Genomic DNA, 115,343 nt, shown 5'->3' on the forward strand with positions numbered 1-115,343 from the left:
TCAAAATAACGAGCTAAATCGAGCTTCTCTTGAGATGTCAAATAATCGGTCATTTCTTTTGCAAAGGCCATATTCTTCTCATCCGTTTCAGCTTTTAACGTTCGTTGATAATACATATTTGAAAGAGCAAACGCAAGCATTGCACTCCCTAACATAATGACAATCGTCGTTATCGTAAATTTACTATAAAGAGATTTCATTATCGCTTCGCCTCGATAGAATATCCGATGCCACGTATCGTTTTAATTCGAAAATCATTGGTTATGGAAGAAAACCGGTCTCTTAATCGCTTTATATGCACATCGACGGTTCGTTCGTCTCCTTCGTAATCCATCCCCCACACCGTTTCAATTAAATGATTTCTTGAAAAGACTTGATTTGGGTGAGAAGCAAGCAAGTAAAGAAGTTCAAACTCTTTTAAAGGCAGCAAAAGAACACGATTCTCTACTTTTATTTCATAGCTTTTTTTATTAATCGTCGTTGCACCTAATGTTAAAACAGGATGACTTTCCTTTTCGTATCTTCTCAATAACGCCTTTATGCGAAACAATAGCTCCTTCGGCTCAAACGGCTTCACAAGATAATCATCTGTTCCTGCTTCATATCCTTTTTCTTTGTCATTAATTTCACCTTTTGCTGTTAATAAGATGACCGGTATGTCAAAGTGTTTCCGAATTTCTTCTGTAAGCGTATATCCATCCATCACCGGCATCATCACATCAACAATTGCAAGATCAACCGTTTCATGTTCTAGCTTATGTAAAGCGGTCTCCCCATTTTCTGCTTGTATCACAACATAGCTTGCTTCTTGTAAATGAATGCTCACTAACTTGCGAATAGATGCATCATCGTCTGCTATTAAAATTGTTCTCATACATATCTCTCCTTGCTTCATATCTTACTAGGATCATCATAAGTGCTCTTTATTAAAACGTACTCTCTATTCGTCACTGTCGTCAATCGAACATCTCGTGAACGTTTTCGTTTTTCAACTAAAACATACTACGGTACATTAAATAATGGAAATATTTTCTGAAAAGCTAAGAAGAAAGGACAGGTCACACAATGAAAGCAGCAGTTATTTTCGATATGGACGGCACGCTTTTTCAAACAAATACGATTTTAGAAGTCGCACTTGAACAAACGTTTCACACGTTGAGAGAAAAAGGAGAATGGTCGGGTCCCGCTCCACTACAAACGTATCAGAGCATTATGGGTGTACGGCCATTGGTTGCACATTTGGATTTGGGACGAAAGAAGAATTAGCCGATGCAGACGCCCTCATCGACAACATGAAAGAGCTAGAACGCCACATCGAACAAATGACACAAAAAAGCTAGAGGTTTTATTATCCTCTAGCTTTTTAACAGTTAACAATTACTTGATTAAAATCGTTTGTTTCCTTGTTTACTTTTTATATAAAAGCATATCGAGCTTGCCATCTTTTAAAAACTTCACTGCTTTTTGTACAGTCGATGCATCGGACGGAGTTTTCCATGCGACAAGTAGAACGGCAATAATAAAGCTAACAGCAAGCCATAACTTCTTTCGCTTTTTTCTCATTTGTATCTCCTCCATTTATGTAACATGTCATTTTTTATATAAGATCATTTTTGATAAAATAAAATATGTGAGCCCTTAGTACGAACATTTGAAAAAAGGTGTTATGTGAAAGCGTAATTTGATAGTATAAAATTTATCATTCTTCCTCAATAGAATGAACATGATATTTACATAATAAGATTCTGACAAATCAAAAAATGGAGAAGGTACAACATGAACTCTTTCTATTTAATCGTCGAACAAGCCCCTCCTTTTGAGGCAGGGTCTTCGATTTCATTGCAACAAACAAATATGATTATTGGCAGACAACGAGATGACTGGACACCACAAATTGCCCTAACCAATGCGTTTGTATCTCGAAAACATGCTTGTATTTATATGGAAGAAAATCAACTATTCATCATGGACTTAGCTAGTAAACATGGAACAGAAGTAAATGGTGTAAGATTAGACCCTCACGTTCCTGTAGTGCTGAAAGCTTCTGATAAAATTACACTTGCAAATGCGATGGTTTCTTTTTATTTGTCAACGAACTTAGATGAAACAATGGACCTTACACCGCTTTTAAGCGTAGCACATCGTGTATCCTTAACACTCGAACCGATTAAACAAATGGTCTATGTAGATGACCAAACCTATCCGTTTTCAGCAAAAGAATTTCAGTTTTTAGAAATGCTGTTGCACCAACAAGAACAATTTGTTTCCCAAGACGACATTAAAAAGCGCGTCTGGCCCGAGCGTCTTTTAGAAGATGAAGAAGTACCAAGTGTTGGTTCAGAAGAAATGGCCTCTCTGCTTTACCGTATTCGCAAACAGCTAAAAGACTACATCACCATCGAATCCATCCGTGGAAAAGGATACATTTTACATGTAAATGAAAAAGTGGAGTATACACAACGATAGAACGAGGTTGGGACATAATGAAATAATTTCTTCTCATTGTGAATGTTAGAGTGCTCATACATGTTATCCTTTCTTAGCCAAGGGGTAATCAAAATAAAAACTCTCATTTTGTAGGGTCACCACCAAATACTTTCTTTCAAACCTTTTATGATTCAAAATAAATCGTTTACTATTGATTTACTGTATATGTTGGCAATAGGGGTTGTGGGATTAATCAACTAGGAGGTCTTTGCCCCTAGTCAATTAATCACCGTTTTTTTAGCAATATTTACAGCTATCTATCTATTAAAAATTTTACTAGAATAAAAAGTATGAAAACATTTAAAAAACTTCTTATTACATTATCGCTGTCTGTCCCTCTTGTTTTTGGTTTTAGTGTCATCCATTCAGAAGCTTCGACTACTCATACAGTTCAAGCTGGTGATACGATGTGGAAAATTGCTGTAAAATATCAAGTTGGCGTTGCTGAGCTTATTAGTGCAAACCCTTCCGTAAAAAATGTGAACCTGATTTATCCAGGTCAGCAATTAACGATTCCACAAAAAAATGTAACTCGATCTGCTGAATTAAAAGTAGTCGATTTAGTGAATGTAGAAAGAGCTAAATACAACCTTGCTCCGTTAAAAGAAAACTGGGAATTATCAAGGGTAGCTCGCTTTAAGTCACAAGATATGATTGATAAAAATTATTTCAATCACAATTCTCCTACATACGGAACGCCGTTTGATATGATTAAAAACTTCGGTATCTCATATCGTGCAGCTGGAGAAAACATTGCAGCTGGTCAACAAACACCAGAAGACGTCGTAAAAGCTTGGATGAACAGTGAAGGTCACCGTAAAAACATCCTTTCTACACAATTCACAGAAATTGGCGTAGGCTATGTAAAAGGTGGTTCATACGGTCACTACTGGACACAAATGTTCATTTCTCGTTAATAGAATGAATGGTAAAAGCCACGTTGCCCTACTCGGCAACGTGGCTTTTATATTATTGTTGATTTGTTTGATGAATATAGATGACTAACTTTGCAACGCCAATCATGTTACATATGACACTTCCAACTAATACAATGACCCACAGTGCAAACGGGACATCTATTAGCAGAAGAATCAATAACAAACAAATTCCTATTAATACAAAACCCATTCCTTGACGCATAAATAAACTCCTTAACTCTTTATCATCACTTCATCATTTGCTTCTTGCAGCTGTAACGATTCTACACCCTTTATCTGTAAGCTGTTTCGGCCTATCATTAACGATACCGCCCCCACAGCAAGCAAAACGCCTGCGAAAGTAAATGAAAAGCGCGCTCCATACAAGTCTGTCACATATCCCATCATAACCGTCGCTGTTCCAAATGCCCCCAGCAACAACGCTTCTTGTGCAGCGTAAACTTTTGATAATTTCGTATCATCTACACTTGTTTGAATGATTGTGTTCTCCGCGATACCTTTGACTACACTTGCGACACCAAACAAGAAAGATAAAATAAGCGCAAGCCACGGCTTAGAAAGAACTCCAAACGAAAGTGTCGTGATGCTCGCTACGAAAGCTCCTAATAGAATAACAGCTTTCAGATAGCGATTAACTACACGGTCATAACGCAAACTAATGATACCGGCAACCATACATCCTAAGGCGAAGCTTGCGTTAATATACCCCCACCATTGCTCGCCCACTTTTAGCACTTGCTCCACATACACATACACAATGGCCGCAATCCAGACAACATTTGCAATAGCTTCGAGCAACTGCACACTGCTAATTAAGCGAAGAGAGGGTGTTTGCCAGATAGTGACCCATCCTTCTTTCATAACCGCTCTCTTGGACAAATATTGCACCTTCTCTTTTTGTTCATGTCGGGCATCAATCCAAAACATCATCACGGTCGAGACAATAAAGAGCACCACAGTTAACCATAGAACAGCCTCGCTTCCTATCAGTGCCACAACCAACCCAGACGCAGCCCACCCTCCTAGTCGAATGACCTCATCAACCATGGATAAGAATCCGTTTGCTTTGATGAGCTGATCATGGTCAACCAACTGTGGAATTAATGCATTCCTTGCAGGACTCGCCCATCCGTCTAAAAATGCAATTCCAATTACAATAAGGAATAGACAAATAAGTGGATACGTTCCTAGAAACATAGAAGCATACAACACAAGAACCAAGGATAAACACGTTTTCCCCAATTGAGAATAAGCAAGAAGCTTTTTTAATGAATAAGTGTCTAATAGAAGCGGCGCAATCATGCTACTTACAAAGCGAGCCATTGTAATACAAAGGGGTACAAGTGCCATGTAAGTAGCTGCTCCTGTTTGTGCATAAATCGTCGCCATCAATCCTACGATATAAAGAATATCTCCTGCATTTGCAAATGATTGGCCAATCCAAAGAAATCGAAATGATTGTTTGTTCATCATCTTTTAGTCCTTTCTGTATTCAATTGTCAGTTGTAAAAAGATGATGAACATCACATTGGACGAAAAGCCTCCTCGTTTACTTGTTGCTTTTATTATACAGCAATATATAGGTGAAAAGAGATTTATTTCACTATTTTTCTAGCTTTTTAATAACACGACAAGGGTTGCCTGCTGCTACTGTATTGGCTGGGATATCCTTTGTGACAACACTGCCTGCACCAATGACGGCATTATCACCAATTGTCACACCTGGATTAATAATCGCACCCCCACCAACCCAAACATTATCGCCAATCGTGACAGGAATACCTGACTCTAAGCCACGATTTCGTTCAATTGCATCAATAGGATGTGTCGCGGTGTAAATATGAACACCTGGCGCAAACATACAATTCGCCCCGATTCTCACTTCACATACGTCTAAAATAATGCAATCAAAGTTAGCAAAGAAGTTTTCACCAACGTGAATGTTTGATCCGTAATCACAGCGGAATGTTGGCTCAAGATACACATTTTCACCAGTTGATCCAAATAGTTTCTTTAATAAATCTTTACGTTCATCGTATTGCGTTTCCGTTGTTTCGTTAAATAGACGTGTTAACCGACGAGCATTTTCACGTTCTTTCACCAATTGCTCATCCCACGGTTTATACAATTCACCCGCTAGCATTTTTTCTTTTTCAGTTCTCATCCTCTTTCCTCCTACTGTTATAATACATCTATCATGATCATAACAGGTTAAACGGTTAACCTAAAGTGAAAAACGTTTCCTCTTTCTTACACAAATGTTCCCTTGGTATGTTTGTTAAAAAGAAGAACACATGTTACATACAACACCCCTTACCACCTATTTATTCAAATAAATGCGTAGATGACAAGGGGTGAGTTAGATCAGACAATTTGTTACCTCTTCTCATTCGTCCTTTTTTCTCTCTGTCACTTACTTCTTGCCTGTTGACCCTAAATCAATTGTTGAAACATTTGATTTCAACAGCATTTGTGTCACGCCATTGACTTCAAGGTACACATTGTATTGATCAAAATGCTTCAGAATACCTGTTAACCTTACACCATTCACAGTAAAAGCCGTTACTTGTTTATTAATCACGGATTGTAGTGTTCGATTTTGAATATCAAATTTTTGTTGTCCGTTACCCATGTTTACACTCCTTATTATGTATGTCTATTTCTTCATTCACTTGCAGTGTTGCATCTTATGAATGGTAACACCTTTTTTCTTTTTCATACAAGAGAGGTTTGTCACAATTCTATACTCTTTTTGTTTCGATGAAGACAGATTAATTCCCTGCTTTTTACACATAAAAAGAAAACATGATGACCCCTTCATCAATCGAAGTGTGTACATCATGTTTTCACTACTACTTACATATTGACTGACTGATCTTTACGCTGTTCCTCTATTGCTTTTCGCTCATCGTCTGTCATGTATGTGACTTTAAAGCCGACTAATGCCATAATGATCGCAATGATTGGGCCTGCGTAGTTTAACACCGCATAAGGTGCATATTCGAATGGATGAACGCTTAGTGTCGCAAAAATGAACACCGCGCATGTATTCCAAGGTACGAACACACTTGTCACAGTTCCGCCATCTTCTACCGCACGTGATAAATTTTTGGGATGAAGGTTTTTATCGCGATATGCCTCCGCATACATACGTCCTGGCAGTACTACCGATATGTATTGTTCTGCAGCTGCTATGTTTGTGAAAAAAGCAGATGCGATTGTCGTCACAATTAAGCTACGTGCTGTTTTCGCAAGCGTTAAAATCTTATTAACAATTGCTTTTAACATCCCTGTATGTTCAAGTACACCACCAAATGTCATCGCCACAATTGTTAATGATACCGTATACATCATCGCGTCAATTCCACCGCGATTAAACAACGAATCTACCAGTTCATTTCCTGACTCAATGCTAAATCCATCATTTAATGTATTTACTGCATTTCCTATCGAACCACCTTGTACAAGAACGTGACAAAGCCAACCTAAAACCACTCCTACTGTTAATGCAGGAAGTGCTGGTACTTTCCTCGCTACTAGTACAATAACAATGATAGGCACGATAAGTAACCAAGGAGAAATGACAAAGTTATCTTGCAGTGACTTCATCACCGTATCAATGTTTTCACTGTTTAACGCATTACTTCCGTATTTTCTTCCCATCACACCATATACAATTAACGCCACAACTAACGCTGGAATCGTTGTGTAAAACATATGTTTAATATGATCAAACAAATCAGCACCAGCAATCCCTGACGCTAAGTTCGTCGTATCCGAAAGCGGTGACATTTTATCTCCAAAGTAAGCACCCGAAATAATCGCTCCAGCAACAACAGGAGCTGGAATTCCCATACTAATTCCGATTCCCATACCGGCTACACCTATCGTTCCCATCGTCGACCATGAGCTTCCGATTGCTAATGCAACAACGGCACAAATAATCGTCATTGACACTAAAAAGAAGGATGGTGAAATGATTTTTAAACCGTAATAAATCATGGTCGCCACAACTCCGCCGCCAATCCATGCGCCAATCGTTAATCCAACCATAATAATAATAACAATTGCTGGTAAAGCAAGACGAATTCCTTCATAAATCCCCTTTTCGATTTCTTTCCACTGAAAGCCCACTCGCCATGCAATAACGGCTGCCACAACTGTTCCTAAAATAAGTGGAACATGCGGACTTCCTTCGAACTTCACAATCGTTGTCGCCATTGCAACGACCATTACGAGTAACGGTACAATAGCTAGTAAAAAAGGAATCTCTCTTTTTTCTGTCTTCATCTCTCTTCCCCCTGATCTTTGATGTCTGTATCGCTTCTCTTTTTATAACCCCTTTGCGACACTAGTAAATTATACCGAAATATCTAAATAAAAACAATATACAGATAATTCAGCTTGTACATAAAAAGTTGCGTTGAGCTTGTAAACCACTTATTATTATTTGTGACACAATTCACATGCGATGTGATTTTTCATAAAGGAGGAACAACATTGAGTACGAATGAAACACCGAAAACAAATCGTAACTTTACTGGCCTTGTTGTGACCGTTTCGATTTTGGTAAATGCGCTTATTTTAACCCTTTTCTTTTCACCGATCGGCTATCAAGGTGAAGTCACATTTGACATTCATATCTTCCCTCGTATTAATGCTGTATTGAATAGCTTTACATTTATTTTTTTAGTAGCCGCACTGTATTTCATTAAAAAGAAAAATGTGAAGTTACACAGACGCTTTATTTTCGCAGCATTCACGTCAACGCTATTATTTTGCGTGTCTTACTTAACGTATCACTACATGTCAGTTGAACGTACGTATTACGGCGGTGAAGGGTTTATGAAAACTCTTTACTTATTTATCTTAACAACACACAGTGTATTAGCAGCCATTATCGTTCCACTTGCACTATTTTCATTAATCTATGGAATAACAAATCAATTAACAAAGCACCGTAAAATTGTCCGCTGGAGCATGCCAATTTGGTTATATGTAAGTTTTACAGGTGTTATTGTTTATTTAATGATTTCTCCATACTATTAAAAAACCGCCTTTAGGGGCGGTTTCTTCTTATCTATACTAACTACCTTATTACCACCTATACGCACCTTCACACGTGTTCGGTTTTGGTTCATAATAACAATGTTGCTTATAGGGCCCTGAAAACGGTTGATCATACCAAGTTGGTGGACATTCTCCGTACGGATTAAAGTACCAAAGCGCATACTTAGCAGGATGTTCCCGCCAATAGTCTAACGTTTTTTTCGCTAATCGTTTTTCCACACTTCTCGCTCGATTGTAAAATACATTCCCCTTTTGAACCGCTTCAAACGAATAGTTGCCTCCTTGTACTTGATAAATCACTTGTGGTACCGTCTTTAGACCTTTAAAATCTAAGCAATTCGCTTTTAACCGATTGACGATGACATTGCCAACCATCAGCATGCCTTGTTTCCCTTCGCCTTCTGCTTCTGCTCTCATCATCCGTGCGATTAACGCAACATCGCTATCTGTGTATTTAACCCTTGCCATTTTTATCACCTCTAACAGCATTGTATTAACAGACACTTTTAAAGATGATAACCAAAGCTCGGTTTTATTTAACTACTTCCTCTCAATACAAGCTCAGTGGGCACAACAACCTTCTTAGGAATTTTACGATCACTTAACCTCTCCATGAGTAAATCAACTGCTGTTTCTCCCATAAATTCAGTATGAACTTTCACCGTACTTAAAGCAGGAAATACATACTTAGAGACACTCACATCATTCACACCGATAATGCTTACACGATCTGGCACAGAAATCTTTTCTTCATGAAGCGCTCGTAAACAGCCAATCGCAATCGAATCGTTACCAGCGAAAAATGCCGTTGGTAGCTTTTCACCGTGCTCAGCGATGGCTTTCTTCATTAATTCATATCCTTCATCCACTGTAAACGCACCAACATAGAAATAAGATTCCTCTAATAAATCATGCTTTCCTAAAAAAGCTTTCACTGTTTCTTCTCTCACATCTTCAATATAAGCCGTACGATCTTTAAATTGCTCACGTCCACCGATATATCCGATTGTCGTATGACTACGGTCAATAAAATACTGTAATACTTTTTCTGTTGCACGCTGAAAATCAACAACGACTGAATCACATTCATCATCGTTTGGACTATAGTCTACAAACACAATGTTGTTTGTCACTTGCTTTAGTTGTTGTACTTCTGTTTCACTGTATTTTCCGATTGCAATGATTCCTTGGATATGTTCAGGCTGTATGTCACCTAAATCTTGCTGTGAATATTTGACGACTTGAAGGTCATGAGTTTGACAACGTTGTTCAGCACCCAAACGGATGGACATGTAGTAAATATCATCTAACTCTTCTTTCTCTGTATACCAATTAATAATCGCAATTTTAGAGACAGATATCTTTTTTGTTTGTAACTTTTTATAAGATAGATCCTCTGCAATTTCGAATATTTTTTTCTTTGTGTCATCACTCACCGATAACGTCGTATCATAATTGAGCACACGTGATACAGTCGCGATTGATACGCCTGCTTTTTCAGCAATGTCTCGAATCGTTGCCATCTCATTCCCCTTCCTTTCTTATCTTACGCCGAATCGAAATGTTGTTTTTGCTTCATACGGAACGCCTGCTTCTACTTCAATTGAAGGAAAATGGCTGTGGTGAATCGCATCTGGTAATCCTTGCGTTTCAAAGCATACCCCTAAATAAGGACGGCACTCTACACCTCTCATTGTCGTTGATGGTAAAAAGTTGCCTGTGTACATGACTAGACCAACTTGATCAGTTTGAACGACCAACGTACGACCACTCTCACGATCAACAAGTTCAACCGTGTTATCTGCACCTTGTTGTAAGACGAACGGATGATCAAACCCGTTTCCAACTAGCTCGATTTGTGGATGATTGGAGTGAATACCTGCTCCAATTGCTTGGAATTGTCTAAAATCAAACGGTGTTCCTTCCACATCTAAATACGCCCCTGTTGGGATGAGTTCCTCATTCAGCTCTAAAAATTTCTCACTACTTAGTTTTAACTCATGCTCTTTTATATCTCGTTTCAAATCCCCGCTCAAATTGAAGTATGTATGGTTGGTCATATTCAGTAACGTTTTTTGATCTGATAATCCGTGGTACGTCACGTGCAATTCATTGTGATTGGTTATCATATATGTCACTGTCAGCACAACCGTTCCTGGGTAATTCTCTTCTCCATCAGGACTTATGTATGTAAAACGCACACCCACTTGATTGTCTTCTTCTATTATATCAGTTTTCCAAACGCGATGACTAACTCCTTTTGTTCCTCCATGAAGATGGTTGTTTCCATTGTTTTTCACAAGTTCATAATGCGCACCATCTAATTCAAATGAACCACCAGCGATACGTCCTGCTACTCGCCCAACGACCGCACCTAAATACGCAGGGTTTGGGAAGTACTCTTCGAGATGGTCATAGCCTAGTACCACATTCTCCACGTTTCCAAAGCGATCTGGTGTTAAAATTCGGGTAATGATGCATCCATAGTCTAAACACGTAACAGTCATTCCTTTATCATTTGTTAATGTATACTCATGAACATTCGTTTGTTCAATTGATCCTATTACTTTTTTTGTTACGTTCATCTTTGACACTCCTTTTCGCTAATTTCTTACAGTACCTATTTAGAAGAAAGAGAGTGGGACATAACGAAATGGTTCCTTCTCAAAAACAAACAATAACGTTTCTGTCATCGTTATGTTACAGCAACAAGTTCGTTTCATTTCGCTCCAGCCACTCGCTTTCCGCGGGGAGGAACCTGAGCCTCTTCGTTCCTGTTGGGTCTCAGCCTTTCCTCTATTTCCCGCAGGAGTCGAGTGTCCTACGCTCCATTCCACTATTTTTTTAAACTTGTTTTTTAATCAAAAATATCCGAACTATAAATAGGATATAACTATAAATAGTTCGGATTTTTATCAACTGAAACACTTATGTCCCAGCCTCTTTGCTCTTACTCTTCATATCCAGTTGGATGATGTTGATGCCAATTCCATGCGTCTTGAATAATTTTATGAACCGACGTACGTTTTGGCTCCCAACCTAGTACTTCTTTCGCTTTTGCAGAAGAAGCAATAAGTTTACTCGGATCACCTGCGCGTCTTTCACCGATTTGTGCTGGAATCGAATGACCTGTTACTTCACGAACGGCATCCACAATTTCTTTTACAGAGAAGCCTTGGCTGCTTCCTAAATTAAAGACATTACTTTCGCCACCGTCACGTAAGTAATTTAATGCTAAAAGATGAGCAGCAATTAAATCTTCAACATGAATGTAGTCTCGAATGCATGTACCATCTGGTGTGTCGTAGTCTTCACCAAAAATCGTAATATGCTCACGTTGTTCAAGTGCCACTTGTAAGATAACCGGAATAAGATGCGTTTCTGGTGAGTGATCTTCTCCAATTTTCCCGTCTTCACGCGCACCCGCTACATTAAAGTAACGAAGTGATACATACTTCATCTCGTAAGCAGCGTCACACCACTTCATTAATTTTTCCATTGTTAACTTTGTTTCACCATACGTATTTGTAGGAACAGTCGGCATGTTCTCAGTAATTGGCACAACTTCAGGCTCACCATACGTTGCAGCCGTTGATGAAAAGACAATTTTCTTCACACCAAACTCATTCATCACGTCTAAAAGCACTTGTGTTCCGTATACGTTGTTGTCAAAGTATTTGATTGGGTTTGTCATCGACTCTCCAACAAGTGAGTTTGCAGCAAAGTGTAAAACACCGTCGATTTGCTCTTTTGAAAACACATCGCGTAAAAATGCTTTATCACGAATATCCCCTTCATAAAACGTTGCGTCTGGGTGAATCGCTCCTTTATGACCTGTTTGAAGATTGTCGACTACTACTACTTTTTCATTTTGATCGATTAGTTGATAAACGGCATGTGAGCCAATGTAGCCTGCTCCACCTAATACTAAAATACTCATCCAACCATCGCCTCTCTTTTTAATTCTTTTGCTCCGTCTCCGATGCTTGCTTCATAAAATGTCGCTTCATACCCGATTTTCTCTCGGTATTCGTTCCCCACTTTTTCAATGAACTCTTCTACATGTAGCTTGTCCACAATAGCAATGGCACAGCCACCGAAGCCTGCTCCTGTCATACGTGCACCAACCACACCTGTTTGTTTCCATGCGACTTCAACTAATGTATCGAGTTCAACTCCCGTTACTTCATAATCGTCACGAAGGGAACGATGAGAAGCATTCATTAATTCTCCAAAGTGGTAAAGGTCATGGCGTTTTAGCGCCTCAATCGCTTCTAACGTACGTCTACTTTCATAGACTGCATGCTTCGCACGTTTTACCAAAGTTTCATTCGTAATGACATGCTGATGTGCGTCAAACTGTTCTTCTGTTAACTCGCCTAACGCTTCAATATCAAGAATTGTTTGAAGCTCTTTTAAAGCCGACTCACATTCACCGCGACGCTCATTGTATTTCGAATCAGCTAGTTCACGGCGCTTATTTGTATTCATGATTACAATGGAATGATCCTCTAGATTCATTGGTGCATATTCGTATTGTAACGTTTGGCAGTCTAATAGAATGGCGTGATTTTCTTTGCCCATTCCAATCGCAAACTGATCCATAATGCCGCTGTTGACACCAATGAACTCATTTTCTACTTGCTTCCCAATCTTCACTAAATCGAGACGGTCAAGGTGAAGTTGAAACAATTCTTCTAGTAAAATACCTGTCACAAGTTCAATCGAAGCGGATGAAGACAATCCTGCACCGTTCGGAATTGTACCATGATAAATGACATCAAGTCCATTTGTAATGGAATGGCCGTGCTTTTTTAAATAGGCAATCATTCCTTTCGGATAGTTCGCCCAGTCATGTCCTTTTTGATACTCAAGGTCATTGAGGGAAAACTCAATGACCCCTTTCTCTTGGAAATTAACCGAATATAAGCGGATAAGATTGTCATCTCGCTTACGCGCAAGCGCAGTTGTACCAAATGTAATCGCACAAGGAAACACATGTCCACCGTTATAATCCGTATGCTCACCAATTAAATTGATACGACCTGGTGCGAAGAACACGCGGTAGTCATCATATTGAAATATGTCCACAAACGTGTCGGCTAGCTCACGATCATTCATGAAGCTCGCCTCCTTCTTCTACTTTAAAGATAACAGACTCATAAGGCTGTAATGTACGACCGTTAAAGCTCTCTTCATATCCGTTATGATTAATTACAACCACATATGTTTCATCGCCAACAACACGGCGAACGGCTTCGACACCTTCACTCGTTTCCATCGTTTGAAGCGCTACGTCTTTGGCGATTTCTTCAGCAATGGTACAAAGTGTATCAACTTCAACACCGCCACCTACATAGTACGCTTTTCCTTTACCGAATTCATTGACTGTGATGCATGAATATTCGCTATAGAAATAGTCATTGTACTGATACAGCGTTTGTGCTGTCGTTGGACGTACAATGTCTCTCCATACTGTACAAGAACTTTCATCACCTGTAGGCGATACAATCGAAACAGATTGTCCTTCGTGTAGAGATTCTGCTTCTTCAACTTCAATTCCTAACATGTCTGATAGCGTTCCTGGCGACATCACACCAAATGGAATGTTGTTGTATTCATCTTTTACACCTGCACGATACGAAACAATAACTGTTCCACCGTTTTTCGTAAATTCTTCTAGACGTTGTGCAAGCTCTGGTTTCACCCTTTTCATCACCGGTACAACCACCACTTTGTACTGTGAGAAATCATGGTCGTAGCGAATGACATCAATCGATGCATTTTGACGGTGAAATGGTTCGTATAAACGGACAAGCTCTTTTGTAAAGTTGAACATTGAACTTTGACGTTGAGCTCTCCATGACCATACGTTATCAAAATCATATAAAACCGCTACTTCTGCTTGCATTGGAGCATCAAACACATGCTCATACTCACGAATATGATGGAAGAATTCTTGCACTTCATTATACTTTCTTGTTTTCTTATTATTTGCATCGACAATTCCTAAGCAATATTGCTCTGCTCCGCGGTTCATCCCTCTCCAGCGGAAGTAAAGCATATTTGTACAACCGTGTGCGAACGCGTGATATGACCATGCTTTCGCTTGATTTGGTCTTGGTAAATAACCGATGACATCATGACCTTGTGCTCCCATTAATTGTTCAACAATCCAGAAGTTTTCTTTCTTCAAGCCACGAACAAAATCAAGTGATGCTGATAACTCTGCTGGTGTGACAGGCTCTTTTAAGCCCCCCCATACTGGATAGTTATCATACGATACATAATCTAAATCACGTGTAAATTCATTATGGTCAAACCACTTATCAAAGAATCCACCTGGTAAGTTTGTTGTAACCGTTTGATGGTCACCTTTGATTCCTTTTACAAGGTTAATATGTTGTAAAGCAAATTGACTTAATGAATATGAACGGAATCGTGCCCAGTCAGATAATAATGATGGATTATGAACAGTGATTGTTTTCTTTGGTACTGGAATCTCTGAAAAGTCATTGTACGTTTGACCCCAGAAAATCGTCCCCCACTTTTCATTTAACTCATCGATTGTTTGATACTTTTTCTCTAAAAATGTTTGGAAGTCGGCGTGACACTGTCCGCAATAACACATATCACTGCCTTCGTGACCAAACTCGTTATCAATTTGCCATGCGATGATCGCTTCTTCATCTTTATAGTGATTCACTACTTTTTCTGCAATTCTTAACGAGTATTCTTGATACACGCGAGAGTTATAGCAATATTGACGACGTCCACCAAAGGCCATCTTTTGTCCATTTTCATCTTCAATAAAGATACTTGGGTGCTTTTTCGCTAACCATGCTGGGAATGTAGCAGTTGGTGTTCCGAACATCACCTTAAAGTCATATTGCTTGATCTTTTCAATGGCTGCATCAAAGAATGAAAAGTCAAATTGTCCTTCTTCTTTCTCCATTAAATGCCATGCAAATTCACCAATACGAACGATGTTAACGCCCATTTCTTTCATTCTTGTTAAATCGTCTTCCATTAAATTTAAATCCCAATGTTCTGGATAGTAGTCTACGCCTAAATACATGTTATTCACCTCGTTGTGTAATGTAGAAAATCTGTGATTGATAGTCTCCGCCTCGTTTTGCTTGCGAGCCGTTTACCCCATTAAATTCAGTTGGAAGCTGAATCCCTACTTGTACTAATTCATCTCCATAGAATGTTCCGTCAAATCCTTCAATTTCATATTCCACTTCTTCATTCAATCCAACAAGCGGAAGAGTTTGTTGTGTTTTATTTGTTGGAGTTGCTAATACTTTATACCAACCTACTAATGCTTCTGATTGATCTTGACTCACAACCATCCATGCTGTTTCATTATGGTCGAATGGACTTTGCAAGCGATAGAAGTTGCCTTCACGAATGAGAGCACGATGCTTTTTATAAAAATTGATTTGCTTTTTAACCACTTCTTTTTCTTCGTCAGGCATTTCAATTGGGTTTAACTCATAGCCAAATGTCCCAAAGTATGCCGTGTTTGCTCTTGTTTCAAGCGGTGTGACACGTAATGTTTGATGATTTGGTACAGCGGATACGTGTGAACCGATGCTATAAAGTGGATACGCAAACGATGTTCCGTATTGAATCTTTAAGCGTTCTACCGCGTCTGTATCATCACTTGCCCATGCTTGAGGAGCATAATGTAACAGCGCTGCATCAAAGCGACCGCCACCTCCTGCGCATGACTCGAATAAAACATTTGGATAAGCAGTCGTTAAACGCTCATATAGGTTATATACCCCTAAAATATAGCGATGGAAAAACTCACCCTGTTGATCCGCTTCTAATCCAATTGAATAAGCTTCCGTAATGTTTCGGTTCATGTCCCATTTTATATAAGAAAGGCCTGTTTTTTCAATGATACCTGCCATTTTGTCATACAAGTAGTCAACCACTTCATTGTTTGAAAAATTGAGCACAAGCTGGTTGCGTCCAAGTGTTTGTGGTGCACCAGGTGTATGGATCGCCCAATCTGGATTCTCGTTATAAAGCTCACTAACAGGATTAATCATTTCAGGTTCAAACCATAAACCAAACTGTAAGCCAAGCTCATTAATTCGCTTTGAAACACTTTCTAATCCATTTGGTAACTTGGCACGATCTTCCCACCAATCACCTAATGATGTTGTATCATTATCACGTTTCCCAAACCAGCCGTCATCTAACACAAATAATTCAACGCCTAGCTTCTTCGCTTCTGCTGCAATATCAACTAGCTTTTCTTCATCAAAGTTAAAATACGTCGCTTCCCAGTTATTAATTAAAATTGGACGGTCTGCTTGCTTCCATTGTTCACGAATAAGCTGTTGACGATACACATGATGAAAAGCTTGGCTCATGCCATTTAACCCTTCATTTGAATAAGTCATGACCACTTCTGGAGCTTGAAACGCTTCACCTGCTTTTAACTTCCATTCAAAGCGAAACGGATGAATACCCATTGTCAAACGTGACACATCGTAATGATCCACTTCAACTTGCGCTAAGAAATTACTGCTATACACGAAATTAAATCCGTATGCTTCTCCTGTATGCTCCGTTGTATGTGGGCGACGAAGAGCTAAAAATGGGTTTTGATGATGCGAACTTGCCCCTCTTACACTTGAAACGGATTGAATGCCTGTTTGAAGAGGTCGCTCGACAACATGACGCTCTCTTGACCATGCTCCTGACAATTGGATCATCGTAAAGTCTTTGTCCGCAAAATCAACCGACGCACTCATCATGCGCTCAATGTGTAGTGCTTCTGTTCCATAGTTCATCATTTTTGCACTTCGTGTCACAACTGGATGATTAGCAAATATTGTGTAATACAACTGCAACTCTGCTTTTAATCGATCATCTTTTAAGCTAATGATTAACGTTTCTGCTTCATCATCCGATGCGTACGTCGCTGGTAGCCCGTTTAATGTTGGTTTTCCTGCAATTACACGATACGAATCGTACTGAAAGTTGGTAATATGACTACCATCTTGTGCACGTAAGCTAATCGCTGGTTCGCGGAAATCTGATGTTCCATAACTTGGGTATTCTTGACGAGCAGTTTCTAAGCTAAATGCAGGGTCATCGGCATATAAGTGACAGCTCGCAGCCGTTGACACATCATATCGTTGTAGATGAGAAAAATCAGCACGATGACGAAGCCCTTTTCCGTAATACAGGTGACCTAGCTGATTATTCTTCATTACATGAAACACGTAACTCACTTGGCCATTCGTTAAATGAAACTGTTTCGTTTCTTCATTAATATGAATCAGCATACTCTCTCTCCTCTAGCCTAGTTTCGGTGTATCAATAAATGTAATTTCGTTCGTTTCATTTCCTTCTAATTCAAACACGATGACTTCGTTTGTACCTTGCTTTAATAAAGGTCCAGGTACGTATAGGGTTTCTTGCGGACCAACCGACCAGTAGCGACCAAGATTGATACCATTTATAAACACATTCCCTTTTGTCCATCCTTTTAACTGAACGAATGTATCAGCTTGTTCATTCACTTCAAGTGTGCCTCGATAAAATTTCGGATAACGCTCATCTGTTCCTTCATTAAACAGTGTTGGCAACGTCGTTAGTTCAATCGGATACATCTCCCAATGAAAGACGTATTGGTTATTCATCCATAAAGGACCAATGATTCCTTTGGCGTCTTTTAAGTGCTTTCCGTAATTCACACGACCCATGTTTTCAACTAGAAGCTCAATGACATTGTCTTCTTTCGTTAACGAAAGAGAAACCATTTTCTCTTCATCATTTCGGTAGATTGTTTGTTGATAGATACCGTTTACGTAGACGAAAGCACGATCTCGGATTGGCGTAATATCAAGCTTCACTTCTCCTTTAAATGAGACCGATGTTTTATACAACGTAAAACCGAAATTCTGATGCAGTTGCTCCATCGAAAGCGGATAAGCACTCACTACTTTTTCACTTATGGAAGAAAGTGTGTCAAACAAACTCACTTGTTCGCTTAGTTCAACGGTTCCATATGCGTTCTTTTTGATTTCTGGAATCTCTACTTCTGGAAGTTCAACATACCGGCGCATCACATCTTTTACTTTCTCATACTTATCTGTGAAATCTCCTGACTCCGTTAGCAACGCATCATAGTCATAGCTTGTAATGGTTGGAGAATACGTTTCATAATGATTCGCTCCGTTATAAAACCCAAAGTTTGTTCCGCCATGGAACATGTAAAAGTTAACAGAGGCACCCACTTTCAACATATCATCAAGCACTTTGGCGACATCTTCTCCATCCCGTGTATGGTGCTCTCCACCCCAGTGATCAAACCATCCAATCCAAAACTCTGCACACAACTTTGGTGAACCCGGTTTATAATCTTCTAACTTTTGAAACGCTTCGTTCGAACGCGAGCCAAAGTTTAACGTCGTTAATACATCGGGTAACGAACCACTTTGTATCATCTCTGGTCCATCTGATGTGAATAAAAGAACATCAATTCCTCGACTGACAAGTGCTTCTTTCATAAAAGTAAGGTAGTTCTCATCGTTTCCATATCCACCGTATTCATTTTCAATTTGTACCGCAATTACAGGGCCACCGTTTGTAGACAGATGCGGAACAATCTTTGGAAGTAATACATCATAATAATCATCCAAGTGTTTTAGATAAGATGGATGAGAACAGCGTAGCTCCACGTCTTTTTCTTTTAATAACCATCCTGGTAAACCACCAAACTCCCACTCTGCACAAATATAAGGAGAAGGACGCACAATGACATACAGCCCTATCTCTTCTGCTTTTTTAATAAAAGCTTCTAAGTCTGCTAAGCCCTCAAACTGAAATTCGCCTTTTTGCGGTTCATGCATGTTCCATGGAACATAGGTTTCAACCGTATTTAAGCCACATGCTTTCATTTTTAATAACCGATCTTCCCAATAGTCAGGAACAATTCGAAAATAATGAAGTGCACCTGATAACAGTTGAAAAGGTTCATTGTTTAGTAAAAATTTACCCTCATTTACTTGAAGCATAAGCCCCCTCCTATTTCAGTGCACTTCCTAACATGCCTGAGATAAAGTGCTTTTGAAGCGCTAAGAACACTACAATGATTGGAATTGTCGCAAGTGTCACACCTGTCATGACTTGACCGTAGTCAATCATCGATAAGCCCATTAAACTTGATAGTGCCACCGGGAACGTGTACATGTCACTTGATGTTGTTGCAATAAGTGGCCACATAAAATTGTTCCACTGTGTCATAAATAAGAAAATGGATGTTGCAGCAATTGCTGGTTTCATAGATGGTAAGACGATGGTAAAGAAAATACGAAACTCACCTGCTCCATCTAAACGCGCAGACTCTAGTAATTCCGTTGGGAACGCTAGGAAGTTTTGACGCATTAAGAAAATGGCAAATGGATAGCAAAGTTGCGGCGCAATAAGCGCAAAATACGTGTTAAGTAAATCTAAATTAGACATTAACTGAAACAACGGAATCATGGTCGCTTGATATGGAATCATCATTGATAATAAAAAGATGATAAAAATGGCGTTTCTTCCTTTGAACTCAAACTTCGCGAGCGCATAAGCTGCTGTTGTACAAACCGCTAATGCTGCAAATACATATAAACCTGATACTAACAATGAATTAAATAATACACGCGCAATGCCAATCGAATCATTTAAATTGGTCAAGTTTGTCATAAATTCGCCACCTGGAACGAGCGTTGGTGGACTTGTAAACATTTTACTAGAATGATTGGTCGCCCCCACTAACATCCAATAGAATGGGAAGATTGAAATAATCGTAAAAATCCCAAGCAATACATACATCCCAATTTTTCCGAGTAAACCTTTACGGTTGCGTTTCGTTTGAACGACTACTTGTTTTGTAGTTACATTTTTAACTGCATTCATCTTATTTATCCCCCGTCACTTTAAACTGAATGAAGGTTAAGATTGCCACTAATACCACAACAGCATAAGCAATAGCTGATGCATAACCAAAATCAAAATACTCGAATCCACTTTGGTAAATATATAAACCAAGTGACATCGTTGAATCTGCTGGTCCACCTTTTGTTAAATTGTACGGTTCATCAAACAATTGCAGTGTTCCAATTGTCGAAAGAATTGCTGCGAATAAAATAACAGGCTTTAATTGCGGAACCGTAATCGAGAAGAACTGTCTGATCTTACCCGCTCCATCTAACGAAGCTGCTTCATACATATCTTCTGAAATGTTTTGTAACGCCGCTAAAAAGATCACCATGTTATACCCCGTCCAACGCCATGTCATCGCAATAATAATGGATGCTTTCGCCCAAAACGGTGTCGATAACCATTGAATGGCATCAATTCCGAAGAAGCCTAGGAAACTATTAATAACCCCTTCTTCTTGAAGCATAATTGAAAACAAAATGGAATACGCAACAAGTGACGTAACAGCTGGTAAGAAGAACGATACACGGAAAAATCCTTTTAACTTCAGTAATTGACTGTTTAACGCACTTGCTAAAACTAATGCTAGTAAAATCATTAATGGTACTTGAATAATGAAGATGATAAACGTATTACCTAGTGCTTTAATAAAAATTTGATCATTAAATAATCGTATGTAGTTGTCAAACCCCGTAAATACATACTCCCCTTGCTCCATTGTTTGGAAGCTTAAAAGAAGCGATGCGATGATTGGGTACACAGTAAATAAGGCAAATAAAACGACTGCTGGTCCAACAAACAAATAAGGAAAATATTTTGTTTTATTCATACTAACCTCCGCCTTAAAACATAGGGGGCTGACTCGTCAAGCGCTCTATGCGATTGTAAGCCATCCCCCTTTATTGTTTTTTACTTAATTCTGTTCTCTAAGCGACCTTCCGCTTCTTTTAATGCTTTATCGATTGCTTTTCCATTCGCAATTTCTGACTGTGCTTTTACCGCTTCATCTTTTGCTAATGAATAGTTTTCTGTATAGTTCACCGCTGGAACGTCTGCCATTTGATCGGCAAGTACTTTCCATATAGGTTGATTGCTGAAGAATTCATCGTTTGTTGTAAATAGCTCGTTATCATAGATTGTGTTTAGTGATGGGAATAATCCACCCTTCATCGCTTCTAACTGTGCTTCATCAGACGTTGAGAAGAATTCCATGAAATCATAAGCTAAATCCGCTTTTTCACTTGATGATAGAATCATATAGTTGCTACCACCTAAGTTTGATGCGCGATTTTCACCTTCTTCAAAAGCTGGAAGTGGGAACAGTCCCCATTTTCCTTTTGTATCAACCGCTTGCTGTGTTAAAGAGCCAGATAACCATGCGCCAGATGGAGCAACCGCTACTTTTCCTTCAGCCATTGAACTAATCCAAGCATCCCATCCAACTGTGTTACGAACGATACCAGCTTCTTTTAACTTCTTGTGTACGTCCATTGCTTGTTTCGATTCTTTTGATGTTAACGCCATTTTTCCATCTTTATCAAAGTAGAAAGAACCTTGTTGATTTAACATCATACGATATAGACCGTCATCCCCATTCATGTCTAAACCGATAAAATCAACGCCCACTTTTTCTTTAATTACTTTACCTGCTTCAACAAAATCATCCCACGTTTGGATATCTTCTGCTTTAATGCCTGCTTGTTCAAAGTAATCAGTGCGATAGAATACACCTGTTGGACCACCATCAAACGGGAAACCATACATGTTACCATCTTTTGATAACAGTTCCTTTTTATATGTAGGGAACTTATCTGCATGTTCATCGAATCCTTTTTCAGATACGTTCATAAATGCTTTTGGAAAGGCATTCATATAACCTTGCACGCGATCATCTTCAACAAGTACGATGTCAGGTAAACCTTTACCACCTGCTTGTAGTCCCGTTGTTAACTTCGAGTACACATCTCCTGTACCTGTTTCAACGACGTTTAATTTAAACCCTGGATTTTCTTTTTCAAAATCTTCTGCGGCTTGCTCTAGAACAGGAACGTTAATGTTCCACGCCCATGCTGTAAGTTCTTTTGGATCTCCTGATGCTTTTTCAGAGGAACCTCCTCCACAAGCTGTTAAACCTAATGTTAGAGCAGCTGTTATACTAAGCGTACTAAATAGCTTTTTCATATTTATCCCCCTTATATCGTAACCGCTTTCAGTAACATCATAAAACATAAACGTAAAAAGTTCAATAAAAATTTAACTAAAATTTTAGTAAAACTCTTTTTCGTTCTTTTTACCTGTTTATATAGGTGTTCAAAATGATTGATTTAGTAGGGTTCTACACAATAAAAAGACTAAATGAAGCAAGATGAAAAACACCTCACTTCATTTAGCCTTTTATGTTTTGTACCGTATTCATAGCGTTAAATCACATAGCTCGACTTATGTTGCCACTTGTTCTTTTGATTCACGCACACGTTTTTTATGTTCGTTTAGTTGTTGTGGAGACAACGTTGTCACCACAATGCCAAAGGATGCAATCACAATGGAAATGATCGGCACCATATAGTTTAAAATGGCATAAGGTCCATATTCAAACGGATGAACATTTAACGTTGTAAAGATAAATACCGCACATGTATTCCACGGAACGAATACACTGGTCACTGTTCCACCATCTTCAAGCGCACGCGACAAGTTTTTCGGATGCAGCTTCTTCTCTTCATACGCACTTGCATACATACGTCCCGGTAGAACGACAGCCATGTATTGTTCCGCTGCGGGAATGTTTGTGAAAATAGCTGATAAGACCGTTGTTCGGACAAGTTTTCGTGACGTCGTTGCTAATTTTAAAATTTGACGCACAATTGCATTCAACATGCCTGTATGCTCCATCACGCCACCGAATGTCATTGCGACAATGACAAGTGAGACAGTAAACATCATGTCATCAATTCCACCACAGTTAAACAGTTCATCTACCATCTCGTTCCCCGTTGACACACACTTTTTTACCTCTTATCTACCAACTTCCCATACACCACCGCGTCTCGGATCACCCGCTCCTTCAATTCGATTAGAATTTAAATCTTTTGATAGTACTTGAACACCGCCATAAAAAACATCACTGCGTCTAACCGAAATGTTATAATCAGCGTTTGAAATAACCTCTCCAATCGCACTCTCTAATTCAGGCTCAACAAACATATCACCTTTATCAAAAATAAACCGACTTTGTTCCACCGCATCTTGTATTGATTGATTTCCTTCAAAATGATGGCTCATTACTTGAGATAAAATTTGCGGAATACGCGTACCACCCGGTGATCCAATTCCCATCACCCACTCTCCTTTATCACGAATAATCGTCGGAGCTGTAAACGTTCGCGCACGCTTTCCACCTTCCATCGTATTGACACCGCTACTTCCGAACGTATCTGCATTGTTATTTAAGAAAAAGCCATTTACTTGCCTTCCTGTTCCAAAAAAATTACTTAATGTATTCGTTGTCGATACGGTCGTTCCTTCTTTATCAATTACGACAAAATGCGTCGTGCTTTCGTGTTCTTCATCATCTTTTTGGCCACTATTTAAATTTTCATCATGCAGGTTGTTTGTTAACTCTTCAATGTATTCATCACTTACCCATTCACTTGGTGTTTGCTCTTCAAAATTCGGATCGCTAATCGTTGAAATGCGGTCTTGATAGGCAATTTTTTTTATTTGACCCATGAAATAATAGTACTCTTCTTCGTTATCTTTTTGTAGTTGCTCTATTTGTTCTCGTTCTATCATCTTCAACATTTGAATTAATGTCGTTCCAGAAAACGGCGGTGGTGCTGAAATGATTTCGTATCCTGCATAAGTAGAGATAACCGGCTCACGTTCTTCTACTTCGTAGTTCGCTAAGTCATCAAGCGAAAGATCTGTTTCATTCGTCAACTTCTCTGCTAGTTCATCTTTATAGAAGGCTTCTGGTCCTTCTTGTTGAATCGCTCGAAGTACATCCGCTAGCTCTGGTTGTTTTAACGTTTCACCCACAGCGACAGCTTGTTCATTCGGATAAAAGTTTTCTAAGCCACTCGGTAACATCCGCCCTCGCGAAGCTTGCAAGCGCGAATAAAGAACACTTCCTACTTCAAAACCATTTTCTGCATAATCAATTGCTGGTTGAATCAATTCGTTCAGCGGCTTTTCTCCGTATTGTTCATGAATGTATGCCATTCCAGCAACAAAGCCCGGAACACCTACAATTCCTCGCTCAGAAGAAGGGGCCACTTCACGATAATCAATAAATGTTGGGGCTTTGTCTTTCTTTGCGACTAACATGCCACCACCACCACCAATCCCAGATCCGTATGGCTCCACAACACCTAATGTGTAAGAGATGGCAATAGCTGCATCGACGGCACTGCCTCCATTTTCTAACACATCCATCCCCACTTTTGCGGCTATCGGATCCGATACACTCACTCCATACCCCACTTTTTCTCTAAATGGAAGTGGTACATCATTTATGACATCTGGTTGATTTTGATAAATAATAGCTGTTACAGATACAACCAAAAAAAGCGCCGAAACCGTAACGAGCAAAACTTTCTTCACACACATCTCTCCTTATGTTCCTCTCGTTTGTCTCTAACGGAATACCATGTGTTTCTAGTATTATGTATTGTTGCATTTCTTATCAGAAATTAACAATTAATCCTCTCAAATTCGAGAAGTTTTTTCTTATTATACACATCAAAGCGCTGTCATTCTTGAGAAGAAAGTTATAGCCATTCTAATAAAACGAACGATTTAAGTCTTTCGTACTAGATGTTATGACTTACAAAAAAAGACACAAATGCTTTCTCTGCCGCATTCGTGTCTTTTTCTACGTGTTATTGCTTTTTCTCCCAGACACCTTTACGTCTTGGATCACCTGCGCCCCCTACAATTTCGTTGTTTCGATTTTTCACGAGCGCTTGCACACCACCGTAATAAATGTCATCTTCTTTCACCGTTACTTCTTGGTCATCTTCTTTTAATTCTTCTTGCGTGTCTTCATCAAGCTCTTCTTCTACATACATCGAGCCCTTATCAAATACAAAGCGGGATTCTGCTACTGCTTCGCCCACAGATACTTCACCTTCAAAGTGCTCAGCCATTACTTGTGCTAAAATTTGCGTCACACGTGTTCCACCAGCTGAGCCAATCCCCGTTACCCATTCACCTTCATCTCGAATAATCGTTGGCGCTGTAAAGGTACGTGACTTCTTTCCTTCTTCTTTCTTGTTCTTTCCATCGTGAAATGTATCAAGATTGTTATTTAAAAAGAAGCCATTCACTTGTTCACCTGTACCAAAGAAGTTACTCAACGTATTTGTAGACGAAACTGTCATTCCGTCACGATCAATGACAACAAAGTGCGTTGTACTCTCATGTTCTTCTTCATCTACTTTGTCGTCATTTTGCTCAACATCATCCATCTTTTCAATTAAATCGTCTACATATTCATCACTTACCCATTTTTCTGAATCTTGATCATGGAACTTCGGGTCTCCCATGTTCACAAAACGATCTTCATACACGACGTTTTTGACTTGCTCCATTTTTTCATAAAACGTCGCAGGGTCTTCTTTCTTTAACGCCCAGATGTTTTCTTTTTCAATCATTTTTAACATTTGAATCAGCGCGACCCCTGAAAAAGGGGATGGAGCTGATAACATTTCTTTTCCTTGATATTTACCGACAACTGGGTCTTTTGTTGAAACTTCATAGTTTTGTAAATCTTCTTTTGAAATGTTCGTTTCATTCTCCATTTCATCAGCAATGCTTCCTTCATAAAAAGCATCGGCACCGTCTTCTTTAATTTTTGTTAACGTTTCAGCAAGTTTTGGCTGTTTTAACGTTTCACCCGCTTCAATGGCCTCACCATCAGGGTAAAAGTTAGATAACTCATCAATCGGCATTCGGTTTTTTGATACTTTCAGTCGCCAATGTAAAATCTCATTCACTTCAAATCCTTCTTCTGCATACTCAATTGAAGGTTCGATTAGTTCTTCCATCGGCTTTGTGCCATATTTGTCATGTGCTACTTCCATTCCTTTTACAAATCCAGGAACACTTACACTTCCTTTTTCTGAACTCGGTGCTACCTCTCGATAATCAATATAAGAAGCATCTGTTCCTTCTTCAGCTGGGGCGATAAGCATTCCGCCTCCACCGCCAATACCTGAGCCATACGGTTCCACAACGCCTAATGCATATGAGACGGCAATGGCTGCATCAACGGCATTTCCTCCGTTATCAAGCACTTCCATCCCTACTTTTGCCGCCAATGGATCAGATGCACTTACCCCATAATTTTTTTCTGTTGTTTCCGCATGTACTGGTTGTGCAGTAGCCACTCCTCCTGCAAGTAACGCAAATGATAAAAGAGGGGCGACCACTTTGTTTACTTTTTTCATTGTGATGTGTTCCTCCTTGCTGTGTCGTACATTTAGTAGAAATCATCTTTACATACGTTTTTTTCCAGTAAAAACCCCTGCATGTGATCCACAAAATGAACGGGATGTTTTATGCAGGGGTTTTTAGTTCAAGTATAAATGGGCTATTTTTAAGCCATTTACATGAAATTACTTACTGTCTGGTTGAGTTTGTACAGGTTGTTGATTTTGAACAGTTTGTTTTGCTTCTTGCACTTTTTGTTGAGCCGCTTGTTCAGCAACTTGTAAGTTTCGCTCAATCTTCTGTTCTTCAATCGGTGATAATGTGTCTGAATGTTTTAATGCTCCTAATGTTACAACTAATCCTGCTACAATGACTACTGGTACAATTGCTCCTACTGCACGTTTTAACGCAACCACTTTTCATTCCTCCAATTTGTATTGTTCCTATTTTTCTTTATTCCAAACGCCTTCACGGCGGGAATCAGCAGCACCTTTAATGTCGCCTTCTTCTAAATCTTTCACTAACGCTTGGACACCACCATAAAACATCGGATTGTCATTTTCAGGTAATTCGTATCCGTATGTTTTTAAGGCATCCGTTGTTTGTTCATTCGGCTCTTTTTCCATATAGAGCTTACTAGAATCATAAATAACTCGATCGGACTCAACGGCTTGTTTAATTGATTGGCCATCTTCAAAATAGTTGCCAATTACTTGCGTTAGCACTTGTGGAATTCGGTTCCCACCTGGAGTTCCAATTCCTAATACCCATTCATTCTCTGCATCACGAATAATCGTTGGTGCAGTGAATGTGCGCGGACGTTTCCCTTCTTCTTTCTTATTAATACCATCACCAAATGTATCCATCGTATTATTTAAGAAAAATCCATCCACATTTTTTCCACTTCCAAAGAAGTTACTTAACGTATTGGTCGTTGATACGACTGTTCCATCACGGTCAATAACAACAAAATGAGTCGTACTTTCGTGCTCTTCTACATCACTTACTTTTGTTTTATCTGCTTGTGTTGAGTTAATTTGCTTACGTAGAAGATCCACATACTTATCATTTGTCCAATCATCTGTCGCTTGTTTAATAAACGCAGGATCTGCTATTTTACCTAGACGGTCTTTGTACGCCTTCTTTGAAATCTCACCCATATAGTGATAATATAGGCTCGGGTTTTTTTCTTTTAATTTCCACACTTCTTCTTTATCTACCATTTTCAACATTTGAATGAGTGTTGTACCTGAAAACGGTGGTGGTGCGGTCACAATTTCATTACCTTTATATGATTCAACGAGCGGTTCACGCTCGACAACCTCGTAATCTTCTAAATCACCGGAAGAAATCTTTGTTTCATCTTTTATGCTGTCAGCAATTCGTCCTTCGTAAAACGCTTTTGTACCATCTTCTTGAATACGCTCAAGCGTTTTTGCTAGATCTGGTTGTTTAAGTGTTTTACCTGTTTCAATTGCTTCTTCATCAGGATAAAAGTTATCCAATTCTTCTTCATCAATGTTATCTTTATACGAATTTAAACGGTCATGTAACGATTGATCAACTTCAAATCCTTCTTTTGCTACTTCAATGGAAGGATCAATTAAATCACTCATCGGAAGTGTTCCATAGTTATCATGAATGTATTCCATCCCTGCAACAAAGCCCGGAACACCTTCCTTTCCTTTGTTATCACTTGGTGCTGTTTCACGATAATCAATGAACGTTGGGTCAGCGTCTGCTGGATCAATCAACATTCCGCCTCCTCCACCAATTCCTGATCCGTATGGTTCTACAACACCAAGCGCATACGAAATCGCGATAGCAGCGTCTACCGCTGTTCCGCCGTTTTCTAGTACATCTAACCCAATTTGTGTTGCCACAGGGTCAGATGTACTAACAGCATAAGGCTCTTTTTTAAAAACCGTTTGATACGAAACAATTCCAATGATCAGTGAAATGATGAGAACCGAAATGATGATAAGCTTCCACTTTCTCATCAACCTTCACCTCCTTGGGTTATGCCTTACTGAGCATTCTCAGGATAGGCTTCTTCTGTGTTGTTCACTGGTGCTTCATTTGTATTCGTTTGTTCTTGTTGCGCATTATCATTTGATTGTTCTTCTTTTTGTTTACGCTCTTTAGCACGTTCTGTGACATGTTGGTGATCAAGTTTCAATTGGAACTTGTTCCCTTCTTTTTCAAGTCGTGCTTCATTTGAAGAATACTTGGTTAAATCACGATAAATGCGATTTTGTCTCCACTTGCTTTCTGTTGGTTGTGGACTTCCTTCTTTAATTTGCATTGGGATAACATCGACTGTCGCTTCCCCTTGTTTATTTAAATGGTATTGAACCATTGCACTGTTCTTCGTATTTGACCAACCTTGATCGAATACAAAGTTACCTAAACTATAGAAAATAACCGCTCCATTATAGACATCAAATGATTGCACAACGTGTGGATGGTGACCGACAATAATATCTGCACCGGCATCAACCATCGCTTTTGCTAAACCTTCTTGACGAGGACTTGGTTCTACATCATATTCTTGTCCCCAGTGAGCATTAACAACAACTAAATCTGCGTTATCTTTCGCGTTTTGAATCACTTCAAAAATAACATCTGGATCTGCATCTAACACACCCGGACGGTTTTGATCGGCTTTCATACCTGCTACAAGCACATCATTAAAACCAACCGTTGCAATGCGAACACCATCTACTTCTTTATAAGAGATTGCTTGTTTTGCTTCATCCATGTTGTTCCCTGCTCCAACATAGTCCACTTGGTTTTTCTTAAATGCTTGCATCGTATCTTCCAAGCCTTTTACACCAAAATCCATCGTATGGTTATTTGCAAGTGATAATACATCAAACCCTGCATCTTTTACTGTTTGTAAATCTTTTTCATTACTTGATAAATGAATGCTTTTATCTAATTTGTCATACGTGTTTTCTTCACCCTTAATAACAGGGTGCTCATAGTTACCACTTACATAGTCTGATTCTTCAAAGAATCCTTTTACGTTACGAAAAATGAAATCCTCTCCGTAGCGTTCTGTAATTTCTTTAATATGACGACCCATCATAATATCGCCAACCATCGTCAATGTAATTTCATCATCGCTATTTTGTGCGAGTTTCGGATTTTCAATCGCTTGCGAACGTTCCATCCAACCCGCTACCGCTAAAACAGCAATAATGATAGGCGTAAGAATAAGTGCTTGACGGGCGCTTGATGGCTTCGTCTTTTTAATAAACATTAATATTTTCTCTTGGAAATTCAGCTTTTTTTTCTTCATACGTCCCACCTTATATGCTTAAGATTGGTCTTATTAAAACAAATAGTAAACTTGCATAACTCCGAACGTGATTCCACTTAGTAGTAACGTGCTTCCTACTGTTAATGGTAATCCTTGTTTTTGCATGGCATTTGCAATTAAGCCAGGTACGATAATTCCGATTCCGCGAAGTTCAAACATTTCAAACGGTACAATTGGATACGCGTAATCAAAAATAAGTTTTAAACACATACCCGTAATTAACATCGCTGCGAACTTTCTTCTTCCATATAAGATCATAAATTTTGAAATTCCATACACAACGATTACGTACGTTAACATACTAATTAATAAAACAACAAGCATAAAGACTGGTTGATCAAACACTAACGCTAAATAACCTGGTACGATAAGACCTGCAGGTAATACACCTGTTTTTTCTGTAAAAATTAAACTTAATGCTACCCCTAATACGAGTGCGATATATAAATCTGATCCGAACATGTCTATGTTTCGCCTCCTAAATTAAACTGCTTTTTTCATCGTTTTCATGTCAATAATCGCTTCTACTAACGGTTCAGCTGCTCCGTGGATATTTCCAACTCCGTACACGATACGATCTTGTAAATATGGTTTCATGCGATTTAAGATTTCCTCTGTTGATGCATCTTCCATATCCCAGAACTCTTTTGTTGGAAGTTCTCCGCGAGCATGTGCATCCGCAATTGGTGATGTTGTTTGACCAATTGCAATCATAATGTCTGCTTCAATATGAGGCATTACATCTACTGCGAACTGCTCTGTACGATCCACACGGTCAGGACGACAGTTCATGATAACGATTGGGAGCTTTTCGCTGTAGTTCATTGAATCAACACGTTCCCAAATACGTAATGTAGATGAAGCATCGTTTGCTGCGAATCCATTTACAAGGAATGCTGGCTTTTCTGCATCACCAAATGCTGTAATACGCATCGCCCCTGGATCTGGCTGAGCATTTAACATTCCGCGTAATGCTGTTTCTTCATCAATTCCTAATGCTTCTGCCACGGCTAAACCAATTGAGGCGTTATCCGGGAAAATCATGTAATCGAACTTACGTAAATATTCTTCTGAAATTCTATTGTTATCAGCGACAATCACTTTTGTGTTTCGCTGTTCAGCGATTTCTTTGAAGTATTCTAAATACTCACTTTCGATGGTCACTAAGTATCCATCGTATGGAATCGTTGCTGTGAATGCTTGAGCAACTTCGTCTAATGTTGGCCCCATTACATCCATGTGATCTTCTAACACATTTACAATGACGCCGACTTTCGCTTGAATTAATTGATTTTGGAATGTGATTTGGTAGTCTGGTTGCACCGCCATACATTCACAAATGAGCGCTTCTGCACCCATATCTGCCACTTGATTCACAACACGTCGTTGTTCACCGATGTTTGGACCTTCTTTACGACGAATAATCGGCTCCTCTTCTGACGTGTTCCAATAAATCATACGAGCTTGTGTTCCAGTTGTTTTACCAACTGTTTTGTAACCAGCCTCTTTTACGATCCCTGTAATTAACCTTGTCACGGTTGATTTCCCGCGAATTCCATTAATGTTTACTCGGATTGGGATGGAATGCAGTTTCTTTAAATGTCTGCGGTACTCCCAGGCTCCATAACTAAGTAAAAATAAGCAACTAACAATGATGAGTATCATACCTGACTCTCCTTCCCACACAGGGTCTTTTTTTATTTACTTTACGAAAGAACAAACAGATAAAAGAATGATTTCAATTCAGCCCTTCGTAAAGCTTTTTTCTTTACTTCTCAGCGAAATAAATTATTCGCCTAAAACAAAACCAATGTCATAGTAACACATCTATTTCACTGTGAATGTTATAAAGTGTGTTATTTAAATTACAGCAATATTACACCTAAACCGTATCTAATGAGTGAAAAGTCCTGTATTAACCTATAATTTTACATAAGAGGGATAAACCTAGGAAAATCAAAACAAAAGTCTTAAATCAAAGTGATTCTATCGATTCAAACCAAAAAAAGAGCATTTGGATACAATAACCAAGTGCTCCACTATTTTTCTTTTAGTTGGAAAATGAAAGGAAACATTATTCTAAAAATACAGACTATTATCCGATACAAAAAAAAATAGAATGTAGACTTATTGTATAAGCACATTCTATTTACCTAATATTTTATTATATTAAAATATCTTTTTTACAACACAGATCGTCGTTCAAGATTAAACACATTAACTTGCGCATCGTCAAAACGACTTAATAATGAATCCACGCCATGTTCTAACGCAAATGTACGCTCTTTTTCTGAAATAGGAACGGCTTGAAGCCAGGTGACCTTCTTATCATCTAATTCAATAGTCGACAAGCTTTCCCATAGAAATGGGGGAATTAACAAAATATGTTGCATATGAAACTTGTCATCAATCATATGGATGATGTCTTTATAAATGGCTCCAGGAAAAATGGAAACGTGCGATTTCATCATATGATACACACAAGCTGCTAAAATTGTTGGAAAAATTGTAAAGCTTGATTGACAAGCTGCAACAATTTCAATACGTAACGGTGTACCACCAACTGTATAACCCGTTGGACAATGGTACCCGCCAATCGTCGCATACGAAGTAACCCCTTCTCGAGGTGAATCATCACACATTAACACATGCGCTGAGTTTCGTTGACGATCATCACTGTAGTCCTCAATACTATAATCGTTCCCAAACACGTCTGCGGCTTTATGTATAATCATTTCTTGGTCTTTTGTATATGTACTACTCATAAACTAGTTCCTCCTTGCATCCACACTTCTCACTTAAGCATATTATAAGATTCGCATGAATGAAACGTTTTATGGCATTTATCCCGAAATTGTCATCTTCTCGTAATATATTGATCTATCTCACAGACATAAGCGACAGACGCCCCCCTTGTCGAGTTGGCGTCTTTCGCTTATGTGGATTTTTGTGGGGGGGTCGGAGAGGGCTAGGTAAATGTTTGTAGAGTGTTTTCTTGTTTGAGAGATATGAATGTTTGTTTAGATGAACTCGTTACTAAAGAATTTAGAAGAGACTTCAAAGGTTTAGATGTTTAGCAGAAGTTAATAGCGAAAAAGACATGACGAGAGAGTTGTCATGTCTTTTTCGCTAGAATTGAAATCATTGTTGTTTAAATAATTTGCAGTTCTTTTGGATAGTTTGTTAATGTTTTTGCGCCGTCTTTTGTGATGACAACGTCGTCTTCAATGCGTACACCGCCGATTTCTGGGATGTAGATGCCCGGTTCGATGGTGTAGACCATCCCTTCTTTTAATACGTCATTATTTGTTTTACTCATCGATGGGAATTCATGAACATTGATACCAAGTCCATGCCCTAAACGATGAGGGAAGTAATGTCCGTATCCAGCTTCTGTAATGATGTTTCGTGCAATGATATCTAGGTCACCAATTCGCGTACCTGGTTTTGATGCATCGAGTGCCGCTTGTTGGGCACGTTTAACGGTTTCATAAATCTCACGTTGCTTGTCGGAAACGTGACCAAATGCAACGGTACGCGTAATATCTGAACAATACCCATTTAACACCACACCTAAGTCAAATAAAACAAAATCTCCTTTTTTCAACGTACGAAGTCCTGGATTCCCATGTGGTTCACCAGATTTTTCCCCGAATAATACCATCGTTGAAAACGACATCTCCCGAATGCCTTTTCGTTTTAATTCATACTCAATTTTTGCAAGAACATCCATTTCAGTTACGCCTTCTTGTAACGCTTCAACCCCAACTTGAACGCCATAATCAGCTAGTTCAGCTGCTTGTTTTAAAACATCAATTTCAAGTGGCTCTTTTACAACACGTAGTTCATTCAGTTTCTCTTCAGCATTCACAAGTGTAGCCGTTGAATAAATCTTCAATAGTTCTTCAGCACGTGCATATGAAAGGAGCTCTTTTTCAACAGCAATCGTGGAAGCTGTTGTCACGTTTCGTTTATGTAAAGATTCTTTCAGAAGCTCCCATGGATTTTCATGATCTTCATATCCTAATACTTCATATTCCCAACCTGCGCTTTTTGCTTGGTTCACTTCCATCGCTGGACAAACAAGTAATGGCTCTGCTTCTGGAAATACAAATAGTCCAAGTAAGCGCTCATGTGGATTTGTATAAAACCCTGTTAAATAAAACACATTCTCCGTTGAATGAATAAAAGAAAAGTCTTGCTTATTCTCTTTTAACCAGTCAATCACCTGTTGAAGTCGTTGTTGCATAAAAAATCTCCTTTCAAAATAAACCTGCAAGTCTATGATAACACTGTTACCTTTTCTTTTGAATTGTAATCCTCACAAGCCAACCTTGTTCACTATACTCGTTATAAACTTCATATACACCCTCGTGAAAGTAATGCTTGATCACGTAATCTTTCGCATCTCGGTCATTAATAAAACTTAAATCTGATAAGAGATAATAGCCTCCATCTAACACAAACGTATGAGAAATGGATGAATGGAAAACCTTATCTCCTTCATCATCTAAAAGAATCGATAAACCCTCTTTACCTTCAACTAACTCAAATTCACCTGTATGATCGAGTTGAATAATAGGTGCTAAAAAACCATCTACATTCACTAATAATGTATTTTGAGACACTGCCTCAGACCAGTGATCTGTGTATACAAGCTGATAATGTACACGTTCTTCACTCACACGACACGTCTTTATAAAAGATTCTAGAGAACACTTAACTTTTGCATCGTTAAACTCAATAAAAAACCGGTCGTTATGCTTTCGAATGATTTGATTGTTGATTAAACAATCATCTTGTAGCTTGTTTAAGAGTGTTTGGCAATCTTCTCCCCAAACAAATGCTCCTAAAAGCGTTCCTTGTCCGTATGCTTTCCACTGTGTTGCGGTCTGTTCTGGCATCAGCACAATCGTAGGTGATGCAACATAAATAGTCATGACGCACAACTCCTTTATTTGGTGTACACAAATCGTGACACATTGGTGGTTACTATGGACGAGTCATTAGTTGGTTATCTTCTATATAATTAGAAACTACGTATAAATTCCCCTGCTTTTATTAGCGATTATTTTTATTCCGTATCATCGCACTGCCAATCACTTCTGATCTAACAATGTGATTCTGTTCAATCACTGTTCGAGCCATCATGATACTTGGCTTGTTCATTGCCACACCTTGAATAACATGACAGACGTTTGTTTTTTCAGTCAACAGACCATGTTTGAATGCGTAAACACCTAACGCGGAAGCTGCCACTCCTGTAGCGGAGTCTTCTTTGTATCCTGAGTTGTTGGGAAACTGTCTTGCTTGAAATGTGTTTACCTTATGCTTTACAACCGCGAATGGATAAACCCCCGTTGTTTCATACTGATCACATAATGCCCATAACTTCTCAAATGCAGGCTCAATGCCATGCAGTGTTTCTTCATCTTTCATCGGAACGAGTAACTTAGAACGAGACGTTGAAATTAATTCAAGCGGTAAATCAGCAACATCGCTCTCATTAATTTGTAGTGCTTCGGATAGTTCTTTTACAGAGGGTATACGCTCTTGATAGACAGGCTCCCATTGCTTGACTGTGACAAATACATCATCGTTTTCTTTTTCCCAATGTACCTCCACTACGCCTAGCGCTGTTTCAATAAATAGTGGGGATTGCGTTACTTGTCCTTCTTTCACTAAAACGGTTACCGCTCCAATCGTTGCGTGCACACACATACTCATTTCATTATTTGGAACAAAATAGCGAAACTTCCACTCACAATCTTCATGAGACGACGCCACTACAAACACACATTCAACACCGAATTCCTTCGCTAATTGTTGCATTTGTTCATTTGTTTGCCCATCACTATTTAGTACAACCGGACATGGGTTCCCCCCACCTTCTTCTAATGCAAAAACATCTGTATGTACAATCCTCATGATGCATACTCCTTCCCTTACGACATTCATACGTTCTATTGTATCGTAGTTATAAGAAATTGGCGATGATCACACATTAGAGAAACGATATCTTTTAAAGCATCTATACAGTCTGTAGACAATAAGTTAAAAACTTATTCATCACGATTCAAAGCAACTATCTAGTGATGCGAACGACAGACCGCTTTTATTAAACTTGTTACGAATGACCATGAATGTTCGACTTTTTCGAGCATCGACGCAAGCAAGCTCAAATAACCTAACGCTAATACTAGAGCAAACAAATAGTGCACACTAATATTAAATAGACCGCCTTGCACAAAAATTAATGCGTTTAACGGAACACTCACTTAAAATATCATCCTTTTTCTTTTTATGTAAAATAAATACAAACGAAAAAGGATTCTAATAGTTAATTCTAGAATCATACGATGATATAAACCTATTTTATTCTCAAGGGAGATGACACGATGAAGCTGTTTCGCTTTGCTCAAGAAGAAGGAACATTAATTACCCAGTATGATTCGCACTTTAAGATGACAAAATTGTTAGCCAACACCGGGGATGTCCATATGAGCTGTATGTATGTCAATAGTGGGGATTGCATCGGGACTCACGAAACAACCGTTCCACAATTGTTTCTTGTTGTACAGGGAGAAGGGATTGTTCGAGGAAGTGATAAACAAGAAATGCGAGTTAAAGCTGGCGAAGCAGCCTTTTGGAAAGCTGGTGAATACCATGCTGCTCGAAGTGAAACAGGCATGATGGCCATTGTCATTGAAGGACTAGATATTAAACCTGACCAATTCATGAAAGAATTCCTACCTACCCCTACTCCTGAAACTTCTCTATACTAAATAAAACAAGCCCCTGCCATCCTTTGGATCATAAAAGGATGAAGCAAGGGCTTTCTTATGCGTGTATCTTCATTTCTAATCCAATCGAAGCAAGAGCTTTCGCTAAATTCGACTGCGTCGGGATATTTGAGAAGTCGAGGCCAAGATTGACCGCCGTTTGCGCAACTTCAGGGCGAATACCTGATAAAATCGCTTGAATACCTAATAATCGTAACGTGTCAACTACTTGAAAGATTTGATGTGCTACCATCGTGTCAACAATTGGCACACCTGATAAATCAATAAACAAATGAGATATTTTACGTTCTTCACATTGTCTCAATGTTGATTCTAAAATATATTTCGCTCGGTTCGTATCAATGTCACCGACTAAAGGTAACACACCAATCGTTGCTGTAATCGGTATAATAGGTGAACTTAATTCATTAATCATTTCTTGTTGAGCTGTTAACAACTCATGATTAAATTTGTAGTATTCTTCTACAAATTGTGTAATCACATAATCAAATGAACGATTCATCATGTCACTCCACTTTAATACATCTACTGTTGAAACTTCCGACTCATACTCGATGACATACTGTTTAATCACATCCCAAAACGCTGTTCGTAAATTGTAGAATTGTTGAATGATTTCATAGATTGGTGTTTGATTGGAAGCTCGACGCTCTGCTACTTCTTCGGTCCACTCTTTTATTCCTTGTTCAAAACCACTTTCATCATTATGAAACATTTTACATACTGCTTGAATGAGAATTCGAGTTGAATGACTTAGCTTTTCTTCTATCTCAATCGGAGCATCCGCTGAGTAAATAGAATGCGACTTTATTTCTCTCGCTTGTAACCATCCTTCTAATATCGTGTCACACTCGTTAAGTAAATGAGTATAAAATTGATTTGTTTGTGTTTCCATCTCTACACCTCTATTAATTAGTTCGCACTCTATGATTCTATTCCAAAAGAATAAGTATGTAAAAAAGCAAAACGAAAGCGATTGTGTCAAAAGAAGAACGAACCTCTCCTTTTGACACACACTTTCTTAGTTCAATAATCCTTTCGCCGTTAAATATTCTTTCGCAACGTCTGCAGCCATTCTTCCTTCTACGTTTACTTGATAATTCATCTCACGCATTTCATCATCTGTAATTTGACCAGCAAGTTTATTGAGTGCACTCTCAACTTCTGGATACTTTTCGACTGTTTCTTTTCGCAAAAGCGGCGCGCCTTGATATGGCGGGAATAACCCTTGATCATCTTCTAACACTTTCAAATTAAACTGCTTGATTTCGGCATCAGTAGAATACGCATCAATTAAGTTAATATCTCCTGTTTCAATTGCTCGATAACGTAGCTTCGGTTCCATCGTTTGCAAGTTATTAAATGTGAGGCCATATTCTTTTTGAATCCCAACATAACCATCTTCTCGATCTTTAAACTCTAGCGTAAACCCTACTTTTAGCTCATCTACAACATTCTGTAAGTCAGAGATTGTATTCAAATTCTTTACCTCAGCAAATTCAGTCGGTACCGCTAACGCGTACGTATTGTTGAACTGCATCGGCTCTAAATAAGCAAGATTAAATTGTTCGTCCATTCCTCTTTTTGCTTGTTCATACACTTCTCGTGCATCGTTACTTACGGCTTGTTCTTTCATATGTGTGACAATAACTGTTCCTGTAAATTCAGGGAATACATCAATCTCTCCACTCTGTAACGCTTGATACACAAACGTTGTTTTTCCCATTGATGGCTTTAACCCTACTTTCAAATCCGTTTCTTCTTCAATTAACAACTTATACATATTAATTAAAATGTCAGGTTCCGCACCAATTTTACCCGCGATGACTAAATCTGGCTCTGCTGCTTTCATAAACGCAAACGGTGACGCAAGAAGCAAGACAAGCACAGTCGCTAAAATAAATGATCGCTTTCCTGACCCTTTTCGTGATGATTGTTCAATGCCCCGAAGAACGACGTCAAATAAAATGGCTAATATCGCAGCAGGTATTGCTCCTAATAAAATAAGACCATTATCATTTCGGTCAATTCCAAGCAAGATGAGACTTCCTAATCCCCCTGCTCCAATTAACGCAACGATTGTAGCGGTTCCGATAATCAGTACCATCGCTGTTCGTATTCCAGCCATAATAACCGGTAACGCAAGAGGGAGCTCTACTTTCCAAAGTCGTTTAGATGACGTCATCCCCATCGCTCTCGCTGCTTCAATTAACGATGAATCGACTTCTTTAATTCCTGTATATGTATTACGCAAGATTGGTAATAACGAATATAAAAAGAGCGCAATAATTGCTGGTACTTTTCCAATTCCAAAAAGAGGAATTAGTAACCCTAGTAGCGCAAGAGACGGGACCGTTTGTAAAACAGCTGTCACTCCGATAATTAGCTCTGCTATTTTTGGTTTTCTCGTTAAATAAATACCTAACGGAACAGAGATGGCTACCGCAATAATAAGTGCTAGTACTGAAATTTGAATATGCTCTAATAACGCTTGTAAAAGTTCCGATCCACGCGCTTCTAGTAATGCTTGAACAGCATTCATCGTGCTATCACTCTCCCTTCTTTACGTTGCTCATAAAGAAAAGTGACGACACTTTGACGGGTAATCACACCGATTTGAATACTATTTTCCACAATGCTAACTCCTTCGTGATGTCGCAGTTTTTCTAACGCATCACCAATGGTTTCGTTGGCATCCATGATTTCTGAGGTTTCAATCGGTATGTGAACACTTCCTTTTTGCACAAATTCTTTTAATGAAAGATCAAGCACAGTTTGTTGGTCACCAATAAATGATTTTACAAACTCATTTTTGGGGCGTTTAATGAAATCTTCCGCTGTCCCGACTTGAACCACTTCACCGTCTTTCATTAAACAAATTCGGTCGCCAAGCTTTAACGCTTCACTCATATCATGTGTTACAAACACAATGGTTTTCTGAATCTTTTCTTTTAATCGTAAAAAATCTTCTTGCAACTGTTCGCGACTTAGTGGATCGAGTGCACTAAACGGTTCATCCATTAAAATAATAGGAGGATCTGCTGCAAGTGCACGTGCTACTCCTACTCGTTGCTGTTGACCCCCTGATAATTCAGAAGGCTTGCGATTTCGATAAATATGAGGTTCTAATCCTACTAGCTCTAACAATTCATCCACGCGTTTTTGAATATCGTCTTTTTTCCACGACTTTAATTCAGGAACAATCGCAATATTTTCTGCAATCGTCATATGTGGAAATAACGCAATCTGTTGAAGTACATAGCCAATATTCCAACGAAGCTCATGAACTTTATGATCAATCACTCGTTTGTCGTTAATATATAAATCACCATCTGTTACTTCGTGCAACCGATTAATAAGCTTGAGTGTCGTCGTCTTCCCACACCCACTCGGCCCGATAAACACAAAAAACTCACCGTCTTTAATCTCTAAATCCACATCATGAACGGCTTTTGTTCCATCTTCATACACTTTAGATACATGCTTGAATGTAATCAATCCAACCGCACTCCTCGCTCATTTATTCATAACAATAACTCATACCCCTTCGATTCATCGCCGAAACCTCTTTTTCTTATTTTTTCTAGTTCTACTGTTTTTATCCTCACGTACAAAACAAAAAAACACACTTTTTTCAGTAAAAGTGTGGGGATTACATGCTCTCATTTTATGAAGAAAACTAAAAAATAGAAGGCTTAGTACCTTCTATTTTTGGAGATTAATGTTGAGCTGGTAAGATATACGCTTTGAATGTCGGCTCTTCAGCTTGAACTGTTACCGTTCCTGTTCCTCCAAATGCAAATACCGCTGCCGCTACAGTCACTACCATACTTAACTTCATTATTGTTTTTTTCATTTTCATTTCCTCCTAAAATATTATTTATAAACCTATTGTACTACAAACTAAAAATTGTTACTTTTCTTTCTACAGAGCGTATACCGGCTATTTTCTAACCAAATATTAGTTTTACTCCTATTTTCTTAAAAAATTATAATAATAGTTATATTTCAATACTCAGTTTTTCAAGCTCTCTTTTTACAATATTAATTAACTGCTTGTTACTACTAAGGTCAAAAATTAATATAGCCTTCTTAAAATAATCGACAGCTTCTTTCTCTCTTTTTAATTGGGCCATTGAATAACCTACCATGTAATAAAGCTCCCCAAGTAAATACATACTTTCATTACTCACACATTGTTTTACACCTTTCAGTGCAAACTGAATGGCTTCTTGATAGTTTCCACTTCTTCCATACGTGCGTGATACTCCATACAAAATTCTCACTTTAATTTGCGGATCTTTTATTTGTGGGAGCTGACTTAAATGTTGCAATGCTTTTTTAAATGAAGCAATGGCGTGTTCATATTCATTTTCTTCATCATACACAATGGCCATGCTCGTCAAGATTTCAATTTCTCTTTCTTTATAATAATGCTCTCGAGTCTGGGTAATCTCTAATGCGTGTTGTAAAATTTTTAGTGCATCCTCTTTTTGCTTATATAAATAATACGTACAAATTCCCTCATGCCAAATTAAAAACTGCTTGTTCGACGGAGTTTGAAAAAGTGGGCTTGTTTTTTCTTTTTCAATCATAAACGCAACCGATTCATAATCGCGCTGTCTTACGTATCGTCGAATGAGTCCTTTTACTTCATCTACGTAGTCAAGTCGAGGCGTGTTCATATTTTCAAAGAAATAGTTCATGTCTACTCCAAGGCGCCTTGAGATTTCATATAACGTATTACTGTATGGAAATTCAGTTCCTTTTTCAAGCTTGCTTATTTGCGCTTGAGAACAAATACCTTCGGCAAGCTCTTGTTGTGATAAGCCTGCGAGTTGTCGCAGCTCACGAATAATATGGCCTAATTGTTTTTGCTGCATCTTCTTTTCCCCTTTAACGCTAAAATCATGTTGCATTCATTATACAGTAGAATTATGACTAATAGCATATAAAAAAGTGATGATTTTTCAGAAAATAAGCACAAATGACTATTTATTTCACTTTTAAAATGTATTTCTTCTACTTCTAGCGACAAATCTTGAGAGATTGAGAAATGCAAAATCCCATACAAAAAAAAAGACACCTGGTTTTAACCAAGTGCCTTTTTAGATGATGCTGATGACAGGGATCGAACCTGCGACCTCATCCTTACCATGGATGCGCTACTACCTACTGAGCTACATCAGCGTTAGACATTTATAATTGTATCATATGTAAAGAAAAATGGAAATAGTTTTAAACTGTTTTTTATATTTAACATAGCATTTTAAACAAAAAGCAGCTATTGATATAAGTAAATACTCTTACCCTCACAAAAGGCTCGGCACTGACTAATGACAAAATCATTTGACAAATTGATTCCTATAGAATAAAAAGTGACTTTGTGCTATCTTATTAACATGTTTAGTTGAGATGTTTTATAGGAGGTTCTTTGTTCGTGTTTGATTTTACATTAACCGTAGATGAATGGAAAAATATCGGAATTGCGATTGGGATTTTTGTTGTTTTTCTTGGTTTACGAAAATTGTTTACAACGTATCTATTTAAATTTATTATCGGGCTTGTCAAAAACATAAAGGTTGATATTGTAACCAACATACTTGAAGCTTTTGAAAAGCCACTTCGCTGGGTTTTCGTTATTATCGGGATTCAAGTGGCTCTCCCTTATTTACCATTTGAACTTTTATCCGCTACAGTCGAAGGGAAAATTGTTCGTTCTGCGTTTATGATTTTAATAGGTTGGGGGTTTTTCAATCTAGCAGATTCTACTTCTTTGTTCTTTTCAACGTTCTCAAAAAACTTTGACTTCCAAGTGGACCGCATTATTATTCCATTTGTTGAAAAGACCATTCGCGTCATTGTGATTGCTTTATCTGTATCTGTCATTGCGGATCAATGGGGCTTTAACGTAAATGGATTTGTTGCTGGTCTTGGTATTGGTGGACTCGCATTTGCTCTTGCAGCACGCGAAGCACTTGCGAACCTTTTTGGTGGAGTGGTTATTATTACAGAAAAACCTTTTACGATTGGGGATTGGATTAAAACACCAAGCGTTGAAGGTGTTGTAGAAGACATTTCATTCAGAAGTACAAGAGTCCGTACATTTGCTCAAGCGCTTGTGACGGTTCCAAACTCCACACTTTCCAATGAACCCATTATCAACTGGGCCAAAATGGGTAAGCGCCAAATTGCATTTCATTTAGGTGTCACATATGATACACCGAAAGCAAAGTTAGAAAAAGTAGTGAAAGAGATTAAAGAGATGTTAATTGAACATCCAGAGATTCATAACGAAGTGATCTTCGTAAACTTTGATCGCTTTAGCGATTCAAGTTTAGATTTATATTTATACTTCTTTACAAACACAACGATGTTTGGTGATTATTTAACTGTAAAAGAAGATGTAAACTTTCGCATTATGGAAATATTAGAAAAAGAACATGTTGAAATTGCTTTTCCAACACGCACACTCGTTATTCAAAAAGATGGGCAACCTGTCAAAGAACAAGAAGAATTTTTCGAACGCTCACGTGGATAATAAAAAAGCCTCCTTTATGGAGGCTTTTTCACTGTTTTTCACCGCAAATCGGACAATAAAACGTATGCCCATCTTGAGGTTGTTTGACTTGAATAACGGTTTCGTGTTTACAGTCTCGACATAACACTAATCCGTACGTGTACTTTTGATTCGTTGGTGCTTGCGACTTTAGCTGTTCTGTGTATGCCTGCATCTTCCACACCCCTATCTAATGAAATAACAATAGTTAAATAGTAACTTATTTAGAAAAAATTGTATATATATTCTCATAAAAAAGGTACACACAGTTTTTAGCTGTCTGTACCTTTTTCACTTATGATGTAGCGTTATTTAACGAAATCGTTTGCTGTTTTGCTACTGGTTGAACAACTGCTTCTTGTTGAATCACTTCTGTTTCTACTTGTTCTTTTGTTACTTCTAAATACTGAATTTGGTGCCCTTCCATCTCTGCTATCTTAAATGTATAAGGGCCATACGTTAATTGCTCGCCTAGTTTGATGTCATACTTTTCTGTCAACACCCAACCGCCCATTGTATCAACGTCTGTATCATCAATATCAATACCTAGTAACTCGTTCGCTTCACTTACAAGTACTTTTCCATCAAGAATATAGTGGTGTTCCTTTACTTCTTGAATAAGCGGACGCTCATCTGCGTCAAACTCATCTCGAATTTCACCAACAATTTCCTCTAAAATATCTTCAACCGTAACAAGTCCTGATGTTCCACCATACTCATCAATTAAAATTGCCATATGAATACGTTCCTTTTGCATTTTTAATAATAGGTCATGGATTGGAATTGATTCAATCACTTGAATAACAGGACGGATATATTGCGCTAACTTTAACTGATCTTTGTTTTCGTTAAATACCATCTCTGTTAAAATTTCTTTCATATTGACCATACCGACAATGTGATCTTTATCACCATCAACGATTGGATAACGTGTAAAACGTTCTTCTTTGACCACTTCGAGAATGTATTCAAGCGTATCTTCTTTATCAAATGACACGATTTCAGTTCTCGGAGCCATAATTTCTTTTGCTACGCGATCATCGAAGTCAAAAATCTTACTTACATATTTAAACTCAGATTGATTAATTTCACCGCTTTTATAACTTTCCGATAAAAGAATACGCAACTCTTCCTCGCTATGTGCTAACTCGTGCTCTGATGCTGGCTTTAGTCCAAATAACCCTGTTAATAAACGGGCTGATCCATTTAGCACCCAAATGAACGGGAACATAAGACGATAAAACCAAATAAGTGGCTGAGCAAATAACATCGTCACCCTTTCAGCTTTTTGAATGGCTAACGTTTTAGGCGCCAACTCTCCGACTACAACATGCAAAAATGTAACCGACGCAAAGGCAATACCAAATGATAAGATGGTCGTAACAGATTCACTAAGTCCTAGCTCTACAAAAAGCGGGTGAAGCAGCTTTTCAACAGTTGGTTCACCTAACCAACCTAAACCAAGTGCTGTAATCGTAATCCCAAGTTGACAAGCCGATAAATACTCATCTAAGTGAGTTGTAACCTTTTTGGCAGCCTTTGCCCTAGCGCTACCTCCTGCAACGAGCTGATCAATACGAGAACTACGTATTTTTACAATCGCAAATTCCGACGCTACGAAAAAAGCGGTTAACGCAATCAAGATCGCGAGTAAAAGTAAGTTAAATATGTCCAAGAAACGTTCCTTATCTCGCTACATGCGAGTAAGGAAGTCACCTCCTAAAGTTTTAAATTAGACGCTATCGCACAATGACTTTCTTTGCGCTAAACGGAGGAATTAGACTAACAACAGCCTCAGTGACTGTAAAAGTGTGTCAGACTGAAGTGAAAGCTGTTTTGTAACCTGTTGTTTCTCCTCATCGTCTAACTTATGAATAATAGGCATTATGCTCGATAGTTCTTTGTTCACTTGTTCTAATTGAGTCGTTAACAATGTAGCTTGATTCATCACGACTTCTTTTTCTACTTCTTTATTTCGCTTACACTCTAACTTTCTTTTAATCTCTTCGAGCGGAATGTGTAAGCTTTTACACGATTCAATGAATGTTAGTTCAGACAATGCTTCTTCCGTATAGTAGCGATAATTAGACGGAGAGCGCTTTGCTTCCAACAATCCTAAGTTCGTATAGTAATCAATTGTCCGCTTGGATACATTCGCTAACGCCGCTAGCTCACCAATTTTATACACTGCCCCATCGTACCACCCCAATCGTTCCTTAATATTCTTATTTTAAAGTGTTTAAACCATACAGTCAAACGTTTTAGTTTGACGAATTACACCTTTCCTCGACGTTTTGTTCTTCTAGGAAAATAAAAACTACACACAATCAGTACGAATCCCATAATAAATAAATACATCGGAAACTTTAGTGCAAGCACTTGCACGTAATAATCTGTGTTTCGCCCATGTATAGGAAGTAAATTCAGCTCAAACATAAGTGCTAGCGCTGCCGTTGTTTTTAACAAAATACCACAAATAAAAAAACATGTTCGTAAGGCAAACCCCACACTGAGCCAGTCCTTTCCATATTATAGTTCATTACATGATTACAATAAAAAATATGTTTTATTTACCTTGGTTATGATTTTTGTATGACTGTGACGCACGATGAAGATACATGACTTATGTAAATGACTTTTCAATTGATTGACAAGTTTATTTTTTTTGGTTAAAATTGTTCACATTCCTTTCATGAGAAAGAACATAAAAAGATGATATAATCATATGATAGAGCAAGAAGATGAGGGGGAAAGACAAAGCATGAACTGGCTTTTTAAAGGATTAAATCTATTAAAATATTTATTTTTAATTGGTGCACTTATTTTTGCTGGGTTTGCAATTATAAATTCGGACTCCACCACATATATTCAATATCTACCATATATTCAACTAATGTTAAGTTTATTTTTACTTGTTGAAGCTGTTACTACATTTAAAGAAAACAAATTTAACTCAGCGTTCTTTTTAGTTATTTCGTTATTTTGCCTTGGCATGTATATGGAAGTAGCATAATTGAAGTCAAAAAACGAAAAAACAAAAAACGAAGGAGACTGTTAAATAGTCATCCTTCGTTTTTTGTTGAAAGCATCAAAAAATTGTCTAATGTTAGTCATATCTTTTTCCAGCCTTACTATACTAAGGCATGGGGGTGAAGAAAATGAAACGCGATTCTTCTAAGGTTTACAACGTCAGTGATTATCGCAAAAAAGGTGGTAGTGTATCAATAGATGGTGAGCGAACAGAGCTTAATACCTTCATCTTATGTGGTGAAGATACTAATGGCAAGCGTGTTATGCTTACGTACAACACATCTATTGATGACATGACGACCCTTTTAAAAACATTGGATGTGATGATTTCAGAGCGCATTAGTGCAACAATGAAGATTGAAGAATAAATAAGCGAAAGGCCTAAGTGCAAAGAGAACTCGCTCTTTTTGCACTTAGGCTTTTTTTAATCGCAATTGTAATACCACTTCCCCAAAAACAACTCTACAGAAATAGACATTTAGATAAGAACTTCTTTCACTCACTTATATCGGAAAAGCGTGTTTTTCAAGAACCCTATTTGCGTTATTTGATACACTTTCTCTCTTTCATTATTTCACAATTAACACCGGTACTTTCACACGTTGTGCTACTTTATGACTAACACTTCCTAGAAACATTTCTTTCACAGGATTTAGACCACGACTTCCCACTACAACCACATCAAACTTATTATGATTGGCAAAATCAATAATGGTCTTCGCTGCGTCACCATGAATAAACGTCATTTCATATTCAACATCTGACTTCTCTAATACACTTTGTGTCGCTTTCATACGTTCTTCACGTAGTACGTCTCTGTCTAATGAATTGAAGTTATTGATGACATCATTCTTTATTGTTTCGACATCAACTGCATAAACTACTTGAATAAAGCTATTTTTCGTTAAACTTGCAAGTTCGACTGCTTTCTCTGTCGCTCGTGTTGCATGTTCAGATCCATCAGATGCAAGTAAAATCCGCTTAAACATATGTATCACTCCCTATAAGGAAATTTCTTCTATTTGTAGTGTATCATATTTTCTATGAAAATTTCGCACTCCTACTAACGTTTGTGTTACAATAAAAAAAGAAAGCGATTACAAAATGAGGTGTGCCTACTATGAGTGGATTTGAAATGATTTGTCCAAGCTGTAAAGGCTTAGGAAAAGTTGAAATTATTCCTGGGGTTCGCTACACAAAAACATGCAAACTTTGTTCTGGTACAGGCTTACAACTAAAAAAAGAAGAAAATCCCCCTTTATAAGAGGGATTGACTTTATTAAATTGAAAGCTCTTTTGATAATTTGTACATATCAAGGTCAATTTTATGTGGTTGGCTTAAGATTTCCATGATGTCATAATCAACAATCTTATTTTGGCGAATACCAACTGCGCGCCCACCTTTACCTTGCATTAACAGTTGCACTGCATGACCACCAAAGCGGCTTCCTAACACGCGGTCCATTGCCGTTGGAGATCCTCCACGTTGAATGTGCCCGAGTACTGTTACACGTGTATCAATATTGGCTGCTTCTTTTAATTGGCGTGCCACTTCATCGCCACTAGCCACACCTTCAGCTACCACAATTACACTATGCTTTTTCCCACGATCCAATCCGCTTTTTAAACGCTGTATCATCTCACTAAACTCTTCTTTTGCTTCTGGAATTAAAATGGTTTCTGCTCCACCTGCAAGACCTGACCAAAGTGCAATGTCACCTGCGTCACGACCCATTACTTCAATAATAAACGTACGTTCATGTGATGTCGCCGTGTCACGAATTTTATCAATCGCATCAATTACCGTGTGTAGTGCTGTATCAAAGCCCAATGTAAAGTCAGTTCCTGGAATATCATTGTCAATCGTTCCTGGAATTCCTACACAAGGAAAACCTAGCTCCGTTAACTTAACAGCTCCCATGTAAGAGCCATCTCCACCAATGACAACCAGACCTTCAATACCATGTTTCTTTAAATTCTCAATGCCTTTTTGACGCCCTTCCTCTGTCTTAAACTCAGGACAGCGTGCTGAATAAAGCATTGTACCTCCGCGATGAATAATATCACCAACGTCTCCTACTTCAAGCTTTTTAATGTTACCAGCAATCAACCCTTGATACCCTTGATATACACCATATACTTCTAAGCCATGATAAATCGCACTTCGTACAACAGAACGTACGGCTGCATTCATTCCTGGCGAATCTCCACCACTTGTTAATACCCCAATTTTCTTCATTGTTCATCACCTCATAAAATAAAAATAACCTATCTATTATAAGTTTACATTTTACACGACTTTAAACCCTTTGTGTAATAATTCACATATTTTTTATGTTTTTTCTCAAACAAACGTTTCTTTTACTCCATAGACTTATGTATTTACAAATAATTGCTAATGATTAATCATGAACTATCATGTCCTGTTTAGCTTAAAAACATGCATATCCACGTTTCCAGAAACAAAGTCAGACGTCTATTTTCACCATTTATGTTACATTAATGTTACAAAAAGATAATACAAACAAGATCACAAAGAAAATTCCGATTATTAAATATATTAGTCTACCTCTATAAAACCCGATTGTTATCAACAAATACGTTCATAATTCCCTATTATTCTTCTTTCAAACGCAACTTTTACGATTGTAAAGAAACTGTAACGTAAAATGATGTCGAATGGTGATATGATAAATGTACTTAAAGGGAATCGTTTTCAGGAGGTACATAATTGTGAAAAAATTCATAGCCGCTCTTACAGTAGCTGGTGTTTTAATAACGAGTAGTCCAATTGTCAGTGAAGCAGCTCTTGGTGACAGAGTATTAAAGCAAGGTATGCAACATAGTGATGTAACAGAATTAAAAACCGCACTAAAGGCTTCAGGCCATTTAAAACATCCTGTATCGAATTTCTTCAATTATGATACAAAAGTGGCTGTACAATCTTTCCAAAGAGCACACGGTTTAAATGCGGATGGTATTGTTGGAAAACAAACCATTGCAAAGTTACCAATTAGTAAGAAATCAAACGTAAAAGGGGTATCTTCATTTAACGTGAATTCTCTTGTTTCGGAAGCAAAAAAGCATTCAAGCGTTCCATATAAATGGGGAGGTACGACACCTAAAGGATTTGATTGCAGCGGATTTCTTGGATATGTATTTAAACAAAGTGCGGGAATTCAACTACCTCGAACAGTAGATGCTATGTATCAAAAAGGACAAAAAGTGTCGAAACCGGCCGTTGGTGATATTGTCTTTTTTGAGACATATAAAAAAGGTGCATCTCATGCTGGTATTTACTTAGGTAATAACCAGTTTATCCATAGCTCTTCTTCTAAAGGTGTATCGATTGCATCTTTAAATAACAGCTACTGGAAACCTCGTTACCTTGGCGCGAAGAAAATTACACAATAATCACGACATAAGACCTCGTCTACTTTTTGTAGCGAGGTCTTATTTCATACCGCTCTTTCCTAAAAGCTGTTCTTAGTGCCTTTTAAAAAATGATTTTCTATGACAAAGCAAACAGCCAGCAACCTTTTTCAGACTATCAGACTAGTCTTTAACAACCAACAAAGGTTGCCAAAGTCCCTTATATGATAAAAAACGGTACAACCTTCGCCTATATGTTCATTTTCACCTCACTTCCTTACACTTTGTACATACAATATAACAATTCGTTTGTTGGAAGGAGCAAAAATAGTGAATTTCTTAGGTGACTCCACACTAACTGGTCAAATTGTCGATGCACAAACAAAACTCCCCCTTGTAAACGCCAGCATTTTTATTCGACTGTTTGATCAAGAAGCAATCATTGCTCAAACAACAACTGATGCAAATGGTCAATACAATTTCTCACGTTTACCATCATCAGAACACCTTATTATTGAAGTAACAGCTCCTGATTATGTAACAGAGTCAGAAACGCTTGTACTTCTTTCAAATAAAAATCATCTTTTACATTATGATTTAGTTCCTCTATTTATTGATCCATGTCGCAATGGAGAAAAGCTAGAGATTCGATGCTTTTTAACCGATGCAAATGGCGTACAAAAAAAAACAATAACATTCACCGAAATTGGTCGTCGTTCAACCATTCAAATGACGTTACCAAATGGAGAAGTGACGGATGTTCAAAAGATTACCGCTTTATTGCGAGGTTTTGTCGTTGTAGAAGTTGTATCAGAAAAGGGAACGTGTAGAAGTAACCCTATTCCGTTTCAACAACTCGAACGATTTGTTTTATGGGCACCTGAAGGAACCGGTATCAATTTTTCCATTGATGCATATGAATGTGAGGCAACTATTATATGTGAGGAAAATGAAGATGGTATACCAACTTTCCAAGAATTAACTGTTTCCATCTCATTATGTGAAAGTCTGACATCACTTGCATCATCCGTTATTGAAATGAAAGGAAACATCATTCAGCCTCGTACACAAACATCAGAACTTCTACTTACTTCATTTCTATCTTCCTCTTCACCTCCCTCTTCACAAAACAGGCAAGCCATGTCTATTCGTATTAAAAAGATGTATGATTGGGTTGTAAGAAATCATCATCTCACTTTGACACTGAACCGAAAAAACGTATCGTTTCATTTAAAATAAAGCAAAAGACTCTATCAACTTCCTTCCGATAGAGTCTTTTAAACTATTTATCACTAATTCTATTCCATAGCAAGATATACAGATTATCGACATGTTCCATAATATTCATTAATAATATCAAGAATGGTTGGGTATTCATCAATCCACTCAAAGTTTGTCTTTTCATTCACTTCTTCTTTTTTCTCAATCACAGTCTGTTCCATCTTAACCCTCTCCTTTTAGTTTATTAACCCCCAACTGTTATATAACATATCTATGTTTAATACCCTTGTTTTATAACATATAAAATATAAAAAAAGACAATCATTTAGACCCTTTATCATTAAGAGTCTAAGTGATTGTCTTTTTTACACTTCAGGTGTTGGTGTTGGTTGTGGATATCCCTCTTCGTACTGCTTATCAACGTCACTTCGTATTTCTTGAATCGATTTTCCATCTTTATAATCAAGGATCGCTTGAGCAGCAATGTCTAAACAAACTTGACACTTTGTTCCATGATCATCCCAGACGATGGCACCGTTTTCTTTCGTTTCATGAATGAAACAGTCATAATTGCTACGATGACCGATTAGCTCATTTGAACACCCACAATAACAAGGGATGTTTTCAAGTAATTCTTTATGCTTAGCAGCTGCTAAATACAACACTTTCATATCATCATTGTGGTTCGTTAAAAAAGCAGGCATTTCCTCCACGCTCGCTGTTTCTTCTCGTATGTCACTATGCCCTTCGTGCTCAGTATGCACAGCTTCTTTTGACTGATGATTTTCATGTTGATTTGCTTCTTCATTTGAACAAGCTCCCAACACCAGACTTCCAGATGCAATCATTGTAACTAGCCATCGTTTCATTATTCGTACCCTCTTTTTCTACTGTCTTTCTACTAGTTTACGAATAATTCGAATTGGCTTCAACAGTGTTCACGAAATTGCCTTGAAATGTTTTATTTTGATGTTTGTAAAACATCCATCGCGAAATGGTTAATTGCATCGTAATCATTTTAATCGGGTACGTAAACAGCCTTTCTTCACTTACTTTTAATTGCGCAAACCCATTTGCTTTATAAAAGTTCAGCCCGACTGCATTTTCAGCCATCACATTAACAAGTAAACTTTCCACACCAACTAAACGTTTCATCCCTTCATCAATAAGCTTTGACCCATATCCTTTTCGCCAATGAGTTGGGTATAAATAAAGCGCTTCAAGTTTTACTTGTTTATTTACGTTGTCATGAACTACAAACGTTGCAAACCCTACCGCTTCTCCATTTTCTTCTACAATAAGGGTAATTGAATGCTGCATACGACGTAATAGTTGTTTTTGTTCATAATGTTTTGCTAAAAACGCCTGCTGGAGTTTTACAGGGATCATGCCACTATATGTATAATACCAACCTGCATAGGCTATATCGCGCACTACGTCAAAATCATGGATTGTCATGTCCCGAATCGTTACATTCACCTCAACAATCCCCCTCCCAGTTTTTGTGACGTTTAACTAATTGATATTCCACATGTGTGAAAAAATCCCTTGTTATTTCATAAACTTTTTGAATCTTTTCTCATCTTCATGATAAGATAAATGTGCAAAAAAACTAATTCTAAGAGAATTGAAAGAGATACATAAGGAACAATTTACACGTATGACGTCAACACGAATACAAACTATGATAAAGACGGTGAACAACTTGCACGTCTTTATGGTAGACTGCTATTGCAAATCATTTAGCAAGTGCATGGCAGTCACTCAAACAAAACGTTTAAATACAAAAAGTCGGTTCTGCATCAAATAAGAACACCCTCTCTTTATTCTTTGCTCACTTTTACATAAAACGTTCGCTCTCTTGGGCCGTCAAACTCACAAAAATAAATACCTTGCCACGTTCCGAGTAGAAGCTGTCCACCTGTTACAATGACATGTTGCGAGGCACCAACTGTACTTGCTTTCATATGTGCAGCTGTATTTCCTTCCATGTGACGATCTAGCTCATGATGCCATGGATATACTTCGTCAAAACGTCGAATCATATCTCTCTTCACATCGGGGTCTGCATTTTCATTTATAGTAATTCCAGCCGTAGTATGCGGACAATAAACGATGATCGTCCCTTCTTTTACGCCCATTTCACGCATTAACTGTTGAACGGTATCTGTTACCTCTACCATTTCGTCACGTGTAGATGTACGAATTGTATATTTTCTCAGCATGCATCTCACTCCTACTATGTATGGTATGACTATCTTATCATAGAAAAAGAACAACACTCAAAAGAGAGGAATGATTAGATGAACTATGAACGTATTAATCAAGCTGTTCGATTTGCAACCATTGCACACGAAGGCCAAAAACGAAAAGCAACAACCATTAGCTACATTTCTCATCCATATACAGCCACATTGTACGTGATGGAGGCACTAAAAGAGGTTGCATTAAATGAACAACTAAAAGAAGACATCGTGGTCGCTACATTGCTTCATGATGTAGTGGAAGATACTGATTGTGATATCAAAACGATTGAAAACACATTTGGAAAAGAAGTCGCTAGCCTTGTCGCTCAAGTGTCTGAACCTCATAAAGCAAAACCGTGGAAAGAGCGCAAACAACATACAATTGACAAGATTAAACATGCACCACTTGAAGTAAAGTGCATCATTTGTGCAGATAAAACACACAATCTCCTATCAATCCTACAAGATTATGAACAAAATGGAGAGGATGTATGGAAAAGATTTAATGCGCCTAAGCGTGAACAACAGTGGTACTACTCATCCATTGCAGATGCGCTTTTGATGAATACACCTCATCCGCCAAAACTTTTCACCATTTACAACAATCTTGTTGCTCAACTATTTCACATCTAAATGAGTGGGGAACATCAAATTCCTATTGATGCTCCTCACTTGTTTTACTTCTTCATGTAAGAAATGGTTACTTTTAGTCCTTCATTGATTAACTCACGTATTTCCTCGTTTTTTGCCAAAAACATCAATTCATAATGCTGCTGATGTGTGAGACCGAAACGAATAAAGCCCATTAATAGGTCTTTCAATTTTTCTTGTTGTGTCTTATCTTGTTTCACTACTTTGTCAATCTCTTGATCAAGCAATGTAAAATCTTTCACAACAATTGCCCAAAACAAATCCGCTTTGTTATCAAAATGATAATAAATGAGAGTGGGACATAACGAAATGATTCCTTCTCAAAAACGAACAAGAACGTTTCTGTCATCGTTATGTTACACAACAAGTTCGTTCCATTTCGCTCCAGCCACTCGCTTTTTGCAGGGAGGAACCTGAGCCTCCTCGTTCCTGTGGGGTCTCAGCCTTTCCTCTATTTCCCGCAGGAGTCGAGTGTCCTACGCTCCATTCCACTATTCTTTTAAACTTGTTTTTTAATCAAAAAATGAGGCTGACTCAAAAGGTTGAATAAATTCGATCTGAGAGTCGCCTCTTTTACTTTTCATCCATTTTATAGGTTTTGTTGTGGTGACTTAATTATAACAAAAGAGGGATTTTCTTGTATTTTTTTGCGCAAAAAAATATCGTAAGCTGAGTTGATTGGAGTGGAAGGCGCGAAGACTCCTGCGGGCGCAGCTGGTCAGGTGAGACCCCGCAAGAGCGAAGCGATGCGGAAAGCGAAGCGCCTGGAACGGAAATCAACGGACTAATTTTAGAAGCTAACCTAAAAAGAGGGTGCGCAAAAGTTTATACCTTTTGGGACACCCTCTTCTTATCGACTGAAACACTTATGTCTCAGCCTCATTTTAGTAGGTTTTCAACATTTGGCAGGACTCTATATTCGTCATGCGAATTGTTGAAAATCTATTTATTTACCAATGAACATTTGTGTCCAGTATGTTGTTCCATCGCTACCTTTTACATACCCTACACCGATGTGTGTAAAGTTGTTACTTAAAATATTCGCGCGGTGACCTGAACTATTCATCCAGCCATTCATCACTTCTTCAGGTGTACGTTGACCTTTTGCAATATTCTCACCTGCTGCTTTATATGAAATACCAAAACGCTTCATCATATCAAACGGTGAACCGTAAGTTGGTGATTGATGATCAAAGTACCCTTTATTCATCATATCTCGTGATTTCTCTCTTGCTACATCACTTAATTTTGTATCTAACTGTAAAGGAGCCAAACCTGCTTTTTGTCTCTCTTGGTTGACAAGCTGTGCGACCTTTTTTTCGTATTCACTTACACTACTAGCAGCTGCTTGAGTAGTTGTGTTTGTAGTTGTTGCCGGCTTCTCTGCTTGTGGCTGTTGTACCGGTTGTTGTGGTGCTGGCTTTTGCTCCACTTGCTGAGTTGGTTGTGCGACTGGTGTTTGTTCAACTGGCTTTACTTGAAGATTATATTTCTTTAATAAATTCTCAAGATAAGCTTGATCAAACTGACAGTTGTAGGTATACACCACTTTTTGATAAGTAGTTGGTTGTTGCTCATTTGATGCAGCGCTTGCATTCGCTCCTCCAAACATCGTTGTTGCTAAAACAGTACTTGCTGCAATGACTGATAATTTCTTCATTCTCTTTCCTCCTACTGATTAGTGTGAACCCCCTCTTTTATCATGCTTCATATCTCACAATCTCTCAATCTGAAAAAACTACCAAAAAGAAAAAGAATCGTCAATAACCCTTGAAAAAGGCTACCCTTAACGATTCTAGTAATTTATAGTATACGGTGTAATTTTTACTACTTATTATTTAACATCATGACTGTATAGTTTTCGGTAAACATATGACTAGAAAACACACGTTCTTGATCATCTTTTTTAAAAATGAACGTCTCACCAATTTGTTGATGAAATGCCCACCCATTCTTTTCTTTATGCTCAATAAATGTCATATAATCGTTCGCTGCTACTATATATTTCTCAGGCTTCTTATCAATTTGCGCTACTCCATTTCCATTCGCTAACTGAATTAAACCTATAACAACCGGCACAGGATTTCCTTCTTGAAAAACAAGCTTTCCGAATAAACTAAAAAACAACACCCCAACAACTAAAACAGCTAACAACGCTTGCTTTTTCACAATTCTCCCGCTCCCCTTTCCCTTACACTCCTACTACCTACCAATTCGCCCCTATAACCTTCCAATCCTTCCACCCAAGCCAATTGACTTTAACTAATCCATACGTAAACCTAAATAAACAATCTTACACATTCTTTCAAGCAGATATCTAAGCAACAAACAGTCACATGACTCCTCGAATCCACCCTCAAAGGTCTAGAAAATGAGAGATGACAGTTCCTCTGTCATCTCTCATTTTCTACATCAATAAATTACAAGATTGTTACCTTTCTATTAAAACATGTATCATCATTACAAATTCATCCAAGCCCGTGATAGAATAAAAACAACTTAAACGTACGTACACACCTTAATAGATAGGATGATGGTTATGGACAAAACAAACTTACGCACTTACATCCAAAGAATATTTCCAAACATTCAACTAAAAGCTCCTTTGTTCTACCACGCACCTTCTGGTATTCGTTTTGAACTTGGCAATCAAAAAAAAGTATGGGAAAAGGAGTACATGAAGAATGTCTATGAACGAGCTTATGCCATCTTTAGCTTCCTACATGATAAAAATGACGACCTTCTTGTCCTTTTTAAGCAAAGAAGTGGAGATCGAAAACGAGATGAAGAATCGAACGTTAAAAAATTCATTAAAACGAAGCTATCCAAACAAGATATTCAAGTAGTAACCGAGGCCAACCGAAATGAATGTTTTATTTACTGTAAAACCGACGATTTAAAACATAAGTTGCTCATTCAATCGATTGCCAACCGGGATTTACACATCCAACCTTCCTTAGAAGAAGAATGTTATATTATAAACATGAATAAGCATACCGTTTTCCACCTTTATGACGACCGAGGATTAGATGTTGTGTCAAACAATCCACTTCCTTTAAAAAGACTTCAAAAGAAGTTTCATCACTGGATTGTGGACATCGATGCGCAACAACTGAATGAACAAACATGGCTTTGCCCGTAAATAGTAGAAAAGGTCAACCCCAAATGAGCAATGTTTGCTTTTTTGAGATTGACCTTTTTCAATGACGATTTAACCATTTTACCGTTTCACTCACTAGTTGATCTTGTTGTTTTTTTGCTGAAATGGTAGCAGCTTTGTCTCCTTTTTGCTCTCCATATAAACCAAATTGTGCATGATTGCCGCCTTTTATTTCAATAAAGGTTGCTGATTTAGGCAGGAGTATTTTCGTCTCTTTGATTTTACCTGGTGTGGTTAAGCCATCTTTCTCGCCGTAAATTGATAGAACAGGCATATCAGTCGTTGAAAAATCGTTTTTATTCATCGGATAGGAAGCTAAAAATACGACACCATCTATATTCGCTTGATTGTCATACGCATAGTTCGCAGCCATCACACCCCCTAATGAATGTCCGCCGATAAACCATTTCTCTACGTTAGGGATATCATTGATTACCTGATGAGCTCGATTACCACTAAAAAACGCCATATTAAATGGAAAGCTTACAACAGCTGTTACATAACCGTTTTTTGCTAGTTGCTGTGCATAATAAGCGTAAGCGAGCGGCTGTACTTTTGCACCTGGATATAAGATGAATCCTCCTTTTACAGGTTGATCGGGAGGCTCAATAACGTAATAATGTTTCGTTGGCATTAGTTGGTCTTCTTGCACTAACTCGTTTAATTCATTTGTTGGACCATAATCAAAACGTGACCATACGAAAAAAGTTAACGCTGCCATTATTACTATCACAACGAAAGCAACGAACCCAAGCTTTAATAGTTTCTTCAAACGACACCCTCTTTTCTTTCATCTATAAAAGTGGAACTAAACAATCTACTATCACTTTTCAAACAACCACCTAGACCCTTTTGTTCCCTTCACCCGACCTTCATCTAAGTACGCTTACATCTCTATGTATGAATAGTTTATCTCTGTTTCTCGCACAAAAGCAACAATGATGGTGTTCCGAGGTATACCCAGTAATTAACACGATACACATGCAGAAATGTGACTTATCCTAACAAAAAAGGAGTGATGATGTATGCCATTTTTTGATTCCACTTTTCACTTATGGATTGGCTTTCCATTTCTATCTGTTCTATCAGGTATTATTTATGAGCTTTTATTTAGAAAAATATATCTCGGGATGATTGTTGCATTTTTCTTACCTTTCATTTTAATTTGGGGAAATATTCATTTCATAAACAAACTTCCAACTCTTTTTCTTTTTGGCCTTTTTTATGCAACGATTGCTTATGTAACAAGTAAGCTAACACGTAAAAAGACGAATGAATACGACGCAGTTCGTACACACTATAAAAAACAACCTTGAAGGATGCTGTCATGAACAATTTCACATCAACAAATAAGTATAGACGCTTTAAAGCTCACATTAGCATCTTTGGAACGACCCAAGTTCATGTGCGTAATCCTTACATTGTCGCTTGGTGGTCAGCAGCTTTTCCTGGATTTGGTCATCTTTTATTATCAAAATATTTAAGAGGGTTCGTTTTATTTATTTGGGAAGTGTATATTAACATTCACGCTAATCTTAATTTAGCGATGGTCTATTCGTTTTGCGGAGAGATTGACCGTGCAAAAGACATTCTTGATACGAGATGGATTTTACTTTACATCCCTGTCTATATTTTTGGTATTTGGGACAGCTATCGAACAACCCTTGATTTAAATAAAGTAGCGGTATTAGCTGAACGTGAAAATGCACCTTTTAATACGTTTAGTATCGGTGCATTAGAAGTAAACTATTTAGATCAACGAAATCCAATACTTGCTATTATTTGGTCTATCTTCATGCCTGGTACAGGGCAATTGTATATTCACAGAATATTAACTGGCTTTTTTGCACTTATTTGGGTTGTTGTTTTCTACTACCAAGCTAACTTTCTGCCAGCCATTCATTATTTATTCTCAGGGAATATTTCACAATCCACTGCGGTTTTAAACCCTGAATGGCTCTTGTTTTTACCTTCAATCTATGGTTTTTCAATTTATGATGCGTATAGTAACACCGTCGAAAACAACAAACTGTTTGACAACAATCAGCGAAACTACTTGATTAACGATTATCAGCATTACCGATTTCGCTTGCCGCTAAGAAAATAAGGAGTTGGCCATGCAAATCTTTTCTACTTTTAATCACTCTACCTATTTAGAGCTCACCATCACATCACTTGAACGAAAAGGAATTAGCCCGTATCAAATACTAGCCATTCCTCTTGAAGCACAGAAAGAAAATCTTTCGCTATTTGATACCTTACATTCTTCAGATGGAATTAGTTTATTTGATACTGGCGCTGCTTTAGGAACAGCGTTTGCCGTAATAGGTGCAAGCGTTGGGTTTAATTTAGACTGGGGGCCTATTTATTGGGGACTAATTGGTGCTGCGACAGGGTTTATCATCGGGTTTTTATGTAATTACATTTACTATAAATACATAAAGAAATACAAAAAGCACCCTCAAAGCGCTGAAGTCATTTTAATTGTTGAGTGCTTGCCGCATCAAGTTGAGGAAGTAAAACTTGTCCTAAAAGAGCATTTGGCACTTGCAACCGCTGTGTTGCCATAACACTAACAATTAAGCATCCACGTTCGATGTTTAATTGTTAGTGAATATCACGTTTCTTAAATCGCCCACCTTTCACTTCGGAAATACTCGCAACTGCTAAGAAAGCCGCTGGGTCCATTTCTTCTACAATGGCTTTTAACTTCGCTTCTTCTAACCTCGTAATGACGCAAAAAATCACTTTTTTATCATCACCGGTATATCCACCTTCTCCGTTTAAATAGGTCACTCCTCTTCCTAAGCGGGCTAAAATGGCTTCACCAATCTTTTCATATTCTTCACTAATAATCCAGGCAGATTTTGACTCGTCTAATCCTTGTATTACCACATCGATCGTTTTAAAAGCAATAAAATAAGCCATTAATGAATACATCGCTCGGTCCCATCCAAACACAAACCCTGCACTTCCTAAAATAAACAAATTAAAAAACATAATCGTTTCACCAACAGAAAAAGGGGTGCGTTTGTTAAATAAGATGGCCAATATCTCTGTTCCATCTAACGAACCTCCATAACGAATAACAAGTCCAACTCCTACCCCTAACACCATTCCACCAAATACAGCAGCTAACAATGTGTCTGTGGTAAACGCAGGAATTGAATGAAACAGTAACGTGGCCATCGATAAAACAGAAACGGCAAACAACGTAGAAATCGCAAACGTTTTTCCAATTTGTTTATATCCTATAAAAAAGAAAGGGAGGTTAAACACAAAAATATAAATCCCTAGCTTTACGTCTGTTAAGTGCGCCAAAATAATTGAAATCCCAACAATTCCGCCATCAATGACTTGATTTGGAACGAGAAATACTTCTAAACCAACCGCCATGAATATAGCTCCAATAAATATAAAGCATGCACGCTTAATAATTTGACGAGTTGACAACGCTTGATGTTCATGTTTGGGCTTTTCAATCATTTGAACACTCATTGCTCACACCCTTTCTTTTCGTACACTAGCTGTTTCATTCATCTTTATATATGTATGATATTTCCTTCTAATGATAACTACTAAAAGATAAAAAGAATGTATAGATTGGTAAAAATTACACATCCTAATAGTGCGTAACATCACCCATTTTTTGCCTTGAATAAATTGTCACAATTAACAACACATTCAACTGTTTTCAATTTTACATAATGGGTATAAGATAGGTGTACAACATTTGCGCAAATGTTAAACAAATATTATACAAATTAAAGGAGTTGGAAGGTTTGAAAAAAATCAAAGGTTTATTTACTTCTTTGCTAGCTGTAATGGTTTTAACATTTTCAGGAAGCTTAGCATCTGCACAAACTGCTGAGGAAGCAATGGTGCGTATTGTTCACGCTTCCCCTGATGCTCCAGCAGTAGATGTATACGTGAACGATGAAGCAGTAGTAGAGGGTGCTGCCTTTAAAGCAGCAACGGATTACTTAAGTGTTCCAGCAGGTACGCATAAAGTAGAAATTTATGCAGCAGGTACAAAAGGTCAAGAAGATCCTGTTATTGCAACGGATTTAACTGTAGATGGCGGAAAAGCATACACAGTTGCAGCGATTAACCAAGTTGCTAATCTAGACTTAAAAGTATTAGAAGATGAAATGAACACAACAGAAGGAAAAGCAAAAGTTCGTGTTGGTCACTTTTCTCCTGATGCGCCAGCTGTAAATGTAGGTGTAACAGACGGTCCAACATTATTTGAAAACTTATCATTCCCTAATGTATCAGACTACGCAGAAGTAGATGCTGGTACATATGATTTAGCTGTGACAACGGCTGAAGGTAACCAGCAAGTTCTTGATTTAGCAGGTACAAACTTAGAAGCAAACACAGTTTATACAGTATTAGCGGTTAACACAGCTGACAGCATTGAACCATTAGTATTAAAAGATGCAACAGCAATGCCTTCTGAAATGCCAAAAACAGGTATGGGTGGCGCTTCTGAACAATCTGGTTCAATTCTTCCTGTCTTAGCGTTCGCAGGTATGGGAATTGTTGCATTAGTCGTATTACGTCGCCAAAAAGGCTACCAAAAGTAATGAAACAATTGAGATGGATCGCTATTTTCAGTGCTTTTGCTCTCTTTGGATTAGTCGGGTGCATGCATCAAGAAACAAGCATTGTACAGTCCGAGCCGACCATTCAAAAAGCTAAAATGGTAGAAACTCAGGCCGCCGCTCATAACAGCTCTTTTGAAGCAAATGAGAAAGCGGAGGTTTCTACCCCATCTCAACTATCCATACCTACACTAAACATTCAAGCTCCCATTGAAGAAACGGGATTAACAAAAGACGGACAAATGGGTGTACCTGATGACGGTGAAACTGTCGCTTGGTTTGAACCTGGTACCGTTCCTGGCCGAGAAGGAAATGCTGTACTTGCTGGTCACGTTGATGACAAAACAGGCCCTGCCATTTTTTATCATTTGGAAAAGCTTGAAGTTGGTGATGAAGTTCTGGTGTCAGATGAGAACGGTCAAGTGCTCACATTTGTTGTTAAAGAAAAAGAAGCGTACCCACGCGATGAAGCACCCATCCGCGATATTTTTGGCCCAACATACAATCGCCAGCTCAACTTAATTACATGCACCGGACTTTTTGATCGTAAAAAAGGAACACACGAAGAACGACTCGTTGTGTACACTGAACTAAAAAGCACAGGTACAACAGCAAGTAATTAAAGTCGATGAAAAGTTAGCAAAACATCCCTTTTGTTTATCCATCTATGTGATGAGGTGGATAACAAGGGATGTTTTTTTATCTTTACTCATAACTATGGTCACTTCAACAAAAACTAATAATCACGCATAAATTCTTTACATAACCTTCACATTGATTTGCTATTCTAAAGGAGATCACATCATGAAAGGAGTAGTCGTATGAAAAGTAAAGTTTTATTGCTTTGTATCACAACACTGTTAACCTGTATTGTTTGTGCTTTTGCGTACGATCAATCTCCTAGCAAAAACACAGCCAAGTCAGTATCTATTATCGCTCATCGAGGAGCTTCAACCTATGCACCAGAGCACACCATCGCTGCTTACGAACTAGCAAAAAAAATGGGCAGTGACTATATTGAAATCGACTTACAATCAACTAAAGATGGTCACCTTGTTGCGATGCATGATTTAACAGTCAACCGTACAACAAATGGGTTTGGCTTTGTTAAAAACTTAACGCTAGAAGACATTAAAAAGCTAAATGCAGGAAGTACGTTTAACAAACGATATCCACACTTAGCCAAGCCACTGTACACCAAACAAAAAGTGCCAACCATTGATGAAATCTTCCAACATTTTGGCAACGATGTACAATACTATATTGAAACAAAATCGCCACAATACGGTGTGAAAATGGAACAAAAGCTCTTAAGTAAGTTAAAGCAATATGACATCGATCAAGACAGAGTAATGATTCAATCATTTAGTAAAAAGAGCTTACAAACCCTTCATAAACTCGATCCAAAACTAAAACTCGTTCAACTCATTAAATATGCAAGACATGCCAAAATCTCTGATAAACAAATTCAAGAATTACAAACATATGCAGTTGGCATCGGACCTAATGCCTCTTCATTAAATCCAACGTATATTCAACGCTTACGCGAACATCACTTTGATATCCATCCTTATACGGTAAATGAGGAGAAAGACATGGAAAAACTCATTCGTTGGGGTGTCACTGGTATGTTTACCAATACGCCGGATGTGCTATATCGTGTGTTGTATCATGGTTCAGATTGACGAGAACCCAGAGGGTTTCTCGTCAATCTGAAAAAGTCGGCCGATGATGAACATCGGCCGACTTTTTTGTCGTAGGAGTTTCTAGCTACGTGTTTCCACACATACTTCTTTTTGCTTCTCACAATTTTATTATAGTCTAAGCAAAATTAAACTCAAGAGATGTTACACAATTGTTATAAACCTGAAACATCGTTGTTTTACAAAATAAGCATCATATGTTGTTCATCAATAAATGTACCATTGATTTTTAATGCATTTTTTTCATAGCCATAACCCTCAAATCCCAACTTTTCATATAACCCTCGAGCACTTTTATTTTCTGCAGCTACGACAAGGTAAATTTGTGTTAGCTCTTCAATTTTCTTTGCATGATTAACTGCGTATTGAAGTAGCTTCTTCCCTGTTCCACTCCCTCTTGCAACAGGTGCCACATACATCCCCCATATATCACCTTTATGTTTCACTTTTAGAGGTTTGCGTTGTTCAAAGCCGACAATCCCTACTAACTGATTCTCTAAAAAAGCACCAACGAGAAAGCGACTAGCTTCTTGGGGAAATTGCTTTCGAATCTCTGTTAATTCTTTTTCTTGTGCTTCTTCATAACTGTTTACGAAACTTTCTGGATGATCTTTCAAAGCTTGTAAACGTAAAGCCCAGTAACTTTCGACATCATTTTTTGTTAATAACCGAATCATCTTGTCACCTTTGCATCATAAGATTTTATCATAACAGTAAAATGGATTATCTTTGCCATGGAAAGACATCGTGCCGACTTGTTTGTATCCGCTCTTTTTAAATACGTTTTGTGCTTTTTTGTTTAACGAGTACGTATCAACTTTCATATAAAGTACGCCGCTATTTTTAGCCACACTCTCAGCATGTGCAATTAGCTTTGTAGCAATTCCGCCTTTACGAACTGCTGGATCTACAACAAGGCGATGAAACGTATAAGCCTCTCCTTGTTTTCTCCAATCAATCGGCTTGTATTCGTCTGGCTCATTTTGATCAACAGTAATAGAACCAATAACCTGATCATCTTCCTCCATCACATATAGCCCACCTTGTTGAATATCACGCTCAAAAATAGAACGAACAGGATATGTTTCATCCCACTGATCCACACCCTCTTCTTTCATGATTTCTACCGTATCGTTTACCATACTCATAATGGTTAAAAGATCTTCTGACGTTCCTTTTCGAATTCTCATTCCTTGCCCCTCACTTCCTTGTACTAGTTTATCCTTTTTTCTCTCTAGCCAAAATAAAGAAGCTTCCTTTTAGAAGCTCCCCCTTACTTTATCTACAAATCATCTCATTTTATCACGATGTCACGCCTTGCTCTCACACAAGTTACGCCATCTTATCCAATATTTCCTAAAATCAGTGTACGATATGCAACGGCTTTCAAGTCAAGGTATTTTTTACAAGTCCTTCTACAAATTATCATAAAAACACCTCAGTTCTCAGAGCTTATGAAGACCTAATTAAAAAAAGATAGAACTTTTCAATTTTTCTAAAGCACCCGTTAGCTGAAAAAGAGGTCGTTTTAGAGGTGAGCATTAGTTTTTTTATCCGGATAAAAAAGAGGATATATGCTCATATATTGAACATAATATCCTCTTATTCGTTTAGCCCATTTAATATCAGAAGCTAATTTTTTAATTTATTTAGATACGATAGGTTGAGAAGCATCTTTACTTTTTAATAACTCCATGCGCTTTTTCAAGTAGTAACCTTGAATAATACCGAATACGTTACCGATAACCCAGTATAGCGCTAATGCTGATGGAAGTGTAAAACCAGCAATTAAAACGAATACTGGCATAATATTCATCATCATTTTCATTGGTGGCTGAATTTCATCCGTCATACTTACACGAATTTGTAAAAATGTAGTGATTGCAGCCACAACCGGTAAGATATGATATGGGTCTGCTTGCCCTAGGCTGAACCATAAGAAGGAATGTTCAGCAATTGCGGTTGTACGTCCAATCGCATAGTAGAATGCCATAATGATTGGAAATTGAAATAAAATTGGCAAACATCCACCAAGCGGATTAATTTGATGTTTTTGATAAAGTCCCATCATCTCTTTTTGCATTTTTTGCTGTGATTCAGGATCTTTCTTCCCTGCGTATTTCTTTTGAATGCTTTCCATCTCAGGACGTAACGCTTGCATAGCCATTGTGCTTTTTTGCTGTTTCATAATAAGTGGTAACAACACAAGACGAATAATAATCGTTACTGCGATAATAGAAAGTCCAAAATTACCACCAAGCCATTCAGCCATTGTTGTAAGGGCAACAGACATTGGATACACAAAGTAGTGATCCCAAATCCCTGTACTTTCTGATGTAATTGGCTCACTCATACTACAACCTGTTAATAGTAGCATCAATGACGCTACCAATAAAATCCATTTTCGTTTCATCAATTCTGTTCCTCCTAAAAAGTGAAATAGTTTACGTTATAAAGTGATTAGAAGGAAAGAATCTTCGTCATCATTATTCTTTTCTTTCATCGGTTTCTTCTTATATATATACGTAAATAAATTAAGGCGCTTCCACAATAGGAAAACCGAGCGATCTATGGTTATATCTGTTTCATATACAAAGCGTTGAGAATGAAACAATAAATGTCTAGATTCTCGTACAATGTAATAACAAATAACATAGAACAAAATAGTAGACACATACGGTACATATATAAATAGGTCTTGATAAAAAAATTCCATGTGTCGACCTCTTTCATAAACGACATTTATACTATATGAGTGTAGCATGTACACACGTATTTCACAACTTTGTTCATCATAATTAAAGGTAATCTGATTAAAAAGCTCCAAAAAAAATAACTCGGCATTCACCGAGTCACTTTTTTACTTTGTTAAAATGTCTTTCACTTCTTCAATTGTCGGAAGAGCTGTCATTGCTCCTTTTGTTGACGCTGCTAATGCGCCTGACACGCTCGCAAAGCGACCAAATTGACGTAGATCGTCTTCCGTTAAGTCAGAAAGCTTTCCTTTGTACTCATTCACACAGTAAAGCATTCCTGATACAAAAGCATCACCAGCTCCTGTTGTATCCACTGCGTTTACTTTCATTGCCTCTACCTTTACGCGTGCGTTTTTTGCAATTGCGTAACTGCCCTCTGCTCCTAATGTCACAATGAGTAGCGGAATTTCATAGTGAGCTAACGCTTCAATACCTTGTTCAATGTCTTCAATTCCTGTAATGAAAGCAAGCTCTTCTTCAGAAATTTTGAGTACATCTGCATACGGAATCATTTCAAGGATTGTTTCTTTTAGCTTCTCTTCATCTTTCCAAAGTGTAAGACGGATGTTCGGATCAAACGAAACGACCACATCTTGTTCTTTTGCAAACTTTACCGCTTTGATTGTTGCTGAACGCGAAGGTTCGCTAATCATTGAAATGGTTCCAAAATGAAGAATTCGATGTTGGTTAAATACATCTTCATTCACTTCATCTTCACGTAAAAACCGATCTGCACTTGGATCGATGTAAAAATCGAAACTGCGCTCACCATTTTCTGCAAGTGTCACAAACACAGCGCCCGTTCTGGCTTCTTCTGTTAATGTGAGCTCTGATGTATTTACACCGTAACTTTTTAATGTATCTTGTAGAAAACGACCTAATACATCATTTCCTACTTTCCCTAAAAATGTAGAAGGTAATCCAAGGCGTGCTACCCCCACCGCTACATTGGCAGGAGCTCCACCTGGACTTTTTTGATACGTCAGATTTGTTTCATCAAGCGGAATGAAGTCGATTAGCGCTTCACCTAATGAAATAACACCACTTTTCATGCTCTCTCTCTCCTTCATGGAAACATTAATCTTCTTTTAACTTCATAAAGAATGTAATCGTAAATGCAACACCGATTGAAATGACCATTCCAATAATATAATGAATTAAGTTTGACATCCCTAGTGGTGCAGCAATAGCCATCATCGGAATACCTGTTAAGCCGTATGCATTCGCTGCTACATTCATCAATACAACATATCCACCACCAGCAGCTCCACCGATGGCTGCTGCAATAAATGGTTTACGCAACTTTAAGTTGACACCGAAAATAATCGGTTCTGTAATTCCTAAAAACGAAGAAACAGCACCAGGAATCGCAATTTCTTTTGTTTTCTTATTTTTCGTTTTAAAATAAACCGCTAGACCAGCTCCACCTTGTGCAACGTTCGCACACGCCCAAATTGGTAGTAAGAAGTTGACACCAATTTTCGGATTCGCAATTAACCCCGCTTCAATGGCATGGAAGCTGTGTTGTAAGCCTGTTAATACAATGGTTGAATACAGTCCACCAAATACAATTCCGGCAACAAATCCAGCTGTATTGTAAAGCGATTGTAAGCCAACTGAAATTAAATCACCAATGTATTTTCCAAATGGTCCAATGATAATTAATGAAATAAAGCCTGTCATAATCACAGTTACAAATGGTGTCACTAATAAATCAATTGCATTTGGTACAACTTTACGCAGTCCTTTTTCAATTTTACTCATCACATAAATCGCAAGTAAAATCGGAACAACCGTACCTTGATAACCTAAGAGTGGGAACTCATACCCTAAAAACGTCATGTACTCTGGTTGTGCATCTGCTAACGTCCAAGGATTTAGTAAGTTTGGATGTGTTAAAATTCCACCAATAACCGCACCTAAATAAGGATTGGCTCCAAATTCTTTTGCTGCTGAGTATCCAATTAAAATCGGTAAAATAATAAACGCTGCACTTGAGAACATATCGAGTAGTACAAATAACGCACTATCTTCTGATACCCACTTAAATGCACGCATCATTCCAAGTAATCCCATTAACAAACCACTTGCGACAATCGCTGGGATGATTGGAACAAAGATATTTGATAATACACGGGCAAAGCGAGCAAACGGGTTCATTTTTTTCTTCATTTCATCTTGATGATTAGCCGCTTCTTCACTCTTTTCTTCTTGAAGACCAATTTCATTTGCAAACGATGCATAGACTTTGTTCACTAGCCCTGTTCCAAAGATAATTTGAAATTGACCAGAGTTTGAAAAAGCACCTTTTATGTCATCGAGCTCATCAAGTCCTTTTTGGTCAACTTTGCTTTCATCCCGAAGAACAAGACGAAGTCGCGTCGCGCAGTGTTGTGCGCTGACAACGTTTTCTTTCCCACCCAAAAGGGGGACGAGTTTCTTTCCTGTTTCTTTTGGATCCATTATTCATCCTCCTCTAATTTTTATTAGGATTCGTTACTTTTGCTCATCTCATAAGTCTAAAAAAACAAAAAAGACCTAAAACATAGGCAAAAAAGGATACAAAAAGGGTGTCCTTTTCTCTACATGTTTTAGGTCTTGCCTGCCTTACCAGTCACAATCCCAATCGATATGATTAATACGGTTTCATTTTATCTCTTTCGGCATTATTCGTCAATTATTTTAAATCAAAAACCCTCATATTCAATCAAATTCGTTCTTTAATTCGATGAATGTGAAGAGTAATGTAACCAATTTCAGACTCTGGAAACGTAATGTCATACTCTTTCTTTAAAAATTCTCCAATCTTTTCGGCACATTGAAACGATTGCTCATACTTCGTTTTTAAAATAAGTAACATGTCATCATCCATTGAGTGAAACGGCTCTCTTTGTTCAACACGATTGAGTGCAAAACGTAAATGCGTCAGTAGTCGCTGATAGGACATGCTGTTTTCATCCATTGTGACATCTAACTCTTGTTCAATGATTCCTATCATCTCATTAATCATCGTTGCATGCATCATCGCCTGTTGCATACTGGATGTTTCTAACTTCGCTGTGTGAATATGAAGTGCAATATAACCCGCTTCATCAATTGGCATATCTACTTCTAACCGAGCACGAACATGTTCGACTGCCCACAGCCCAATTTCATACTCTGGGCGATACAGTGCTTTAATTTCATTTAACAGCTTGTTTTGAATGGCAATGCCTCGTCGCAACCGTTCAACCGCAAACGATAAATGATCCGTTAACGCAATATGAATATGCTCACTTAATGTTACGTTTAGCGTCACTTCTGCATATGAAATAATTTCTTCCGCTACTTCAATATGCTCTTCAGGTACGTTTCGTAAAATTTCTTGAAACTTTTCATTTTCTTCTTTCATCACAAATAGTTTTTCAACTTTTGCCATGTTGATGATATCATTTTTCTTTTTTTGAAAAGCAATACCAGGGCCCATCGCAATTTTTTCGATGGCCCCCTCTTTGATGACAGCTGCATTATTGTTTAGTACTTTTAAAATTCTCACCTTACTGTTCCTCCTTTACAGGAAGAAGATGCTTTCATTACTTCATCGTCACTTTCGCAGATTCTGTTTGCCCTTTTTGAACAGAGCCTTGTGCTACTACTTCAAATGAAGCCATTTGATCACTGTTTGTAATGACAACCGGTGTAATTGTGCTTTTCGCTTTTTGTTTCACTAATTCTAAATCAAATGTCACAAGTGGTGAACCCACTTTTACTTTATCACCTTGTTGAATGTGAGCTTCAAATCCTTCGCCTTCCATTGCCACTGTTTCAAGGCCGATATGTATTAGTACTTCAGTACCTGCTTCTGTTTTTAAACCGATTGCATGTTTTGTATGGAATAATTGAACAACTTCTCCTTCAACTGGAGACACAACTTGTCCTTCAGTTGGCTCAATTGCGAATCCATCGCCCATCATCTTTTGAGAGAATACTGGATCTGGCACTTCGCTTAAAGGTAAAATTGTTCCTGTTAGTGGTGCAACTAATGTCGTATCTTTTGAAACTTCTTTTGATTTACCGCCAAATAGTTTTTTAAACATGTTAATCACCTTTCTCTTTACAATTGTGTTATTGTTTTTAGCTTACCCCATCACACAAGTGTCAAAACAAAAAAGCATGAAGAAAGACCATACTCTCTTGCACGCTTCACATGAAAGTCAATACGTTCACTATTTAAACATGGTTTTTACTGACTTGTAAATAAAAATGTTTTAAAAATAGCAATTTTTACTATTAACTCATTCCTAACGTGATGGTGGCTTACCTTTTAAAAAGGAGAGAGACATTAGCGACAAATAAATTTGTCCTCCTGCCTCTCTCCTTTTTAAAAGTGTCACGCATAAGCGTGACAAGGCAAGCTCCTGCTTGCCTGTAATCCACCATCACCATTAATGCGTATCAACTTAGAAGTTACGTGCTACGTTTTTCGCCTCTTCTTCTGCTTTTGCATAGATTGCTTCTGCTTCTGAAGGTGCTGCTGCCATGCCTTCTGATACGACTAGTTGGAAGTCAGTGATGCCAACAAAGCCCATTACAGCGCGAAGATAGCTTTGTGTGTGTTCAAGTTCTGCAGCTGGACCTTCAGAATACACACCGCCGCGCGCTTCTAATAATACAACTTTCTTATCGCCCGCTAATCCAACTGGTCCGTTTTCAGTGTATTTGAACGTTTTACCTGCCATTGCGATGTTATCGATATACGCTTTCATTAATGGTGGGAATCCAAAGTTCCACATTGGGGCTGAAAAGACAATTTTGTCTGCTGCTAAAAATTGATCAACTAATTCTGTCATACGTGTTACTTTTGCTGTTTCTTCCGCTGTTAATTCTTGACCACTCGCTGCTTTCCCCCATGCACTTAACACGTCTCCATCAATGAATGGAATGTTTTCATTGTATACATCTAATGTTGTCACTGTGTCTGCTGGATTTGCTGTTTGATATGCATCTAAAAATGCATTTGCTAATCGAGCTGAAAATGATGCCTCATCTGTTTTTGGATTTACCTTTACATACAATACGTTTGCCATATTTTTCATCTCCCTAAAATTGTTAATTAATATATTTTTAATTAAGAATAACTGTGTATAAAAAGAGATAAATCATTTATACTCAAATCATTTATCTTCAATTCGAGATTTATTATATAACGACTTTTTTTGTTCGTCAACTCATTTGGTTAAAAAAATTCAACTCGCATCTCGTACACGTTCTCGCAAGCTTTTTCTATCTTAATCACCTTACCTGTCTATGTAAGTCCTTCGTCAACTCACCCACTGTATCTCTTAAAAATAATTGGTATGAATCAAAAAGGAGGCTTTCCGCCCCTCTTTGATTCCTATTTTAGAAGCATTGAAACTCACGAATCGTTTGTAAATCAATTCCTGAATATACCCAGAAAAATCCCGTCCATCTGAAACCTGCAACAGAGTTACGCCCTACAAATGTCGGATAAAACCAAAATTGACGTCCATTATTTTGCCAAATATACGTAAAGCGAAATAAACAACGTCGAATAGCACCAGGGTCAACTGCAAATACCGATGGACCACTCGCACTTAATTGTGGTGTAAAAGAAGGTGGTGGCGATGTTGGAGGTTGTGTACTTCCCTGGCCTCCTTGACCGGGCGGTGGCGATGGTGGAAATCCCCCTCCTCCACCTGGAAAACCTGGTGGAAACGGCTGACCTCCTCCTGGGAAACCTGGTGGAAATGATTGACCACCTCCACCGATTGGAATACCAATAAACCTCGGATCATATGGATAGTACATGCTTTTTACCCCTTTCAGTGGCTTTAACATACTAACATACACTATGCACCACAAAAGAAATGGGTGAATGTCTATTCTGTTTTCGGTGGTGCAGGAGTTGTTGTATCTTCTGCTTGCGGTAAAAATCGTTCAATCTTACCATATATAGAAAAGATGACAATTAAAGCGAGACCTAATATAAGAGGATGCTGGATAAATTTTTTCACAAACACGTCTTCATGTGGAGGAATTCTTTTTAAAATCATAAACAAGATAACCATGAACCAAAATAGAGTCAAGAACGAAAAGAAAAGCCATACACCATGAGCTTGTTCAACGGATACTACCTGAATGACCCACACTCCTATCACTCCACTTATCACACCTGAAAACGAGCCTAGAATAATGGCAAATGTAGAAACAGGAATGGCCACAAACCACCCAATTCCTAGCCCGATGCAAGAGCCAAGTAAGGTTGCCATTGATGGAGGTTGTCCTAAAAATAAATAACTCCCCATTCCTACTAAAAAGCCCACATTTGCTCCTACAATGACCGACACAAATGTCCCTACTTTCGCTTGAACGTGAATGTGATAGCGCGTCATATAGAAACATGTCCAAAGCAGAAATAAAAGTAAGATCTGTACTACGATAAGTTCTCCCTTCGTCATCTCATTCTCTCCTATTCTCTCTTAATCTATGTTCTACTATATGCTTACTTCTCTCTCAATATGATTTGAATTTCTACTATGACACATGATGTACGACGTAATTGAAAGATTTATGAAATACTATATAAGTCTGTTTCATTTAATAGAGAAAAGTTGAATTTTTTTAGTGTTAGTAGAAAAGAGTATGTATGAAATTAAGTAAGGAAGAACTCTTATCTTCCATATTCAACCAAGTGTCTACTCATGCAAAAATCCTATTTATGTTGTATGATAGTTCATGTATAATTAAAAGCTGTATTGTGTTTAGAATTACGATTGACAGGTGACTATAATGGGTGAAAATCAAACAAACGTTAGTAGATTCGATTGGAATCTAGCCTTTATTTTGTTCCTCTTTTTTTGTGTCAGTAGCATTGCGATTTATAGTGCTCAAGCCATCGGTCAATATGGAGAGAACTTCTTAGTCAAACAAGTTGTTTTTTACATCATTGGCTCGATTATCATTGCATTTGTGATGCGCTTTGACTCAGACCAGTTTCAAAAATTATCATGGGTATTATATGGACTAGGTAACTTACTATTAATTCTTTTAATTATTGCTCCGCCTAGCATTGCTCCTGTTATTAATGGAGCGAAAAGCTGGTTTCGACTTCCTGGCTTTTCATTACAGCCTTCCGAGTTTATGAAAGTCTTTTTAATCATTGCGTTAAGTACGGTTATTACAAAACATAATGAAAAATATCGCATTCGTCATATTCGAGAAGATTTCATTCTTCTTTTTAAAATGGGATTAACGCTATCACTACCTTTACTCCTAATTATGCAACAACCTGACTTAGGTACAGCGTTAGTATTTCTTGCTATTTTTTCAGGTCTTGTTTTTGTATCGGGGGTAACCTGGAAGATTATTGTTCCTGTTTTTGTAGGAGCTGTTACCATTGGGGGATCGATTCTTGCACTTGTTATTTATGCACCAGAGTTTTTGGAAAAATATTTAAAAGTAAAAGCTTATCAATTCGGTCGTATTTACTCATGGCTTGATCCATATACATATAGCGGTGCTGAAGGGTATCACCTAAAAAAATCGCTAGAAGCAATAGGATCAGGAATGGTAAATGGTAAAGGCTTTTCAAATGGCGTTGTTTACCTACCAGAAAGTCATACCGACTTTATCTTTGCCGTCATTGGAGAAGAGTTTGGATTTATCGGTGGTAGTATCGTCATTAGTTTATTTTTCGTATTAATTTATTACTTAATTAAGCTTGGGCTTGAAACTCGTAACGAATTTAATTCTTATTTATGTGTCGGTGTCATCGCGATGCTCACATTCCACGTCTTCCAAAACATTGGGATGACGATTCAAGTTCTCCCGATTACGGGAATTCCTCTTCCATTTATCTCGTATGGAGGAAGTTCTTTAATGGGGAACATGCTCGCAATGGGGTTAATGTTTAGCGTATCTTATCATTACAAACGCTACATGTTCGGCTCTGAATAATGTAAAAAAAAGCCTTGCCTACTAAATCCAGCACAAGAAATGGATAGTTAGGCAAGGTATTTTTATTTTTCTACTGTTTTAAACTCGCTGCTCTTTTTTTATGTTTACTTTCTTTTTTATAGGGGTACATTTTCTGTAATCATAACCACTTATTAGAAAGGAAGATGAGAAATGGAAAATCGCGATTATAAAGTAGAACATAGAGAAACGAAACGAGATAGCGGAAAAGTGATGTCTACTTTTATTAAATATGCCGCATACTTAATTATCTTTTTCGGTGTTATTTGGTTTTTAATCAACTATATTCTACCGATGTTTCAAAGGTAGGCAACTTGAAAACATCATTTCCTTTATGATATAGTACAATAAAGAAAACGCTTACATATATTGTTCATAAAAGGAGATGATTGCGATGATGGATTATCAATATCGACGCAAAGCATACGGAATTTTAGCTGAACAAAAAGAAGAAATCATTGAAGAATGTAAGCAAGTCTATACCCGTACAAAAGCTACTCCATTCAATGATGTACTAAAAACGATTACTTTAAGTATTTCAATTTTTCTTACATGGATAAATGACAAATCGTAAAAAGCAGTATGGAGATCCACACTGCTTTTTTATCAATGTCCTGAAACAGAATGTAAACCAATACGGTCAACAATTTGTTGACTTTCTGAATTTAACCCTGTCACAACAACCTGTTTATTTAACTTTTTATACTTCTGCATCACTTTCGCAATTCCTGTAACGGCTGAATGATCCCATACGTGAGAGTGCGTAAAATCAATATGAATCACTTCTGGATCTTTTTGATAGTCAAACTCTTCAATAAAATAGCTCATCGTTCCAAAGAATAGTTGACCAGATACAGAATAAACTTTTACACCATTTTCAAGCTTTGATGTTGTACGGATTTTCGCCATTTTCCAGCCAAACACAATTGCACTTAGCACAATTCCTAACATAACACCTAATGCTAAGTTATGTGTATATACTACAACAGCAACTGTGACAACCATGACAACTGCATCAGATACTGGATAACGTTTTAAGTCTTTTAATGACTGCCAATCAAACGTTCCAATTGCGACCATAAACATGACTCCGACAAGAGCTGCCATTGGGATTTGAGTTACAATATCACCCAATACAATGATTAAGAACAACAAAAACACACCCGCCACAAGTGAAGACAAGCGACCACGACCGCCTGATTTTACATTAATAACAGACTGTCCAATCATCGCACAACCAGCCATCCCACCAAAGAAACCAGTCACAATGTTTGCAATACCTTGTCCACGTGCTTCTTTATTTTTATCAGACTTTGTCTCCGTTGCTTCATCGACAATCGTTGCTGTTAAAAGCGACTCTAATAAACCAACAATCGCAAGTGGCAATGAATACGGTAGTATAATCATTAATGTTTCAAATGATAATTCAACCATCGGGATGTGAAAGATTGGTAATGAACGAGTAATGGCACCCATGTCTCCTACTGTTTTTAGATCAAGCCCTCCCAAAATAGCCACCGCTGTCATAAAAACAATCGCAATTAACGGTGACGGAATGGCTTTCGTTACAAGCGGCAATAAGTAGATAATTGCAAGCGTACCTGCTACCATTGCATACATCATCCAGTTTGCACCAACAAAGTGCGGCAACTGTGCCGTAAAGATTAAAATGGCAAGTGAATTTACAAACCCAATCATCACCGTTTGTGGAAGGAAAGACATAAATCTGCCCACTTTTAATACACCTAAAATAATTTGAATAATTCCCGTTAATACAGTCGCCGCAAATAAATACTCAATCCCATGATCTTTCACAAGATTGATCATTAATAGTGCCATTGCACCAGTTGCGGCTGAAATCATACCAGGGCGTCCTCCTGTAAACGCAATGACTACTGCAATACAAAACGAAGCGTACAACCCAACCATCGGATCGACACCTGCAATGATTGCAAAGGCAATTGCTTCAGGAATTAACGCAAGCGCAACCGTCATCCCTGATAATACGTCACCTCTGACGTTTGAGAACCATTCTTGTTTTACTGTTGCTAGGTTCATTTCATCACCTCATATTCAATTTTTAATAGTACTGACTTTCGACTCTCACGGAAGTCGGGGCCGATAACAACGACAAGTATCATAACATAAAATAAAATGATTGCAAATACCGATGAAAACGATTAAAAGTTGGGATTTTCTTATGTTTTCTTTCAAATCCTCTTATTTTCTCACTTCTTTATTCTTTTGACACATTTCTGTAACACAAAAAGAGAGTGTGACATAACGAAATGATTCCTTCTCAAAAACGAACAATAACGTTTCTGTCATCGTTATGTTACTTGCTTGGAGGTGTTTCGATATAATTCATCATTTGAATGGCTGTTCCACTCACTTGTTGAATACGAGGTGGATTTTTAATCTCTAATGTGACAACTGCTAACATAAACAGTTGCATTTATAATCAAAACATAAGAACAACGAATGCATTTCTTCGTATGTCTATGTCCAACTAAAATCGTTTCTCCTTTGTTTTGTAAATTAGAACGAATGAGAAAAACGATGATCTTTTACAACACAAATCTTCCCTTCTAAAAAAAGAATATAAAAAGACCCTTACCTAAATAGGCAAAGGTCTGGCTAGACATTTATCCAATGTCAACAAAGCCGATGGAACTTCCCCCACGTATTGACGGCTTTGTTTCAGGTATTCCCTGACGCTACTCCCCTAAACGAGTCTGTTTACTTACTTGTTATTATAATAGGTATTCATCTATTCAATAAGTACTTTTTACTATTAATTCCTACTCTAGTCAATTTTCGTCCAAAGCTCTTCTGGATTCACTTCATACACATTGTGATCACGATACATCATATTGGCCATAATGAATTCGCGGCGAATTGTTGCATAGTCTTCATGATAGTTTTCAATGTATGCATTCACTTCTTTCTCTTCATATTTTTTACCTCGTTCAAATCCTTTTATTAAATGACGAAGTAACATTAATTTCTTTTTACGTTGTGCCGGAATTTGTTTCACCGTTCCGTCTTGGTTTAAAAAGTGTTTTTTGTAAATTTTTTCTTTTCACCATTCTTGTGTCATTTATGATAAAAAAGGAAGGGGAGGATTAATGTGGTTCATAAAATAAACTCCCTTGCTTATTGAATTCTGAGTGAATTGCAAAGCAAGGGAGTTTATTTATAACGTGATGGTTGCAGGGTTACTCTTTAATTGCTGCTTCTAACGCTACAACAATCATATCGTTGAATGTTGTTTGACGCTCTTCTGCTGTTGTTTCTTCACCTGTAAAGATGTGGTCACTTACTGTTAAAACAGATAACGCTTTGCGGCCATACTTCGCTGCTAATGTGTAAAGAGCTGTCGTTTCCATCTCAACAGCTAATACACCATGCGCTGCTAATTTTTCAAGTTGAGAGTCATCGTTATAAAATTGATCCGCTGTGAACACATTCCCTACTTTTAATTGAAGACCTTTTTCAACACCGGCATCGTATGCACGCTTCAATAAGTTAAAGTCTGCAGTTGGTGCATAGTCAATCGCTCCAAATTTCACACGATTCATGTTTGAATCCGTTGATGAAGACATCGCTAAAATAACGTCACGCACTTTTACGTCTTTTTGAATAGCTCCACACGTTCCAACACGAATTAAGTTTTGAACACCGTATTCGTTCATTAATTCATTTACATAAATCGCAATTGACGGTACACCCATTCCTGTTCCTTGAACAGATACTCGTTTTCCTTTGTATGTACCTGTAAATCCAAGCATACCACGCACTTCGTTATAGCACGTTACATCCTCTAAGAACGTTTCTGCAATATATTTTGCACGAAGTGGGTCTCCTGGAAGAAGAATCGTTTCTGCAATGTCACCTTTTTTTGCTCCAATATGTACGCTCATTTTGTACCTCCTATAAAAGTGAAACTTTCATTAGTATGATAAATTTTATCATTTTTTAGTAGTAGTATGATGTCTGACTTCTTATGAAAGCGCATCAGTCCCTACCTTTACACTATACCATAATTTATTCGAACAGTTATACCTTTCGTGTTTTCTTTTTTACTGCACAATCTATACATCCTTTGCAAAAACTGGTGTGATGAAAGCAGAAAGAACGGGTGATTCTAATGGAGAAAGAGGTGAAAAATCATGGCAAATGAACAAATGAGCAAAAAACTTCAACAAGCCGTTCAACACGCAAATGAAACCAATCCATCTTCAAAAAGAAGCCTTAAACCTGTGACATCAAAATCAGATAAAAAATTATAAAAAACGAGGTGATCATGATGGGCAAGAAACATCGAAACCGCACGAACTCACCAAAGAAGAATAATCACATTCCTGCAGAAGCCATTGTTGCTGAACACGAAGCTCATGCCGATGAGTATTCAGCAGCTAAGCGAAAAAATGGCCCTGGTCATAATCAAAAAGACTATACGAGTTAATCATTTTGTCCCAAAAGGCACTGTCCATTTTGGGACGCTTTTCTATTTAACGAATTTGAATTCGTGGAACAGGTTTCCACCCACCTGACCATAATTTATAATAAAATTTCCCTCTCCTTCCTTCATCAATTAAAATAACATCCCCTGTGCCTATGTATCTTGCTTGAAAATCTTTTGGAAGTGTATCGGCTACATTAAACATTTGAAATACTTTTTGTGTGGCTTCATCATGACTGCCCGCTTTTAACGTAAGGCGATATACTTGCTTATACCCCTTTTCATCCCCTTTTACTTTCGTTTGCATAATCGTTACATCATACTCTTTTTTCCACTTCAACAATCGTTTCACAAGCTTCCATATGTTAAACACCTAAACGTCGCCTCCTATTCAACACAAGGATTTTTTATTTATATTAGCTTTTTTTCATGCAATATCCTTTATCAAAAAAGCACTTATTTTGTCGATAAGACCTGCCAAGAAATAAAGTTCATTCTATGTAACACTATTTTCTACCAAGCATTCACTCCAAAAGTCTTATTTATCTGAATTTTCTAATAAGATGAAAGGTACAAAGCTAGTCAAAAAGCTACAAAAATCAAATAAAAAAACACAACTATATAATTATACAAAATTTTCTTTACTTTCTGTATATTTAAATCTACTGATATTTTTTACATAAAATCCAAAAATAGGGAGAGATAGAATTGAAGAAAAAGTTTCTTATGACTGCTGCTCTAGCTGGAACGTTAGCGCTATCTACTTTAGGTCCATTTAATGTATTAGCACATGATGAGTTAGGTGATGTAAATGTGGACAAAGGTGATCGCGTTGAATACAACGATTTAGCAGCTGAAGTATTAAGAGGTAGCAAAAACCTAAAGTATTGGCACGAAAAAGCGGCACCCCAACCAAATGTCGTACGAGCTGATGGAAAACAAAATTCATTTGCGGATGTGTATGCTCATAAAGGATTTGCTTATTTAGGTACTCACACAAAAAATGGGGCAAATGGTGGCGTTCGTGTATATGATTTGAAAGATCCTGCTACCCCTAAAGAAGTGGCTGTATTTGCAAACAATGATATCCCGGGTACGTGGCAAGAGAAAGTCATCGTAAAGTCAATTAACACTCCAAATTTTAAAGGTGATTTAGCTGTTGTAAGTGTTCAACAATTAGATAGTAAGAACCCTAACTCGAAAGGCGGCTTTCTCCTTTATGACGTTACTGACCCGTATAACCCTAAAAAATTAGGGTTTTCAGAAGTAACAAAAAAGACACGAGGAACACATGAGCTTTATCTAACAACGCAAGGAAATCGCGCTATTGTGTTAACAGCTAATCCTTATGCTGATTATTATAGTCATGGAGAAGAAAAAGACTTCCAAATTGTTGACGTCTCAAACCCAAGTCAACCTAAAAAACTATGGGAATTTGATCCACGTACCCTTCCAGAAGTAGCTGATGATTTTGACGGTTACTATTGGAAATCACCAGATGGAAAAACTCGCCCCGTATTCAACCATAGTACAAGAGTAGATGGTGATTATGCGTACATCTCTATGTGGGATTTAGGAACGATTATTTTTGACATTAGTAATCCAGAAAATCCAACGTACTTAGGACGTACAGACTTTGCTTCTCATCAACAAGGATCAGCTCACTCATCAGCAGTCGCCAAGGGTGGGAATATTTTAATTGAAACACGTGAAGTGTATCAACCACTAAAACCTGGCTATGAAGCGGCATTTGGGTACACACGCATCTTTGATATTAAAGACAAAAAGAACCCTAAGTTATTAAGTGAATTTAAAACAGACTTAACAACGGATATTCCTGAAAACGCTGGTCCATCATATAGTACGTTCTCAAGAACCGTTCATGACCCAAAAGTACACGGCAATACTCTTTATCTCTCTCACTATGCTGGTGGGGTCATCGCAGTTGATATTACAGACCCTGCAAATCCAAGTGAAATTGGGCGCTATACACCTGAAAAGTCAGACGTATGGGGAGTATTTGTAGATCGCAATTATGTACTCGCATCTGACATCGGTTCAGGGTTAAAAGTGTTACTAAAAAATAATAGCGGTGGTAGCGAAACAGGCGTTCAACGTTAAGCAAACAAAAAGAGGCTGGGACATAAGTGTTTCAGTTGATAATATGAGGGTGTCCCAAAAGGTATAAACTTTTGGGACACCCTCTTTTCTTATCTTATCCGACTCGTCCTTTTACGAGCTGTCGTTTTAATTGATTGACAATGTTTTCACACACAAAATGCAAACTGGAATCACAAATAAGATCATATTTTGTACATTTTACAGATACAAATAATACGTTCGTTTTCGTACACGTTACTGACAAATCAACCGTAAGCTCTAGTTCACCATGATGATTTAACTCATAAACACGTGGACCACAAAATAACGAAGGTGTGTCAATAAATGTACATTGCTCTTCGTTTAAAATCGTTTTAACAAATGCTTCTACTACCGCTCCTAGTGCTTCTGTCATCATCTCTAGTAACGTCATATGAGTATGACCATAAAACAAAGGAAGGTCATGAAACATCGTACGGATTTGTTCGTACGGATGTTTCGTTTCAATCGATTGTTTATAATGTTGAATCTCTATTACTTCGCTTTGTGACATATATGTATGTAAATGATCTAGATACGCATTTCGAAACTGCGTAACATTGTTTATAACACTCACTTTTTACTCCTCCTTAACGACACAATCTATATATATCCGCTTTCACCCTCTTTCAACCTTCTTTTTTTCACTTGCTGTACGTTGATAGAAAAGAAATACTACAAATAACCAAGCAGTGCCCATCGCAAATCCTGCTAGTATATCTGTAAGATAATGAACCCCTAAATACATGCGGCTAAATCCAATTAAGCTAATCAACCACACAAGTAAAGTGATGACTACACCTTTTACATAATTTTGCTCGTTGATATACATACGAATCAACAGTATGAGAGCACCATAAAATGCCATTGAATTCATTGCATGTCCACTTGGAAAACTATAGTGGCCCGCTTCAATTAATTGACTTAGTTGGGGACGTGGACGCTCAAACACTTCTTTTAATAGCCAATTTAATGAACGAGACCCAAAATAAACGAGTGTGATAAAGAGAGCAGCACCCGCTTCTCGCTTATACAACAAAAAGATAAGTAGGCCAAACCACATTGGAGCCGTTACGTACCAAGACCCAACCTCTGTAAAGAAAATCATAATCGGTGTGAGCCAAGGTTGTCTGAGTTCAAATACCGCTCGCAATACTTCGATATCAAACGCTTCGATTGAGGAAGTTTTATGAATAAACACAATAAGTAAAAAGACGAGTAAAGAGCTTAAAATAACCATGATTTGTTTTTTCATACTATGCACAACTTTCTATCTAAAATTAAAAATCGTCCCTCTTTTCCTCATCATTTTATCGAACGGAAAGGGACGACTCAGCTATTAGCTGTTTTTCTTTGGTTGTTTATAATGTTCTTTTTGAGGTGCCTGATTCGTTACAAACTCGTTAGAGAATTCAGGTTCCATACGTTTTGATTTTGTTATCGCTTTTTGCTCTGTTTGATTGCTATGTTTATGTGACATGGTTACGCCCCCTTTCTCACATTTGTTACTATGTGAAGAAAGCAAGCATTTTATCCATGATTACTTAACTATACTTTGCAATAAGCTGATTTAAAATCGACTTAATATTGACGGTGTCTCGTTCATGAACCGTTGTTTTCACAATGGTTTCATCCATTTCAAGTGCTTCTGCTAAAAAGCCTCCTAGCCCTCTAGCACGTCGGTCTACTTCAATTAATAATTCATATTGATCCGGACCATCTGGTTGAACGATGACTTCTACTTCATCTAACTTTCCATAATACGAGCCGCTAGTCGGTACAAATTCAAATTCTTGTACAAATGGGAGTCGTTTGCGCATTTTTCTTGGCGCTTCTTCACATTCAACTTGACGTAAACGAAAGCCTAACTGCTCCATCGCTGGAATGACAGCTGACACCATTTTATTCGGCAATACATTGACATAATCGACATCTTGCGGATCGACTGCATTTTTAATATCAAGCCCTGTCGCTACCCATACTCGTGTTTTCCCCATTGTAATCGGTGTATCTTTTGGCAGTTCAAAAGAAAACGGTAGCTGCTTTGTTTCTCCAGGTGTAATAACAAACGGATTGCTAATTTTAAAATTGTTTAACATGACGTCTTGCTTTACTTTTTTATCGTCGACTTCTCGCACGTAGCTTGTAAACAGTTTTAAGTAAATACTATCAATTTCTTGTTCTACATTTCCACCGTACACTTCTACTACACCTTCAATTGTTGAACCTGCCGTTAATTTATCGTTATACAACTTCGTGTCTACTTTCGCTGCACCGACTCCAATGCGCGCTAATACTTTATTAAATAAAGCCATCGTTCTCCCTCCAACTACTTATCTATTTTTTAAATAATGCTGCACGTCTTCCTTTAACTCGTGCAACTCTTCATATGGTTGATCATGCTGCAACATTTTTCGAATGATGTGTGTTAATGGTGATGACAACAAAAGCTCTTTTTCCCAACTTTTTTCTTTTTGTGAAATCGGCTCATAGGAAGAATACAATAAAAACAACAAAAAATGACCAAGTGTGTATATATCACTTTTAAACGCAATTTCTCGCATTCTTTGTTGTTCATCCACAAGTGTTGAAACATCTTCTTTCTGATCAGTAAAGCGAGCCAATCCAAAATCAATAATTACAATTTCTTCTTTTACAAGTAAGATGTTTGGAATGCGTAAATCTCGATGCACAATCCCTTGTTGATGAATGTAGTCAACCACGTCAATAACTTGTAACAAGACATGTAATGCTTCTCTCTCTGAGTATGTTTTTCCTTCTTCAAAAATTAAATCTTCGAATGTTTTTCCTTCTACATACTCCATGATAATGAATAAGTTCCCTTTATCTTCTAACCATTCATGTATCGTTGGAATTTGTGGATGATGCAGCGCTTGTAGAATCGTCACTTCTTGTTTAAATGATTGCTTTCCTTGCATCGTCTTTTGCTTTGTTTTGCGAAGTTGTTTCGCAACAAACTTCTGATGACTTCCTTGTATTGACACCACGTAGGTCATACCGTAACTACCCATCCCAAGTAACTCGTCTACACGATACGTATGACCAATTTTATCTCCTGGTCTTAATGGATGATCTATCAACCACCGATGAATCGACTTCCATAGTTGTTTTATCACTTGTTAACTACTATAACTCGAGAAGAAACTACTACGTTTTCGTTTCCCTTTATAATGATGATGTCCATAGGAAGAATGCTTATGAGAGTATCCATACTTTTTATAATCGCTACTACTGTATCGACGAGGCTTTCTATAACGATTGCTGCTACTATATCGTCGATGCTTTTTCTGCCCTAACAAAGATTCCAAGATTTTTCTAATCATCTTATACACCTTCTTTTCTAGATTCACATATGAATATAAACAGTGAACAAAACATCATCATGTTATGAACTAACTCGCTATATATACGTGTCATTATTTTTTTGGTTTCATCTTTTTTCCCATATCTTTATATTTTTAAACAAATTCATTAAATAAGGTGAGGTTATGCTTCAACATGTTTTCACAACCGTAAAAGATTTGTTCAAAAAAGAAGAAGTACTATTACAACCAATTATCAAAAGTGATGAGCTGTGCTTATTAAAAAGAAAAGCTTCCAATGTGCTATCATGTCCACTTCCACAAACAACAACTCTTATTGGAAAAGATGTTGCAATTGTAAAAGAGATTCGTACGCAAACTACATTGCATAATCAAGATAATATAACGAGAACGAATGCCTACTTACAATTTTACAAACGCAATCCAGAAATCCATTGGGCACTTCTTGCACATCTCGTTTCACGTAACGGTGGTTATCACATGACCGACTTAAAAGGAAACCTACTCGAATCTGTTTTATCATCCAACCGAAAGCAAGCTTACTTTGAGTTTTTAGAACGAGCCAATGCGCTTATTTTTCAAGATGCCTATCCACAATTATTACTCTATGAAGAAAGCAAACGGCAAATGAAAAACTTCTTTCATTTATTACCTGTTTTTCATGTGTCTCGTTTTATGCAAATGATGTGGAACCATTATGTAAAAACGATGAATCATTCTTTGCTCACACTTTGCTTAATTACAAATGAACAACACTATATTGACAAACGAGTCATTCACCACCCTATTTATCACAAACAAGTAGTAGATACATGGCAATTTACGCTCCAGGAATTTTTCGGTTTTACACGTGTACTGTTTCCTTTTTATAAAAATGACAAAGTACGGTTAACAGGGGTCACCGTTCAACAATTTGATTCTGTTAACAAACGTATCGAAGTAGGAAAATCCTTATACAGCTTACTTTTTTCCCATCCTGACATTCTTAAAGGAGCAACTGTATTCACAAATACTCATGTGCATACAGCCTCTCGTTCAGATTACGCTCCCTTTTTATTTTCTACTCATAAAAAAGAAAAACGAATTTACAGCCCTACGTTGCCAACTGCTTGGCCTATTGTTCGTCACACCTTCTTTGATCAAAGCGATTGGTTCAACGACATTTCTGTTATGGATCAGCTAAGTCAACTAACCATTACACCGTACATCGATTTTACGGACCAATATATTGAAAAGATGACTCCACTTCTTTTACTATCAAAAACGCCACTACTTAGGGAAGATAACACAACATCCTCTTCGTAAATGGTTCATTACGATATCTAATTTGCTCCTACTCTATACATGACAAAACGACGAGAGGACTCGTCGTTCTTTACGCTCTTTTTTATTCCATTATTTACTCAAAATCGGGATCCAAATCTAAATCTACTTCTTCATCAATAATGCACTTTTCGATTAAATAATCAAATGCGATATCTGCTAGTTCTCCTACTTCATCCTCTGACGGGGCATATCCCCGCTTTACTAGCTCATTGTAAAAGAACTCCGCTATCTCTTCTGTATCAATAACTACTTCGATTTCTTTCACAATATCACCCCTTTATACACGTTTATGTTTATACTGTCCAATCTATGTCTAAAACTTCATAGACATGTCAAGCTTGTTCGACTTTCTTTTTCTCTTTACTTTTTGCTTCTTGTTCGGAAGTTATTTTTGCAAACTTTACAGCTATCGAGAATGGCTTTTACAACGTTACTTATCCTCAAGCTCTTACTTTGCAAGAACTTCATTAAAAGGAACAAACGTTTAGAAAGATTCGTGCTACCTAGACGAATCTTCTCGTTTAGACCACAGACAGAGTCAATGAACACTTTTTACTCTTTTGGCATGCACATACGCGGTGATTGACATATCGCACCTTGTCCGATTTATTATTGAGGAATAAGCATGGAAGTCGTAAAGTCCCATGCTGTAATGACACCTTTTATTTACGTGATCAATGCTCACCTAAACAATTGTCTATCCTCACTATTTGTAACAAACGATGAAAAACAAGTAGATGAACTTACAACTTATCAGATGACTGATCAATGATTTTACGCAAATGCTTTAGCACCAAATTCATTACTTCTGCATATTCTTCATCTTCAAATAGCTCATATAGCACTTTATAATCGTTGTAGACATCTAACAATCCATCAATGATTTCATCGCGTTCTTTCATTAAACGTGTTTCTTCTCTTTCATAACCATTTTGTTTTTTCATCGCAGGTAGCAACTCCGTCTTCTGAATTTCTTTTCCTAAATACAACATGCTAATACTTTGCATATAGCGCTCAGCTTCTTCATGAGGGGCCATTAAAATGAGCTCTTCTTCACTTGCCTCTAACCATTCTCCATCCGTGACTCGAGATAGCTCATACACAATGTCTTCCCATGCATCTTCTTGATAACGCCACACTTCTGTGCGAATTCCTATCACTTTAAATAACTCTTTTCCGTAGTTAAACACTTGAACAATATCACCGAAAAAGAATTTATATTCAAGATCTACACGTTCTTGTATTAACACTTGACCGTTATAGTCTTCTAACAATTGGATTGTATCTTCTAAAAAGAGTCCATCACTATGATTAACTTCGTAGACAAATAACCCATCCATTACTTTAATATCTGTAATGGTGCCGACGGTTCCATAAATGGTAATAACGATTGTATCGCCTATTTTATACTTCGGCTTCTTGTTTTCTCCCATCGTCGCACCCCCATTGACATATGCACATGCTCTAAAGATACAATATTATATGCAAAAGATTCGAAAGCGGTATAGGAACATCCATGAAACCAAGCCCGTTATCATCGCTCTACAAAACAAATGTAGACCACAAGCAATTGCTTGTGGTCTACACGCTCTTTCTATCTATTCATTTACTTCTTGATTACTGATTGGTTTCATATAGTTCCCAAGCATCATCAAATACGGACATGCTTTCTAAGTAATGACCATTCATCTCTAAATATGAACTAATTTCATGATAGTCAGTTGATGATTTCGGAAAACTATGATCGTCATAGGCACTTCTTGCAAATTCACCAATTGGATCTCCTTTAGCATTGGAACGATACTTCATCATGTAATGATAAAATGACTTCACCTTACATCCCCCATTTATATTTGTGTTTCTTATTTTACAAATTTATTTACTTTTTAATTGTTCTATCATAGCGCAACGACACAAAATACGAAAGAGCTCTTTTCTTTTAGTTTATTTTTCATGACAAGTTTTTGATTCAGTTTTTAGTTTATTTTCAAAAAGATTACATTTTCGTTGATTCAGTTGCAAAAGAAACGCTTTCGTGTTTTAATCTCGTATTGTACGAGTATATTTCAATCACTTGAATAAGTGAAAGGTACAAGCATCACACTTTAAATAAAGGAATAGCTGCTTAAGTCAAACATGTTTGTGGACACTAAGACTAATTCCCCTTATAAGAAAAGGGTATTTGTAGATCTTTCTTCTTATTTTTGTAAAAACAGCGATGGGGAGGTTTAAACTTTATCCTCTTGAGGTAATGAATGAATACTATGAAAACACGTAACGCATATTTTGATAACGCTAAATTTATTCTAATCTTTTTAGTTGTATTTGGTCATATGATTTCACCTTACCGAACAGATAGTGATGGGATGTTATCCATCTATCACTTCATTTTCATTTTTCATATGCCGGTCTTTATTTTACTAGCTGGATACTTTTCAAAGAACTTTCATAAAAAAGGCTACTACAAAAAGATATTCACGAAAGTAGCTTTACCTTATTTAGCATTCCAAACGATTTATACGTTTTACTATGATATTTTGTATCACAATGAAACGTATACCTTGCAATACCTCGTTCCAAGATGGGCAATGTGGTTTTTGCTTAGCTTAATCTTTTGGAAGTTAATGCTACCATTTTTCGCGAAATTTCCGATGTGGATGAGCATGACAGCTTCGATCGTTTTGGGCTTAGGAATTGGCTTTGTCAACATTGACGGTTTTGAAAAGTTTTTAAGTATCAGCCGAATGTTTGTATTTTTCCCATTCTTCTTGTTAGGCTACTATTTATCACAAATGAATGAGCCGTTTAAGAAGTTAATGACACCAAAAGGACGAATGTTGTCAGCAACTATTTTACTTGTTGCGTTAGTTGGCTCTTATGTCGTACTAAACGATACTGTTTATACAAGCATGTTATATGGAACAAATACGTATGATGAAAACGGCGAGTTTATGATGCGTATGATTCATTATGCGATTGCATTCACTGTCTCATTTGCCTTTATGGCACTCATTCCAAAACGTGAATTTGCATTTACAAGTGTCGGACAACGTTCATTGTACGTGTATTTATTACATGGATTCGTATTAAAGTGGTTTTTCACAACGGAATTCGCAAAAGGATTAGACGCTTCATCATGGGGATTTGTTGTACTTGCGATCCTTTCAATTATAGTCACACTTGTATTAGGTAGTAAATTAATTGATGGCGTCATTATTGCTACAAAATTACTCATTAAATTTATCGTCCCAAAAAACAGTTTAGCCAAACTATCGATGGCTTTTAAACGAACTTTTTCCTAGCATAAAAAATCCTGATGGCTCATGTCATCAGGATTTTTTATGCACACGACTTATCCACCTGCAGCTGGTGCATTTCGTTGCCCAAGCTCTTGGTCAAGAATTAAAATAGCAGCTGGATTGTTTCTAGCAATCTTCAACCGATCAGCAATCGTTTGGGCCTGTGCTTCCTCATCAATTTGCTCTCGTAAAAATTCTTGTAGAATAACGGCTGTTTGCTGGTCACTTTTACTAGCCAATTCATAGGCTTGACGATAAGAATTTGTCACCAATTCATTCATTCCTTCTCTTTGTCGTGTTATTTTTCAGTATTTTATGTTAATTTTATTTTATAGATAAAGGAGGAGATTACATGGAGATTGCATTTTATGGGGATTCATTTATTGATATTAACGATAAAGTGGTGCCAATTGATGAACGTGGTCACCAATTTGGCGATGGTGTGTATGAGTACGTGAAAGTGTATAATGGTACACCCTTTTTATTAGACGAACATTTAGAACGCCTTGAAAAAAGTGCCACTAAAATTTTGCTACAGTTACCTTATTCACGTAATGAAATAAAAGAATTAATTCAAGAAGGACTACAACGTTCGAGCTTGAAAGATGCAGATATCTACATACAAGTCACACGTGGTATTGCACCGCGTAATCATTTGTTTCCTAAAAATACACCTTCACAATTTGCGATGACCATTCGTAGCGGAAAAGTTTTATCAAACGAGCAACGTGAACAAGGTGTTTCTGTCATGATTTTAGAAGATGAGCGATGGGCCAACTGTTATATTAAGTCTCTCAACTTATTACCGAACTTACTAGCGAAACAAAAAGCATTTGAACAAGGTCACGGAGAAGCTATTTTAGCTCGTAATGGCTATATTACGGAAGGATCTTCAAGCAACATCTTTGCTGTAAAAGATGGTGTCTTATATACAACACCTGCAACGAACCGTATTTTACATGGTATTACACGCGCTGCGGTGATAACTTGTGCACATCAATTACTTATTCCTTTTAAAGAATATGACATGAGCGAAGACTTCTTACTACATGCAGATGAAGCATTTATTACAAGTACATCGGTTGAAGTGTTACCTGTTTCAAAAATCGGAGATGTCACTCTCTCAACAGAACGTCCGGTGACTACTGCACTCGCAAACGCTTATCGCGCACTATACGAACAAGACAAAACACGCGCTTAACAAAAATAAAACAGCCCTTGCCTGATTGGGTTGTGTAGGCAAGGGCTGTTTCACAAGTTGTCTCATGAGACGCACGTAGATGAAGCATTAAAAATGAAAGTAATTTCTTTTTAACCAACGAGGAATGCTCATAAATTCATCATACGTCATCGAAGGCTGAAGTTTTTTTGTATCAATGAGTAACAGTTGCGTTTCAATTTTCTCGACAACCTCTTCTTCTTGATGTTCCATTCCACACGATGGACATTTCACACAAGGAACTGCCAATAATTCAATGCTTCGCGAACCATCTGGGAGTTCCCAATATGCGATGTTCGTTGTTTTAAACGCTCCTTCTTCATCACACCATTCACACTTCACATGTATCGCCTCCTTAAGACGATGAAGATTCATCTTTCGTTGCATCTGGCTTTTTTTGTTGAGCTTGGTATTTCTTTTCTTTTAATTCATCACGTTTTTCACGTTTATCTTTTAGCGTCGCATGAGTTGGATTACTTTCATACTGTTTTCGTCGATTGACCCGCTTCAACCCTTCTGGAACTAAGTTAAATGCTTCGTCACTCATTAAAGAAGAAATGCCAACATTTGATTTCTTCTCATCTACATTTGGGTAAATACTTTTAAAGTAATCATCCGCTCTTCCTGGAACGTACCCTTGAGGTTCTGGATACGTTGTAATGACTCCCTCAAAATTCCGTAACACGACTTTATCTGCACTTTGGCTAATGAGGTAATTGGGCTGAAGCGCAATTTTACCTCCTCCGCCCGGAGCATCTACGACGAATGTCGGCACAGCATAACCTGATGTATGACCGCGTAGCCCTTCTATAATTTCAAGACCTTTTGAAACTGGTGCTCTAAAGTGGCCAATTCCTTCTGATAAATCGCATTGATAAATGTAATAAGGTCTTACACGAATTTTCACTAAATCATGCATTAACTTCTTCATGATAGGAACGCTGTCATTGATTCCCGCTAAAATAACAGCTTGGTTACCGACTGGAACACCCGCATTGACTAACATTTCACAAGCAAGCTTTGACTCTTCTGTAATTTCAATTGAAGTATTGAAGTGAGTATTTAACCATACCGGATGATACTTCTTCAAAATGTTACATAGATTTTCTGTAATGCGTTGTGGGAATACAACAGGAGCTCTTGTGCCGATACGGATGATCTCGACATGAGGAATAGCACGTAAATTTCTTAAAATATATTCTAAGATATTGTCATTAATCAACAGTCCATCTCCACCTGAGATCAACACATCACGAACTTCAGGTGTGTCACTAATGTATTGAATAGCCGCATCGAGTTGTTTTTTCGGTACTCCCATACCAATTTGCCCTGAAAACCGCCTTCTCGTACAATAACGACAATACATGGAACATTGATTGGTGACTAAAAATAACACTCGATCTGGGTAACGATGTGTAAGTCCTGGAACGGGCGAATCTTCATCTTCATGAAGTGGATCTTCTAAATCGTACTTTGTTTTATGGAGTTCCTGCGCAATTGGAACAGACTGCATGCGAACAGGACAACGTGGGTCATCTTCATTCATTAACCATGCGTAATAAGGTGTAATATTAAGAGGAATTGTTTTCGTAGAAATTTTGACGCCTTCTTCTTCTTCTGGTGTCAGATGAATTACTTTTTTTAAATCATCTAATGTACGAATTGTGTTTGTCAGTTGCCAAATCCAATCATTCCACTGGTCTTCTGTTATATCTTTCCAAAGTTCAATCTCTTTCCAATGACGTTTCGGTTTATATAAATCATGTAGCAAGCAAATCACCCTCCTAAGTCATCACTTTCACTTTGTGCCTACCTCTTTAGTATTTGTATATGTGATAAGCACAGAAAAGGTTATTCTTTTTCAGGAAGGTAAAAAGCTGCACGCATAAAATCACTTATTTTTTCACAACTTGCGACAAATCTTTCACCCATACATTCATATCTTCTAAGTTATCAAAAATGTAGCAGTTATTCGTAAATCGACCGCAATATGAATACCCTAACTGATGAAAAGCAGCATTCATACCAAATGAAAGCGATCGTGCAATGGTATAGGCACAAAAGACATTTTTCTCCACTAAAGCTTCTTCTAGTTTCGTTAATAAATGTTTCATGACCCCACCTTGGCGATGAGCAGGAAGAGTCGCACAATCAGTAAGCTCTGCATTGTGATAAGTATGATTAATTTCCGCAGATGCTGCACTTACGATTTCTCCTTCATGTTCAATCACATAAAACAAGCCATCTGTTTCAAGGAGATTTTTAACATAGGAAACATCGTGTAATGGAGTAGGATAAATTTCAAACACAGCTCGATACAATGCAGTCAATAATGGTGCATCTTCTACTATCGCTTTTCGCAAAATATAATGAGAGGGAAGTGAGACTAATTCTTGTTGTTGGGGTAATTTTTTTACAGAATTGGCATACTCGTCTTCTTTCATCCATTGATCACTTTTACGTCTTGTTGCTTCATAATACTTAGCCATACAGTAAGCCGTACTGCCATTAAAATAATGGGGAATGGTTGCTTCTAGCTGAAATCCTTGCTTCATCCACTCATCTACATGCTCATTTCTCGCTTTGACAATCACTTTTGCATACTTTGTTTGATTCACGAATGCTTCAATCTTTTCTTGAATGTGCTCAACATTTCCTCGGTAATCTTCAATTCGAAGTCGCTGATTAAAATCATCAAATACGCCTTGTAAAAAAAAGGTGCGTTCCTCTAAACAAATCTCTTTATAAATGGTTGGATTCATCAAACTCCCCCTTTTCTCTTTCGAATCATAACAACTTCTACAAAGATGGGAGTTTCCCTCCCACCTTCATGAACTTACGTTTCACTTCGCTCACACCAATCTAAAATCATAAGTGCAATCATCTCAGCTGCTTCAAATAACGGATCAAGTTCAATATACTCATTTGGAAAATGAGCCATTTCCGTTACGCCTGGTCCGAAGACAACAGTTGGAATATCCCCGACATTCGTTAACATTCCTCCATCGGTTCCCCAAGGAGAGGCTTCAATGATTGGATTTTCATCACGCACTTCATAAAAGTTCTTTTTCAATAGTTGAACTAACTCGTGGTTGACATCTAATTCACTCGGCAACCAATGAGCACCAAACCATTTTACTTGTACAGGATGAGTGTGAAACCATGAATCTTGTTCTTGAAGTTGTGCAACCCACGTTTCTAATTCTCGCTTCGCTTCCTTCATTTGTTCACCAGGCGCCACCCCCATTCGTCCCTCAATTACCACTTCGTCAGGGACGGATGATGGCCATGTACCACCTTTTATATTTCCAATGTTAATCGGAATGGGAATCGGAACGTTTTGATACAAAGGATCTTCTATTTTTGCATTTCTATCTTTCTCTAATGCTAGTAAATGATTGATGACAATCATCGCTTTTTCGATGGCACTAACACCTTCGTATCTTGTACCGCCGTGGGCAGACCGACCATTGATTGTCAGACGAAACCACATCGATCCTTGTTGTTTCGGAAAAATTTTCATATTGGTCGGCTCAGGGATAATGGCTCCATCCGCTTTGTATCCCCTCGCAATACAAGCAAGCGTTCCCGCTCCTCCACTTTCTTCTTCAATCACACTTTGAAAGATAACATCCCCTTTTAAGGAAATGTTTGATTCTTGAATCGCTTGAATGGCTAATAAAAGTGCCACATTGCCACCTTTCATATCCGTTGCTCCTCGACCATATAGCTTTCCGTTTTTCACAACGGCACTATATGGTGAATCATCCCACTGTGTCACATCCCCTTCTGGAACAACATCGATATGACCATTTAAGATGAGAGATCGCCCACCTCCTGTACCTTTTAATACGCCCACCACATTAGGACTATCAGCGTATGAATCTCTTGTCGTAACGAATGCATCATACTTCTTTAACTCCCGCATAGACGGTTCCCAAATATCAATATTTAACCCAATTTGTCTTAATTTCTCGACAACAATAGCCTGTGCATGCTTTTCATTCCCTTGTGTACTCGCTTCTTGGACGAACCGTTTTAATAACTTAATACCCTCTTGTCGATTGTCTTGAATCCATGTACGAATAACACCTCGAATATCGTCCATTCAACCACTCCTTTCTTATCGTTAAGAGCTGATCACCTACGAAATAATCTTAATCTGATCATCAACAATAACCGTAGCTTCTGTTGAGTGTAAAATATCATCGATTGTGTAAGGAGACATGATTTCTTTTAACAACAAACCATTTGTTTGCACCTCAAAGACAGCTCGATCTGTAATAATGACATCAACACATTGCCTAGACGTTAAAGGCAACGAACACGTTTTCACAAGCTTTGGTTCGCCTGTTTTACTCGTGTGATTCATCAACACAACCACTTTTTTTACTTTTTGCGCTAATTCCATCGCGCCTCCCATTCCTGGTACGCGCTTTCCTGGTACAATCCAGTTCGCTAAATCTCCTTTTTCACTCACTTCAAGAGCACCTAGCACTGTCATATCCACTTTGCCTCTGCGAATCATCGCAAACGCCGTTGCACTATCACAGTAAGAAGAGCCCGTAACCGTTGTAACGGGATATCCAGCTGCATTACAAATGTTTTCATCTTCATCTCCGCTTAGTGGCGAAGGCCCCATACCGACAATGCCATTTTCTGCATGAAACATCACATGAATAGAAGACGATAAATAGTTAGGAATGAGTGATGGAATGCCAATACCTAAATTCACAACCATTCCATTCTCAATTTCTTGAGCCGCTCGCTTAGCAATTCGATGGCGAATATCTATTCCCAAACCCATTTCCAATTCACTCCTTTTGATGGCACAATGTAATCCACAAATACACCTGAGGTCATCACCTGTTCCGGGTCAATTTCTCCTAAAGGAACAATTTCTTCTACTTCTGCAATCGTAATCGCTCCAGCCATGGCAACGAGTGGGTTTGTATTACGTGCACTCTTGTCGTAAAGTAAATTTCCAAAAGGATCGCTCTTTTGTGCATACACAATCGATACGTCCGCTGTTAATGCTTCTTCTACTAAATAAGGAATACCGGCCACCTCGATTATTTCTTTCTCTCTGTTCACTACTTCCACATCGATTCCAACGTCAATAAGAACTCCCCCAAGCCCAACACCTCCAGCACGAATTCGCTCAGCTAGTGTTCCTTGGGGAGAAAACTCCACTTCTAATAAACCTTCTGTCATTAAAGAACCTGCAATTGGGTTTGAGCCAATATGAGAAGCAATGACTTTTTTGATACGCCGATCACTCACAAGCTTTCCTACCCCAATATGCGGAAACCCTGTATCATTACAAATTAATGTTAAGTCATGTACTTCCTTTTTCAATAATTCATCAATCATAGTAGGAGCTGTTCCTACTCCCCCAAATCCTCCAACCATTATCGTCATGTTATCTTTTACTAGTTTCGCAGCTTCTAAAGATGATACAATTTTTCCAAACTGATTGTTCATTTAATCACCCTCACTACTATATAAATCAAGTTCTATTTCTTTTATCGTTTGTGTAAATAAAGTAAGCAGCTCTTCCATTTCAAGTTGGGTTATTGTAAAAGGAGGCGCAATGATTACAGCATCTCCATCTATTCCATCAATGCCTGCTTGTGATGGATAAAGCAGTAACCCTTTTGATTGCGCTTTTTTAACAATCTGACTTGTGACATTCATAAGGGGTGAAAAAGATTCTTTGCTTACTTTGTCTTTTACTATTTCAATGCCAATTAGCAATCCTTTTCCTCTTACATCGCCAATCAGTTTACAATCATCTTGAATCACCTTTAACGCTTTCATTAAATATGCGCCCTTTTCTCGCGCTTCTTTCACTAATGTATGTTCTTCTACATACTGAATGACAGATAACGCAGTTGCCGCTGATAATGGGTTAGCACTTAATGTATGCCCGCTCATAATAAGCTTAGATCCTCTTAAGATCGGTTCAACGACTTTCGGTGTTGCCATTGTCACAGCAATCGGTGTATACCCTGCACTTAACCCTTTTCCAAGTGTAATAATGTCTGGCTTTACACTCCAATGCTCATATGCGAACATTTCTCCAGTTCGCCCAACTCCTGTCATCACTTCATCTGCAATCCATAAAATATTGTATTTATCACATATTTCTCGTATTTCTTCATAATAACCGTCAGGAGGGGTAACAGCACCACCTGCCGCTCCAATAATTGGTTCTGTCATAAATGCAGCAATGTGATCGGTACCCGTTCGTTTAATAACTCTCTCTAATTCCTTCGCGCAAGCAAGTTGACAAGAAGGATAACTTTTTTGTAGCGGACATCGATAACAGTAGGGAGCAGATACAGATGGGAACTCTTCTAAAAGCGGAACAAATCTTGATCTCCTTCCAGGATGCCCAGACATCGATAGTGCTCCAAGTGTAATTCCATGGTAGCTCATCCACCTTGATAGCACTTTTGTTTTTAACGGTTGCCCTTGCTCTTGCCAATGTTGCAGAGCAATTTTCATTGCTGTTTCTGTCGCTTCTGTTCCACTATTAACAAAAAAAGCCCACTGAAAATGATCATTACTTAGTTCACAAAGCTTCTCAGCTAATTCTTCTGCTGGTTCACTTGTAAACTGAGAACGATACACAAAAGCTACCTTTTGCGCTTGCTCTGTCATTGCTTCAATCACACCTTGAACCCCATGACCAATACTCGCCGTAACAGCTCCTGATGAAGCATCTAAGTATTTATTGCCGTCTTTATCGTATAAGTACACACCTTCGCCATGGGAAATCATTGAGTATTCTTGATCTAAAAGTGGCTTGATTAATCGAGATCGTTTCATTCCCATTCCCCCGCATAATAAATTTTAGAAAGTAGTAAATTATATGAGAAAGAATGGAAATACATGCGAAAGGAACACAACCTTCTCTGATCAGAAAGCTGTTTTTCTAAACTTTATTGCACGGTAGCACCTACTACGGAACAATCTCCCTTCCCTAAAGCCACTGCCACTACAACACTCATTTGAAAAAGAGTGTTGAATAAAAAAAGAACCTCACACTTCTTCTACGTCTTGCATGGAAAAAGCATGAAGCTCTCTAATTATTTTTTAAACAGCTACGTTCGCTGAATTTTGTTCTTTTTTCGCTTCTGATTCTGCTACAATAACTGCACATGCAGCATCTCCCGTAATGTTAACCGCTGTACGTGTCATGTCTAATAAACGATCAATACCGATAATTAGAGCAATCCCTTCCACTGGTAAGTTTACAGATGATAAAACCATCGCTAACATAATTAACCCTACGCCTGGAACACCTGCTGTTCCGATACTTGCTAATACAGCGGTTAAAACAACTGTAATAATCATTGTAAGTGTTAAGTCTACGCCATAAACTTGTGCGATAAATACCGTTGCTACACCTTGCATGATTGCTGTACCGTCCATGTTAATAGTTGCACCTAAAGGTTGTACGAAACTACTAATTTGTTCTGGTACACGCAAGCGCTTTTGCGCGACATTCATTGAAACAGGCAATGTTGCACTACTACTTGACGTACTAAACGCTACTGTCATCGCTGGACTAAACTCTTTGAAGAACTCAATTGGATTGCGTTTAGCTAAGAAGAGAATCGATCCACCATAAGTAACAATTACATGGATAAATAATGCCAATACAACAACAAACATGTAAAGTCCCATTGCCTTCATCGCATCTAGACCTTGACTACCTACTGCTGTTGCAATCAGACCAAATGTACCATATGGAGCAAACTTCATAATCAAGTTTACTAGGTACATCATCAATTCGTTTCCTTGATCAATTAAATCATATAATCCTTTTGTTTTCTTACCTAACATCGTAATTCCTAATCCAACAAAGATTGAGAACACAATGATTTGAAGCATGTTTCCTTCTGCAAAAGCTTGAATTGGATTTGCAGGAATAATGTTTAATAACGTTTCACTCACAGGCGGTGCCTCTTGTGCCTCAAAGCTTGCATTACTTGTATCAAATGTACCTACCATACCTGGCTTAATAGCAAATGATAAAATAAGTCCGATAATAATAGCAACGGTTGTTGTTGCTAAGAAAAATCCAATTGTCTTAGCTCCAATACGTCCAAGCTTCTTTGGATCACCTAGACCTGCCACTCCTAGCGTAATTGAGAAGAACACAATTGGAACAACTAACATTTTAATTAAGCTTAAAAAGATCTGTCCTAGTGGTGTAAACACAAACTTGTCAAACACCGTAAACGTGTCTGGTGAGAAAATGTTCAAGATAAGCCCCACCACTGCACCAATCACAAGTGCAATAATAATTTTTGTCGATAACTTCATAGATGCTTCCTCCTTTACGATTTAAACCATGATGCTTGCGATTTAAAAGATAAGCGTGACTATAATATTAGAAGGTTTAGAATTTTTACAACGTAGGTATAAGCCCGAAAATTCGGAACATTATACCGGGAAGAAACGACAAAATTAGAAAAAAAGGCTACAAAAAAACCACAAGAGTCTCTCGTGGCTTAAATAAGCTTGATCGTCCTCCCCACACATTGCCTACGAGGTTAGCTGTCGGATTCGGATATGTGAGTTACCCGTCCCAAAAATAGGATTCACCCCTAGTACACATTCATGTACAAAATGGTTCCCCCGCTCTCTATCTATCTAGAAATTAGGCACAATATTATTTTGGCATCATAATTTTTTCTTATATGTATAATTAAAAGTCATCACCTATACTTCTGTCAAGCTATTTTTATACTTTTATTACTTGTAGAAAAATGGTATCAGGTATTAGAGCGTGATGACTGTCTTAATTATAGACTTTATCACGATTTAACGCTCTTTCACTCTTCATGTACACATTCGCAACAATCCGTATATTTATTCGTTTTTACCCCCTTCCCCATCTTCCTTAAATTCCCAAAGCACTTGTTTTTCTGATAAACTAATAGAAGATGACCACAGGAAGAAACACACGATGTTTAAACTATTTATTGTTGAAGATGATGTAAAAAAGCCAGTAAATGCGTATCTCTTTCTACACATTTACTGGCTTTTGAATGTAAGGGATGGCAATTTCAACTTTTGTACCAACTCCTACCTTACTCGAAAATGAAATATGACCATTATGCTGTTCAATTATTTTGTAGCTAATCATTAATCCTAAACCTGTACCCGACTGCTTAGTGGAAAAGAATGGTTCTCCAATGCGAGCAAGCGTTGCTTCATCAATACCACAACCTTCATCTTCTATAACCACAACACCAGATTCTTGCCGTTTTTCAAGCTTCACTGTAATCGTTCCTTTTGTCATCGACTCGAGACCGTTTTGGATGATATTAATAAACACTTGTTTTAATGCATTTTCTTCACACAAAATTGACAAGTCATCAGGCTCTAATAAACTAACAATTTGACAATCCTTATAACTCGCATGGGTCGCTAATAACAACGTAACGTGGCGTAAAATTTGCTGTAAACTTTTCACCTCAAACAGCGTTTCTTTCTTCGGTTTTGCTAACGTTAAAAACTCTTGAATAATGGATTCAACGCGATTTAATTCTTCAAGCATAATGTCGTGATATTCTTCGTTATATTGCTTAGATGCTTTTAGTAACTGAATAAATCCTTTAATCGCCGTCATCGGGTTTCGAATTTCGTGTGCAACCCCTGCTGCTAATTTACTAACCATCGTTAATTTCTCTGATTTACTCGCCATCTCATCATATTTTTTACGATCTGTGACATCACGAATAATATACTGTATGGCATCTTGACCTTTAAACTTAATCTTTGTGGCAGAAGACTCAATCGTCACAACGCCTCGCTTTGTTAGTAACTGAACTTCTGCTCTCGGCCTAACCGAGATACCACTCATAATCTTTTGCATTCTCTCATGAACAATATCAAAATGATCCGGGTGAATAAATTGTAAAAATGAGCGGCCCATATACTCATCTTTTTGACTACCACCAAGCAACTGAATAGCTGCTGGATTCATATATTGAATCAATCCATGTTGGGTTACGATAAAAGCATCTTGGCTTTGTTTAACAAACTGCTTATATTGCTTCATCTTTCGGATTACTTCTTCTTGCTTTTCAATATTTGATGAGTATTCTTGCCATTGTACAACGAGGAGAGGTTCTTTATAGTCACTCTCATTCTGAAGTAGCTGAATATGTATATGAGCTGGATAAAATCGGGATTTTTTCTTTTTCAGAAGTAGAAACGTCTCTTCTCCATTTTGGAGCGATTCAACATCTCTTTGCTGAACGTGAAAAACGTCTGTATGAACAAACACATTTAATTGCTTAACTTCTTCTTTTGATAACCGAAGCAAATGGGCAAGTGAATCATTTACAAATAAAATTTCACCATCACATCTCATAACAAGTGTTGGTGTTAAAGACATATGAAATAATTGTTCGAACAACGTTCCTTTTCCCATATATTCACCTTCAATTATAAGTATGGTAATTATAGTATAATATGGAAATTGGTTGTTTTGCATTATTTTTTCTGATTTTTAACAATAATTCTTTCTAACCCTATTTACCCGAACCTCTCTTTCTATGTTTAATCATGAAGGTTATGTATCACTTTGACAATAAGAAACCCCCACTACAGGTGGGGGTAGCTGTTGCATTTATTAGCAATCGTATGTGTAGCTACAGCCGATAATGATTAATAAAATAAACAATACAACGATTAAAGTAAATGAATGACCAATTCCACAAGAAGGTGCAGCATATCCTCCAACTGGCATTACTGGACAACAAGCGTCATACCCTCCAACTGGCATCATTTGGTGACCACATGATTGATCGAATCCGTAATTATACATTCTAACCTCTCCTCATTCGTGATATTCGTTTAGTACATTTATACAGTATGTTGGTTTAGTTTGTACCGTATGTGCATATGCCCATCTTTTATAATTTTCTCTTTTTCCTTAAACGTACAACCTATCCAAATCATGTGCTAAGCTTTCCACTTTACATATGTTAATAGCAATAGCAAAATCGCTCCCATTAAAAACGAGGTCATGTGTATTTTCAATACTTCAACAACCGAACCAACGTAGGGAATATGATACATGTATTTATCATATTGATTTTGATGAAGACTAGGTCCACCTTCCACTTTATTAAAGTCATCTACTTTATATAGTGTCTGTTGTGAGTACGTTTGATTTTCAATAAGAATTAAATCACGATCCTCTAATTCAACGTTGGTACGTTTTGCCATAATAAGCGACCCGGATTCAATGCCGTTTACATGATGTTTCGATTCATAAATACTCACTTGATAACCAAATACCATAGGAACTAACGCAACAAATAAGACGGTAAAAAATACCGCATATAACACTAGACCGTATCGAAAGAACGTAAATGTTCGATTATGGTTCACTCGTTCCGCCCCCTGCAGTCTCAACGATTTCTTGCCACTGTTTTGTGATGGGATCGACATGTGAGGTGGTGTAAGTCGTGAAGTAAACAAAAACCAGTAGCATTAAAAAACTAACGACAATCAGACGAATCATTGTCACATAAAACTCCTTCATACCTTCACTCCATCTCCTTACTTAAAAAGATTCATTTAGTATATGAATAAAAAATCATCTTGGTAGGTTGTTAGAGCTTGCCTTTTGAAAAGAAGGGCATATTTTTGTTACAAAAGCATATGTTTGGTTACGTATACGACTGTTTTCATACCGTCTAACTTTGTAAAGGAGTTGAAAGAATGAATTATTCACATTTTGATAAATATTTAAAGAAAGCGATGAAATATGATTTTTTATCAAATTATTATAAATACAGTGATCCTAATCTGTTTATTACGTACTACCAAAAACACCTACAATACATGCAGATAGCACTCACTCCTGCACCACGCGATGAGTTGGATCTTGAAAGAACACAACCGATGATTCGTATTTTACATGCTTCTCCAGGTGCTCCTTCTGTCGATGTGTATCTAAATGGACGACGAACGATTCGAAATTTAACATTCAGACAAGAAACTGATTATATTCCCTTAAAAGAAACAGGCCAATACCGCATCGATATTTTCCCAGCAGGTAAAACTGACAAACCATTAAAATCTGAACAAGTTCAACTAGAAAAAAATCAAAAGTATACATCTGCAGTTGTCGGACGACCAAGCGAGTTAGATATTATTTTAATTGCAGATAACAGTTCCACTCCAGCAGGCGAAACAAAAGTAAGATTTATTCACTTATCACCAAATGCTCCAGCAGTTGATATTGCCGCTAAAAATGGCGATGTGGTATTCTCGAACATTTCATTTAAAGAAGTGACCGATTATTTGGGGCTTACGCCTATGCCTTTAGACGTCGAAGTTCGTGCTGCTGGTACAGATAAAGTGGTGTTAGATGTTCCACCTGTACGTCTACGGCCTAACCGAGCCTATACCATTTATGCAGTTGGCTTACTAAACGGCAATCCAGCACTAGAAGCATTAATTTCACAAGATTGACCACAAAAAAAGAACTCGTGACTTTATACATCACGAGTTCTTTTCTCATTTATTCAGTTGAAATGAGTTTGACACGAATATCATCATTTTCTAAGTCAAACTTTTCTACTTTTACACGGAAGTCACTTTTCAACTCTAATTGCTGTAGAGCCACATATACAGATTCATTTTTCGGATCAATTTGAACATACTCAGGTAATTTAAAGTTATTATTGACATAACGTAGCACCGTACGCACTGGAAGTTGTAACTTACCAACTGATAAGCTTTGTTGTTCTAATAAAATATCACCATTTTCTTGCACAACAGGTTCAAACGCCATTTGAATGTCAAGATCATTACCAAATGCTTGAATCGTTCCATACACTTCTACAACATCTGTTAAATTCACATCGTAATTCAACGGTTGATTGTTAAACTCTTTTTTTAAATATTTATCAATTAGCGTATTTAAATCTTCTTTTTTCGCCAATACAGATAATTCTGCGTCACCGACTACTTCTGATCGTTTAGAAAAATCCACGTCATTAACTGGTTGAAAGATAAGGCCAATTAATAGCACCGCAATTAAAAAATTAATACTTAGTAAGCCAATAAATAATACTTTCCACTTCTTCATTACAAAAACTCCTTAATTTTCGTTTCCTTGTTCTCCTTCTTCAAGTGATTCATCTATTTCTAACAAAGAGTCATCCTCTTCAATTAGACTACCGTCATCTGTCATAAGAGGATCTTGTCTTTTTATATAATAATTAATGCGCTCTGCCATAAGTTTATACCCTTTTTGATTTGGATGAAACTCATCTTTTGCTAATAGGTTCTCTTCTGTTAATGCAAAGATATCGTCAACTTTTACATACGTTACATTCTCATATTGAGAAGCAACATTCTCACTTGTTTCATTCCACTCTTTCACTACCGTATTAATTTCGTCCACTGTACTTAACGAATGGAAAAATGGATTATAAAATCCGACTAAATAAATTTGTGCGTCTCCGTTCAATTGCCTCATTCTTTGAAACACTTGGTGCAAGCGATTTTCATATTTACTTTTTTCTTGTTTAAACGTTTCTAACGAAATATTATAAAAGAAATCTCGTACAACCTTCATCATATCATTACCACCAATGGTAACAAATATGATATCTGCTCTTTCTACTTTCGCAGCAACTTCACTTTCATTTAAACGAGCCAATAGCTGATCTGTGCGATTTCCTCTTTTCCCCAAATTGTTGACACTCACATGATCAACAGCTCGTTGTTCAGACATAAATTCGGCTACATGCGGAACATATCCACCCTTTTTCGTACCATCTCCAACTCCCTCAGTTAAAGAGTCACCAATGGCTACTATATTTAAATCAATTGGGAAGAACCCTTTTGGTAATCGTTGCTTACTCGTTAGCTCTACCTTCTTTTCATTCATAGATGCTGGTTCTTTCATTAAAAAGGCAGGAGCGGTACATGCAGAAAGTAAAGCTACACAGATAAGCATGACGAACCACTTTTTATATTTACCCATGCAAACACCTACTCGTTTGTTTAGTCTTCTTGTTGTATTGTATTACTTATCTTATCACACCTTGTCAAGTTGAACACGTATTTGTTCGAACTGATTGAGAAAGCAAAACATCACTAAAAAGACTCGTCTCAAACAGAGTGACTTTTACTCCATTTGAAACGAGTCTTTATTTTTGTAGAGTTTTAATATGATCAATGATTTCTTCATATGGAGTATCAGATACACCACTATAATCTTTTACAACCTGACCTTCTTGATCAACTAAGTAGAAAGACGTTTGATGAATCACTTGATCTTCGTTTTTCGGCTTTTGCACAATCGTCTTAAAATTGTCGAGTGCAAAATCTTGAATTTCATCTTGTGTATAACCCGTTAAGAAATCCCATTTTGTTAAATCAGCATCAAATTGAGAAGCAAATTCCTTCAATTTCTCTGGTGAATCTTCTTCAGGATCTACACTAAATGACACAAAACGAACATCTAACCCTTCATCTTTTGCCATTTTCTGAAGCTTTGTCATGTTGGCTGTCATAGGTGGACAGACGGTTTCACAATTTGTAAAAATGAAATCCGCTACCCAAACTTCACCTTTTAAACTCTCTTTACTAACCGTTTCTCCCTCTTGATTCACGAAAGAAAAATCATCCAACTTCCAATCTAATCGATCTGGGATGTCAGAACTACATGCGGTTAATGCTACAAGTACGAAGCTCATCATTGCTACTAAAAGTTGTTTACTATGTTTTCGAATCATGTTGTTACTCCTTGTATTGGCTAATTTACTAGAACCGTTTCTCCTCTTTTAAAAGAAAGGGTTTTCAATCTATTGACTCACTTATTTCCCTACTCTATATGTTCGAACATCTTCGAATTCTACTATTATTTTAGCAAACTATGTCATATGTGAAAAGAATAAACAACGTTTTCATAAATCGTTCACAATGTTGTCCGTACACTTTATGGAGCAATCGGATTGTAAATAGGAAGACTGATGGTAAAAGTTGTCCCTACTCCTTTTTCACTTACAACTGAAACAGCACCTTTCATACTTTCAATGATCTGATAAGAAACCATTAATCCAATTCCTGTTCCTTTTTCTTTTAATGAATAGAAAGGCGAACCAAGTCGACTGACTTCGTTTTTAGACATTCCTACACCTGTATCTGAAATGTGAATGTCCACTGTCTCTTCTCGTATTTCCATCCACACTTTTAATACACCACCGTCTTTCATTGACTCAATACCATTTTTCATGATATTTAATAACACTTGATTAAACTCATTTTTATTGCCTTTTATGTAAACCGTCCGTTTCACTTGTAAGTCAATCATAATGTTATTATTTAAAAGCGCATATGACGACAACAAGTCTACTAAACTCGTCACACACTCTTTACAATTAAGAACTTCTGGCTGTGCCATATCAGGACGAGCTAATGACAAGTAATCGTTAATGATAAGCTCTGCTCGATGCATTTCATCAATCATTAATTGAATATATCCCTTCTCTGAAGGAGTTAAATGATCTTTCCCATAGAAGAGTTGTAAAAACCCTTTGACCACTGTCATCGGGTTGCGAATCTCATGAGCAACCGATGCGGCTAACTGTCCAATTGCATTCATTTTTTCTGCTCGTTGTAGTTCTTTTTGAAGTTTCGTTTTCTCCATAATAAGCCCCATATCGTTAATTGCTTTCTCAATTCCATTACTTGATGGGGTTCTCATTGCTTTTTCACCGAGTTCTTCAGTTGTAGCAGCGACTTGTTTAAAAAGCTCTTGAAGTTGTGTGGTCATTTCATTGAATTGTTTATTAATTTCCCCAATTTCTGATTCATCTTCATGCTTCACTTTTACGCGTAGGTTCCCACTGCTCACTTGTCGAATACCAAACAATAGTTCACGTAACGGAAACATTAATTTACGTAAGCCCCAGTCTTGAAAGAAAATAATAATACTAAATAAAAATAATAAACCGATTACTAAAGACGCGACTAATTTTCGCTGATATGTATGAATGACACTAGCATCAACATCCACCCCTAATATCGCGACAACTTCATCGGCTTGATTTACTATAGGAGTAAAAGCGGTAATCCATGTACCAAATTCGTCTGTATAAACTTTTGTGTATGTATCTTCTTTCGTGGTTTTTACTTTTTGAAACCCACGATAAAACTCATTGCTCATTTCATAGTTCATTGAAGGGTGTAGTTGCGCTATTACCTCTTCATTCGCACTTGCGATGATCGTGACTGTTTGTCCTTTTCCTTCTTTTACTGAAAAAATATGCGACTGTAAATAGTGCGGCTGAGTGTCATAAATCTTAGCAAGGGATTGCGTAAGCTTTTCACGGCCTTTATTGGTTTTTCCCTCTTCAGCAGCGACTACTTGTTCAGCCGATATCGTTTGCTTCCATATGTCGGCGATACTTAATGCATGATGCGAGAGCATTTCCTCTGTCATACTCTCTTGTACTTTATAGCTAATATAAGCGGTTCCAATTCCAACAAGAATTACAATAAAGGTAGAGAATAACACTGTTTTGTTGAAAATACTTAAATTCCGAATATACTTTCTCATCATAATAAACCTCGGCTCGCAGAATGATGTTAAATCGTTTTCATTATTATATCATAGGAATCACTTAATTTTTTCGATTTTTTAGAAAATTTTCCCACAAATAAAGGACTGTGCGAGAAGAAATAGATTTTTCACTTCTCACACAGCCTTTATTAGAACCATTATTCAGCAAAATACATAAACCCAATCGCCCCCACACCTGTATGTGTAGCAATAATAGGTGTTGTATCTTCAATATTATAATTTGTGAATTCACTTACTTTGGCAATTGATTCTTTTACCTTTGTTGCTAATTCTAGCCCGTCTGCATGAACAAGTCCAATACCTTTGACCGTTTTTCCTTTTACATCTTCTGCAAACTGATTGGTCAAAAACTTCACCACTTGCGAATGACTTCGAACTTTTGCAACAGGTGTATATACTCCGTCTGCTAATGATGCAATTGGCTTAATATTTAAGATTGAACCAATTAAACCTTTTCCTCGACCGATACGTCCACCTTTAATTAAGTTCTCAAGTGTATCAACGACAACAAATAATGTCGTTCCTTTGCGAATTTCTTCAACGCGGTTTACAATTTCTTCAACACTTTTTCCTTCTTTGGCCATTTTAGCCGCTTCAACCACTTGAAACGAAAGTGCTTTTGATATGTACATAGAGTCAATAACCGTAATATGGCCTTCAACCATTTCAGCTGCACTTTCAGCAGAACGTATCGTTCCGCTCATGCCACCTGTCATATGAATCGAAATGACATCGTACCCCTCTTGAACGAGACGCTCGTACACCTCAACAAACTGACCAGCTGCTGGTTGTGAGCTCTTTGGAAGCTCTTTTGATTGCTTCATCTTTTCAATAAATTGTAGTGGCGTAATGTCCACACGGTCTAAATACGTTTCATTATCAATAAAAATAGATAATGGTACCACTTCAATGTCATATTGATCAATTTCTTCTTGTGTAAGGTCCAATGTAGAATCGGTTACAATTTTAATTTTCCTCATAAATTCACCCCTAATTAGCTCCTTGTTTTTATTATAGCACCTCTATCCTATTCATTAAAAGTAAGTCATATGTACAAGATGAAAAAAAGAAGCCAACGTGTCGTTAGCTTCTTTTTGTTATGCGTTATGTTTTAATACATCTTCATGGAAGATTTCTTCATAATCTTTCCATTTTAGTACGCGCTTTAAGTAATCTTTAAACGAGTATACATGTTTTGGCTCTGGTTCATGATAAATCTTATTGAGAAACACTTCAAAGCGAAGTGATATCATAAACCGAAATGTGCTATCCTCCTCCAATACAGGAATTTGAATAATTTTCACTTTTTCCCCATTACCATGTTTGAACTCCAGGCTTTTCAATAGCAAGCTATCAATCCTCTTTTTACCCGTTTTTTCTATTATACTCCTTTACAAGCGCGAATAGTGTCTAAAGATGTTACATTTGCATAAAAAATTCAAAAAATGCAACAAAAAAAGTAATGGCAATCAAGTGGTGACCACTAGCGAATAAACGCATTAAATTAATAAATGGAAGAGATTACTTTCTTTGTTTACTTCCGTGTAAGAAAATCCTTTTTTGTCCATACGTTGAACAAGCGGACCGTAATCTTCTTTATGTTTTAATTCAATCCCTACTAAAGCTGGGCCGTTTTCCTTGTTATTTTTCTTTGTATATTCAAAACGCGAAATATCGTCTGTCGGTCCTAGTACTTCGTCTAAAAACTCACGAAGCGCACCAGCGCGTTGTGGAAAATTAACGATAAAATAATGTTGAAGCCCTTCATAAATCATCGACTTCTCTTTAATCTCTTGCATACGTCCAATATCATTATTTCCACCGCTAATAATGCACACAACCGTTTTCCCTTTGATTTGTTCTTTATAAGAATCTAGAGCAGCAATTGAAAGTGCACCTGCTGGCTCTGCAACAATGGCGTTTTCATTGTAAAGAGATAAAATGGTCGTACACACTTTTCCTTCTGGTACAACAACAATATCATCTAACAATTCTCGACTCACATCATAAGAAATAGTTCCAACTCGTTTTACTGCAGCTCCGTCAACGAACGAATCAATTTTATCTAAACAGACGACTTCTCCTTTTTCAATGGATGTTTGCATCCCCGGAGCACCTAATGGCTCTACGCCAATTAACTTTGTTTGAGGAGATACACTTTTTACATACGTACCAACACCTGCTACTAAACCTCCTCCTCCGATGCTCGCAAACACGTAGTCAATGTCGTCTTCACAATCATTAAAAATTTCAACTGCTACCGTTCCTTGCCCAGCAATTACATCCACATCATCAAACGGATGAATAAACGTACGCTGTTCTTCTTCACTACACTTAATTGCTTGTTCATATGAATCATCAAACGTATCACCTGTTAACACAATCTGAACATTATCCTTACCAAGAAACTGAACTTGATTGACCTTTTGCCTCGGCGTCGTACTAGGCATAAAAATCTTCCCATCAATATTTAAATGGCGACACGCATAAGCAACACCTTGTGCGTGATTCCCTGCGCTCGCACATGCAATTCCATTTTCTAATTGTGATTCTGTTAGTTTTTTAATTCGATTATAAGCTCCGCGTAGTTTAAATGAGCGGACAACTTGTAAATCTTCACGCTTTACATACACGTTACATTCGTAGCGCTCAGATAAAATTTCGTTTCGCTGTAGTGGTGTATGTACAACAACATCTTTAATCATTTGATTGGCAATCATGATGTCTTCTAACTGTACGTGTTTCGTTCTGTTTTCTACTTGTTGTTTCATAACCAACTTCCTTCCTGTACTTCCTTTATTAATTTGTACATTATATCACATAATTTTTAGAAAAATCATTATTTTCAACCAATATAATTGTTATTTTTTTGATCATTTGGTCTCTATCCATTTAACTGTAAAAAGGTTATTTCTCAAGAAAACTTGAATAGATCCTTTTTGAGATACGACTTTGTGAAGAAGGATAGACAGAAATGATTGGTTACATACTATAAAAAAGCACGAAAAAGAAGGTGAGAATATGGAATTTTCATTGCAAAGTTTAGACGGAGCTTTTCCGTGTGAAATCACAGTCGATGAAGATAATGGACGCTTTATGTTACGTAAAGCAGACACAAGCGGAGAAGTATTCAATACGATGGAAGAATTAATTCAATGGATGGAACAAAACTGGCACGCAGAACAATTTACAGATCCACAGCAGTACAACGAGATGATGTTAAATTTAAAGCGCCATATGGCAAATAAGGACAACACGGTTAACTAAAAAAAGCGTGTAAAGAGAAAATCACTTACTCTTCACACGCTTTTAGCGTTATGCTTGTAATTCGTCTGAGATCACACGTTGGATATGAGCGGCAAGCGCTTTTGTATCTGCTTTTTCTTCACCTAGATGAGAAGTGATTGGCTGTAAAATACGAACACTAACATCCGCACACTTAAAGCCGAATTTACTTTGCTCCATGATTTTATATGTGCCTTCAATTGCCACTGGAACGATCGGTACGTTCGCATCTACTGCCATCCGTAACCCACCTGTCTTAAATTCTCCGACTGGTCCTCCCTTACTTCTTGTTCCTTCAGGGAAAATAACCATTGAGTGACCTTCTTTTAAAAGAGCAACACTATCCTTAATAGATTGTAAAGCTTGACGACGATTTGATCGATCTACAAACACACAGTTCATCACTTCCATCCACCTTGGAATAAATGGAATCTTTTTTACTTCAACTTTTGAAAAGAACCCAAACGGTTTTTCAACAAATCCTAACAATACTGGGACATCAAAGTTTCCTTGATGATTACTTACGAACAACACAGGACCACTTGGAATATGTTCGTTTCCTGTTACCGTAATCGTTGATCCTGTAATACCAACTAAATTTCTCGCCCATCTCTTTGGAAGATCATGTTGCACACGATCGCGCTCATCGACAGACATTGTCGGTGGTAATTGCTTTACTTTCTTTAAGGTTGGTAAACTATAAATCAAGTAAGCAAAAAAATAAAGAAAGAAATACATCTTGCGAAACATACTTATTACACTCCTATTTTACATCCATACGTAAAAAGATAGCTCCATCCAGTCCGGAAAGAACTATCTGCTTGTACTCATGATACAACTTATTCGTTCGTTTTTCGCTCATACATGGTGAAGTAATACGTATATGGATTTTTTTCATCTTTTGGCCCTTGCTCTTTTGTTACGACTTTCCATTTTGTTAAATCAATCTCTGGAAAGTATGTATCACCTTCAAACACTTCATCAATATGAGTAATATAAAGGCGTGATGCAACGTTTATCATTTGTTCGTATAAAGTTGCCCCTCCAATAACAAACAATTCATCGTTCAATTCTTGATCAAGGTTCTCTAATTCATCTAACGAATGAACAACTGTTGTGCCATCAGGCTGATACGCTTTTTGATGAGTGACAATCACATTCGTCCGATTTGGAAGTGGCTTTCTAATTGATTCAAACGTTTTTCGTCCCATGACGACCGTATGTCCAGTTGTGATTTTCTTAAAATGCTTTAAATCTTCTGGAAGCCGCCAAGGTAAATCATTCTCTTTCCCAATCAAACGCTGCTTGTCCATCGCCGCAATCAATGAAATCATACACTTACAACTCCTTTAATATGCGGGTGCGCCTGATAATTAACTAGTTCAAAGTCATCATATTTAAAATCAAAAATCGACTTCACATCTTTATTAATTTTCATTGTTGGTAATGGATGTGGTTCACGCGTTAACTGCAACTTCACTTGATCAAGGTGATTCGTATAAATATGTGCATCTCCAAACGTATGAACAAACTCACCTGGTTCTAAGTCACATACTTGTGCTACCATCATCGTAAGCAACGCATAAGATGCAATATTAAACGGAACACCTAAGAAAATATCCGCTGATCGTTGGTAGAGCTGACACGATAGCTTTCCATTGGCCACATAAAATTGAAATAAACAGTGACAAGGAGGGAGTGCCATATTATCCACATCCGCTACATTCCACGCACTCACAATTAAGCGCCTTGAATCTGGATTGTTTTTAATTTGATCAATTAAATTCGAGATTTGGTCGATTGTTTGTCCATCTGCTGTTGGCCACGATCTCCATTGATGTCCATAGACAGGGCCTAACTCTCCATGTTCATCTGCCCATTCATTCCAAATACGAACACCATTATCTTGAAGGTATTTAACATTTGTATCACCGTTTAAAAACCATAAAAGCTCATGAATAATTGATTTCAAATGAAGCTTCTTCGTTGTAACAAGTGGAAAACCTTCTTGTAAATCAAAACGCATTTGATAACCAAATGTGCTAATTGTTCCTGTTCCCGTTCGATCTTCCTTCTTTGTTCCACCTTTTAACACATGTTCACAAAGCTCAAGGTATTGCTTCAAGTCCGACACATCCTTTTACAAAATTCCTTTTCTATTGTACCACAAAAAGAGCAGACGTTGTTTCTGTCTCCTCTTCCCACTTGTAACGTAGTTAGACAACTGTTAATTGAATACAATTGTACGATTATCGTGAACAATCACTCGATCTTCTAAATGCCATTTTACAGCTCTAGCTAATACTGTACGTTCGATTAAGCGGCCGATCTTTTTCAAGTCATCTGCACTGTCTCTGTGATTCACTCGCTCAATGTCTTGCTCGATAATTGGCCCTTCATCTAAATCATCCGTTACATAGTGAGACGTTGCTCCAATTAATTTCACACCTCGCTTGTACGCTCGCTCGTAAGGTCTTGCTCCGATAAATGCTGGTAAGAATGAATGATGAATATTGATAATACGATTTGGATGTGCATTGACAAAGTCAGGTGTTAAAATTTGCATGTAACGCGCTAGCACAATTAAATCAATGTTATACTCTTTTAATAGTTGCAGTTGCTGTGCTTCTACTTCCTTACGAACTTCTTTTGATGCTGGGATATAATGAAATGGAATGCCCATCGACTCAACAATATCTCTTGCATCTTCATGATTACTAATGACTAACGCAATATCCGTGGTAAAATCTCCACTTTGCCACTCCCATAATAACTCAAGTAAGCAATGAAGTTCTTTTGATACAAAAATCGCTGTTTTCTTTACTTTGTAGGCATATGTAAATGTCCAATCCATTGAAAATCTCTCTGCGATTGACATAAATTCTTGTTCAAGCATGTTTTCTTTTTCTCTTAAATTCTCACATTCAAATTCAAAGCGAATAAAAAACGTACCGCCTTCTGGGTTTGTTGAATATTGACTTGATTCAACAATGTTTGCTCCCTTTTCATACAAAAAATTGGATACAGCTGCTACAATTCCTGGTTGATCTGGACAACTAACAAGTAATCGACCACGATTGCGATTTTTTTCTTGAAATGAACGAAGATGACCCTCAATACGTGTTTTCATGCTTTATCCCTCACATCTCTTTATTTTCAGACTATTTACTCATTATAAGCATTCTTGTTCCAATTTCAAAGCGTTGTTTTCGCTTTTTAACCTACAACCAAAAAGTAACCGCTTCCAATCCATTTAACTTTGTTACGCAGTAGCTAGTATATAAACGAGTGAACAAAGAAAAAGAGGTAGCCAACTGGGAAGCGCTTTTCCCTTTAGACCCCTCCTCTTAAAAGGGTACTACTTTATGGTACTCATCGAAAACAAGTTTTTTCCCTTTGGAACCGGATAAATTTCTAGTATTTGCTCTAAATAAGAATAGGTATTAGGTGCTAAAGCTTGCAACCGTCTTCGCGTTAATTCATTGGTATAATACATCGCAAACACTTCCGCAAAGTACTCTTCTGGATATAATAAAAAATAAGCTTTATTCGGAAACAACTGATTTCGCTCGTTTTGCCAATGAGTTAAGAAATCTTTGTTTCTACGGATTCCATTTAAGACGTGCTGATCAATCGTATGCCCTAATTCATGAAGCTCTAAATTAACTGATCCGTGACCGTTCCCCTTATCACTATGTCCAATCTTTACATAAACTGTTGTCGATCCTCCAGCTCCTGGAATATCATCCCATGTAGGACCTGACTCACTGTATCCTCTTGGTTTGACTCCTTTTAAGTGAGAAAAAGCTGGCTCATTTGTCAACTTTCCTGTAAAGAACTTCATTCGTACATGTTTTTTATACATTTGCTCAAGTAAAAAAGGGTTAATGGCCGCTATTCGTTTCACCATCAACTCTACATCTTTTTTATTATAAGATTCTTTTGGAAGATAAATAATTCTTTCCACATAGTAGGATACTTGTTTTCTCTCATACGTAATATCATTAGCTAGCGATGTATCGCCAAGAGCAATTGAATCGCGTTCGAAGGAGGAATACGTAATGATAGGGGAAATGAATAAAATTAAAAGCAAAAGAACAACAATCCGTGCATTCATATATATCTCCCCTTATATATGCTGTTCTTTTATCCTACCATACTACTAATTTATTTCGTGATGTAATATCTTCCACTATCTTCTATTTTAAAAAAGAGGGTGAGACATAACGAAATGATTCCTTGTCAAAAGCGAACAATACCGTTTCTATCATCATTATGTTATAACAACAAGTTCGTTCCATGTCGCTCCAGCCACTCGCTTTCCGCGGGGAGGAACCTGAGCCTCCTCGTTCCTGTGGGATCTCAGCCTTTCCTCTATTTCCCTCAGGAGTCGAGTGTCTTACGCTCCATTCCACTATTCTTTTAAACTTGTTTTTCAAATCAAAAAAATATCCGAACTATAAAGAGTGTATAACTCAAAAATAGTTCGGATATCTTATCAACTGAAACACTTATGTCCCAACCTCTTTTTTAACTCATCCACTTTGGCGGCATGTTACGATTCCAATAAATTTTTCCTAATTCATAGTGCTTATGGAAATTGTCATCGGCTTTATGGTAATGAAAGTTGAACCAGTACCCTTCTTTTGGAGGATTTTCTCGTCGAACGTGAAAACGAATTAGATCTTGTCCACTTTCTCGGTCGTACACGTGAAAGATTTTTTCTCCGTAACCAGCTGCAGGATGTTCACTAATCTCAAGGTTGTTAATCGTTTCCTTCCGCTCGTTCGCTAAGTTTACGAGCACCGTCTCAATTTGAGGTAAAACGATTTCTTTAAATTCATCTTCAATCACAGGTGTAATTTTCGCACCAAACTTTTCAATTGATTGCTTTTCCGCTTCTTCCATCGCAAATAACACGAATGATTCAGCATTTTCGTACTTACTTTCTTCTGTTGGAAGTTCATAATACTGCTCATACGTACTAATTGGGATGTTTTCTTTTATATAGCCAGCTTTATGATGCTTGTCCGCTTTTGCATCATCTACATATAAATATTCAGGTGGGGTAACTAAACCGAATGTGAAAACCGTAATTAACACAATTAATGTTTTACGAAACCATTTCGGCATAACAAATCATTCCTTTCTACTACCATTTCTGCATATAAAGTCACATTCATTACATGTAAAAACAGCTAACTGCTCCTGAAAAGATATACATTTTCTCTACTTTTATAACGCTCGTTTCACATCAAAACTTATTCAGTATTGTAACATACTTGGAAGCGATTTACTGCTCTTTTTTCATTTGTTCATAAAATTGAAAGACACTTTTAAC

Annotated in this window: 127 protein-coding genes, 1 tRNA gene, 3 pseudogenes and 1 riboswitch (1 of these 132 only partly in view); of the genes and pseudogenes, 30 read left to right on the plus strand and 101 right to left on the minus strand. The window is 37.6% G+C overall.

Features of this window, described 5'->3' with window-relative positions; genetic code table 11:
* Positions 1-200 carry the 5' portion of a sensor histidine kinase gene (locus DIS06_RS05050; RefSeq protein WP_110112152.1) on the minus strand. Its footprint begins 1,180 nt before the window's first position, so the window shows 200 of its 1,380 coding nt (coding positions 1-200); its start codon is at positions 198-200; its stop codon lies off the left edge, out of view.
* Positions 200-880: a response regulator transcription factor gene (locus DIS06_RS05055; RefSeq protein ID WP_204166766.1), complete on the minus strand. Its 681-nt coding sequence runs from the start codon at positions 878-880 to the stop codon at positions 200-202. The genes DIS06_RS05050 and DIS06_RS05055 overlap by 1 nt, the downstream gene beginning before the upstream one ends.
* Positions 881-1,065: 185 nt before the next feature.
* Between DIS06_RS05055 and DIS06_RS20550 the strand changes: the two are divergent.
* Both DIS06_RS20550 and DIS06_RS20065 read left to right on the plus strand, forming a co-directional pair.
* A pseudogene (locus tag DIS06_RS20550) lies at positions 1,066-1,221 on the plus strand (nucleosidase); the annotation flags it as partial.
* On the plus strand, positions 1,173-1,340 hold the full coding sequence (locus DIS06_RS20065) for a hypothetical protein (RefSeq protein ID WP_162595885.1): 168 nt from the start codon (positions 1,173-1,175) through the stop codon (positions 1,338-1,340). The pseudogene DIS06_RS20550 and the gene DIS06_RS20065, both read left to right, overlap by 49 nt.
* 67 nt (positions 1,341-1,407) lie before the next feature.
* Here DIS06_RS20065 and DIS06_RS20070 read toward each other — a convergent pair whose 3' ends face one another.
* A complete protein-coding gene (locus tag DIS06_RS20070; RefSeq protein ID WP_162595886.1) occupies positions 1,408-1,563 on the minus strand; it encodes a hypothetical protein in 156 nt (51 codons plus the stop codon).
* A 213-nt stretch (positions 1,564-1,776) separates the two neighbouring features.
* Between DIS06_RS20070 and DIS06_RS05065 the strand changes: the two genes are divergently transcribed.
* Positions 1,777-2,466, plus strand: coding sequence for an FHA domain-containing protein (locus DIS06_RS05065; protein WP_110112155.1), 690 nt, complete (start codon positions 1,777-1,779; stop codon positions 2,464-2,466).
* 311 nt (positions 2,467-2,777) lie between these two features.
* On the plus strand, positions 2,778-3,404 hold the full coding sequence (safA, locus tag DIS06_RS05070; protein WP_110112156.1) for a SafA/ExsA family spore coat assembly protein: 627 nt from the start codon (positions 2,778-2,780) through the stop codon (positions 3,402-3,404).
* Between the two features lie 52 nt (positions 3,405-3,456).
* Here the strand turns inward: safA and DIS06_RS20075 are convergent, their stop codons facing one another.
* The 5 genes from DIS06_RS20075 to nhaC all read right to left on the minus strand — a co-directional run bounded on the left by DIS06_RS20075 (position 3,457) and on the right by nhaC (position 7,715).
* Positions 3,457-3,627, minus strand: a complete 171-nt coding sequence (locus DIS06_RS20075; RefSeq protein ID WP_162595887.1) for a hypothetical protein — start codon at positions 3,625-3,627, stop codon at positions 3,457-3,459.
* Positions 3,628-3,638: 11 nt separating this feature from the next.
* Entirely contained in the window at positions 3,639-4,895 is a 1,257-nt protein-coding gene (locus DIS06_RS05075) for an MFS transporter (protein WP_110112157.1), read from the minus strand.
* Between the two features lie 133 nt (positions 4,896-5,028).
* The gene (locus tag DIS06_RS05080) at positions 5,029-5,589 is read right to left on the minus strand and encodes a sugar O-acetyltransferase (RefSeq protein WP_110112158.1); all 561 of its coding nucleotides are present in this window, start codon (positions 5,587-5,589) and stop codon (positions 5,029-5,031) included.
* 249 nt (positions 5,590-5,838) lie between these two features.
* Positions 5,839-6,057, minus strand: coding sequence for an RNA chaperone Hfq (locus DIS06_RS05085; RefSeq protein ID WP_110112159.1), 219 nt, complete (start codon positions 6,055-6,057; stop codon positions 5,839-5,841).
* Between the two features lie 224 nt (positions 6,058-6,281).
* On the minus strand, positions 6,282-7,715 hold the full coding sequence (gene nhaC / locus DIS06_RS05090; RefSeq protein ID WP_110112160.1) for a Na+/H+ antiporter NhaC: 1,434 nt from the start codon (positions 7,713-7,715) through the stop codon (positions 6,282-6,284).
* A gap of 210 nt (positions 7,716-7,925) precedes the next feature.
* Here nhaC and DIS06_RS05095 point away from each other — a divergent pair, with 210 nt between their 5' ends.
* Complete coding sequence (locus DIS06_RS05095) at positions 7,926-8,474, plus strand: DUF420 domain-containing protein (RefSeq protein WP_162595888.1); 549 nt, start codon at positions 7,926-7,928, stop codon at positions 8,472-8,474.
* 48 nt (positions 8,475-8,522) lie between these two features.
* Here the strand turns inward: DIS06_RS05095 and DIS06_RS05100 are convergent, their stop codons facing one another.
* The 24 genes and pseudogenes from DIS06_RS05100 to DIS06_RS05215 form a co-directional block, all read right to left on the minus strand.
* Positions 8,523-8,963: a cell wall hydrolase gene (locus DIS06_RS05100; RefSeq protein WP_110112161.1), complete on the minus strand. Its 441-nt coding sequence runs from the start codon at positions 8,961-8,963 to the stop codon at positions 8,523-8,525.
* A gap of 68 nt (positions 8,964-9,031) precedes the next feature.
* On the minus strand, positions 9,032-10,018 hold the full coding sequence (locus DIS06_RS05105) for a LacI family DNA-binding transcriptional regulator (RefSeq protein WP_110112162.1): 987 nt from the start codon (positions 10,016-10,018) through the stop codon (positions 9,032-9,034).
* Positions 10,019-10,036: 18 nt separating this feature from the next.
* A complete protein-coding gene (locus tag DIS06_RS05110) occupies positions 10,037-11,080 on the minus strand; it encodes an aldose epimerase family protein (protein ID WP_110112163.1) in 1,044 nt (347 codons plus the stop codon).
* Positions 11,081-11,445: 365 nt separating this feature from the next.
* Positions 11,446-12,435 (minus strand): UDP-glucose 4-epimerase GalE, encoded by a 990-nt coding sequence (galE, locus tag DIS06_RS05115; protein WP_110112164.1) that lies wholly within the window; start codon positions 12,433-12,435, stop codon positions 11,446-11,448.
* Entirely contained in the window at positions 12,432-13,616 is a 1,185-nt protein-coding gene (locus DIS06_RS05120; RefSeq protein ID WP_110112165.1) for a galactokinase, read from the minus strand. Before DIS06_RS05120 ends, galE begins: the two co-directional genes overlap by 4 nt.
* Positions 13,609-15,573: a beta-galactosidase gene (locus tag DIS06_RS05125; protein WP_110112166.1), complete on the minus strand. Its 1,965-nt coding sequence runs from the start codon at positions 15,571-15,573 to the stop codon at positions 13,609-13,611. Before DIS06_RS05125 ends, DIS06_RS05120 begins: the two co-directional genes overlap by 8 nt.
* 1 nt (position 15,574) lies before the next feature.
* On the minus strand, positions 15,575-17,806 hold the full coding sequence (locus DIS06_RS05130; RefSeq protein ID WP_110112167.1) for an alpha-galactosidase: 2,232 nt from the start codon (positions 17,804-17,806) through the stop codon (positions 15,575-15,577).
* Between the two features lie 12 nt (positions 17,807-17,818).
* Entirely contained in the window at positions 17,819-19,540 is a 1,722-nt protein-coding gene (locus tag DIS06_RS05135) for a glycoside hydrolase family 35 protein (protein WP_110112168.1), read from the minus strand.
* Positions 19,541-19,550: 10 nt separating this feature from the next.
* Entirely contained in the window at positions 19,551-20,342 is a 792-nt protein-coding gene (locus DIS06_RS05140) for a carbohydrate ABC transporter permease (RefSeq protein WP_239421912.1), read from the minus strand.
* An 85-nt stretch (positions 20,343-20,427) separates the two neighbouring features.
* On the minus strand, positions 20,428-21,279 hold the full coding sequence (locus DIS06_RS05145) for a carbohydrate ABC transporter permease (RefSeq protein ID WP_110112170.1): 852 nt from the start codon (positions 21,277-21,279) through the stop codon (positions 20,428-20,430).
* An 80-nt stretch (positions 21,280-21,359) separates the two neighbouring features.
* Entirely contained in the window at positions 21,360-22,631 is a 1,272-nt protein-coding gene (locus DIS06_RS05150; protein WP_110112171.1) for an ABC transporter substrate-binding protein, read from the minus strand.
* A gap of 258 nt (positions 22,632-22,889) precedes the next feature.
* Positions 22,890-23,450, minus strand: a pseudogene (locus DIS06_RS05155) (Na+/H+ antiporter NhaC family protein); the annotation flags it as partial.
* A 15-nt stretch (positions 23,451-23,465) separates the two neighbouring features.
* Complete coding sequence (locus DIS06_RS05160) at positions 23,466-25,058, minus strand: gamma-glutamyltransferase (RefSeq protein ID WP_110112172.1); 1,593 nt, start codon at positions 25,056-25,058, stop codon at positions 23,466-23,468.
* Positions 25,059-25,330: 272 nt separating this feature from the next.
* Complete coding sequence (locus tag DIS06_RS05165; RefSeq protein WP_110112173.1) at positions 25,331-26,899, minus strand: gamma-glutamyltransferase family protein; 1,569 nt, start codon at positions 26,897-26,899, stop codon at positions 25,331-25,333.
* A 168-nt stretch (positions 26,900-27,067) separates the two neighbouring features.
* Positions 27,068-27,298 carry a CapE family protein gene (locus tag DIS06_RS05170; RefSeq protein WP_110112174.1) on the minus strand — a complete coding sequence of 77 codons (231 nt, stop codon included), beginning with the start codon at positions 27,296-27,298 and terminating at the stop codon, positions 27,068-27,070.
* A 27-nt stretch (positions 27,299-27,325) separates the two neighbouring features.
* Positions 27,326-28,882: a gamma-glutamyltransferase family protein gene (locus DIS06_RS05175; RefSeq protein WP_110112175.1), complete on the minus strand. Its 1,557-nt coding sequence runs from the start codon at positions 28,880-28,882 to the stop codon at positions 27,326-27,328.
* A 26-nt stretch (positions 28,883-28,908) separates the two neighbouring features.
* Positions 28,909-30,186 carry a CapA family protein gene (locus tag DIS06_RS05180; RefSeq protein WP_110112176.1) on the minus strand — a complete coding sequence of 426 codons (1,278 nt, stop codon included), beginning with the start codon at positions 30,184-30,186 and terminating at the stop codon, positions 28,909-28,911.
* A 33-nt stretch (positions 30,187-30,219) separates the two neighbouring features.
* On the minus strand, positions 30,220-30,669 hold the full coding sequence (gene pgsC, locus DIS06_RS05185; protein WP_110112177.1) for a poly-gamma-glutamate biosynthesis protein PgsC: 450 nt from the start codon (positions 30,667-30,669) through the stop codon (positions 30,220-30,222).
* 21 nt (positions 30,670-30,690) lie between these two features.
* The gene (gene pgsB, locus DIS06_RS05190; RefSeq protein WP_110112178.1) at positions 30,691-31,872 is read right to left on the minus strand and encodes a poly-gamma-glutamate synthase PgsB; all 1,182 of its coding nucleotides are present in this window, start codon (positions 31,870-31,872) and stop codon (positions 30,691-30,693) included.
* Between the two features lie 518 nt (positions 31,873-32,390).
* Positions 32,391-32,972 (minus strand): suppressor of fused domain protein, encoded by a 582-nt coding sequence (locus tag DIS06_RS05195; protein WP_110112179.1) that lies wholly within the window; start codon positions 32,970-32,972, stop codon positions 32,391-32,393.
* Between the two features lie 386 nt (positions 32,973-33,358).
* On the minus strand, positions 33,359-34,456 hold the full coding sequence (locus DIS06_RS05200; protein WP_110112180.1) for a M24 family metallopeptidase: 1,098 nt from the start codon (positions 34,454-34,456) through the stop codon (positions 33,359-33,361).
* A gap of 46 nt (positions 34,457-34,502) precedes the next feature.
* Positions 34,503-35,147 (minus strand): hypothetical protein, encoded by a 645-nt coding sequence (locus DIS06_RS05205; protein ID WP_110112181.1) that lies wholly within the window; start codon positions 35,145-35,147, stop codon positions 34,503-34,505.
* 121 nt (positions 35,148-35,268) lie between these two features.
* Positions 35,269-36,135 carry a PhzF family phenazine biosynthesis protein gene (locus tag DIS06_RS05210; RefSeq protein WP_162595889.1) on the minus strand — a complete coding sequence of 289 codons (867 nt, stop codon included), beginning with the start codon at positions 36,133-36,135 and terminating at the stop codon, positions 35,269-35,271.
* Positions 36,136-36,296: 161 nt separating this feature from the next.
* Positions 36,297-36,485: a hypothetical protein gene (locus tag DIS06_RS05215; protein ID WP_110112183.1), complete on the minus strand. Its 189-nt coding sequence runs from the start codon at positions 36,483-36,485 to the stop codon at positions 36,297-36,299.
* A gap of 120 nt (positions 36,486-36,605) precedes the next feature.
* Between DIS06_RS05215 and DIS06_RS05220 the strand changes: the two genes are divergently transcribed.
* Positions 36,606-36,992, plus strand: coding sequence for a cupin domain-containing protein (locus tag DIS06_RS05220; protein WP_110112184.1), 387 nt, complete (start codon positions 36,606-36,608; stop codon positions 36,990-36,992).
* A gap of 55 nt (positions 36,993-37,047) precedes the next feature.
* Here DIS06_RS05220 and DIS06_RS05225 read toward each other — a convergent pair whose 3' ends face one another.
* The 6 genes from DIS06_RS05225 to DIS06_RS05245 form a co-directional block, all read right to left on the minus strand.
* Positions 37,048-37,905 (minus strand): STAS domain-containing protein, encoded by an 858-nt coding sequence (locus DIS06_RS05225; protein ID WP_110112185.1) that lies wholly within the window; start codon positions 37,903-37,905, stop codon positions 37,048-37,050.
* Positions 37,906-38,031: 126 nt separating this feature from the next.
* The gene (locus DIS06_RS05230) at positions 38,032-39,552 is read right to left on the minus strand and encodes an ABC transporter permease/substrate-binding protein (protein ID WP_110112186.1); all 1,521 of its coding nucleotides are present in this window, start codon (positions 39,550-39,552) and stop codon (positions 38,032-38,034) included.
* Positions 39,549-40,508, minus strand: a complete 960-nt coding sequence (locus DIS06_RS05235) for an ABC transporter ATP-binding protein (RefSeq protein ID WP_110112187.1) — start codon at positions 40,506-40,508, stop codon at positions 39,549-39,551. The genes DIS06_RS05230 and DIS06_RS05235 overlap by 4 nt, the downstream gene beginning before the upstream one ends.
* Positions 40,509-40,728: 220 nt before the next feature.
* Complete coding sequence (locus DIS06_RS20080; protein ID WP_162595890.1) at positions 40,729-40,866, minus strand: hypothetical protein; 138 nt, start codon at positions 40,864-40,866, stop codon at positions 40,729-40,731.
* A 145-nt stretch (positions 40,867-41,011) separates the two neighbouring features.
* Positions 41,012-41,893 (minus strand): helix-turn-helix domain-containing protein, encoded by an 882-nt coding sequence (locus DIS06_RS05240; RefSeq protein WP_110112188.1) that lies wholly within the window; start codon positions 41,891-41,893, stop codon positions 41,012-41,014.
* A gap of 233 nt (positions 41,894-42,126) precedes the next feature.
* Positions 42,127-42,200, minus strand: a tRNA-Thr gene (locus DIS06_RS05245).
* A 250-nt stretch (positions 42,201-42,450) separates the two neighbouring features.
* On the opposite strand from DIS06_RS05245, the gene DIS06_RS05250 reads away from it, so the two are divergent.
* Complete coding sequence (locus DIS06_RS05250; protein ID WP_239421889.1) at positions 42,451-43,551, plus strand: mechanosensitive ion channel family protein; 1,101 nt, start codon at positions 42,451-42,453, stop codon at positions 43,549-43,551.
* 28 nt (positions 43,552-43,579) lie between these two features.
* Here the strand turns inward: DIS06_RS05250 and DIS06_RS20085 are convergent, their stop codons facing one another.
* From DIS06_RS20085 to DIS06_RS20910, 4 genes are all read right to left on the minus strand, one after another.
* The gene (locus DIS06_RS20085; RefSeq protein ID WP_162595891.1) at positions 43,580-43,744 is read right to left on the minus strand and encodes a hypothetical protein; all 165 of its coding nucleotides are present in this window, start codon (positions 43,742-43,744) and stop codon (positions 43,580-43,582) included.
* Between the two features lie 120 nt (positions 43,745-43,864).
* Entirely contained in the window at positions 43,865-45,244 is a 1,380-nt protein-coding gene (locus DIS06_RS05255; RefSeq protein WP_110112190.1) for a hemolysin family protein, read from the minus strand.
* A 102-nt stretch (positions 45,245-45,346) separates the two neighbouring features.
* Positions 45,347-45,757 carry a MerR family transcriptional regulator gene (locus tag DIS06_RS05260; protein ID WP_110112191.1) on the minus strand — a complete coding sequence of 137 codons (411 nt, stop codon included), beginning with the start codon at positions 45,755-45,757 and terminating at the stop codon, positions 45,347-45,349.
* 86 nt (positions 45,758-45,843) lie between these two features.
* A complete protein-coding gene (locus DIS06_RS20910; protein ID WP_110112192.1) occupies positions 45,844-46,077 on the minus strand; it encodes a YuzI family membrane protein in 234 nt (77 codons plus the stop codon).
* Positions 46,078-46,330: 253 nt separating this feature from the next.
* Here DIS06_RS20910 and DIS06_RS05270 point away from each other — a divergent pair, with 253 nt between their 5' ends.
* Together DIS06_RS05270 and DIS06_RS05275 are read left to right on the plus strand one after the other, a co-directional pair.
* Positions 46,331-46,582, plus strand: coding sequence for a hypothetical protein (locus DIS06_RS05270; RefSeq protein WP_110112193.1), 252 nt, complete (start codon positions 46,331-46,333; stop codon positions 46,580-46,582).
* A gap of 145 nt (positions 46,583-46,727) precedes the next feature.
* Complete coding sequence (locus DIS06_RS05275; RefSeq protein WP_162595892.1) at positions 46,728-46,967, plus strand: DUF3931 domain-containing protein; 240 nt, start codon at positions 46,728-46,730, stop codon at positions 46,965-46,967.
* A gap of 201 nt (positions 46,968-47,168) precedes the next feature.
* Here DIS06_RS05275 and DIS06_RS05280 read toward each other — a convergent pair whose 3' ends face one another.
* On the minus strand, positions 47,169-47,588 hold the full coding sequence (locus DIS06_RS05280) for a universal stress protein (RefSeq protein ID WP_110112195.1): 420 nt from the start codon (positions 47,586-47,588) through the stop codon (positions 47,169-47,171).
* 131 nt (positions 47,589-47,719) lie between these two features.
* Between DIS06_RS05280 and DIS06_RS20330 the strand changes: the two genes are divergently transcribed.
* Positions 47,720-47,863: a hypothetical protein gene (locus DIS06_RS20330; RefSeq protein WP_204166753.1), complete on the plus strand. Its 144-nt coding sequence runs from the start codon at positions 47,720-47,722 to the stop codon at positions 47,861-47,863.
* A gap of 15 nt (positions 47,864-47,878) precedes the next feature.
* Here the strand turns inward: DIS06_RS20330 and pfkA are convergent, their stop codons facing one another.
* Entirely contained in the window at positions 47,879-48,838 is a 960-nt protein-coding gene (gene pfkA / locus DIS06_RS05285) for a 6-phosphofructokinase (RefSeq protein WP_110112196.1), read from the minus strand.
* 494 nt (positions 48,839-49,332) lie between these two features.
* On the opposite strand from pfkA, the gene DIS06_RS20710 reads away from it, so the two are divergent.
* Both DIS06_RS20710 and DIS06_RS05295 read left to right on the plus strand, forming a co-directional pair.
* Entirely contained in the window at positions 49,333-50,013 is a 681-nt protein-coding gene (locus DIS06_RS20710) for a C40 family peptidase (RefSeq protein ID WP_110112197.1), read from the plus strand.
* A 288-nt stretch (positions 50,014-50,301) separates the two neighbouring features.
* Entirely contained in the window at positions 50,302-51,210 is a 909-nt protein-coding gene (locus tag DIS06_RS05295) for a BMQ_0737 family morphogenetic spore coat protein (RefSeq protein WP_162595894.1), read from the plus strand.
* Between the two features lie 347 nt (positions 51,211-51,557).
* Here DIS06_RS05295 and DIS06_RS05300 read toward each other — a convergent pair whose 3' ends face one another.
* The 3 genes from DIS06_RS05300 to DIS06_RS05310 all read right to left on the minus strand — a co-directional run bounded on the left by DIS06_RS05300 (position 51,558) and on the right by DIS06_RS05310 (position 53,417).
* Positions 51,558-52,061 (minus strand): PCYCGC motif-containing (lipo)protein, encoded by a 504-nt coding sequence (locus DIS06_RS05300; RefSeq protein WP_110112199.1) that lies wholly within the window; start codon positions 52,059-52,061, stop codon positions 51,558-51,560.
* A 37-nt stretch (positions 52,062-52,098) separates the two neighbouring features.
* Positions 52,099-52,671, minus strand: a complete 573-nt coding sequence (locus DIS06_RS05305; protein ID WP_110112200.1) for a GNAT family N-acetyltransferase — start codon at positions 52,669-52,671, stop codon at positions 52,099-52,101.
* A gap of 344 nt (positions 52,672-53,015) precedes the next feature.
* Positions 53,016-53,417: a secondary thiamine-phosphate synthase enzyme YjbQ gene (locus DIS06_RS05310; protein WP_110112201.1), complete on the minus strand. Its 402-nt coding sequence runs from the start codon at positions 53,415-53,417 to the stop codon at positions 53,016-53,018.
* Between the two features lie 78 nt (positions 53,418-53,495).
* Here DIS06_RS05310 and DIS06_RS05315 point away from each other — a divergent pair, with 78 nt between their 5' ends.
* Positions 53,496-54,071: an HD domain-containing protein gene (locus DIS06_RS05315; protein WP_110112202.1), complete on the plus strand. Its 576-nt coding sequence runs from the start codon at positions 53,496-53,498 to the stop codon at positions 54,069-54,071.
* A 44-nt stretch (positions 54,072-54,115) separates the two neighbouring features.
* Here DIS06_RS05315 and DIS06_RS05320 read toward each other — a convergent pair whose 3' ends face one another.
* The 3 genes from DIS06_RS05320 to DIS06_RS05330 all read right to left on the minus strand — a co-directional run bounded on the left by DIS06_RS05320 (position 54,116) and on the right by DIS06_RS05330 (position 56,258).
* Positions 54,116-54,331 carry a hypothetical protein gene (locus tag DIS06_RS05320; RefSeq protein WP_110112203.1) on the minus strand — a complete coding sequence of 72 codons (216 nt, stop codon included), beginning with the start codon at positions 54,329-54,331 and terminating at the stop codon, positions 54,116-54,118.
* 704 nt (positions 54,332-55,035) lie between these two features.
* On the minus strand, positions 55,036-55,749 hold the full coding sequence (locus DIS06_RS05325; protein WP_110112204.1) for a CAP domain-containing protein: 714 nt from the start codon (positions 55,747-55,749) through the stop codon (positions 55,036-55,038).
* Positions 55,750-55,916: 167 nt separating this feature from the next.
* Positions 55,917-56,258, minus strand: a complete 342-nt coding sequence (locus DIS06_RS05330) for a hypothetical protein (RefSeq protein WP_110112205.1) — start codon at positions 56,256-56,258, stop codon at positions 55,917-55,919.
* Positions 56,259-56,628: 370 nt separating this feature from the next.
* Between DIS06_RS05330 and DIS06_RS05335 the strand changes: the two genes are divergently transcribed.
* Complete coding sequence (locus DIS06_RS05335) at positions 56,629-57,231, plus strand: DUF3885 domain-containing protein (protein WP_110112206.1); 603 nt, start codon at positions 56,629-56,631, stop codon at positions 57,229-57,231.
* Between the two features lie 58 nt (positions 57,232-57,289).
* On the opposite strand, the gene DIS06_RS05340 is transcribed toward DIS06_RS05335, so the two are convergent.
* Positions 57,290-58,021, minus strand: a complete 732-nt coding sequence (locus DIS06_RS05340; protein WP_110112207.1) for an alpha/beta fold hydrolase — start codon at positions 58,019-58,021, stop codon at positions 57,290-57,292.
* Between the two features lie 253 nt (positions 58,022-58,274).
* Here DIS06_RS05340 and DIS06_RS05345 point away from each other — a divergent pair, with 253 nt between their 5' ends.
* From DIS06_RS05345 to DIS06_RS05355, 3 genes are read left to right on the plus strand one after another with little or no spacing between them, the layout of a single operon-like run.
* On the plus strand, positions 58,275-58,565 hold the full coding sequence (locus DIS06_RS05345; RefSeq protein ID WP_110112208.1) for a hypothetical protein: 291 nt from the start codon (positions 58,275-58,277) through the stop codon (positions 58,563-58,565).
* An 11-nt stretch (positions 58,566-58,576) separates the two neighbouring features.
* On the plus strand, positions 58,577-59,356 hold the full coding sequence (locus DIS06_RS05350; RefSeq protein WP_110112209.1) for a hypothetical protein: 780 nt from the start codon (positions 58,577-58,579) through the stop codon (positions 59,354-59,356).
* 10 nt (positions 59,357-59,366) lie between these two features.
* Entirely contained in the window at positions 59,367-59,819 is a 453-nt protein-coding gene (locus tag DIS06_RS05355) for a hypothetical protein (RefSeq protein WP_110112210.1), read from the plus strand.
* A gap of 37 nt (positions 59,820-59,856) precedes the next feature.
* On the opposite strand, the gene DIS06_RS05360 is transcribed toward DIS06_RS05355, so the two are convergent.
* Entirely contained in the window at positions 59,857-60,747 is an 891-nt protein-coding gene (locus tag DIS06_RS05360; RefSeq protein WP_110112211.1) for a YitT family protein, read from the minus strand.
* Between the two features lie 284 nt (positions 60,748-61,031).
* Between DIS06_RS05360 and DIS06_RS05365 the strand changes: the two genes are divergently transcribed.
* The 3 genes from DIS06_RS05365 to DIS06_RS05375 all read left to right on the plus strand — a co-directional run bounded on the left by DIS06_RS05365 (position 61,032) and on the right by DIS06_RS05375 (position 63,541).
* Positions 61,032-61,838 carry a DUF4397 domain-containing protein gene (locus DIS06_RS05365; protein ID WP_110112212.1) on the plus strand — a complete coding sequence of 269 codons (807 nt, stop codon included), beginning with the start codon at positions 61,032-61,034 and terminating at the stop codon, positions 61,836-61,838.
* On the plus strand, positions 61,838-62,479 hold the full coding sequence (locus DIS06_RS05370; protein WP_239421893.1) for a class F sortase: 642 nt from the start codon (positions 61,838-61,840) through the stop codon (positions 62,477-62,479). The genes DIS06_RS05365 and DIS06_RS05370 overlap by 1 nt, the downstream gene beginning before the upstream one ends.
* 198 nt (positions 62,480-62,677) lie before the next feature.
* Positions 62,678-63,541, plus strand: a complete 864-nt coding sequence (locus DIS06_RS05375; protein ID WP_110112213.1) for a glycerophosphodiester phosphodiesterase — start codon at positions 62,678-62,680, stop codon at positions 63,539-63,541.
* Between the two features lie 197 nt (positions 63,542-63,738).
* On the opposite strand, the gene DIS06_RS05380 is transcribed toward DIS06_RS05375, so the two are convergent.
* From DIS06_RS05380 to DIS06_RS05430, 10 genes are all read right to left on the minus strand, one after another.
* Positions 63,739-64,236 carry a GNAT family N-acetyltransferase gene (locus DIS06_RS05380; RefSeq protein ID WP_110112214.1) on the minus strand — a complete coding sequence of 166 codons (498 nt, stop codon included), beginning with the start codon at positions 64,234-64,236 and terminating at the stop codon, positions 63,739-63,741.
* 15 nt (positions 64,237-64,251) lie between these two features.
* Positions 64,252-64,749, minus strand: coding sequence for a GNAT family N-acetyltransferase (locus DIS06_RS05385; RefSeq protein ID WP_110112215.1), 498 nt, complete (start codon positions 64,747-64,749; stop codon positions 64,252-64,254).
* A gap of 455 nt (positions 64,750-65,204) precedes the next feature.
* A complete protein-coding gene (gene yidC, locus DIS06_RS05390) occupies positions 65,205-65,972 on the minus strand; it encodes a membrane protein insertase YidC (protein ID WP_110112216.1) in 768 nt (255 codons plus the stop codon).
* Positions 65,973-66,419: 447 nt separating this feature from the next.
* The gene (locus DIS06_RS05400; protein ID WP_110112218.1) at positions 66,420-67,367 is read right to left on the minus strand and encodes an aminoimidazole riboside kinase; all 948 of its coding nucleotides are present in this window, start codon (positions 67,365-67,367) and stop codon (positions 66,420-66,422) included.
* Positions 67,368-67,392: 25 nt separating this feature from the next.
* Positions 67,393-68,778 carry a sucrose-specific PTS transporter subunit IIBC gene (locus DIS06_RS05405; RefSeq protein ID WP_110112219.1) on the minus strand — a complete coding sequence of 462 codons (1,386 nt, stop codon included), beginning with the start codon at positions 68,776-68,778 and terminating at the stop codon, positions 67,393-67,395.
* Between the two features lie 244 nt (positions 68,779-69,022).
* Complete coding sequence (locus DIS06_RS05410) at positions 69,023-69,850, minus strand: PRD domain-containing protein (RefSeq protein ID WP_110112220.1); 828 nt, start codon at positions 69,848-69,850, stop codon at positions 69,023-69,025.
* Between the two features lie 37 nt (positions 69,851-69,887).
* A complete protein-coding gene (locus DIS06_RS05415; RefSeq protein ID WP_110112221.1) occupies positions 69,888-70,391 on the minus strand; it encodes a PTS sugar transporter subunit IIA in 504 nt (167 codons plus the stop codon).
* A 363-nt stretch (positions 70,392-70,754) separates the two neighbouring features.
* The gene (locus DIS06_RS05420; protein WP_110112222.1) at positions 70,755-71,381 is read right to left on the minus strand and encodes an FMN-dependent NADH-azoreductase; all 627 of its coding nucleotides are present in this window, start codon (positions 71,379-71,381) and stop codon (positions 70,755-70,757) included.
* A gap of 313 nt (positions 71,382-71,694) precedes the next feature.
* A complete protein-coding gene (locus DIS06_RS05425; RefSeq protein ID WP_110112223.1) occupies positions 71,695-72,123 on the minus strand; it encodes a transporter in 429 nt (142 codons plus the stop codon).
* Positions 72,124-72,194: 71 nt separating this feature from the next.
* Positions 72,195-72,773 carry a hypothetical protein gene (locus tag DIS06_RS05430; RefSeq protein WP_110112224.1) on the minus strand — a complete coding sequence of 193 codons (579 nt, stop codon included), beginning with the start codon at positions 72,771-72,773 and terminating at the stop codon, positions 72,195-72,197.
* Between the two features lie 331 nt (positions 72,774-73,104).
* On the opposite strand from DIS06_RS05430, the gene DIS06_RS05435 reads away from it, so the two are divergent.
* The 3 genes from DIS06_RS05435 (at position 73,105) to DIS06_RS05440 (ending at position 74,863) form a co-directional block, all read left to right on the plus strand.
* The gene (locus DIS06_RS05435) at positions 73,105-74,271 is read left to right on the plus strand and encodes an FtsW/RodA/SpoVE family cell cycle protein (protein ID WP_110112225.1); all 1,167 of its coding nucleotides are present in this window, start codon (positions 73,105-73,107) and stop codon (positions 74,269-74,271) included.
* A 171-nt stretch (positions 74,272-74,442) separates the two neighbouring features.
* A complete protein-coding gene (locus tag DIS06_RS20335) occupies positions 74,443-74,598 on the plus strand; it encodes a hypothetical protein (RefSeq protein ID WP_204166754.1) in 156 nt (51 codons plus the stop codon).
* Between the two features lie 85 nt (positions 74,599-74,683).
* Positions 74,684-74,863 carry a hypothetical protein gene (locus DIS06_RS05440; RefSeq protein WP_110112226.1) on the plus strand — a complete coding sequence of 60 codons (180 nt, stop codon included), beginning with the start codon at positions 74,684-74,686 and terminating at the stop codon, positions 74,861-74,863.
* 32 nt (positions 74,864-74,895) lie between these two features.
* Here the strand turns inward: DIS06_RS05440 and DIS06_RS05445 are convergent, their stop codons facing one another.
* The 3 genes from DIS06_RS05445 to deoD form a co-directional block, all read right to left on the minus strand.
* Positions 74,896-76,347, minus strand: coding sequence for a SulP family inorganic anion transporter (locus DIS06_RS05445; protein WP_110112227.1), 1,452 nt, complete (start codon positions 76,345-76,347; stop codon positions 74,896-74,898).
* A 748-nt stretch (positions 76,348-77,095) separates the two neighbouring features.
* Entirely contained in the window at positions 77,096-77,326 is a 231-nt protein-coding gene (locus tag DIS06_RS05450; protein WP_239421895.1) for a DUF2087 domain-containing protein, read from the minus strand.
* A 181-nt stretch (positions 77,327-77,507) separates the two neighbouring features.
* A complete protein-coding gene (gene deoD / locus DIS06_RS05455; RefSeq protein ID WP_110112228.1) occupies positions 77,508-78,212 on the minus strand; it encodes a purine-nucleoside phosphorylase in 705 nt (234 codons plus the stop codon).
* Positions 78,213-78,598: 386 nt separating this feature from the next.
* On the opposite strand from deoD, the gene DIS06_RS20340 reads away from it, so the two are divergent.
* On the plus strand, positions 78,599-78,757 hold the full coding sequence (locus DIS06_RS20340) for a hypothetical protein (RefSeq protein ID WP_204166755.1): 159 nt from the start codon (positions 78,599-78,601) through the stop codon (positions 78,755-78,757).
* A 46-nt stretch (positions 78,758-78,803) separates the two neighbouring features.
* On the opposite strand, the gene DIS06_RS05460 is transcribed toward DIS06_RS20340, so the two are convergent.
* Positions 78,804-79,127 carry a YodL domain-containing protein gene (locus tag DIS06_RS05460; protein ID WP_343287486.1) on the minus strand — a complete coding sequence of 108 codons (324 nt, stop codon included), beginning with the start codon at positions 79,125-79,127 and terminating at the stop codon, positions 78,804-78,806.
* A 335-nt stretch (positions 79,128-79,462) separates the two neighbouring features.
* On the opposite strand from DIS06_RS05460, the gene DIS06_RS05465 reads away from it, so the two are divergent.
* Positions 79,463-80,875: an LVIVD repeat-containing protein gene (locus tag DIS06_RS05465; protein ID WP_110112229.1), complete on the plus strand. Its 1,413-nt coding sequence runs from the start codon at positions 79,463-79,465 to the stop codon at positions 80,873-80,875.
* Positions 80,876-80,969: 94 nt separating this feature from the next.
* Here the strand turns inward: DIS06_RS05465 and DIS06_RS05470 are convergent, their stop codons facing one another.
* From DIS06_RS05470 to DIS06_RS20355, 6 genes are all read right to left on the minus strand, one after another.
* Positions 80,970-81,470 carry a hypothetical protein gene (locus DIS06_RS05470; protein ID WP_110112230.1) on the minus strand — a complete coding sequence of 167 codons (501 nt, stop codon included), beginning with the start codon at positions 81,468-81,470 and terminating at the stop codon, positions 80,970-80,972.
* Positions 81,471-81,512: 42 nt separating this feature from the next.
* Entirely contained in the window at positions 81,513-82,148 is a 636-nt protein-coding gene (locus DIS06_RS05475) for a phosphatase PAP2 family protein (protein ID WP_110112231.1), read from the minus strand.
* Between the two features lie 84 nt (positions 82,149-82,232).
* Positions 82,233-82,373, minus strand: a complete 141-nt coding sequence (locus tag DIS06_RS20090; protein ID WP_162595876.1) for a hypothetical protein — start codon at positions 82,371-82,373, stop codon at positions 82,233-82,235.
* A 64-nt stretch (positions 82,374-82,437) separates the two neighbouring features.
* The gene (locus DIS06_RS20345) at positions 82,438-83,208 is read right to left on the minus strand and encodes a sporulation protein (RefSeq protein ID WP_204166756.1); all 771 of its coding nucleotides are present in this window, start codon (positions 83,206-83,208) and stop codon (positions 82,438-82,440) included.
* An 18-nt stretch (positions 83,209-83,226) separates the two neighbouring features.
* Positions 83,227-84,030 carry a serine/threonine protein kinase gene (locus DIS06_RS20350; protein ID WP_204166757.1) on the minus strand — a complete coding sequence of 268 codons (804 nt, stop codon included), beginning with the start codon at positions 84,028-84,030 and terminating at the stop codon, positions 83,227-83,229.
* Positions 84,031-84,033: 3 nt separating this feature from the next.
* Positions 84,034-84,237, minus strand: a complete 204-nt coding sequence (locus tag DIS06_RS20355) for a hypothetical protein (RefSeq protein WP_110112232.1) — start codon at positions 84,235-84,237, stop codon at positions 84,034-84,036.
* A 165-nt stretch (positions 84,238-84,402) separates the two neighbouring features.
* Here DIS06_RS20355 and DIS06_RS05490 point away from each other — a divergent pair, with 165 nt between their 5' ends.
* Complete coding sequence (locus tag DIS06_RS05490) at positions 84,403-85,542, plus strand: DUF2515 family protein (RefSeq protein WP_110112233.1); 1,140 nt, start codon at positions 84,403-84,405, stop codon at positions 85,540-85,542.
* Positions 85,543-85,636: 94 nt separating this feature from the next.
* Here the strand turns inward: DIS06_RS05490 and DIS06_RS05495 are convergent, their stop codons facing one another.
* From DIS06_RS05495 to DIS06_RS05505, 3 genes are all read right to left on the minus strand, one after another.
* Complete coding sequence (locus DIS06_RS05495) at positions 85,637-85,828, minus strand: YozD family protein (protein WP_110112234.1); 192 nt, start codon at positions 85,826-85,828, stop codon at positions 85,637-85,639.
* A gap of 478 nt (positions 85,829-86,306) precedes the next feature.
* Positions 86,307-86,996, minus strand: coding sequence for a hypothetical protein (locus DIS06_RS05500; RefSeq protein WP_110112235.1), 690 nt, complete (start codon positions 86,994-86,996; stop codon positions 86,307-86,309).
* Between the two features lie 184 nt (positions 86,997-87,180).
* Positions 87,181-87,396: a YozE family protein gene (locus DIS06_RS05505; RefSeq protein ID WP_110112236.1), complete on the minus strand. Its 216-nt coding sequence runs from the start codon at positions 87,394-87,396 to the stop codon at positions 87,181-87,183.
* 422 nt (positions 87,397-87,818) lie between these two features.
* On the opposite strand from DIS06_RS05505, the gene DIS06_RS05510 reads away from it, so the two are divergent.
* Positions 87,819-88,865: an acyltransferase family protein gene (locus DIS06_RS05510; RefSeq protein ID WP_239421897.1), complete on the plus strand. Its 1,047-nt coding sequence runs from the start codon at positions 87,819-87,821 to the stop codon at positions 88,863-88,865.
* 50 nt (positions 88,866-88,915) lie between these two features.
* Here DIS06_RS05510 and DIS06_RS05515 read toward each other — a convergent pair.
* Positions 88,916-89,137: pseudogene (locus DIS06_RS05515) on the minus strand (ferritin-like domain-containing protein); the annotation flags it as partial.
* A 77-nt stretch (positions 89,138-89,214) separates the two neighbouring features.
* On the opposite strand from DIS06_RS05515, the gene dat reads away from it, so the two are divergent.
* On the plus strand, positions 89,215-90,063 hold the full coding sequence (gene dat / locus DIS06_RS05520; protein ID WP_110112238.1) for a D-amino-acid transaminase: 849 nt from the start codon (positions 89,215-89,217) through the stop codon (positions 90,061-90,063).
* An 87-nt stretch (positions 90,064-90,150) separates the two neighbouring features.
* Here dat and DIS06_RS05525 read toward each other — a convergent pair whose 3' ends face one another.
* The 12 genes from DIS06_RS05525 to DIS06_RS20360 all read right to left on the minus strand — a co-directional run bounded on the left by DIS06_RS05525 (position 90,151) and on the right by DIS06_RS20360 (position 101,656).
* The gene (locus DIS06_RS05525) at positions 90,151-90,423 is read right to left on the minus strand and encodes a YokU family protein (RefSeq protein WP_239421899.1); all 273 of its coding nucleotides are present in this window, start codon (positions 90,421-90,423) and stop codon (positions 90,151-90,153) included.
* A gap of 13 nt (positions 90,424-90,436) precedes the next feature.
* Positions 90,437-91,852, minus strand: coding sequence for a lysine 2,3-aminomutase (gene kamA / locus DIS06_RS05530; protein WP_110112240.1), 1,416 nt, complete (start codon positions 91,850-91,852; stop codon positions 90,437-90,439).
* Positions 91,853-91,976: 124 nt separating this feature from the next.
* The gene (gene ablB, locus DIS06_RS05535) at positions 91,977-92,843 is read right to left on the minus strand and encodes a putative beta-lysine N-acetyltransferase (protein WP_110112241.1); all 867 of its coding nucleotides are present in this window, start codon (positions 92,841-92,843) and stop codon (positions 91,977-91,979) included.
* 74 nt (positions 92,844-92,917) lie between these two features.
* Positions 92,918-94,189 carry a peptidase gene (locus DIS06_RS05540; protein ID WP_110112242.1) on the minus strand — a complete coding sequence of 424 codons (1,272 nt, stop codon included), beginning with the start codon at positions 94,187-94,189 and terminating at the stop codon, positions 92,918-92,920.
* A 36-nt stretch (positions 94,190-94,225) separates the two neighbouring features.
* Complete coding sequence (locus DIS06_RS05545; RefSeq protein WP_110112243.1) at positions 94,226-94,888, minus strand: 3-oxoacid CoA-transferase subunit B; 663 nt, start codon at positions 94,886-94,888, stop codon at positions 94,226-94,228.
* Positions 94,873-95,565, minus strand: coding sequence for a CoA transferase subunit A (locus DIS06_RS05550; protein WP_110112244.1), 693 nt, complete (start codon positions 95,563-95,565; stop codon positions 94,873-94,875). Before DIS06_RS05550 ends, DIS06_RS05545 begins: the two co-directional genes overlap by 16 nt.
* The gene (locus tag DIS06_RS05555) at positions 95,566-96,915 is read right to left on the minus strand and encodes an aspartate aminotransferase family protein (RefSeq protein WP_110112245.1); all 1,350 of its coding nucleotides are present in this window, start codon (positions 96,913-96,915) and stop codon (positions 95,566-95,568) included.
* Positions 96,916-97,182: 267 nt separating this feature from the next.
* On the minus strand, positions 97,183-98,418 hold the full coding sequence (locus DIS06_RS05560; RefSeq protein ID WP_110112246.1) for a dicarboxylate/amino acid:cation symporter: 1,236 nt from the start codon (positions 98,416-98,418) through the stop codon (positions 97,183-97,185).
* Between the two features lie 205 nt (positions 98,419-98,623).
* Positions 98,624-98,772: riboswitch (cyclic di-AMP (ydaO/yuaA leader) on the minus strand.
* Positions 98,773-99,124: 352 nt separating this feature from the next.
* On the minus strand, positions 99,125-100,537 hold the full coding sequence (locus DIS06_RS05565; protein ID WP_110112247.1) for an ATP-binding protein: 1,413 nt from the start codon (positions 100,535-100,537) through the stop codon (positions 99,125-99,127).
* Between the two features lie 201 nt (positions 100,538-100,738).
* A complete protein-coding gene (locus tag DIS06_RS20715) occupies positions 100,739-100,933 on the minus strand; it encodes a YjcZ family sporulation protein (protein ID WP_110112248.1) in 195 nt (64 codons plus the stop codon).
* Positions 100,934-101,070: 137 nt separating this feature from the next.
* On the minus strand, positions 101,071-101,502 hold the full coding sequence (locus DIS06_RS05575; protein ID WP_110112249.1) for a hypothetical protein: 432 nt from the start codon (positions 101,500-101,502) through the stop codon (positions 101,071-101,073).
* Entirely contained in the window at positions 101,492-101,656 is a 165-nt protein-coding gene (locus DIS06_RS20360) for a hypothetical protein (RefSeq protein WP_204166758.1), read from the minus strand. Before DIS06_RS20360 ends, DIS06_RS05575 begins: the two co-directional genes overlap by 11 nt.
* 179 nt (positions 101,657-101,835) lie before the next feature.
* Between DIS06_RS20360 and DIS06_RS05580 the strand changes: the two genes are divergently transcribed.
* A complete protein-coding gene (locus DIS06_RS05580; RefSeq protein ID WP_110112250.1) occupies positions 101,836-102,591 on the plus strand; it encodes a DUF4397 domain-containing protein in 756 nt (251 codons plus the stop codon).
* Positions 102,592-102,640: 49 nt separating this feature from the next.
* On the opposite strand, the gene DIS06_RS05585 is transcribed toward DIS06_RS05580, so the two are convergent.
* From DIS06_RS05585 to ilvA, 7 genes are all read right to left on the minus strand, one after another.
* Entirely contained in the window at positions 102,641-103,210 is a 570-nt protein-coding gene (locus DIS06_RS05585; protein ID WP_110112251.1) for a YpmS family protein, read from the minus strand.
* 12 nt (positions 103,211-103,222) lie between these two features.
* A complete protein-coding gene (locus DIS06_RS05590) occupies positions 103,223-104,113 on the minus strand; it encodes an SGNH/GDSL hydrolase family protein (RefSeq protein ID WP_110112252.1) in 891 nt (296 codons plus the stop codon).
* A 166-nt stretch (positions 104,114-104,279) separates the two neighbouring features.
* On the minus strand, positions 104,280-104,867 hold the full coding sequence (locus tag DIS06_RS05595) for an SCO family protein (RefSeq protein ID WP_110112253.1): 588 nt from the start codon (positions 104,865-104,867) through the stop codon (positions 104,280-104,282).
* 203 nt (positions 104,868-105,070) lie between these two features.
* Positions 105,071-106,693 carry an ATP-binding protein gene (locus DIS06_RS05600; protein WP_110112254.1) on the minus strand — a complete coding sequence of 541 codons (1,623 nt, stop codon included), beginning with the start codon at positions 106,691-106,693 and terminating at the stop codon, positions 105,071-105,073.
* 161 nt (positions 106,694-106,854) lie between these two features.
* On the minus strand, positions 106,855-107,697 hold the full coding sequence (locus DIS06_RS05605; protein ID WP_110112255.1) for a DegV family protein: 843 nt from the start codon (positions 107,695-107,697) through the stop codon (positions 106,855-106,857).
* A gap of 117 nt (positions 107,698-107,814) precedes the next feature.
* Positions 107,815-108,066: a DUF2535 family protein gene (locus DIS06_RS05610; RefSeq protein WP_110112256.1), complete on the minus strand. Its 252-nt coding sequence runs from the start codon at positions 108,064-108,066 to the stop codon at positions 107,815-107,817.
* A 150-nt stretch (positions 108,067-108,216) separates the two neighbouring features.
* The gene (gene ilvA, locus DIS06_RS05615) at positions 108,217-109,488 is read right to left on the minus strand and encodes a threonine ammonia-lyase IlvA (protein ID WP_110112257.1); all 1,272 of its coding nucleotides are present in this window, start codon (positions 109,486-109,488) and stop codon (positions 108,217-108,219) included.
* Positions 109,489-109,738: 250 nt separating this feature from the next.
* On the opposite strand from ilvA, the gene DIS06_RS05620 reads away from it, so the two are divergent.
* On the plus strand, positions 109,739-109,984 hold the full coding sequence (locus DIS06_RS05620; protein ID WP_110112258.1) for a hypothetical protein: 246 nt from the start codon (positions 109,739-109,741) through the stop codon (positions 109,982-109,984).
* 48 nt (positions 109,985-110,032) lie between these two features.
* Here the strand turns inward: DIS06_RS05620 and DIS06_RS05625 are convergent, their stop codons facing one another.
* The 6 genes from DIS06_RS05625 to DIS06_RS05650 all read right to left on the minus strand — a co-directional run bounded on the left by DIS06_RS05625 (position 110,033) and on the right by DIS06_RS05650 (position 115,135).
* Positions 110,033-110,752, minus strand: a complete 720-nt coding sequence (locus tag DIS06_RS05625; RefSeq protein ID WP_110112259.1) for a lysophospholipid acyltransferase family protein — start codon at positions 110,750-110,752, stop codon at positions 110,033-110,035.
* Between the two features lie 89 nt (positions 110,753-110,841).
* Positions 110,842-111,336, minus strand: coding sequence for a dihydrofolate reductase (locus DIS06_RS05630; protein WP_110112260.1), 495 nt, complete (start codon positions 111,334-111,336; stop codon positions 110,842-110,844).
* The gene (locus tag DIS06_RS05635) at positions 111,333-112,127 is read right to left on the minus strand and encodes a thymidylate synthase (protein WP_110112261.1); all 795 of its coding nucleotides are present in this window, start codon (positions 112,125-112,127) and stop codon (positions 111,333-111,335) included. The genes DIS06_RS05630 and DIS06_RS05635 overlap by 4 nt, the downstream gene beginning before the upstream one ends.
* 102 nt (positions 112,128-112,229) lie before the next feature.
* Positions 112,230-113,132, minus strand: coding sequence for a formyltetrahydrofolate deformylase (gene purU, locus DIS06_RS05640; protein WP_110112262.1), 903 nt, complete (start codon positions 113,130-113,132; stop codon positions 112,230-112,232).
* A gap of 228 nt (positions 113,133-113,360) precedes the next feature.
* Entirely contained in the window at positions 113,361-114,119 is a 759-nt protein-coding gene (locus tag DIS06_RS05645; RefSeq protein WP_110112263.1) for an anthrax toxin lethal factor-related metalloendopeptidase, read from the minus strand.
* Positions 114,120-114,532: 413 nt separating this feature from the next.
* The gene (locus DIS06_RS05650) at positions 114,533-115,135 is read right to left on the minus strand and encodes a YpjP family protein (RefSeq protein ID WP_110112264.1); all 603 of its coding nucleotides are present in this window, start codon (positions 115,133-115,135) and stop codon (positions 114,533-114,535) included.
* Between the last annotated feature and the right edge of the window lie 208 nt (positions 115,136-115,343).

This window comes from Bacillus sp. CGMCC 1.16541 (assembly GCF_003184905.1).
In the GTDB taxonomy this organism is placed as follows: domain Bacteria; phylum Bacillota; class Bacilli; order Bacillales; family Bacillaceae_H; genus Priestia.

Coding starts and splice junctions, on each gene's coding strand:
- DIS06_RS05210 (WP_162595889.1), bottom strand. CDS start 36,135: ATGAGGATTGTACATACAGATGTTTTTGCATTAGAAGAAGGTGGGGGG.
- DIS06_RS05300 (WP_110112199.1), bottom strand. CDS start 52,061: ATGAAACGATGGCTAGTTACAATGATTGCATCTGGAAGTCTGGTGTTG.
- DIS06_RS20355 (WP_110112232.1), bottom strand. CDS start 84,237: ATGATTAGAAAAATCTTGGAATCTTTGTTAGGGCAGAAAAAGCATCGA.
- DIS06_RS05500 (WP_110112235.1), bottom strand. CDS start 86,996: ATGGGAGAAAACAAGAAGCCGAAGTATAAAATAGGCGATACAATCGTT.
- DIS06_RS05075 (WP_110112157.1), bottom strand. CDS start 4,895: ATGAACAAACAATCATTTCGATTTCTTTGGATTGGCCAATCATTTGCA.
- DIS06_RS05645 (WP_110112263.1), bottom strand. CDS start 114,119: ATGAATGCACGGATTGTTGTTCTTTTGCTTTTAATTTTATTCATTTCC.
- dat (WP_110112238.1), top strand. CDS start 89,215: ATGGAGATTGCATTTTATGGGGATTCATTTATTGATATTAACGATAAA.
- DIS06_RS05435 (WP_110112225.1), top strand. CDS start 73,105: ATGGGTGAAAATCAAACAAACGTTAGTAGATTCGATTGGAATCTAGCC.
- DIS06_RS05630 (WP_110112260.1), bottom strand. CDS start 111,336: ATGATTTCATTGATTGCGGCGATGGACAAGCAGCGTTTGATTGGGAAA.
- DIS06_RS05580 (WP_110112250.1), top strand. CDS start 101,836: ATGAATTATTCACATTTTGATAAATATTTAAAGAAAGCGATGAAATAT.
- DIS06_RS05545 (WP_110112243.1), bottom strand. CDS start 94,888: ATGGGTTTGGGAATAGATATTCGCCATCGAATTGCTAAGCGAGCGGCT.
- DIS06_RS05430 (WP_110112224.1), bottom strand. CDS start 72,773: ATGACGAAGGGAGAACTTATCGTAGTACAGATCTTACTTTTATTTCTG.
- DIS06_RS05425 (WP_110112223.1), bottom strand. CDS start 72,123: ATGTACTATCCATATGATCCGAGGTTTATTGGTATTCCAATCGGTGGA.
- DIS06_RS05105 (WP_110112162.1), bottom strand. CDS start 10,018: ATGGCAACGATTCGAGACATTGCTGAAAAAGCAGGCGTATCAATCGCG.
- DIS06_RS20065 (WP_162595885.1), top strand. CDS start 1,173: ATGGTCGGGTCCCGCTCCACTACAAACGTATCAGAGCATTATGGGTGT.
- DIS06_RS20330 (WP_204166753.1), top strand. CDS start 47,720: ATGAGTGGATTTGAAATGATTTGTCCAAGCTGTAAAGGCTTAGGAAAA.
- DIS06_RS05360 (WP_110112211.1), bottom strand. CDS start 60,747: ATGAGTGTTCAAATGATTGAAAAGCCCAAACATGAACATCAAGCGTTG.
- DIS06_RS05585 (WP_110112251.1), bottom strand. CDS start 103,210: ATGAAGAAGTGGAAAGTATTATTTATTGGCTTACTAAGTATTAATTTT.
- DIS06_RS20085 (WP_162595891.1), bottom strand. CDS start 43,744: ATGCAGGCATACACAGAACAGCTAAAGTCGCAAGCACCAACGAATCAA.
- DIS06_RS05510 (WP_239421897.1), top strand. CDS start 87,819: ATGAATACTATGAAAACACGTAACGCATATTTTGATAACGCTAAATTT.
- nhaC (WP_110112160.1), bottom strand. CDS start 7,715: ATGAAGACAGAAAAAAGAGAGATTCCTTTTTTACTAGCTATTGTACCG.
- DIS06_RS05200 (WP_110112180.1), bottom strand. CDS start 34,456: ATGCAACAACGACTTCAACAGGTGATTGACTGGTTAAAAGAGAATAAG.
- DIS06_RS05145 (WP_110112170.1), bottom strand. CDS start 21,279: ATGAATAAAACAAAATATTTTCCTTATTTGTTTGTTGGACCAGCAGTC.
- DIS06_RS05350 (WP_110112209.1), top strand. CDS start 58,577: ATGAACAATTTCACATCAACAAATAAGTATAGACGCTTTAAAGCTCAC.
- deoD (WP_110112228.1), bottom strand. CDS start 78,212: ATGAGCGTACATATTGGAGCAAAAAAAGGTGACATTGCAGAAACGATT.
- DIS06_RS05595 (WP_110112253.1), bottom strand. CDS start 104,867: ATGATTCGAAAACATAGTAAACAACTTTTAGTAGCAATGATGAGCTTC.
- DIS06_RS05550 (WP_110112244.1), bottom strand. CDS start 95,565: ATGAACAATCAGTTTGGAAAAATTGTATCATCTTTAGAAGCTGCGAAA.
- DIS06_RS05375 (WP_110112213.1), top strand. CDS start 62,678: ATGAAAAGTAAAGTTTTATTGCTTTGTATCACAACACTGTTAACCTGT.
- DIS06_RS05140 (WP_239421912.1), bottom strand. CDS start 20,342: ATGTATGTATTGCTTGGGATTTTTACGATTATTTCAATCTTCCCATTC.
- DIS06_RS05310 (WP_110112201.1), bottom strand. CDS start 53,417: ATGCTGAGAAAATATACAATTCGTACATCTACACGTGACGAAATGGTA.
- DIS06_RS05065 (WP_110112155.1), top strand. CDS start 1,777: ATGAACTCTTTCTATTTAATCGTCGAACAAGCCCCTCCTTTTGAGGCA.
- DIS06_RS05270 (WP_110112193.1), top strand. CDS start 46,331: ATGAACTGGCTTTTTAAAGGATTAAATCTATTAAAATATTTATTTTTA.
- pgsB (WP_110112178.1), bottom strand. CDS start 31,872: ATGATACTCATCATTGTTAGTTGCTTATTTTTACTTAGTTATGGAGCC.
- DIS06_RS05345 (WP_110112208.1), top strand. CDS start 58,275: ATGCCATTTTTTGATTCCACTTTTCACTTATGGATTGGCTTTCCATTT.
- DIS06_RS20075 (WP_162595887.1), bottom strand. CDS start 3,627: ATGCGTCAAGGAATGGGTTTTGTATTAATAGGAATTTGTTTGTTATTG.
- DIS06_RS05355 (WP_110112210.1), top strand. CDS start 59,367: ATGCAAATCTTTTCTACTTTTAATCACTCTACCTATTTAGAGCTCACC.
- pgsC (WP_110112177.1), bottom strand. CDS start 30,669: ATGTTCGGATCAGATTTATATATCGCACTCGTATTAGGGGTAGCATTA.
- DIS06_RS05370 (WP_239421893.1), top strand. CDS start 61,838: ATGAAACAATTGAGATGGATCGCTATTTTCAGTGCTTTTGCTCTCTTT.
- DIS06_RS05080 (WP_110112158.1), bottom strand. CDS start 5,589: ATGAGAACTGAAAAAGAAAAAATGCTAGCGGGTGAATTGTATAAACCG.
- DIS06_RS05220 (WP_110112184.1), top strand. CDS start 36,606: ATGAAGCTGTTTCGCTTTGCTCAAGAAGAAGGAACATTAATTACCCAG.
- DIS06_RS05590 (WP_110112252.1), bottom strand. CDS start 104,113: ATGGGTAAATATAAAAAGTGGTTCGTCATGCTTATCTGTGTAGCTTTA.
- pfkA (WP_110112196.1), bottom strand. CDS start 48,838: ATGAAGAAAATTGGGGTATTAACAAGTGGTGGAGATTCGCCAGGAATG.
- DIS06_RS05440 (WP_110112226.1), top strand. CDS start 74,684: ATGATGGATTATCAATATCGACGCAAAGCATACGGAATTTTAGCTGAA.
- DIS06_RS05555 (WP_110112245.1), bottom strand. CDS start 96,915: ATGAAACGATCTCGATTAATCAAGCCACTTTTAGATCAAGAATACTCA.
- DIS06_RS05110 (WP_110112163.1), bottom strand. CDS start 11,080: ATGAACGTAACAAAAAAAGTAATAGGATCAATTGAACAAACGAATGTT.
- DIS06_RS05085 (WP_110112159.1), bottom strand. CDS start 6,057: ATGGGTAACGGACAACAAAAATTTGATATTCAAAATCGAACACTACAA.
- DIS06_RS05325 (WP_110112204.1), bottom strand. CDS start 55,749: ATGAAGAAATTATCAGTCATTGCAGCAAGTACTGTTTTAGCAACAACG.
- DIS06_RS05195 (WP_110112179.1), bottom strand. CDS start 32,972: ATGAGTAGTACATATACAAAAGACCAAGAAATGATTATACATAAAGCC.
- DIS06_RS05175 (WP_110112175.1), bottom strand. CDS start 28,882: ATGAGAAAGTGGAAGCTTATCATCATTTCGGTTCTCATCATTTCACTG.
- DIS06_RS05540 (WP_110112242.1), bottom strand. CDS start 94,189: ATGGACGATATTCGAGGTGTTATTCGTACATGGATTCAAGACAATCGA.
- DIS06_RS05180 (WP_110112176.1), bottom strand. CDS start 30,186: ATGAAGAAAAAAAAGCTGAATTTCCAAGAGAAAATATTAATGTTTATT.
- DIS06_RS05225 (WP_110112185.1), bottom strand. CDS start 37,905: ATGGAAACACAAACAAATCAATTTTATACTCATTTACTTAACGAGTGT.
- DIS06_RS05275 (WP_162595892.1), top strand. CDS start 46,728: ATGAAACGCGATTCTTCTAAGGTTTACAACGTCAGTGATTATCGCAAA.
- DIS06_RS05620 (WP_110112258.1), top strand. CDS start 109,739: ATGGAATTTTCATTGCAAAGTTTAGACGGAGCTTTTCCGTGTGAAATC.
- DIS06_RS05405 (WP_110112219.1), bottom strand. CDS start 68,778: ATGGATCCAAAAGAAACAGGAAAGAAACTCGTCCCCCTTTTGGGTGGG.
- DIS06_RS05125 (WP_110112166.1), bottom strand. CDS start 15,573: ATGTATTTAGGCGTAGACTACTATCCAGAACATTGGGATTTAAATTTA.
- DIS06_RS05600 (WP_110112254.1), bottom strand. CDS start 106,693: ATGAGAAAGTATATTCGGAATTTAAGTATTTTCAACAAAACAGTGTTA.
- DIS06_RS05130 (WP_110112167.1), bottom strand. CDS start 17,806: ATGCTGATTCATATTAATGAAGAAACGAAACAGTTTCATTTAACGAAT.
- DIS06_RS05490 (WP_110112233.1), top strand. CDS start 84,403: ATGCTTCAACATGTTTTCACAACCGTAAAAGATTTGTTCAAAAAAGAA.
- DIS06_RS05165 (WP_110112173.1), bottom strand. CDS start 26,899: ATGAAAAAAGTAAACAAAGTGGTCGCCCCTCTTTTATCATTTGCGTTA.
- DIS06_RS20080 (WP_162595890.1), bottom strand. CDS start 40,866: ATGAAAAAAACAATAATGAAGTTAAGTATGGTAGTGACTGTAGCGGCA.
- ablB (WP_110112241.1), bottom strand. CDS start 92,843: ATGAATCCAACCATTTATAAAGAGATTTGTTTAGAGGAACGCACCTTT.
- DIS06_RS05475 (WP_110112231.1), bottom strand. CDS start 82,148: ATGAAAAAACAAATCATGGTTATTTTAAGCTCTTTACTCGTCTTTTTA.
- DIS06_RS20715 (WP_110112248.1), bottom strand. CDS start 100,933: ATGTATAATTACGGATTCGATCAATCATGTGGTCACCAAATGATGCCA.
- DIS06_RS05565 (WP_110112247.1), bottom strand. CDS start 100,537: ATGGGAAAAGGAACGTTGTTCGAACAATTATTTCATATGTCTTTAACA.
- DIS06_RS05230 (WP_110112186.1), bottom strand. CDS start 39,552: ATGAATGCTGTTCAAGCATTACTAGAAGCGCGTGGATCGGAACTTTTA.
- DIS06_RS05315 (WP_110112202.1), top strand. CDS start 53,496: ATGAACTATGAACGTATTAATCAAGCTGTTCGATTTGCAACCATTGCA.
- DIS06_RS05385 (WP_110112215.1), bottom strand. CDS start 64,749: ATGAGAATTCGAAAAGGAACGTCAGAAGATCTTTTAACCATTATGAGT.
- DIS06_RS05650 (WP_110112264.1), bottom strand. CDS start 115,135: ATGCCGAAATGGTTTCGTAAAACATTAATTGTGTTAATTACGGTTTTC.
- DIS06_RS05150 (WP_110112171.1), bottom strand. CDS start 22,631: ATGAAAAAGCTATTTAGTACGCTTAGTATAACAGCTGCTCTAACATTA.
- DIS06_RS05415 (WP_110112221.1), bottom strand. CDS start 70,391: ATGTTTAAAAAACTATTTGGCGGTAAATCAAAAGAAGTTTCAAAAGAT.
- yidC (WP_110112216.1), bottom strand. CDS start 65,972: ATGAAACGAAAATGGATTTTATTGGTAGCGTCATTGATGCTACTATTA.
- DIS06_RS05335 (WP_110112206.1), top strand. CDS start 56,629: ATGGACAAAACAAACTTACGCACTTACATCCAAAGAATATTTCCAAAC.
- DIS06_RS05205 (WP_110112181.1), bottom strand. CDS start 35,147: ATGACTATTTATGTTGCATCACCTACGATTGTGCTGATGCCAGAACAG.
- DIS06_RS20070 (WP_162595886.1), bottom strand. CDS start 1,563: ATGAGAAAAAAGCGAAAGAAGTTATGGCTTGCTGTTAGCTTTATTATT.
- DIS06_RS20335 (WP_204166754.1), top strand. CDS start 74,443: ATGGAAAATCGCGATTATAAAGTAGAACATAGAGAAACGAAACGAGAT.
- galE (WP_110112164.1), bottom strand. CDS start 12,435: ATGAGTATTTTAGTATTAGGTGGAGCAGGCTACATTGGCTCACATGCC.
- DIS06_RS05160 (WP_110112172.1), bottom strand. CDS start 25,058: ATGTGTGTGAAGAAAGTTTTGCTCGTTACGGTTTCGGCGCTTTTTTTG.
- DIS06_RS05380 (WP_110112214.1), bottom strand. CDS start 64,236: ATGATTCGGTTATTAACAAAAAATGATGTCGAAAGTTACTGGGCTTTA.
- DIS06_RS05120 (WP_110112165.1), bottom strand. CDS start 13,616: ATGAATGATCGTGAGCTAGCCGACACGTTTGTGGACATATTTCAATAT.
- ilvA (WP_110112257.1), bottom strand. CDS start 109,488: ATGAAACAACAAGTAGAAAACAGAACGAAACACGTACAGTTAGAAGAC.
- DIS06_RS05445 (WP_110112227.1), bottom strand. CDS start 76,347: ATGAACCTAGCAACAGTAAAACAAGAATGGTTCTCAAACGTCAGAGGT.
- DIS06_RS05420 (WP_110112222.1), bottom strand. CDS start 71,381: ATGGCAAACGTATTGTATGTAAAGGTAAATCCAAAAACAGATGAGGCA.
- DIS06_RS20090 (WP_162595876.1), bottom strand. CDS start 82,373: ATGTCACATAAACATAGCAATCAAACAGAGCAAAAAGCGATAACAAAA.
- DIS06_RS05280 (WP_110112195.1), bottom strand. CDS start 47,588: ATGTTTAAGCGGATTTTACTTGCATCTGATGGATCTGAACATGCAACA.
- DIS06_RS05135 (WP_110112168.1), bottom strand. CDS start 19,540: ATGCTTCAAGTAAATGAGGGTAAATTTTTACTAAACAATGAACCTTTT.
- DIS06_RS20360 (WP_204166758.1), bottom strand. CDS start 101,656: ATGAAGGAGTTTTATGTGACAATGATTCGTCTGATTGTCGTTAGTTTT.
- DIS06_RS20340 (WP_204166755.1), top strand. CDS start 78,599: ATGGGCAAGAAACATCGAAACCGCACGAACTCACCAAAGAAGAATAAT.
- DIS06_RS05400 (WP_110112218.1), bottom strand. CDS start 67,367: ATGAAAAGTGGTGTTATTTCATTAGGTGAAGCGCTAATCGACTTCATT.
- safA (WP_110112156.1), top strand. CDS start 2,778: ATGAAAACATTTAAAAAACTTCTTATTACATTATCGCTGTCTGTCCCT.
- DIS06_RS05605 (WP_110112255.1), bottom strand. CDS start 107,697: ATGAGGAAAATTAAAATTGTAACCGATTCTACATTGGACCTTACACAA.
- DIS06_RS05100 (WP_110112161.1), bottom strand. CDS start 8,963: ATGGCAAGGGTTAAATACACAGATAGCGATGTTGCGTTAATCGCACGG.
- DIS06_RS05625 (WP_110112259.1), bottom strand. CDS start 110,752: ATGTTTCGCAAGATGTATTTCTTTCTTTATTTTTTTGCTTACTTGATT.
- DIS06_RS20345 (WP_204166756.1), bottom strand. CDS start 83,208: ATGGCTTTATTTAATAAAGTATTAGCGCGCATTGGAGTCGGTGCAGCG.
- DIS06_RS05240 (WP_110112188.1), bottom strand. CDS start 41,893: ATGCAGCAAAAACAATTAGGCCATATTATTCGTGAGCTGCGACAACTC.
- purU (WP_110112262.1), bottom strand. CDS start 113,132: ATGAAAACACGTATTGAGGGTCATCTTCGTTCATTTCAAGAAAAAAAT.
- DIS06_RS05560 (WP_110112246.1), bottom strand. CDS start 98,418: ATGAAGTTATCGACAAAAATTATTATTGCACTTGTGATTGGTGCAGTG.